Source organism: Pseudomonas sp. SK, from assembly GCF_012975065.1.
Lineage (GTDB): Bacteria > Pseudomonadota > Gammaproteobacteria > Pseudomonadales > Pseudomonadaceae > Aquipseudomonas > Aquipseudomonas anuradhapurensis.
This window is the reverse complement of the sequence record NZ_CP051857.1, coordinates 2445993-2557185: the sequence shown is the minus strand read 5'-3', so window position 1 is coordinate 2557185 and position 111193 is coordinate 2445993. Positions and strand designations below refer to the sequence as shown.

Sequence of the window (111193 nt, the reverse complement as noted above, 5' to 3'; positions counted from 1 at the left end):
GCGCTGGACGACCCTGCCCGCCCCTGGCCCGCCGAACGGCGCAGCGTGGATGCCGGCACCCTGGTACTGGAACAGGTCGATGCCCCCGAACAAGGTGCCTGCCGTGACCTCAACTTCGACCCGCTGATCCTGCCCACAGGTATAGAAGCGTCCAACGACCCGATCCTCGCCGCGCGCTCCTCTGCCTATTCGGAATCCTTCAACCGCCGCAGCCGTGAATCGCTCAGCACTGGAGCCCAGCCATGAGACCCGAAGCCTTCCACCCGCTTGCCCGCCTGTTGCATTGGTTGATGGCGCTATTGATCCTGGCCATGTTGTTCATCGGTGTGAGCATGGTCGTGGACCTGTCGCCACGCCATACCCTGCTGCTCAGCCTGCACAAGGCCACCGGCCTGGCCCTGCTGCTGCTGGTCGTGCTGCGCATCGCGGTACGCCTGGGCGTGCCTCACCCGCCTTTGCCGCACGACCTGCCAACGCCACAGCGCTGGGCCGCCGCGGCTTCGCATGTGCTGCTCTATGGCCTGATGCTGGGCATGCCACTGTTGGGCTGGGCCATGCTGTCTGCGGGTGGTTACCCACCCCCGCTGGGTTTGCCGGCAATCGCCCCACACGACCTGCAGCTGTATGCCGTGCTGCGCCAGGCCCACGGCTGGGCCGGCTACCTGCTGTTTGCCACTGTGCTGGTGCACGTGGCCGCAGCCTTGATGCACGCGTGGGTGCGCCGGGACGGCGTGTTGCGTAGCATGTGGCCAGGCCCCCTGCGCCGCAACCCGTGACCGCCAGCAGACAGGGCCTTCGACAATCGATGATAACGCCCGCCCTCTCGGCTTACTGTTTGCCGTACTGCCCTGGACTGTCTGATGAACCTCGCAAAGGACCCTGCCACTCTGCTGCCTGCCAGCACGCTGGATCTACGGCCACTGTTGCTGGCCAACATGGCCTGCACCCTGTCGATGATGGCTTTTGTCGCGCTGGTCGGCCCGCTTGCCCGGCAGCTTGGCATGGCTACCTGGCAAGCCGGTGCCGCAGTGACCGTGGCGGGGGTGGTCTGGGTGCTGCTGGCACGCCCCTGGGGGCGCGCGGCGGACCGCCTCGGCCGCCGACGTGTGCTGCTGCTGGGCAGTGCCGGCTTCACCGTGGGGTACTGGCTGTTGTGCCTGTTCGTCGAAGGCGCTCTGCGCTGGCTGCCGGGAGCGACCCTGGCGTTCGTCGGCCTGACCGTGGCACGCGCTTGCATCGGCGCCTTCTATGCCGCCATCCCGGTGGGCTGCAACGCGCTGATCGCCGACCATGTCGAACCACAACGCCGGGCCCGCGCCATGGCCGCGCTGGGCGCCGCCAATGCCGTCGGCCTGGTAGTCGGGCCAGCGCTGGCAGCGCTGCTGGCACGGCACAGCCTGAGCCTGCCGTTCCACATCCTGTCGCTGTTGCCGGCCAGTGCCTTTCTAGTCCTGCTGTTGCGCCTCAAACCGCAGGCGCTGGCGCAGCGCCACGCCCCCAGCCCGGTGCGGCTGACCGACCCGCGCCTGCGCCGGCCGCTGCTGGTGGCATTCTGCGCCATGCTCAGTGTCACGGTATCGCAGATCATCGTCGGTTTCTTTGCCCTCGACCGCCTGCACCTGGGCCCGACCGAAGCCGCCCAGGCTGCCGGGATTGCCCTGACCACGGTGGGCGTGGCGCTGATCCTGGCACAGGTGTTGTTGCGCCAGCTGGAATGGCCGCCGCTGAAAATGATCCGGGTCGGGGCCACGCTGTCGGCCCTGGGCTTTGCCTGCGGCGCCCTGGCAACCAGCGCGCCGTGGCTGTGGGCCTGTTATTTTGTCGCGGCGGCGGGCATGGGCTTCGTGTTCCCGGCATTTTCCGCGCTGGCGGCAAACGCCATGCACGCCTCGGAACAAGGCGCCACCGCCGGTTCCATCGGCGCAGCGCAGGGCATGGGCGCGGTGGTCGGGCCGCTGGCAGGCACCCTGGTGTATGCACTGGACCCACGCTTGCCGTTCCTCGCTGTTGCGGCCCTGTTGCTATTGGTCGGGCTGTGGCCGATGCCCCGCGAACAAAGGGCCTGACAAGCACAGCGCGCAAGCGAGCAGAGTGTGTTTTAATGCGCATCGCTCATTATTTTTGACACCTCTTGATAACAAGGCGGCTATGGACACGGGGACGCGACTCAAACTGGTGCGTGAACGCAACAACCTCTCCCAACGGGAACTGGCCCGCCGCAGCGGGCTGACCAATTCGACGATCTCGCAGATCGAACAGAATCGCGTCAGCCCTTCGGTCAGCTCCCTGAAAAAACTGCTCGAAGGCATTCCCATGAGCCTGGCGGAGTTCTTCAGCTTCGACGAACCGGTGCGCGAAGAACGCTACGTATTCCGTGCTGGCGAACAGCCAGACCTGGGGCGCAACGGCCTGCGCATGCTGCTGGTCGGTGCCAGTGTCGAAGGCCGGCAGATGCGTATGCTGCGCGAGCTGTATGCACCGGGCGCTGACTCGGGCGAGCCGATCGTGCATGCCGAGGGTGAAGAGTGTGGCCTGGTCACCCGCGGCACCGTCGAGTTGTGGGTCGATGGGCAGGTCAGCGTGCTCAACTCGGGCGATGGCTACTACATTCCCACCACCTTGCCGCACAGTTTCAAGAATATCGGCCCGGACGAGGCCGAGATCATCAGCGCCAACACCCCGGCGAATTTCTGACCTTGCTGAACAGGCCCTGAATGAAGCGGATCACTATGCTGCTGGGGCTGCTGCTGGGGCTGGCCCAGCCTGCGCTGGCCGGCCAGGCTTGCCCGCCCGGGCAGTATCAGGTCTGCCTGATGGGCTGCTTCTGCGCCCCGATCGACCCCGGCCAGGCCGGGCAGATCCTCAAGGATGTGGGAAGCGTGGCCTCGTCCAGCCTGACCTACGCCTTGCAGCAAGCCCGTGACGAGGCCACCGCCAACGGCGTGCAACCGATCCCGTTGCACATCCGCGCGCAGCTCGAACCCTGGTATGACTTTGCCGTGCTCGACGCGGCGCGCTACCGGGTGGGTGACGAGCAGCAAATGAGCGCGGCCAATGCGCTGCTGCAGAACCCTGACGTGAACGCCGTGACGCTGATCGACACGATCATCTTCCGCCGCCCCTCCGATGCCGAGGACAACGTGGCCTTGTGGGCACACGAGCTCAAGCATGTGCAGCAGTATCAGCAGCTGGGTGTGGAAGAGTTCGCCCGGCGCTACACGCGCAACTACGACGACCTGGAAGCGCCGGCTTACAAGATCGAGGCTGAAGTGCGCAAGGCGCTGCGCGAGCGTGGTTCAGGGCAGGCCAGGTAAGCCACGCGTTGCTTCGCAGCGCTATCGCCGGCAAGCCAGCTGCTAGCAGTAGAGCCATGACTTGAGATCGATGCGCTCGAGGTGGGCAGCAGGTTTGCCGGCGACAGGGCCCCGTCAGGACGCCGCTGAAGCCTCTTCAGCCAGCTGTTGACGGCTGGCATAGCGTTGCGCCAGCACCGCACAGACCATCAGCTGGATCTGGTGGAACAGCATCAGCGGCAAGATCATCGCGCCGATGCCGCTGCCGACGAACAGCACCTGGGCCATCGGTACCCCGGTGGCCAGGCTTTTCTTCGAGCCGGCGAACAGGATGGTGATGCGGTCCTCCAGGGCAAAGCCCAACAGCTTGCCCAACTGGCGGGTACCAAACAGCACCACCGCCAGCAGGATCGCGCATACGGCAAACAATCCGGCCAGGTGCTGCGGCGATACCGTGTGCCACAAGCCGGTGACCACCGCCTCGCTGAAGGCGGTATACACCACCAGCAGGATCGAGCCCTGGTCCACTACCTTCAACCAGCGTGCATTGCGCTTGACCCAGGCGCCGATCCAGCGCCGCGCGAGCTGCCCGGCCACGAACGGCACCAGCAGCTGCAGGGTGATCTTCAGCACCGCATCCAGGCCTGAGCCGGTATCACCGCTGGCGCCCAGCAGCAGCATGACCAGCAGGGGCGTGAGGAAGATGCCCAGCAGGCTCGATGCCGCCGCGCTGCAGATGGCTGCCGGCACGTTACCGCGTGCCAGCGAAGTGAAGGCAATGGCCGACTGCACGGTGGCCGGCAAGGCACACAGGTACAAGACACCCAGGTACAGCTCGTTGCCCACCAGCGGTACGAACAGCGGCTTGAATGCCAGGCCCAGCAGCGGGAACAGCACGAAGGTGCAGGTAAACACCAGCCCGTGCAGGCGCCAATGCCCAGCACCGGCGATGATCGCTTCGCGCGACAGTTTGGCCCCATGCAGGAAGAACAGCAGGCCGATGGCCAGGTTGGTCAGCCAACCGAAATACACCGCGCCGTCACCCGAGCAGGGCAGCACGGTGGCGATCAGGACCACCCCGAGCAAGGCCAGGGTGAAATTGTCGAACAACATGCGCAAATACTTCATCACAGTTTCCGTCTTGTCATTGGGCAAGGGCAGACGATAAGGTCTTCGGCTTTTCACCGCTAACGCCGGAACCCCCACCGGTATCGCTCAACGGACACTTCCCGCAAAGGACCCGCCCATGCCCTTCCCCCGCCTGGCCGCAGTTGCAGCCGCCCTCACCCTCGCTCTAGGCCACAGCGCCGCCGAAGCCGATGACCAGCTGCAGGCCAAGGTCGACCGGATCATCCGCCCGCTGATGCAGGAACAAGGCATTTCCGGCATGGCCGTGGCGCTCTATGCCCGCGACCACGCGCACTATTTCAACTACGGCGTGGCGAGCAAGGACGACCCTGTGCCGGTCAGCCGCGACACGCTGTTTGAAATCGGTTCGCTGAGCAAGACCTACACCGCTACCCTGGCCGCACTGGCCAGTGCCGAGGGCAAACTGGACCTCGCCGCCCCGGCCAAGCGCTATCACCCAGCGCTGGCCGGGGCGCCTCTCGGCGAGGCAAGCGTGCTGGACCTGGGCACCTATAGCGCCGACTGCCTGCCGTTGCAGTTCCCGGACACGGTGCAGACCGCACAGCAGGTAGTCGATTTCTTCCGTCACTGGCAGCCCCGGGCCAAAGCGGGTACCCAGCGCTGCTATTCCAACCCCAGCCTGGGGCTGTTCGGCGACCTGGCCGCTCGCGCCCAGCATCAACCGTTCTCGGCCCTGATGAGTGAAGGCCTGCTGGCGAAAATGGGCCTGCAGAACACCTACCTGCAGGTCCCGGCCGATGCCCAGGGGCTGTATGCCCAAGGCTACGACGCCAGCGACAGGCCGGTGCGGGTTGGCCCCGGCCCTTACGCAGATGAGGCGTACGGCATCAAGACCAGCGCCAGCGACCTACTGCGCTATGTGCGCCTGGCCATGCAACCGGACGGCCTGCCCCCTGCCCTGGTGCAAGCGACAACCATTACCCGACAGGGCTACTTCCAGGTCGGTGCCATGACCCAGGGCCTGGGCTGGGAGCGCTACCCGTATCCGGTCACGCTGGCTACCCTGGTCGACGGCAACAGCCCGCGGCTCATTCGCGAACCGCAGGCGACCACACGCTTGCAACCGGCCCTGCCCGCGGTCTCGGCAGCCTGGTACAACAAGACCGGCTCGACCAATGGTTTCGGCGCCTACGCCGCGTTCGTGCCGTCCGAACAACTGGCCATCGTGTTACTGGCCAACCGCAACTACCCCAACGAAGCCCGCGTACGCGCCGCCTTCGAGATCCTTTCAGGGCTGTAGCGGCGGCAGCAATTGTCGAACAAAACGACACAATGTAGTGAGGAAAAATATTCACTACAAAATGGTTGACGCCGTTCATCGCCCTTGGGCATGATGAAGCCGTCTCTCTGATCGGGAGCGGTGGCAAGGGTGTTCCAGACGGCCTGCGCGGTAACGCAGGCCGTCCGTGGAGAGGGAAACTGTCCAAAAGGCAGCGTGAGAAAGCCCCTGTTGCGATGCTGCTGTAGCAGCCTTGGTAGTGCGCTACACCGTGGTAGCGCCAACTGTGAAAATCACTACGACTGGGTAATGGGGGCTTTATGATGAACTTGAACAACAATCCGACTATCGACCAATTGGCCCAGCTGTTCGCCATGCGCAAGGACAGCCTTGACGACCACCTGCTGTGGGTCAGCCAAACCGGTGAAGTGCGCCTCGACCGCCTGCCACCGAATACCGTCGAAGCTGAATTCGAAGAGCACCTGCCCAGCATGCGTGCCCGCTTCAAGGTCTACCGCCGTGGCCAGGGCTACGTCGGCAAGAAGGCCGCCGCTGACACCGAGTTCGTCGGCCGCGTCCTGCAGACCCTGCAACAACAATGGCCCGCTGTTCGTGAACAGCAGGCCGTCAAGGTGATCGATTCGATCAATTGAGGATCCGCCTCCTTGATCAAGCCCGGCCCGCCAAGGCCGGGCTTTTTCATGCCTGACGCCGACGGTGGCGGGTTTCCGGCAAAGGCAAGGCCCCGGTGGCCATCGCCCGGGCACGGTCGACACCCCAGACCAGGGCGCGGGTCATGGTCTCGCCAGGCCGCGCGGGGTAATACTCCTCCAGCAGTGCCCGACCGTCCCCGGCATACAACCCCAGGAACAACTGGGTCGCCCCCAGCCGTGACAGGCGCACCTGCACGTCCAGCGTGGTACCGTCACTGAGCGCTTCATCATGGCTGCGGCTATGCAATTGGGCGTCAGCCCACCGCCAATAAGTCTCTTCCCTGACTCGCATGAGCATTCAATCCTCCGTTGCGCAATGCGGCGTCAGGAAATCACAGTCTTGGCCATCCGGCGAGTGCTACCCGGCAATGCCATGAGGCGGATCAACGAATAGCAACAAAAACCCCGCCGTTCGGCGGGGTCTTGTTGGGGCGGGTCACTTCTTCAGTGGCACCCGCGGCATGAAGCGGCCTTTTTTGCTGCGCTGCAGGTGGGCGGGTTGGAGCTGTTCGGAATCATCCAGCGTCATGTGGGCGAAACCCAGGCGGAATGCCGCCTGGCCGCAACGCACCTGGCTGTTGATCGGGAACGCGTCGTTCAGGTCTTCGAAAAAGGATTCGCTCATGCCCTGTCTCCCTCCAGTGGCGGACGCGCCGGCAACCAGAAGGGTTGCCCAGGTAAACGCGACCAGTGGAAATCAGACTAGCTGGTCATTTGCGGACCGCCCGGACTGAAATACCGGGCCCGACCAGCGGCTGAACGCGCTACTTCAAGCGCACCGCCGTACCGGTGGCAAATACCACGACCATGCCACCCTGTACCGATGGCATGCTGATCTCGAAATCCACTCCCACTACGGCATCGGCTTGCAACTGGCGTGCCCGCGCTTTCAGTTCTTCGGTAGCCTGCTCCCGGGCCTCGCGCAGTGCGCTTTCCAGGGTTTGTGAGCGGCCGCCAAAGACATCGCGGAACCGTGCAAAGAAATCGCGCACGAAGTTGATGCCTTGCACCGATTCGGAGCTGACCACGCCCAGGTACTCGGCAATCGGGCGCCCTTCAAGCTGGCTGGTGGTGGAAATGATCATGGGTGCACTCCATTGGCCTGGCAAAAGAGGCCGATTCTAGCAAAGAGCAGCACCGCCGATTCATGCGCTGACCGCGCGCAAGCGCTGGCCGATGCGCGCGCCGAACACGTTCACCAGCAACCCAGCCATCACCAGCAAAGCGCCCCAGCCCTGCGTTGCCGTCAGCCGCTCGCCCAGCAACAGTGCCGACGAACTCAAGCCGATCACCGGCACCAGCAGCGAGAACGGGGCCACTTTGCCAGCCGGGTGGCGCGACAGCAGCTTGCTCCACAGGCTGTAGCCCAGCATGGTGGCGACGAACGCCAGGTAGGCCAGGGCCAGCACCGAACTCCAACCGATGTTGGCCAAGGCATGGCCAATGCGCTCCGGCCCTTCCAGCCACCAGGACAATGCCAGGAACGGCAGCGGCGGAATCAGCCCGCCCCAGATCACCAGCGCCACCAGGTCAACCGAGCCAAAGCGCCGGGTAATGATGTTGCCCAGGCCCCACATGGCACCGCCGCACAGGGTCAGCACCAGTGCCAGCACCGGTACATCGCCGCCGTCTTCGCTACCGATCAGGGCCAAGCCGCTGGCCGCCACCAGCAACCCCAGCACGCTGGGCAGGCGCAGCCGCTCGCCGAGGAACAATGCAGCAAAACCCAGGGTGAAGAACGCCTGCGATTGCAGGATCAACGAGGCCAGCCCTGGTGGCATGCCGCTGTACATGGCCTGGAACAGGAAGGCGAACTGGCCCAGGGAAATGGTCGCACCGTAGGCGACCAGCCAGCGCCAGGGCAACCGGGGCCGCCTGATCAGCAGGATTGCCGGGAACGCCACCAACAAGAAGCGCAATGCCCCCAGCAACATCGGCGGCAAGCCATCGAGGCCAACCTTGATGACCACGAAGTTGACTCCCCAGGCGACGATTACCACCAGGGCGATCAGCAGGTCCTTGAGCGGCATTGCAGCATCCTTCTTCCAGGCTTTTTGACATATTTCGTTACAGCATAAGGCTATTCCTGTAGCGGGGACCGGCACAGTTGCGGCTCATCATTGCGCAACAGTGCCACTGTTCCATTCGCGACGCCCCTGCTTGACCCTGCTTGTATATACATGCTCACATGAGGACAACGTCATCCGCCTCGCGCCCTCCCGATGACTGACTCGCTTACACAAATACAATGAAGCGGAGCCACCGAATGACCAGCAAACCCGTGTTCGAGCGGCGCTCGATCGACTACATCCCTGAAACTGAACGCCATGGGCGCGTATACAGCCAGTTCACCCTGTGGCTCGGGGCCAACCTGCAGATCACTGCAATCGTGACCGGCGCGCTGGCCGTGGTGCTCGGTGGCGATGTGTTCTGGTCATTGATTGGCCTGTTGCTCGGCCAATTGATCGGTGGCGCGGTCATGGCCCTGCATGCAGCCCAGGGCCCACGCCTCGGGCTGCCGCAGATGATTTCCAGCCGCGTGCAGTTCGGGGTCTATGGCGCAGCCATACCGATGGTGCTGGTGTGCCTGATGTACCTGGGCTTTACCGCTACCGGCACGGTACTCTCCGGGCAGGCAATCGGCCAACTGTTGGACGTCAGCGACAGCACCGGCATCCTGATTTTCGCCAGCGTCATCGTTCTCGCCACCTTGGCCGGCTACCGGGTGATCCACTGGATCGGGCGAGTCGCCAGCGTTCTGGGGATCATTGCCTTCGTCTACCTGTTCAGCCGCATCCTGATGCTGGCCGACATCGGGCAACTACTGGACAACCGCCACTTCAGCTGGGCATCGTTCATGCTCGCGGTGTCACTGGCGGCGTCCTGGCAGATCGCCTTCGGCCCTTATGTCGCCGACTATTCGCGCTACCTGCCAAGCAGCACCTCGCCAGGCAAGACTTTCCTCGCTGCCGGGTTGGGCTCGGTGATCGGCGCGCAGGCATCAATGGTGCTCGGGGTATTTGCCGTGGCTATCGCCGGTGGCCAGTTCGCCGGCCATGAAGTGGCATACATCGTTGGCCTGGGCGGTGCCGGCAGCACCGCAGCGCTGCTGTATTTCTGCATCGCCTTCGGCAAGGTGACCATCTCGACGCTGAATGGCAGCTTCATGTGCATTGCCACCATCATCAGCGGCTTTCGCGGCCACCTGGCGATCGGTCGGCTACAGCGCCTGCTGTTCGTCCTGGCAATCGTCGGTGCCGCGACCCTGCTGGCCCTGCTTGGCCAGCATTCGTTTCTCAGCGCGTTCAAGTCGTTCATCCTGTTCCTGCTGACGTTCTTCGTGCCGTGGAGCGCGGTCAACCTGGTCGACTACTACTTCATCACCAAGGAACGTTACGACATCCCTGCCCTCGCCGACCCACAGGGCCGCTATGGCCGCTGGAACTGGCCCGGGATCATCGTCTACAGCGTCGGCGTGCTGGTCCAGATGCCGTTCATCGACACCAAGCTGTACACGGGGCCGATGGTCGAGCACCTGGGCGGTGTGGATGTATCGTGGCTGATCGGCCTGGTAGTACCGAGCGTGCTGTACTACCTGGTGGCACGCCAGCGGGCCCACCACGCGCCCGTGTCGATGATCGTGCCTGAAACTCACTGAGCCGCGCAGAAACGGCTTGTAGCAACCGCCAGGCCGACGCGGTCATGCAGGCGCGGCCTGGGTCGCGAAAAAGCCGCAAAGCGGCCCCCAATTCCAGCGTCATCGCCGAGATCTCCGGGGCCGCCTTGCGGCTCTTTCGCGACACAAGGCCGCTGTTACAGCGTCAGCGTTTGGTACCTGACTCAGGCAGCCGCAAACAGTTCGTTGGCAATTTGCGCCTGGGCAGCGTCGATCGCCTGGCTGCGCTGCTCAGGGCCGTAGGCCAGGCCATGGGCGCGGACGATTTCCAGGTCGGTGATGCCGATGAAGCCCAGGAACACCTTGAGGAATTCCTCATGCCCGGCACCGCTCGGCTGGCCAGCGTGCAGGCCACCGGCGGTGGACACCAGCACGACTTTCTTGTTGCCGCACAGGCCTTCCGGGCCGGCTTCGGTGTAGCGGAAGGTCTTGCCAGCGACGGCAACACGGTCGATCCAGGCCTTGAGCTGGGTCGGCACGGTGAAGTTGTACATCGGCGCGCCGATCACCACGGCATCCGCCGCCAGGAACTCTTCCAGGGTTTCTGCGCTGAGCTTGGCCTCGAAGGCCTGGGCTGCATCGCGCACGTCTTCCGGGGTACCCGCCGCTACCAGGGTGGCTGCAGAGAAGTGGGCGATGGCGTCGGCGGCCAGGTCGCGGTACACCACTTCCACGCTCGGGTCGGCAGCTTTCCAGGCTTCGACCACTTCGCGGCTCAGTTGGCGGGAGGCGGAATTGTCGCCCAGGATGCTCGAATCGATATGCAGTAGTTTCATGGGACTCTCCTGTGAATGACGACCGCGACAGTGGGCGATCACGATGGAGAGAATCCTACCGAGGGAGCCAATGGCTGATAAGTCAGCAAAAATGCGTTAGTTTGTCCCACAGATGGAACAGTGAGACATGCCCATGCAAGACCTCAACGACCTTTTCTATTTTGCCCGCGTAGTCGAGGCCGGCGGTTTCGCCGCAGCCGGTCGCCAGCTGGGCATCCCCAAGTCGCGGCTGTCGCGGCGCATTGCCGAGCTGGAAGAACGCCTGGGCACTCGCCTGCTGCAGCGCACCACGCGGCAACTGAAGCTCACCGCCGTCGGCGAACGCTACCTGCACCACTGCCAGGCCATGCTGCTTGAAGCCGAAGCCGCCGACGAAGCGGTGGCCAGCATGAGCAGCGAACCACGTGGGCGCTTGCGGGTGTCCTGCCCGGTGGCGTTGGCCCATGCCTTCCTGCCGGAGGTGATCAGCCGCTTTCTTGAGCAGTACCCGCTGGTGCAGCTGGACATGGTGCTGCTCAACCGCCGGGTCGACCTGATTTCCGAAGGCATCGACGTGGCGCTGCGGGTGCGCGACCTGGGCGATGAAGACCCGGCCCTGGTTACCCGGCGCCTGCGCCAGGCGCAGATGCAACTGGTTGCCGCGCCCGGTTTCGCCGACCACATTCGCGACCCCGGCGAACTGGCGTCGTTACCCGTACTGGGCGCTGCCGAAGCGGACCGGCTGGTACACTTCCGGCTGTTCGGCCCTCACGGCAAACAGCAGGAAATCGCTTTGGAACCACGCCTGGCGATCGATGATTTCGTAGTACGTAATGCTGCTGTACGGGCAGGCCTCGGGTTCACCGCGCTGCCCAGCATGTTCTGCGAGGAAGAACTGGCACGCGGCGAACTGGTGCGCCTGCTGCCGGACTGGTCGTTACCGGGTGGCTACCTGCAGGCGGTGTATCCGCACCGGCGTGGCTTGCTGCCGGCGGTACGGGTATGGATCGACCACCTGGCCGCCTCGTTCGAGGCCTGCGGAGAACAGTATGTCTGAACGGCACATGAGCGAAACCGAGGTGGCGGCGTACTGCCTGAGCCTCCCGGGGGCGCGGGAAGACTACAAATGGGGTGGCATCCGGGTGTTCTCGGTGGCGGGCAACAAGATGTTCGCAGTGCTCGACCTGGCGGGCGCGGGGTTGTCGTTCAAGGTCGCCGACGAGCTGTTTCTCGGCTATTGCGATCGCCCGGGGGTGCGGCCTGCGCCGTATCTGGCGCGGGCGCGGTGGATCAGCATGGCGCCGCCCTACCCGATGGGGCGCGACGAGCTGTGTGATTTGCTACGGCGCTCGCACCAGCTGGTAGTACAGCGCTTGCCCAAACGGCTGCAGGCGGGCTTGGTATTGTGACCCATGTTGCTGGCCTCTTCGCGGCTTCACCTGAGGCGTTTACCCGCGAAGAGGCCGGCACAGCCACCCATCAGCCAACGGCCAGGTAACGCCCGCCAAGAAACAGCCAGTCCGCCCAGAACGCCTGGTGCAGCAGCACGATCGCCCAGCACACCAGCTGATACGAGACCTTGCGGGTCTTGTGGCGGAACAGCTGTTGCGCCAGCAGTGCCCCCGGCCAACCACCCAGCAGCTCACTGGCATGCAACACCTTTTCTGGCGTACGCCAGGCCTGGGTGCGGGCCTGCTGCTTGTCCTGCCAGTACAGCAGCAGGCTGATCAGGCTCATCGCTGGGTACAACGCCAATGGCCACCAGGCCTGGTCGACCCAGGCCATGCGCGCCGCGCCGAGGCCGGGCAGCAGGCACAGCAGGCCCAACAACAGCAGCTTCAGGCGCGCGTTGCGTACGCCTTCCAGGCGTACTCCCCTGGCCGCCTCAGCCATGTGCGGTGGCCCAGTCAACCCAACCGAACTGCCAGGTTGCCAGGATCAGCAGGCCGAAGGCGATGCGATACCAGGCAAATGCCGCGTAGCTGTGGTTGGCAATGAACTTCAGCAGCGCGCGCACGGCGATCATGGCAAAAATGAACGAGGTCACGAAGCCAAGGGCAAACACCGGCAGGTCACCGGGCTGGAACAGATCGCGGTACTTGTAGCCCGAATACACCGCTGCGCCCACCATGGTCGGCATCGCCAGGAAAAACGAGAACTCGGTCGCGGCCTTGCGCGACAGGCCGAACAGCAGCCCACCGATAATGGTCGAGCCGGAGCGCGAAGTGCCCGGGATCATCGCCAGGCACTGGATGAAGCCGATCTTCAAGGCATGGCTCCAGCGCATGTCGTCTACATGGTCGACCTCCACGCGGTGCTCGCGACGCTCGGCCCAGAGCATGATCACCCCACCCACCACCAGTGCTGCTGCCACGGTAATCGGGTTGAACAGGTAGGCATGGATCAGGTCGGCGAACAGCACGCCCAATACCACCGCCGGCAGGAACGCCAGCAACAGGTTGCCGGTGAAACGGCGCGCCGTCGGCTGGCTGGCCAGGCCGAAGACCACGTCGAGGATCTTGCTACGAAACTCCCACACCACCGCCAGGATCGCCGCCAGCTGAATGATGATGTTGAAAGCCATGGCCCGTTCGCCAGCAAACCCGATCAGGTCGGCGACGATGATCTGGTGGCCGGTACTGGATATCGGCAGAAACTCCGTCAGCCCTTCGACCACACCCAAGATGATTGCCTGAAAGGCAGTCCAAAAATCCATCATTCCCCCGCTGAGGCGCTGCTCGTTGCAGGCCCCTTGTTCTTGATTTGCTTGAAATTGCCGCGCGCGGCCCGGCTGTTTTACAGCGTCTGTTGGGCGCAATGCCAGCAGAAAAGTTCGCCCCGCCTAAAGGTTTCATCTTGCGCGGCCGACATCCTAGCAGAGCGCCTTTGCAATCGCCTTGTACGACCGCTGCAGACTATCAGTCGCATAGCACTTAGCCATTAGTCGAGTACGGCCATGGCGTAAAGCATGCTTGGATGCACCTGAATAAAAAGAACAATGCGGGAGCTGTGGATGAAAACCCTGAGATCGATGTCTATCAGCCGCCGCCTGTGGCTGATCCTGCTGGTCGCGGTGGCCATGCTGTTGGTGCTGGGCCTGCTGATGCTGCGCCAGATCCATGGCGACCTGTACCAGGCCAAAGCGGAAAAGACCCGCCACGTGGTGCAGACTGCCGCCGGTGTACTGGCCTATTACCAAGGCCAGGAGGCGGCCGGCACGCTCAGCCGCGAGGCGGCCCAGCAACAGGCATTGCAAGTGGTGCGCGCGCTGCGCTACGACCATGACGACTACTTCTGGATCAACGACCTGGGGCCGAAGATGATCATGCATCCGGCCAACCCCAAGCTCGACGGCCAGGACTTGTCAGGCATCCGCGACCCCGACGGCTTTGCCTTGTTCAACGAGATGGTCGCACTGGCCCGCAAACAGGATGCCGGGCAGGTCAACTACCGCTGGCCCAAGCCCGGTGCCAGCGAACCGGTGGCCAAGACGTCGTATATCCAGCTGTTCAAGCCGTGGGGCTGGATCATTGGCTCGGGCGTCTACGTCGATGACGTGCAGGCCGAGTTCAACCGCCAGTTGCGCGACGCCTCGCTGGTCGGCCTGGCCATTGCCGTGCTGATGGCGCTGGTGGTGATGCTGATTGCCCGCAGCATCGCGCGCCCGCTGCAGGAAGCGGTGCAGGCCATGGGCAACATCGCCAGCGGCGAAAGCGACCTGACCCGGCGCCTGGACACCCACGGCCGCGACGAAATCACCCACCTGGGCGAGCACTTCAACCGCTTCAACGGCAAGCTGCAAGGTGTGGTCGGCCAGTTGCAGGGGGCAGCCCATGCCTTGGCCCAGTCGGCCGGGCATGTGGGTGACAATGCCGGCGCCGCGCAGCAGCACAGCGCCCAGCAATCGCTGCAGATGGACCAGGTGGCGACCGCCGTCAACGAGGTCACCTACGCCGTGCAGGACGTGGCCAAGACCGCCGAGCAGGCCGCCGGGGAGATGCGCACTGCGCAGCAGCAGGTGGCGCACGGCCAGCAGGCCATCCACGGCAGCCTGGCGCAGATCGACCAGCTGTCGCTGACCATTGACCAGGCCGTGCAGGTGATCCGCGACCTGGCCGGGCACAGCACACGCATCGGTGGCGTGCTGGACGTGATCCGCTCCATCGCCGAACAGACCAACCTGTTGGCGTTGAACGCGGCCATCGAGGCGGCACGGGCCGGCGAGCAAGGCCGTGGCTTTGCCGTGGTCGCCGACGAGGTGCGCCTGCTGGCCCAGCGCACGGCGCAGTCGACGGCCGAGATCCACACCATGATCGAGCACCTGCAAAGCCAGTCGGACGCGGCAGTCAAGGCCATCGACACCAGCAGCGAAGCTTCGCGCCAGACGGTCGAACAGGCCCGTGAAGCCGGCGCCAGCCTGGACGCCATCAACCAGGCGCTGAACAACCTCACCGCCCTGAACGCCTCGATTGCCAGCGCCACCTTGCAGCAGTCGCATGTGGTCGAGGAAATCAACCGCAATGTGCTGGATACCGCCGGCTTGTCGCAACAGACCGCCGATGCGGCGCGCCAGTCCAGTGAAGCCGGAGTGGCGCTGGGGCGGTTGAGCGAAGAGCTGGAGCAGTTGTTGCGGCAGTTCCGGGTCTAAGGTCGAGAACGCCGGGGCTGCTTTGCAGCCCCAGCTTCGCCGACGCCCTACACCTTGCCCTGGCGACCCGCTACAATCGCCGCCCTCTCCGATAATCTCTCCAAGGATCGCCGATGTCCGGCCTTGAACTCATCGCCGCCGTCCTCGGCGTCATCGCTGTCTGGCTCACGGTCAAGCAGAACGCCTGGTGCTGGCCGATCGGCCTGGTCATGGTGCTGATCTACGGCTGGTTGTTCTACGAAGTAAAACTGTATTCGGGCATGCTGCTGCAACTGGCCTACGCCATCCTGCAGCTGTACGGCTGGTGGCAATGGAAACGTCCGGGCCATGTTGAAGATGCCCGCCAGGTTTCACGCCTGCAGCGCCCTGCACTGCTCAGCGGCCTGGCCGCCGGGGTGCTGCTGAGCGCCACGCTGGGCGCCGCCATGGCCAACTGGACCGACGCCGCCCTGCCCTGGCTGGACGCCAGCCTGACCGGGTTCAGCCTGGTTGCGCAATTGTGGATGGCGCAAAAACGCCTGCAGTGCTGGCCGCTTTGGATCGTGGTGGACATCATCTACGTCGGCCAGTACCTGCACCAGCAGCTGTACTTCACCGCCGGCTTCTTCGCCGTGCTCACCCTGATCGCCGTGCGCGGCTGGCTGGAATGGCATCGCGACCCGGCGCTGGTACACGCATGACCACGCCACAGGAAATGAAGGTGTTGGTGCTGTGCGGCCCGGAATCCAGCGGCAAAAGCTGGCTCAGCGGGGTGATCCAGGCGCGTTTCGGCGGCTTGGTGGTGGCCGAATACGTGCGCCACTTCATCGACCAGGAATGCCGCGACACCTGCTACGCCGATATTCCCACCATCGCGCGCGGCCAGCTGGCCTGGGAAGACAATGCCCGTGCAAAAGCACCGCCACTGCTGATCCTCGATACCCACCTGTTGAGCAACATGCTGTGGAGCCAGGCGCTGTTCGGTGACTGCCCGCCCTGGCTGGAGCAGGCGTTGCTGGCACGGCATTACCACCTGCACCTGTTGCTTAGCCCGCAAGGGGTGGATTGGGTTGCCGATGGTCAGCGCAGCCAGCCAGAACTGAGCGACCGCCAGCGTTTCTTCGACGACAGCCTGCACTGGTTACAACGGCATAACCAGGCGTACGAAATAATTGCAGGCGATTGGCCACAACGCCAGTTGCTGGCCCTGCAAACAGTCGCTAGGCTGATTGATAGCGATACGCCAGCCAGCTTCACAGAGTGTTAAATCCTCGACACACTTCGTTGGACCGAAACCCCTGAAATAGCGGGGGCTTCGCCCTGTTTCGCGGGCACTGTCAACGTGCTGAAACACCCCGGCAAAAGTCCCCTTGCCGTCGAAGCCGCCACTGGCTTGACCGGTAACGCCCCGCGGCGCCTGTTTCACCGCTGAGACAGAATACGCCGCAGTTTCTCATCCCCCTACCCTAACCAGCTGATCCGTCACGCTTTTTCAAAAGCGGCACACCTTCTGCTGTCCCGTTCGCATCGCTGAACAGGACCAGCGCTCAAAAAAAGGAGCTGCCGTCGTGAGGAAAACTGACCAAGGCCTTCACCATTTGCTGCTGTTCTGCCTGTTCGCTGCATTGAGCCTGACTGCCCAGGCGGACAAAGGCATCATCATCATCACCCGCGACGTGCAGACGCGTAACGCAACGGTCCCGCCGCTGATTCCCGACCCGACTCCCACCACCGTCAATGCCAACCCGTCTGCCCAGGTGCTCAGGCAAACCAATGAGCTGAGTGACGGCGACTTCGCCAGCATCAGCAGTGGCGCTGGGATCAGCAGCATGATCACCCAGCAGACCGACAACCTGGGCGGCAACCTCGGCCAGCAGACGCAACTGCCCAACCTTTCCGGCGGACGCGGCACAGGCTCGGGCAACGGCATCTCCAACATGGTCAATTCCAGCGTGCAGCGTGGCCTCGCCCCGCTGCAGATCCTGACTGGCGGGAGCAAGTGAGATGAAGCCCATGCTGCTGATCCTGGCCACCCTGTGCAGTGCCGCGGCCCTCGCCCAGTCGCCAGTCCCCGTGCTCGACAATGCCGCCATCGACAGTTCCGGCAGCCACTACCAAGGCAACCTCGCGGTCAACCAGGCTGCAGGTGACCAGCAACAGCAGGTGAATGCGCGGGCCATTGCCGTCGGGCCTGCAGCGAACGCCAGCACGCAGATACGGCAACGCCTGGCGACGCCGGCCAATCCTGCGCTGGACGCCCGCGCGCAGATCCACGGCAACGCCTTCAGCAACGGCAGTGGCGCCCTCGGGGTCAACCAGAGCGCCGGTGCCAATACCCAGCAAGCGAACGCACTGAGCATCAGCATCGGTGCCCAGCCGCAAAGCATCGACGACAGCGTCCTCCTGCAGCAGAACGTGGCGCTGCTCCACAACTCCGGTGCAATTGACCCCCCAACAGGCCATCGCCAGGTCACCACCAGTGACCAGGCCTTCACCGGTAGCCGTGGGGTGATCCAGTTGAACCAGAGTGCCGGGGTGGGAAACCGCATGGCCAACACCCTGAGCATCCGGGTCGCGGATTGACCCATTCAGTCAAGAACGACACTTAACCAATAACGTACGGAGAATCACCATGAAACCCTCGATGGCAATCAAGCCTCTGGTTTTCGCAATTGCTGCGGTCATGGCTGTTGCTGTACAAGCTGAGCAGAACGACCGGAGTGGCGGGCACCACAATGGTCACCATAACAACGGGCAGCACAAGCCTCCTCCCACCAGGATCCCTGTGTTTGCCACGGCCAACGCCATTGACAGCCAGCGCAGTACAGGCAACAAAATCACCAACCAAGGCACTGTCAATGCGGCCGAGATGAGCAGTTCGGCCGCCGGTGCCAGCGGCAACGTGGGTGTCAACGTGGCAGCCGGCAACGGCAACCAGCAGGACAACGCCGCAGCCATTGCCAACGCATCGTCCGAGTCCAGCCTGGACAACAGCTTCGTGTTCGGTACCGCCGAAGCCACCGCTGATGTCCGCCAGTTCAGCAACAACAACCGCGTCGACAACTGGTCCACGCAAAGCTCGGCGGTCATGACCGGCTCGGCCGATGGTGCAGAGGGCAACGTTGGCGTCAACATCGCCGGCGGCGACCTCAACCAGCAGAAGAACACCATGGCCATCGCCAACACCGGTGCCCCGCTGGGCAATGCCACAGCCACCGCCTCGGCCGAGCAGAATGGCCCGGGCCTGGTGGTGAACAATAGCGCCGACCGCACCTACCGCGTGGATACGCTGACCATCACCACCAGCAAGAGCGGCTCGAGCTCGCGTGAGGGCACGTTCAACTCGTCTGACGACCGCAGCTCGTCCTCGAGCTTCAGCGTGGCCGGCTCGCAAAGTGCCAGCTCCAGCGGCTCCAATGGCTGGAGCTCCAGCGGGTCGAGCAGCAGCAATGCCAGCGGTTCGCACAGCGCCACGGCCAGCGGTTCCAACAGCTGGAATGCCAGTGGCTCGGTGGCCGGCAACGCCAGTTCGTCCAGCAGCGCGAGCCTGAGTGCCTCCCTGGCTGCCGCCGCCGATGCTACCCGCACCGTGACGACCGATGACGGCCGCCGCGAGCGCACACGCACCGACAGCTTCGATGGCTCGCTCAACGCCTCGCTCAATGTCGACGTCGACCGTTCGCAGGAAAGCGCGTACGACGCATCGTTCGAGAAGGCATTCGACTCGTCGTATGACAAGTCTCGCCAATCGAGCTACGACAAGTCTCGCGACTCCTCGTATGAAAAGGCTCACGAGTCGTCCTATGCCAATGCATCGGAATCGGCGTTTGAAAAGTCTGGCGAGAAATCGTCGCAATCTTCGAACGACGTGGCGAAGAGCTACAGCGAAAGCAGCGCCTACGACTTGAGCAATACCGTGTCCTTCCAAGTGCTGACCCCGACCGGCTGGGCCAACCCTGTGACCAACACTGCGACCCTTAGCGGCTCGGTGAATGGTGGCAGCGGCAACCTGGGCGTGAACGTGGCGGCCGGTGTGGGTAACCAGCAAAGCAACTCGCTGGCGATCTCCAACACCTCGTTCTGATCGCTGTGCTCGAGGCCCCCTGCGGGGGGCCTTTCCACCACAGAAAGGGAAGGCATCCGATCATGCGTATTGTCGCCTTGGCGTGTCTGCTGTGCCTGGCCGGCGTGAATGAGGCTGCACAAATGCCACTGTCCGTGCTGCCCGGCGGCGCGGTGGTGTTCAAACCCATCCAGAGTGTGCGCGAGCGCAAGTTCGCCGACCTGGTGCAACAGAAAACCGACTTCAGCTGCGGCGCCGCCGCACTGGCCACCATCCTGCGCCAGGCCTACTGGCTGGACGTGAACGAGCAACAGATCATCGAAGGCATGCTGGCCCACGCCGACCAGGACCTGGTCCGCACCCAGGGCTTCTCGATGCTGGACATGAAACGCTACGTGGAAAGCCTGGGCATGCGTGCCCGCGGCTACCGGGTGGCGCCCGAGACCCTGCACAGCATTCGCATCCCGGTGGTAGTGCTGATGGAGGTGCGCGGCTACAAGCACTTCGTGGTCATGCAGAAGGTCGACCGCGGCTGGGTGTACATCGGTGACCCGGTGCTGGGCCACAAGCGCTACAAGGTCGAGGATTTTCTCAAAGGCTGGAACGGCATCATCTTCGCCGTGATCGGCCAGGGCTACGACAAGCACAACGTCTTGCTCGACCCGCCCCTGCCACTGACCGCCAAGGGCCGGGTCAACGACTTCGCCCCGGTACAGGACGCAGAGCTGCTGGATTTCGGTTTCATCAAAAGCGACTTCTTCTAACGACTGGTCGAACGACAGGGGCATGACGCTCCGGGGAGCACCCATGAAGCATCCGCTGTGGCTCGCAATGGCATGCCTGGCCGCGAGCCTGCCAACCCAGGCAGAGACCTTCAGACCCATCGAACTGAAGGACCAGGAACTGGCGAGCTTGCGTGGCCGTTACGTGATGCCGGGGCGCATCGTCAGTTTCGGCATCGTCATGTCCAGCACCTGGCAGAATGCCAAAGGCGATGTGATCGGCGCGACCAGCACCCTGCAGATACAGCAGTCGACCATCAAGCCGCAATTCTATGTCTCGCTGATCGACGAGAAAGGCACTGGCACGGCATCAGCCGGCGCATCTGCACCCGGTACCGGTAGCGTGACCGGCGGCGCCGGGCTCGGCACCACTGAAGGCGTGACCCAGGTGGTCCGCGCCGCTGGCGACAACAACAGCGCCTACAACAACGTCGACATCAACGTGACCAAGGCCAGCCAGGCTCCCACCACGCAGCCGCAGGGCCAGGCGCTGGCCGCCGGCCAGACGCTGAAGGGCGCGAACGGCGCAGGCGCGTTGAGCGTGTCTGCCAGCGGTGTCGGTGTACAGCTCAATATCAATGCCAGCAACAACCAGGGCAGCAGCGTGCAGCGCCTGGCCCAAGGTGGCCTGCTGCAGAACGCCACCCTGCTGGGCAGCGGCAACCGCATCAACAACGTCACTTCCCTCAACGTGGTCATGCGCGAAAGCGTGCCGACCGCAGCCTCGCTGAACGGTAGCCTCGACCAGCTCAAAGGTCTTCGCACTTTCGGATACTGATCTACGCTCAGTTTCATCAAAAAGTAGTCGGCAGGGACGGCAATTCCATGCACCGATCGATAACGCTGAACGCTTTTGTGTGTCTGGCCAGCCTGGCCCCGGTCACCTTGCTCCATGCCGCTGCCGACCCCCAGGTCGAGGCTCTCAAGCAGGAACTGATCGAACTGAAACGCCGCTATGAAGCCCAGCAGCAAGCGCTGATGGTCTTGGAGCAACGCGTGCGCCAGGTCGAGGAAACCCCGCCAGCGCCTGCGCCCAGGCGCCTGGTCAAATCCCCCGCCGAAGGGGTCAAGGGCGCGCAAACTGTCGCATCCGGCGCGCCGGGAACCAGCGGCAGCTCCTACGGCCAGGCGCTGACCGCCGATTCCGAGCCGGCGCAGAGCGTATCCAACCTGTATGACGAGGCCAGCGGTTTCTTCGGCGGCGGCAAGTTCAGTTTCGAGACCGGCATCACCTATACCCATTACGATACCCGCGCGCTGGTGCTCAACGGCTTCCTGGCCCTGGATTCGATCTTTCTCGGCAGCATCAATCTGGACCGGATCAAGGCGGACAACTGGACCCTGGACATGACCGCCCGGTACAACCTGGCACAGCGTTGGCAGTTTGATATCAACGTCCCGGTGGTGTACCGCGAGTCTACCTATTCTTCCGGTGGTGCCGGCGGTGCCGGGGCAAGCACCTCGGATGCAACGGTGACCCGCGACCCGGAAATCGGCGATATCAACGTCGGCGTCGCCTACAAGTTCCTCGACGAAGACGAGACCTGGCCCGATGCAGTGGCCACCCTGCGCATCAAGGCCCCCACCGGCAAGGACCCCTACGGCATCAAATTGCGCGAAGTGCCCGGCAACGACAACCTGTCGGTACCGGAAAGCCTGCCGACCGGCAACGGCGTCTGGTCGATCACCCCGGGCATTTCGCTGGTCAAGACCTTCGACCCGGCCGTGCTGTTCGGCAGCCTGTCCTACACCTACAACATGCAGGACTCGTTCAGCGACATCAGCCCGCAGGTCAACAGCAAGGTGCCAGGTGACGTGAAGCTGGGCGACTCCTGGCAGATCGGCGGTGGTATCGCCTTTGCCCTCAACGAGAAGATGAGCATGTCGTTCTCGGTGTCCGACCAGTTCGCCAGCAAGAGCAAGATCAAACCGGATGGCGGCGACTGGCAGTCGATCTCCAACAGCGACTACAACGCGGCCAACTTCAATATCGGCATGACCTTCGCCGCTACCGACAACCTGACCATCGTGCCCAACCTGTCCATTGGTCTGACCGACGATGCGCCGGACTTTTCCTTCAGCCTGAAATTCCCTTACTACTTCTGATACTTGCCAAGGTCCGGGCCCGCGCGCGCGGCCCGGATTTTGGTTACCAACCTTGTAGCGAACCGTGTTCCCCGCCGCAGGCTGTTATCATCCAGCACAGATGCATGACGATTTGATGGCAAAAGGGAATTTTTTGTGAACAACCTGTCAGACCACCTACCTACCCGGTTTGCCGCCCTGGCAAGCCTGGTGCTGGTGATCCCACTGGGTACGCGCGCCATGCTGGGTTGGTCCAACCCGCTCGGTTACCTGTCCGACATGGCCCTCGGCAGCCTGCTGGTCCTGCTGCTGCACCGCCGGCCCTGGTGGCTGGCCTTGCCCGTGCTACTGGCATGGGCTGCGCTGTGGCTGGCCTCGGCCGAACTGGTGAGTGCGGTGGGCAGGCTGCCCACCACAGCCGACCTGGCCTACCTGGCCGACCCGCAATTCATCGAGAATTCAACCGGCGGCGGTCTCGCCCATGCCTGGCTGCCCTGGGCGCTGGGTGCCGGCCTGCTGGTCTGGCTGGCCAGCGCCTGGCGCCAGCGCAGCCAACGCAGCCAGCCGCTGCCCCGCAAGGCCTGGGCCATCCCGCTGTTGCTGTTCGCTGGCCATTGGGGTAGCCAGCAACTGGCACCTGCCGATGCCGAGCAATGGCGGCTCTACAACCTCCCCCACCAGCTGATGTCGGCCGCCGCCGGCGACCTCGGGCGCCACGTCGAAGGCTGGACGGGGCAGACGCAAACCTTCACGCCGCTGGCCAGCAGTGGCCTGACCCAATCCGACCTGCATGGTCAGCGCCTGCTGGCCGGGCCCGGCAGCGCCCGCAACCTGCTGGTCATTACCGTGGAAGGTATCCCCGGCGCCTACCTGCGGCCCAACCGCCAGGCGCTGCACAGCCGCTTCGACGAAGAGCTGATGCCCAGGCTCAGCCAATGGGCCGAACGCGGCATGAACACCCCGGACTACGTGCTGCACACCCACCAGACCATCCGTGGCCTTTATTCCATGCTCTGCGGTGACTACGACAAGCTGGCCAACGGCACGCCCAAGGGGGTCGAGCTGCTGACCCAGAACGAACGCAACCAGGCCTGCCTGCCGGCGCAGCTGCGCCAGGCCGGTTTCACCACTCACTACCTGCAGGGGGCCGGCCTGCGCTTCATGGCCAAGGACCGCATCATGCCGCACATCGGCTTTGATGCCGTGCATGGCCAGGAGTGGTTCCGCAACAAGAACTACCTGGACTTCCCCTGGGGCAAGGACGACCGGGCCTTCTTCGAAGGTGCCCTGGGCTATGTCGGCCAGTTGCAGAAGCAGGACAAGCCGTGGATGCTCACCCTGCTCACCGTCGGCACCCACCAGCCGTACTCGGCCCCCGCCGAATACCTCGAGCGCTACGACACGCCGAAACAGGCAGCAGTCGCCTACCTCGACGACGCGCTCGGCGCCTTCCTCGACAACCTTGAGCGTCAGGGCGTACTCAAGGACACCCTGGTGGTGGTCACCTCCGACGAGTCCCACGGCATCGATGGCGTGCGCCTGGCCTCATCGTGGGGCTTCAACCTCACCCTGGCGCCGGAGCAGGCGCAACTGCCACGCATCAAGCACGGCACCTACGGCCATGTCGACCTGGCCACCTCGCTGCTCGACTACTTTGCCCTGCCCATTCCCATGGCGCTCGGCGGCCGCTCGCTGTACCGCGACTACGACACCGGCCGCGAAATGATTTCCTATACCAACGGCATGCTGCGCTATCACGACGGCCATGGCGTGTTCACCGAGTGCGACTTCCAGCAGCGTTGCCGGCGTTATGCCAGCGAAGGTTTCATCGCCGACCAGGCACGTTACCTGGGCCCGGGCGACAACCTGCTCGGGGAACAGATCGGCGCGCTGGCCGCAGTGCTCGACCAGTCCCTGCAGCATACCCCGCTGAACCTGCGTTACCAGTTCGGTGGCCCAGCGCCGATCCGCCTGCACAAGCGCATTCACGACGACTGGGCGGACAACCTGATTGGCGCGCAGTACCTGGAAATGCCCGAGGGCTCGCACACGCGCGTGCGGGTCAAGGTACGCTCGCTGGACCCGAAACATGCAGCCTATATCCAGCTCAAGGCCAAGCAGTTGGAGCAGGACGTACCGCTGGGCTTGCCTGACGAGATGAAAGTCACCGCCGATGAACCCCTGGAGATCGAGTTCAGCTTTGACAACCCGACTGCGCGCAAGGCGTTTTCCTTCCATCTGTTGGGCTATGGCGGTGGCCAGGTGGAGGTAAGCGACTTCAGCGTGATCACGGCACTGCCCGGCGAGGATGACGCCGTGGATGAAATGGCCGATGGGCCTATCGCCCACTCGGGCTGAGCCCGATACCGCTCATCGCCCGGCCAGCGCTGCCTGTCGATTCGACCCGCCGGTGCTCGACCAGGGTGTGAACCCCAAGCATGGAGACAGCACCATGAGCACCCACGAAAACAGGCATCCCGTGGTTTCCCGCAGCCAGTGGCTGGCGGCACGCCGGCAACTGTGGCTGCACGAGAAGGCCGTTACCCACCACCGTGACGCGCTGGCGGCGGCCCGCCGCGCCTTACCCTGGGTCAGGGTCGAGCAGGACTATCGCTTTCACGGCGCCGATGGCGAACTGAGCCTGGCCGAACTGTTCGCCGGTCGCAGCCAACTGCTGGTTTACCACTTCATGTTCGCCGAGGGCTGGGCCGAAGGCTGCCACGGCTGTTCATTCCTGGCCGACCACTTTGACGGCGCCAACCTGCACCTGGCGCACCACGACGTGTCGCTGGTGGCGGTGTCGCGAGCGCCCTACGCGCAATTCCAGGCATTTCGCCAGCGCATGGGCTGGCGCTTCCCCTGGTATTCATCGCACGGCAGCAGCTTCAACGAGGACTTCGGCGTGAGTGTTGGCGACCAAGGCCAGCGCCAGTACAACTACGAGCCGTATGCCGGTGATGAAACCGAGTTGCCCGGGCTGAGCGCGTTCTACCGCGAGCCCGATGGCAGCGTGTACCACACCTATTCCACCTATGCCCGCGGGCTGGATATCCTGGTCAATACCTACAATTTCCTCGACATCGCGCCACTGGGGCGCAACGAAGCGGGGACCATGGACTGGGTGCGGCACCATGACCGCTATGAAGGGCAAGCAGACACAGGCCATTGCTGCCATAAATGACCCAAGCCGAGCGCAGGGCTTGTAGGGGCGGCCTTGCGTCGCGATGGGCTGCGCAGCAGCCCCGGCAATCTGTGCTGCGGGCTGAAATTCCGGGGCTGCTGCGCAGCCCATCGCGACGCAAGGCCGCTCCTACAAGCAGTCACATCAGCCGCGCACACCCAGCATGCCGCGCTCGACGATGAAGTCGATCACCGCCTGCAACCCTTCGCCCTTCTTCAGGTTGCTGAAGGTCCACGGGCGCTGCGGGCGCATGCGCTGGGTGTCGCGCTCCATCACCTCCAGCGAAGCCCCCACATAAGGCGCCAGGTCGGTCTTGTTGATGACCAGGAAGTCCGACTTGGTGATCCCCGGGCCGCCCTTGCGCGGTATCTTTTCGCCTTCGGCCACGTCGATCACGTAGATGGTCAGGTCAGCCAGCTCCGGGCTGAAGGTGGCGCTAAGGTTGTCACCGCCACTTTCGACAAAAATCACCTCAAGGTTGCCAAACTTGCGTGCCAGCGCTTCGACCGCCGCCAGGTTCATCGAGGCGTCCTCGCGTATCGCCGTGTGCGGGCAGCCGCCGGTCTCCACGCCAACAATGCGCTCCGGCTCCAGGGCGCCGGCTTCGGTAAGGATGCGCTGATCTTCCTTGGTGTAGATGTCGTTGGTCACCACCGCGATCTGGTAGTGGTCACGCATGGCCTTGCACAAGGCCTCGAGCAATGCGGTCTTGCCGGAGCCGACCGGGCCGCCGACACCGACGCGCAGGGGTTGTTGATAGCTTTGCATGCAGGCAGTCCTCAAGAACGGAACAAACGGGTGTATTGGGTTTCGTGACGCGATGAGGCGATGGCCAACAACGGCAGGCCGCTGCCGAGCTGGTCATCGCCCAGGGCCAAGGCTTGATCCAGGGCGCTGGGCAAGCCTGCGCCGAGGTCGCGCAGCAAGGTCTGGGCAGCCTGCTGGCCGAATGGCACCAGCTTGACCCCGGCCATTACCGCGCCTTCCAGCCAGGCAAAGCCATGGCCCAAAGCCAACTGGCGTAGCGGGATTGCCCAGTGCACGGCCAACCAGGCCATGCCGCCCAGCTGGGTGAGTTCGAGGCTGGCGCGCCACGCCGGTGCCTGGCCCAGCTGCCAGCCATCGAGCAGGCGTGCCAGTGCAGCGCCGCGTTGCTGTTCTTCCAGGCGCAGCTCGGCGGTTTCGCGGTTGGCCAGCAAAAAACGGCTCCAGCGGCCGAAGGCCTCGGCGTCCTCGGCCTGGCAGGCTTGGTACAGGCGCGCCAGTACCGGCCAGTCGAGGCCAGCCAGGGTATCGTCGACCTGTTCCCGCTGCCACGCAGCGAAACCGTCCACGCCGCGGACCCAGCCCGCCTCGACCGCCCATTCCAGGCCCTGCGAATAGGTAAAGCCGCCCACCGGCAAGCCGGGGCTGGCCAACTGCAGCAGGCGCAGCAACGCCAGGTCGCTGTCCATCAACCGGCCAGCACCAGCGCGGCGCCGGCCAGCAGGCCACCGCCAAAGGCTTTCTGCAGGCCGCTGTGCCGGCGCAACAGGCAACCGATGGCAAAGCCGGCCGCCAGCAACAGCCCGCTGACCGCAACAAAACCTGCGCTGAACTGCCAGAACGCACTTGGCGTCGCTTCCACACCATGGGCCCAGCCATGGAACAGGGCGAACACCGGCATGGCCATGGCCAACAGCAGCTGCCGAGCGGGCAGCAACACGGCGGCGGCCGCCACCAGCAGCGACCCGGCGATCAGGGTTTCCATGCCCAGCACATCGCCGAACAGATGGCCACACACGGCACCGCCGAACATGGCTGCCAGGGTAGCCGCCGGCAATGCCAGGCTGCGCCGGGTCAACGCGGCAAGCACGCCGGTACCGAGCAACATCAGCAGGTGGTCAAGGCCGGTCAGCGGGTGCAGCAAGCCATCCTGCAGCGGCTGGCTGTCGTGGCCCGGGTGGGCGAAGGCTGGCAGCGCCAGCATCAGCAGGAACAGGGCGAAAGTGTTTTTCATCAGTGGCTCCAGGTCGGTCAGGAATGGGCGGGCAGGCGCACGAACGGGTGGTCGTGCGCATGAGCATGGCTGTGGCTGTGCGCTGCGCTCTGATAGGCGCCCGCCTCCGGCTCGAACGGGGCCTGCTCGGCCTCCACCGTCAGGCCAAGGCCACGTAGCATGTCGTCCAGCACATGGTCATGCTGGAAGCGCAACAGGCCTGGCTCGATCTGCAGCGGCACATGGCGGTTGCCCAGGTGGTAGGCCGCACGGGCCAGCAGGTGCGGGTCGGCACAACGCACCGTCGATACCGCCTCGGGCGCCGCCAGCACGCGGATCAGCTGGGTGCCCTCGGCATCGGCCAGCAGTTCGCCGCCGCGCAGCAGGTGGCCGCGCTCAAGCATCAGCCCGGCCTCGCGGCCATCGTCCAGGGTGACCCGCAGGCGGCTTTTGATCCGGCTGTCGACATCAAGGGTGACGCTGCCGGTTTCGCCCAGCGGGCCGGGTTCGGTGATTCGGCGGGTCAAGACAATCATCGGTCCTCCTTCAGAACAGGAAATAGCGTTGGGCCAGCGGCAGTTCGCTGGCCGGCTCGCACACCAGCAGTTCGCCATCGGCACGCACCTGGTAGGTCTGCGCGTCGACTTCGATCAGCGGTTGCAGGGTGTTGTGGAGCATGTCGGGCTTGCGCACCCGGCGGCAGCCATGGGCCACGCCGATCAGGCTGCGCAGGTTGAGTTGTGCGGCCAGGCCGCGGTCGATCGCCGCCTGCGGCAGGAAGGTCATGCGCGTGGCATGCCGCGCCGCGCCCAGGGCGCCGAACATGGGCCGGTAGTGCACCGGTTGTGGCGTGGGGATGGAACCGTTGATGTCGCCCATGGGGGCGGTGACAATCATCCCCCCCTTGATTACCAGCGCCGGCTTGACCGCAAAGAATGCCGGTGCCCACAGCACCAGGTCGGCCAGCTTGCCCGCTTCCACCGAGCCCACTTCGTGGCCGATGCCATGGGTCAGCGCCGGGTTGATGGTGTACTTGGCGATGTAGCGCTTGACCCGGAAGTTGTCGCTGTAGTGGGTATCCGGCGCCAGCGGCCCTCGGCGCAGCTTCATCTGATGGGCGACCTGCCAGGTGCGCAGCACCACCTCGCCGACCCGGCCCATGGCCTGCGAGTCGGACGAAGTCATGGCGAAGGCGCCCATGTCGTGGAGGATGTCCTCGGCGGCAATGGTCTCGCGGCGGATGCGCGACTCGGCGAAGGCCACATCCTCGGCGATGCTCGGGTCCAGGTGGTGGCAGACCATGAGCATGTCCAGGTGCTCGTCCACGGTGTTGACCGTGTACGGCAGGGTCGGGTTGGTCGAGGATGGCAACACGTTGGCCTGCCCCGCCGCGCGGATGATGTCTGGCGCATGGCCGCCGCCGGCCCCTTCGGTGTGGAAGGTGTGGATGGTGCGTTCGCCAATGGCCGCCAGGGTGTCTTCGATGCAGCCGGATTCATTCAGGGTGTCGGTGTGGATCGCCACCTGGATGTCCATTTCCTCGGCAACCCCCAGGCAGCAGTCGATGGCCGCCGGTGTCGAGCCCCAGTCCTCGTGCAGCTTGAGGCCCACGGCGCCGGCGGCGATCTGCTCGCGCAGCGCTTCGGGCCGCGAGGCGTTGCCCTTGCCCAGCAAGCCGATATTGATCGGCAGGCTGTCGGCGGCCTGGAGCATGCGTGCCAGGTACCAGGGGCCGGGCGTACAGGTGGTGGCGTTGGTGCCGGTGGCCGGCCCGGTGCCGCCGCCGATGAAGGTGGTGACCCCGCTGTTGAGCGCCTCGTCCACTTGCTGCGGGCAGATGAAATGGATATGCGAATCGACGCCGCCTGCGGTGACGATCTTGCCCTCGGCCGCGATCACCTCGGTACCGGGCCCCACCGGCACAGTGACCCCCGGCTGCACATCGGGGTTACCGGCCTTGCCGATCACCGCTATGCGCCCGTGCTTGATGCCGATATCGGCCTTGACGATGCCCCAGTGGTCAATGATCAGGGCATTGGTCAGGACCAGGTCCATGGCCTCGGCGGCGAGCATCTGGCCCTGCCCCATGCCATCGCGGATGACCTTGCCGCCACCGAACTTGACCTCTTCGCCATAGACTGTGAAATCCTGCTCCACCTCGACCCACAGTGCGGTATCGGCCAGGCGCACGCGGTCGCCTACGGTAGGGCCGAACATGTCGGCATAGGCCCGGCGCGAAATACGGCTCATGCCCTGCCCTCCAGCGCGCCCATCACCTTGCCCTGAAAGCCGTACACCTCACGCTTGCCAGCGTAGGCCACCAGTTGCACGGTGCGCGCCTGGCCGGGCTCGAAGCGCACGGCGGTGCCGGCGGGGATGTCCAGGCGAAAGCCCAGGGTCGGCGCACGGTCGAACACCAGCGCCTGGTTGACCTCATAGAAGTGATAGTGCGAACCGACCTGTACCGGCCGGTCGCCATGGTTGGCCACGCTGACGCTGACCGTCGCGCGGCCGCTGTTCAGTTCGATGTCGCCGTCGGCGACCTGGATTTCACCTGGAATCATGCGGGGCTCCTGGGCAATTTCAAACGATGGGGTCATGCACGGTCACCAGCTTGGTGCCATCCGGGAAGGTCGCTTCGACCTGCACGTCGTGGAGCATTTCGGCTATGCCGGGCATCACCTGCTCGCGGCTCAGCACTTCGCGGCCCAGGCTCATCAGCTCGGCGACGCTGCGGCCATCGCGGGCGCCTTCGAGCACGGCGGCACTGATCAGCGCGACCGCTTCCGGGTAGTTGAGTTTCAAGCCACGGGCCAGGCGCCGCTCCGCCAGCAAGGCGGCGGTGAACAGCAGCAGTTTGTCTTTCTCTCTCGGGGTCAGCTCCATGGCGCTCTCTCAGGTGGCCCAGATACGCGGGGGGCAGGCCGGCAAGCCAAGGACGGCCGGGCGCAGCACATGCCACAGGCGTTGCAGGGTGCGTTGCAGGTGTTGGTTGTCATGGTCGAGCAGGCGGATCACCAGCAACGACCCGAGCAGGGTCGCGCCGGCCGGATTGCCCAGTTGTTCAAGCAGCGGGCGAACCTGCTCCAGCACGCCCTGGTCGGCAGGTGCGGCGCAGAACGTGGCCACCAGCGGATGCCCGCCAAGCTTGGCCAGGTGCCCGCCTTCCAGGCGCAGGCGCTCATGCAGGCCGACCTCGCCAGGCAGTTCGATGCGCAAGCGGCTGTCCAGGGCGCCATGCTCGAAACGCTCGTTCATCACCGGCCGCCCCAGGCACAAGGTTTCCCACGCCAGCAGGCGCGCCCCGGGGTCAAGGGTGAAACGGCTGTCGAGGCTGGCGCGGGCGCCAGAGAACAGAATGCTGTCCTGGGGCAGCCATTCCAGGGTGCTGTCGGCCTCCAGGTGAAAACGCTGGGTCAGCCGTGCAGTCGGGCCGATGCTGCGGTAGAACTTGCTGGCCCCGGGCATGGTCAGCAAGGCATGGCTGCCCGGCTCCAGCTGGATGTCCAGCTCCAGGCGGTCGCCGGCGACAATCCCGCCCGGGGGATGTAGCACGTAGACATGGCACGGGGCACCCTCTGGGTAGAACGGCCGCTGCACCAAAAGAGGTCCGAAATGCCGCCGCGCACCAAGGCGGGTCAGCGCATCGCGCCTGACGAAGCGCAACTGCAGGTAGGCGCTCCAGCCTGCGTCGTCTTGTGGTTGTTCGATCTGCTCCGCGAGCGACATCCTGCGGCCCCTGAAATCCGTGGCCTGCTGGCCGTTTAGAGGGCAAGGCATGCGCGGCGACAGCGCGCGCGGCCTGACCACTCGATCAAATTCTCAGGCTGGATATAGCAGGTTGCGGGCCAACTCCGCAGGTGAACGAAGATGAAACATCTGCGCGCGCCGCTCTGGTATCGGGCATACAAGCGGCTGGCGCACAAAGCGGGGGCGTCCCCGGGCCCTGTTCAGGTGCTCGCGCGGCGCCCTGTAGGAACGGCCTCGTGTCGCGATGGGCCGCAGAGCGGCCCCCGGTGATTCAGTGGTAAGGTACAGATAGTGGGCTGCTCTGCAGCCCATCGCGACGCAAGGCCGCTCCTACACGGGTCGCGTCAACCGGTAGGGTAATCAGTAGTCGAAGCGGTCCACCGCGCGCCGACGCTCGTTGTCATCGCGCCGGTCATAGATGGCCGTGGTCTGGATATTGGCGTGATGCGCCAGCTTCTGCGCAATCGACAGGTCGTGCTCTTCGATCACCCGGGTAATGAATGCCCGGCGGAAGTCGTGCGGCATGATCTTCACCCCCACCTGGGCACCGCGCTGGCGGGCGATGTAGTAGATGGCATGCTTGGTGATACGCGCCCGGGTGATGTGGCTGCCCCGGCGGATGCGGTTGAACAGGAACGGGTCGTCCTCGGCCCCGGCTGGCAGGTCCTGACGGCGCAGGTCGAGCCACGCCTGCAACTTCTCGAACGCCCACGGTGGCGCATACTTGATCAGCTGGCGGTTGCCCTTGCCCAGTACCTGCAGGCTGCGCGCCTCGAAGTCGACCTGGTCGAGGTCGATGTCCACCGATTCCGACTTGCGCATGCCGGTGCCATACAGCAAGGCGATGATCGCCGCATCACGCACCCCCTGTGGCCGCGGGTCGGCCGCACACACATCCATCAGTTCGCGGATCAGGCTACGCCGCAGGTTGCGCCCCGGCGGCAGACGGCTGCCACTATCCGGCTTGACCTCGCGAATGCGCAGCAACTGTTCATGCTCGATCAGCCCCTGGCGCCAGGCTTCGTTCATCACCCCGCGGATGGCATTGACGTACAGCGACGAGCTGTTGGGCGCGTAACCGTCGGTGCGCAGGGCCGCGACCAGGGCGATCACATGGCCGGGCTCGAGCCGGTGCCAGGGCACATCGACGATATTGCAGTCGACAAAACCCAGCCGGTCGGCAGCGTCCTGGAGAATGTAGCGCATGGTTTGCTGGCTGGATGGGGCCAGGCGGGCCATGTACTGCAGCAGCGGGTTTTTCGAAAGATCGGACACAACGTGAATCCTGTAGCGAAGCGTTGGCCAGCGGCGCACCGGCCAGACCTTGAAGCAAGTCAAAACGACATACCAGCGAGTCGGTATGACTGCGCTGTACGCAAGTCATTTGGACCCAGAGAGGTGCCATCACCTTGATATACAAGGGCTTTACAGCTGGCACGGTTCGTGATCTTACCGCAATTGAAGCCCACTCACGAATCCAGGTCCGCCCATGCTCGTGCAACCGATCGATTCACGCCCACGCCAGGCCGTCTGGGGCCTGGGTTTTCGCCCATTGTTTCTCGGCGGCAGCCTGTTTGCCCTGCTCGCCGTGCTGCTGTGGGCCGGGGTACTTGCCGGCGTCATTGCCCCTACACCCGCCGGCGGCATGCTGGCCTGGCATCGCCACGAGATGCTCTACGGCTTCGCCGCAGCCATCATCGCCGGCTTCCTGCTGACTGCGGTGCAGAACTGGAGCGGCATCCCGGGCCTGCGTGGGCGTGCGTTACAAGGCCTGTTCCTGCTGTGGCTGCTGGGCCGCGCGAGTTGGTTTGTAGCGCTGCCGGGCAGCTTGCTGGTGCTGATCGAAGGGAGCTTTCTGCCCCTGGTGGCGTTGGCCCTGGCACGGCCAATCGTGCAACGGCGCTTGCGCAACAACTATCCCATCGTCGGCCTGGTGCTGCTGATTGCCGCTTGCCAGTGGCTGACCCTGGCCGGCTGGCTGCGCCAGGACGAGCTGTGGCAACGGCGGGGAGTGTTCGCCGGCTTGTGGCTGGTGGCCGCCATGATGACCATGCTGGGCGGGCGAGTCATCCCGTTCTTCACCCGGCGCGGGTTGGGCAACATGACCCCGGCCCCTGCCCGCCCCTGGCAGGATCGGGCCTGCCTGCTGCTGAGCGTGGCGGTACCGCTGGCCTTCGTCGCGGGCCTGGCCGACACGCCGAATATCGGCCTGGCACTGCTGTTCGGCACCTTGTTTGCGCTGCAGGCCACCCGCCTGCTGCAGTGGCATGATCGCGGCCTGTGGCGGGTACCTCTGCTGTGGTCGCTGCACCTGGCCTATGCCTGGCTGGCCATTGCCTGCCTGGGCATGGCGCTATGGCATGCAGGGGTAGCGCTGAACCCCAGCCTGGTCACCCATGCCTTGACTGTCGGGGCCATGAGCGGGCTGATCCTGGCAATGATGGCACGGGTCAGCCTGGGCCATACCGGCAGGCCGCTGCAGGTACCGAAACGCGTTGCCTGGGCGTTTGCCCTGATGCAGCTGGCGACGCTGGCACGGGTGCTGCTGGCAGTGTTCACGCCGTTGGGGGTGAGCCTTGCGGCGCTGTGCTGGAGCCTGGCCTTGTTGTTGTTCCTGCAACACTACCTGCCTATCCTGCTGCGGCCACGTGCCGATGGCATGCCGGGTTAACCTGCGCCCAGCTGTTCGGCCACTGGCCACCACCCCGGGAACATCTGCTGCACCCGGGGTTCGGCGAAGCGTTCGTCGATCAGCACCAGTACGCCACGGTCCTGATCACCGCGGATAACCCGGCCTGCCGCCTGGATGACCTTGCGCACGCCCGGGTAGAGATAGGCGTAATCGAACCCCGCACCAAACTGCCGCCCCAGGCGCTGCTTGAACTGCTCGTTGACCGGGTTCACCTGGGGCAGCCCGAGCGTGGCGACGAACGCACCGATCAACCGCGTGCCCGGCAAATCCACGCCCTCGCCGAAAGCGCCGCCCAGGACTGCAAAACCGACGCCACGGCCATCCGCCACAAAGCGGTCGAGGAAGCCTTGGCGGGCGGCTTCGTCCATGCCGGGCTCCTGGCACCACAAGGGAATCTGCGCATGCTGCTCGGCCAACAGCCCGGCCACCTGCTGCAGGTACTCGAAACTGCTGAAGAAAGCCAGGTAGTTACCGGGCATTCGCGCATACTGCTCGGCAATCAGCTGGACGATCGGCGCCAGCGAGGCCTGGCGTTGCTGGTAGCGGGTGGACACCTGGCTGGCGATGCGCACTTGCAGCTGTTCGGCGCGAAACGGCGCCGCCACTTCCAGCCAGGCGGTATCCGCCGGCATGCCCAGCAGGTCGCTGTAGAAATGCCGTGGGCTCAGCGTCGCCGAAAACAGCGTCACGCTGCGCGCCGCCTGCATGCGCGGGGCCAACAGCCGCGCCGGAGTGACGTTGCGCAGGCTCAGGGTAGCCAGCCGCCGCTGGCGTGGCCCCTGGCGCTGGCTGATGTCGAACAGGAAGTGCTCGTCGAACAGCTCGGCGACGCGGCTGAACTGCAGGGCCTGGTAGAAGAACTGCAGGACCTGCGGGTCGATTTGCGCAGGCGCCTGGTTCATCTGTTCCTGGATCAGCCCGATGCACTGCTGCAAGGCACGCAGCAGGCCTTCCGGCAGCGACTCGCTGGCCTGGTAAGGCGCCCGCTGTTCCTTGTAGAGCGCGTTCCACTGCCGGTTCAGGCGGTCCAGTGCACCGACCAGCCCGGCTGGCTTGCTCTGGCGCAGGGCCAGCAGCTGGCCCTGGTCGAGGCTGGCGCTGTACATGCCACGCCCGCGCTCGACCAGGTTGTGCGCCTCGTCCACCAGCACCGCGACCTGCCACTGGTTGACCTGGGTCAGGCCGAACAACAAGGCATAGGCATCGAAGTAGTAGTTGTAGTCCGCCACCAGCACGTCTACCCAGCGTGCCATTTCCTGGCCCAGGTAATACGGGCACACCTGGTGCGCCAAAGCCACCTCACGCAGCTGCACGCGGTCCAGCAACGGCAACGCGCCTGCCGCTTCGCGAGCGGCAGGCAGGCGGTCGTAGAAGCCCGCAGCCAATGGGCAGGACTCGCCATGGCAGGCCTTGTCGGGGTATTCGCAGGCCTTGTCGCGGGCAATCAGTTCCAGGGTGCGCAAGGCCGGTTGCGGCGTGGCGTCGGTGATCTGGCGCATGGCATCGAGGGCCAGGGCCCGGCCTGGCGTCTTGGCGGTCAGGAAGAACAGCTTGTCCAGGCGCTGCGGCGCCATGGCCTTGAGCAGCGGGAACAACGTACCGAGGGTTTTGCCGATGCCGGTGCTGGCCTGCGCCATCAGGCAACGGCCGGTGCTCACCGCCTTGTACAGGGTTTCCGCCAGTTGCCGCTGGCCCTGGCGAAACGCCGGATACGGAAAGGCCAATGCCTGCAGGCCACGGTTACGCTCGGCCAGGCGCTGCTCCTGCCGTTGTGCCCAGGCCAGGAAGCGCTGGCACTGGGTTTCGAAGAAGGCCTGCAGTTCGCTGGCGGTACAGTGCTCGCTGAACAGCGTCTGGCCGTCGCTGTCCACGTCCAGGTACACCAGCGCCACCTCGATGGCCGGCAGTTGCCGTGCCTGGCACATCAACCAGCCATAGACCTTGGCCTGCGCCCAGTGCAACTGGCGATGGTTGGCCGGCTGGCGCGCGAGGTCGCCACGGTGGGTCTTGATTTCTTCCAGGCGATTGCAGGCGGGGTCGTAGCCATCGGCACGGCCACGCACCTTCAGGGTTTCGAGCTGGCCCTCGAGGGTGATTTCCGACTCGTAGCCCGCCGCGCGCCGTGCCACCACCCGCCGATGCCCCTCGATCCCCTCCTGGGCGGTAGGCGATGGCGTGAAACGCAGGTCCAGGTCGCCGACCTTGGCGCTGAATTCGCACAGGGCACGCACCGCCACGCTGTAGCTCACGGTGTTTCGCTCCAGCGCACATGGCACACCGCGACGGGCAGCCCGTGGGCCCGGCAGAATTCCAGCCAGCGTAGCTGGTTATCCTGCAGGCGGTCGCCCGGCCCCTTGACCTCGACCATGCGGTAGCGGCCCTGCCCAGGCCAGAACTGGATCAGGTCGGGCATGCCGGCGCGGTTGTTGCGGATGTCCTGCAACAGGCGCAGGAAACACTGCTTCAAGTGCGCCGCGGGCAGGCAGGCCAGCGCCTGTTGCAGCAGCGTCTCGCTGAGCATGGACCAGAACACGAACGGCGACTGCAGGCCCTGCTTGGTGGCGTAGCAGTCGAGAATGGCCTGGTGATGGCTGCCGTCGTCGAGCCGCCCCAGACAACGCTCGAATTGTGCACTGCGGCGGTGCTGGAAGTCGCTGTCATGCAAGTCCTGGGGCGCCGCCTGGAACGGGTTGAAGAACGCGCCGGGCACCGGGGCGAAGATCGCTTCCCAGCACAGCAGGCCGAACAGGCTGTTGAACAGCGTGTTCTCCACGTAATGCATCGGCCCATCCGCTTCGGCCAGGTGTTGCCGCACGGCCTCCTCCACGCCCAGCGCGGCGTGTTCGCGTGGCAGCTCCAGTTCGATCAGCTCCAGGGCGGCCGCACGCTGGCGCGGTTGTGGTGGGCCTCCGAGCTTGCGGGCCAGGCGTGGCAGCATGCGCTCCAGCGCCTGCACTTCCAGCGCGTTGGCCGGTGCCGCCGCCAGTTGCAGTGCCAGGGCATGCGCCTGGGGCCATTGCTCGCTGCGCTCGAGCACCCGCACCTGGCGGATGCGCGCCTGGGCATGGCTGCACTGGGCGTAGACGGCCATTGCCTGCGCCCAGTCGCCTTGGCGCTCGCACTGCTGGCCCAAGGCAAATTGCAGGCGCGCATAACGCCGGGCCAGCCATGGGTTGTCGCTGTGCAGGCCGTGCAGGGTCGCGAGGATCGCGCTTGGGTCGTCGCCTTGGTCCAGGCGTTCGGCACAATGATGCAGGGCCATGGCCAGGTCGACCTCGGCGCGTTGCTGCAAGGCACGCGAATCGGTGCTGAACGGCACCTGTTCGTAGCGCAACAGGCCAAGATCGGCGAGGACGAAGTCCGACCAGTCCTGATACAGGTTGCCGAAAAACAGCAGGCGCATGCGGTCGCACAGCGGTTGCAGGCACCACTGCAAGATGCGCAGGTCGCTGCCCGGGCACCACTCGGCCAATGGCCGGGGCTCCAGGCCCAGCGGTTGCAGTTGGGCCAGCAACTGCTGCTTGGCAGCGCGCGGGTGGCTCAGGTAGCGGGCAAGACAGCGGGCAAGCTCGTCCTTGCGCAACAAGGCGAACAGCTGCTCCAGCGCCAGGTGTGCAGGTTCCTGCACCCAGCCGAGGGCCAGCAACGGCTGCAGCGCCTGGCCGGTGTCGCCGATCTCGGCATAGTCGAGGCGGTCGCTGCGAAACAGCTCGCCTTTGCGCATGACCATGCGCACCATCAGCGCCTGCGCCGGGGCGGCCAGTTGCCTGAAGGTGCGGATGAAAGCCAGTTCCTGGTCGTCAAGCAGGTCTGCGTAGCGTTGTTCGACCCACAGCAGCACCTGGCGGAAATTGTGCAGGTAGTAGAACGGGTCATCGACGGAATGGGCGATCACTGGAAATGGGGTCAGGCGGCTGGAGTGGATACTGGTTATACATACAGATCAGCCCGCCTGGCAAGTGCCGTGGGTCGTGCCGTGTTCAACCCACAATGCTGGCGGGCCGCCCGCAACGCAGCTCCAGTGCCTGGGCCAGGCGCTCCACAGCCTGGTGCAAGGCCTCCGTCTGCTCCCCCACCCACACCAACGCCAGATACTGCTGATACTGCCCCTGCTGGCTGAACTGCCCGCCGGGTAGCGCATGCAGTGCCGAACCCGCCAAGGCCGCGGCGATCCCCTCCCACACCAACGGCTGGCGAAAACGCACCCAGAGTGCCTGGCCCCCCTCAGGCATTTCCAGCACCACCCGCGTGCCGAACTGCAGCTCCAGCGCGTGTGCCAGGCACAGTGCGCGCCTCTGCAGGTCTGAGCGCAAGCGTACCAGCTGTGCCTCTATCTCCCGTCTGCCAAGCATTTGCGCCAGCGCCTGCAGGCGCAGTGGCGCAAGCCGAAACGCACGCTCGGCGAACGTACCGGCCAATACCGCATCCTGGGCCAGGACATAGGCGTAGGGTGCCTCGGCCCCGACTACCGCTTCGCACGCCCCCATCACCAGCAGCCAGCGTGGATCGACCCAGTCACGCAGGCGCTGGGTCGGCGGCCCGCTGTAGCAGTGCTCGCTGTCCAGGTCGTTCTCCAGCAGCCATACCGGGTGGCGGGCCAACAACTGGCCAAGCTGGCGCTGGTAGTACGGCGCCACCAGGCGCCCTTGCGGCATGCCAAGGCACGACGGCATGACCATCATGCACACCGGCTCGCTCCCCAGCAGCCGGGCCACGGCGCGCAAGTCGGGGTTGCCATGCGGGTCTGCCGGCACGTCCAGCACGCGCATGCTGGCACGCGCCAGGGCGCACAGCACTTGTGGGCAACAGGGCGCATGCACCAGCACGGTTCCCCCTCGCAAGGCCAGCGCAGCCAGCAGTGTCTCCAATAGCGTCGGGACATCCGGGGCCAGTTGCACATCCTCGGCACGCCAGTACAGGCTGGAGGAGCGGGTATAGCGCTGTGCCAGCGCATGGCGCAGGCGGGCGCTGCCGAGTTCCGCCCAGGCGCTGGCACTGTGCGTGCGCTGGCGCGCCAGGCGCCGCTCGTGGTTGAACAGGGCACGCTCGAGGCTTGGCTGCGCAGGCAAGGGGGCCTGCGCGGGCATGCTCACGGCCTCGCCCTTGGCAGCCTCGTGGATGAAGTATCCCGATCTTGGCAGGCAGCGAACCCGGCCCTCCTCCTCCAGCAGGTTGTAGGCGCTCTGCACGGTGGCCAACGATACTCGCAGCCGGCGCGACAGCGCTCGCAGCGACGGCAAGCGGCATGGGCTTGCGCCAGGTGCTTCGTCGATCAGCGCTATCAGGTAGCGGTACACCTTGCGATAGGCAAACTCGCCCCGTACGGCCCGCGTTTTCATCAGGGCTGCCCTGCCGCACCGCGCCGCCGCCCTGCCGCGCCGGGCGGCAACCAGCGCAAATGGATATCGCGTTGCGCCAGGTTGCTCATCAGGCGCCAGGCCGCCAGGCGCAAGCGCCCGTCATAGATCGCCCGCAATTGCGCCAGCGGTAGGCCACTGGTGTTCACCAGCCAGTCCTTGACCGCCTCTGGGCAGGTTTTGCCCTGCAGGGCACGGTGCAGGTACGGCAACGCCACCAGCATGTCGGCATGCCGGCACTGCAGGAACCGCTCGAGGTTCTTCCCCTGCCTGGCAAACGGGCTGAACAGGACGCACACCAGTTGGGTCTGGTTGATACCGTAGGCTTTGCCAAACTGCATCTGCTGTGCATCGGCGGGCCGGCTGCCGCCTGGCTTGCCGGCCAGGCGTAGCGCTGGCCGACCGGCCTGGGGCTCCAGGCTGCGGGCGCGCAGTTCGTGCAATTGGGCCAAGGCCGATGGGTCGATGAACGCCGCCAGCGCCCAGGTATCCTGAGCGGCGGCGAAGCCACAGCCGAGCATGAGGTCGAGTTGTTGCCCTTCGAGCAAATGCGGCAGCAAGTCATCGATGACAAACATCCGCACGGGCGCATCCTCGGCCGCCACGCCCGCTGTCGCCTCGCCCTGGGGTTCGAGTGCCCCGCCGACGCTACCGTGCAGCCAGCCCAGCCCCTGGCTCAGCGTCGCCAGGCACTGATGGCCCCGGTGCGGGCCCTGCGCTCCTGCGAGGCGCAGGCTGCGCCGGGCCCAGGCCAGGTAGCGCCGGCGCAGGTGCGCCGGGACGGCAGTAACCAGTATGTCGGCAGGTGCCTGGGCCTGCAGCGCGGCGCCCACGGCATCCGCCAGCTCCAGGTGCAGGCGGCTACCCAACAGGGCTTCGGGCCTGGCATCGACCAGGTGGCCAAATATCAGCAGGGCATCCCGCGCTTGCAGCCGCCGTTCGTACGCTGCCGAGGGCTGGCGACTGAACGGCACTACTTCGCGCCCCTCGATCATCTGGAGCTGCACCCGCGGGTCGTCCTGCAGGAACAGCGCGCTGAAGCTGCGCTCATGGTCTTGCAGCGTAGCGCTGTCGGCGGCAGGCAAGCTGACCACCAGCACCCGTAACTGGAACGTGACCGGTGCACGCAAGGCAATGCTCAATTGCGCGGCACGCAGCATGGCCAGCAGCCGGGCACTGCGACGGTCGCTGCCCTGCAATACCAGCAGGCGGAGAGTGCCAATGTATTCGGGCCCGCCTGCAGCGACCAGCAAGCGCTGTATCAGCAACTGCAGAGAGGCACGCTGGGCCTTGGACATGTGGTTCAGCAAACGCTCGAGCACTTGCTGGTAGATATAGTGCATTGCCTGGTCGTGAATAGCCGTCACGGAGTCACCTCATCAACTTCAAACAGCCGATGCATGCCGAACAACACCCTGCTCGAACACGTGTCTCGACCTTTCCCGAAGATATTTCCTACAAACGAAAGGAAGTAATGACGTAACTATTCGCTGTCGCCAGGCCATCGAGAAAAATGCAGCCCTGCGACTGCGCGGCGCTGGCAAAAACCGCCCTGGCTTGTGCATAGCCCTGCTCATCCCACATTCCTTGCGCAAACTATCATTGGGCCATTATCGAGCGATGCAAAGCGAATGGAAGATACAGATCAGCGTATAAAAACCATTCAGAAAAAATGAAAAATCACATTGACTGCGGTGTAAATACAATACAAGGCGAAAAACATGCCGAAATATTTCGATAGAGCAGGAAAACCACCGCAGACATGTAGTCCGATTCGCGCAGTATTGTAAGTAACTTCTGGTTTTTACCTATCAGGCATTTTTCGAGGCACAAAAAAACCCGGGGGCAGCCCCGGGTTTTCCGACCATCGAACAACCGTCAGTGTCAGTGGCGCCCCATATCCAACACCACACGCCCACCGCACGGGCATTGGTCCATGTAGCGGTGCGCCTCCACCACCTGCTCGAAGGGGTACACCTTGATGATCTGCGGTGTCAGCAGCTGGTCGGCAGTGAACTGGTTGATATCGCGCAGGGCGCGCTGCAGCGCGACCTGGTCCTGGCTGATACCCAGCTCCGGCTTGCCGGTGAAGTTACCGATGCAATGCACATAGAACTGGATGTTCTTCTGGAACGCCGCACAGGCCGGGAACGGCGTCTGGTTGCCGCCTTGCAGGCCATACAGCACCAGGCTTCCACGCGGAGCCAGGACATCGCCCAGCAATGACATCTGCGGCCCGCCCATGCCGTCGAGGACCATGTCCACGCCACGGCCGTCGGTGTACTTGCCAACCTGCAGCAGCAAATCCTGTTCTTCGGTGACGATCACCTTGTCGGCGCCCAGGCCCAGCAGGTACTCACGCTGTTCCGCTTCCTTGGTAGCGGCAAACACTTTCAAGCCCAGGGCCTTGCCCAGTTGCACGAAGGCCGGGCCCGCGCAATGGCTGGCATCGGTGACCAGCGCGGTCTGCCCGGCTTTGGCCCGGGCCAGGTCGACGTAGGCGAAATAGGCGATCAGCAGCGGCGTGTAGTGCACGCTGGCCTCGATCGGCGTGAGTACATCCGGGTAGCGGGTAATGGCAGTGCGTGGCAGGACGATGACATCGCCATACACCGGGTGGTCGTTGGCACTGGTGGCCGGGAAACTGGCCACCCGGTCGCCTACCGCGATGTCTTCGACGCCTTCGCCGACCGCCGTCACCACCCCGGCCATCTCGTGGCCGATCCCCGCCGGCAGGCGTGCCTGGGACGGAGCCAGGTTCTGCCGCCAGAGCACGTCATACCAACTGACGCCAATCGCTTCGACGCGGATCTGCACCTCGTCGGCAGCGGGTGACGGTTCGGCCTGCTCCTCGCAGCGGAGCACATCGGCAGCGCCGAACTTGTGGAAACGGATCATGCGGGACATCGCATACCTCGCCATTGTGAACCTCTAATTACCACGAACTCTATCCGGGCTTTACCGGTTAGACCATCAGTGGTCATTAATAGTCGACATGCTTGTCATCGATTGGGCACCTGACTTTCCTTGCGATTGGCCCCCGTAAACCCGTGCAGGGTACCAGCCTTTGGCCTTAAGATTCACCCCTGCACCCTTTCAGGCGAAGCGCCCCGATGAATCGAAACGACCTGCGTCGCGTAGACCTCAACCTGCTGATTGTGTTCGAAACGCTGATGCATGAGCGCAGCGTGACCCGTGCCGCGGAAAAACTGTTCCTCGGCCAGCCGGCGATCAGCGCGGCGCTGTCGCGCCTGCGCAACCTGTTCGACGACCCGCTGTTCGTGCGCACCGGCCGCAGCATGGAACCCTCGGCCAGGGCGCATGAGATCTTCGCCCTGCTGTCCCCGGCGCTGGACTCGATCTCCACCGCGGTCAGCCGCGCTGCCGAATTCGACCCGGCGACCAGCAACGCGGTGTTCCGCATCGGCCTGTCGGACGACGCCGAATTCGCCCTGCTGCCGCAGTTGCTCAAGCGTATCCGTGCCGAAGCGCCGGGCATCGTGCTGGTGGTGCGCCGGGTCAACTACCTGCTGATGCCGACGCTGCTGGCTTCGGGCGAGATCTCGGTGGGGGTCAGCTACACCAGCGAGCTGCCCGCCAACGCCAAGCGCAAGGTGCTGCGCCGCAGCATGCCCAAGCTGTTGCGCGCCGACAGCGTCCCCGGCGCCATTACCCTGGACGACTTCTGTGCCCGGCCGCACGCGCTGGTGTCGTTCGCCGGTGACCTGTCGGGGTTCATCGACGAAGCCCTGGAGGAAATTGGCCGCAAGCGCCATGTGGTGCTGGCGGTGCCGCAGTTCAATGGCCTGGGGAGTTTGCTGGCGGGCACCGATATCGTGGCCACGGTGCCGGACTACACGGCTGATGCGCTGACCGCAGCGGGTGGGCTGCGGGCGGAAGATTTGCCGCTGGAGGTGCGCAGTTTCGAACTGCACATGGCCTGGCGCGGGGCCCAGGACAATGATCCGGCGGAGCGCTGGTTGCGCTCGCGGATACAGATGTTCTTCGGCGATCCGGATAGTCTTTAAGCGCGCACCGGAAACGAACCTTGACCACGATGCCCAGCGCCACGGTCATCGTCGAAGCCGACGCCCACCGCGTGTTCACGCTGCGCTGCGAAACATCAGGTTTGGCACTTTTCGTTCATCTGACGGTGTTTGTTCGGTAGACTACCGGATGGGTGCCAACTGCACGGTGCAGAGAGGCAGGTTAAAGAACAGCGCAGGTCGGGCCGCCATGCGGGAGTACTTGCGCCTATGCAAAAAAAGGAATTGCCTCGCGCCCAGCAACTGGCCGAGCGTGCCTTCGCCAACCTTGAACGCTTCGTCCACATTGAAGCAGTCAGCGGCATTGTCCTACTGCTTGCCGCTGTGGCCGCACTGATCTGGGCGAACTCTCCAGCTGCCGACAGCTACGACAGCCTTTGGCACACGCCGTTGACGATCGGTGTTGGCTCGCTGGTCTATTCACAGTCCCTGCATTTCTGGATCAACGATGGCTTGATGACCATCTTCTTCCTGGTCGTCGGCATGGAGATCCGTCGTGAAATCCACGAGGGCGCACTGTCCAGCCTGCGTCAAGCCACGCTACCCATGGCAGCCGCCGTCGGCGGTGTCGCCGTGCCCGCCCTCCTCTATCTGGGTTTTGGCCACGCATCGGCAGAACAACAAGGTTGGGCCGTCCCGACGGCTACGGATATCGCCTTTGCGGTAGGGGTTCTGGCGCTGCTCGGCAAGTCGATCCCGTCCAACGTCCGCGTGTTCCTGCTGGCCCTGGCGATCATCGATGACATCATCGCAGTGCTGATCATCGCGTTCTTCTATTCAGGTGGCCTGGATTACAGCGGTTTCGGCGTTGCAGTGATCGGCCTGCTGATGGTGATCGGGCTCCAGAAGATCGGTGTGGGTGCTGCCTACGCCTATATCATTCCTGGCGCAATCACTTGGCTGGGTGTCTTGTTGACCGGAGCCCACCCGACCCTCGCCGGCGTTGTGTTGGGCCTGATGACGCCTGTAGCCGCAATGCCGATGCGCGAGCGCCCGCTGGATGCAGTTACCCGCTTTACCGGAGAACTGCTGGGACGCGCCAGGGCGCCAGAGCGGGATGCCAGCGACCTCATGGACCCGTTGAAACGGCTGCGCTTGGCCCAGCGTGAACTGGTGCCGCCGGTGGTGCGCATGCAAGGTACCCTGCATCCCTGGGTAGCTTTCGGCATCATGCCTGTGTTTGCCTTGGCCAACGCCGGGGTAAATCTCTCGGGTGTCGATCTGTCTGCCGAGGCCCCGCAATGGGTAATGATCGCCGTCACTGTCGCCCTGGTAGCTGGCAAACCCTTGGGCATCGTCGGCGTCAGTTGGCTGATGGTGCGCTTGGGCTGGTGCGCGCTTCCCGCCGAAGTAGGCTGGCGCAGCATTTTCTTGATCGGGTTGCTGGCCGGCATCGGTTTTACCATGTCGATCTTCATTGCCAATCTTGCCTTCGCCGAGCCAGGCGCGCTGGCGGCGGCCAAACTTGGCGTGCTTTCCGCCTCGGTGCTGGCGGCACTGTTAGGCCTGGCCTGGGGGGCGTATAACCTGCGCAGGGCACCTACCGTGAGCAAAACCGGTTCGACCGTCTAGCAGTATCAACTGGCGATCCACTGCAACTGGGCAAGCGGATCGCCACGCCTGACACAGCTACCCACTGTGTCAGGCGGGCCACCACATATCCTGCCCATGGCGTTTCGGTCAACCGTGTTCGGACCCCCGTCCATGACGGCTTCCGGCAATACAAAGCCGCTATCACGTTGGGTTCACATGCCCAACATCTCAGGCAACACCAGCGCGATCCAAGGCACGTAAGTCACCAGGATCAGGAACGACAGCAGGATCAGCAACCAGGGCATTGCTGCACGCACGGTGTCCACCAGCGGCATGCCGGTCACGGCAGAGGTGACGAACAGGTTGAGCCCGACCGGGGGGGTAATCAGGCCGATTTCCAGGTTGATCACCATGATGATGCCAAGGTGCACCGGATCGATGCCCAGTCGCGTGGCGATCGGGAAGAGGATCGGCGCCAGGATCAGGATGATCGCCGACGGTTCCATGAACGCGCCAGCCACCAACAGCACCACGTTGACCACCAGCAGGAAGGTCACGGGGGTAAGCCCGGCCTCGATGACCCAGGCGGTAATCTGCTGCGGTAATTGTTCGGTGGTCAGCACATGGGCGAAAAGCATGGCGTTGGCGATGATGAACATCAGCATGATGCTCAGCCGGGCGGACTCCAGCAGTACCTTCGGTGCTTCGCGCCAGGACATGTCGCGGTACACGAACAGCGCGATGAAGGCCGAATACACCGCCGCGACCGCAGCCGCCTCGGTTGGTGTGAACATTCCGCTGTAGATGCCACCGAGAATGATCAGAATCAGCAGCAGCCCCCAGATTGCATTGCGCGCCGCGCTCAGCCACTCGCTGAACGTAGCCCGGGGCAACGCCGGCAGGTTGCGTTTCACCGCCACGATGTAGATGACAATCATCAGGATCAGCCCGAGCATCAACCCCGGCACCACCCCTGCCATGAACAACTTGCCGACCGAAGTCTCGGTAGCGGCGGCGTATACCACCATCACGATCGAGGGTGGAATCAGGATGCCCAGTGTGCCTGCGTTGCAGATGATGCCTGCGCCGAAAGCGGTTGGATAACCCGAGCGCACCATACCGGCGATGGCGATCGAACCGACGGCGGCGACCGTCGCCGGGCTGGAACCGGAAAGCGCGGCGAACAGGACGCAGGCCAGCACCGCCGCGATGGCCAGGCCACCGCGCACATGGCCGATGCAGGCGTTGGCGAAGTCGATCAGGCGGCGGGCTACACCACCGGTGGTCATGAATGCTCCGGCCAGCAGGAAGAACGGAATGGCCAGCAAGGTGTAGTGCTCGGAGGTTTCGAACAGTTTGATCGCCAGCGAGCGCACCGAGTCCTGGCTGAACAGCATGATCGCCAGTGAGCCCGCCAACCCCAGGGAAATGGCGATCGGCACGCCGATGAACATCAGCACGAACAAGGCCGTGAACAAGAACAGGACGGTCATGGTTTATCTTCCTCGTGCTCGGTCAGCTTCATGGCCTCGGCGGCTTCATCCGCAAGGCCCAGCCCCACCTGGCGGCCCATGAGGATGCGCACCATGATTTCGCCGAAGCGGATGAATACCAGGGTGAAGCCCAGCGGCACGATCAGGCCGATGTGCCACTGCATGATGCCAATATGACCAAGGTCTTCGGCGCCGATGCTGGCGGTCAGCAAGGTCTCGATCCACTCGAAGCTGGCAACGCTCAGCAGCCCGGCATAAACCATGCAGCTGGCGCAGGCTATTACACCGATAATGCGTTGTACTGGCTTGCTGGCCCGCTTGACCAGCGCATCGACGCCAATATGGCCGGCGGTGCGCACGCCATAGGCCAGGCCGAAGAATATCAACCAGGCAAACAAAGCCTTGGTCAGCGCATTGCTCCAGGTCATGGCCTGGGCGGCGTCCATCACTTGGTCGCCAACGGCGTTGAACAGGTCGGCTGCCCCTGGCCAATGCTCAGCCACGCTGTAGAACAGGGTGTAGAGGTTGTTGAGGATCACGTAGACGAAGGTCACCAGGGTCATGGCGGCCAGGAGAAAGACGATGAAACCTTCCTCGAAATGTTCCCAGATACGTCTGAGGGCGTGCATGGCGCGATCTCCAGAGCGAAGCCGGCCCCACTCGCGCAGGGCCGGCTACTGCCTTACTGAGGCGTGTTGGCGGCTTCGGCGGCCTTGATCAGGTCAGCACCGATCTCACCTTCGAACTTCTTCCACACAGGTTTCATCGCATCACGCCACGCTTCGCGTTGCTCCGGGGTCAGGGTGATGATCTCGGTGGTCTTGGCATCGATGATGCGCTGCTTGTCGCCCTGGTTGAGCGCCTCGGCTTGCTTGTTCACTTCGGTGGTGACCTCGCCGACGATCTTCTCCAGTACCGGTTTCACGTCTGCTGGCAGGCCGTTCCAGAACTTGGTGTTGGTGATCAGCATGTAGTCCAGCACGCCGTGGTTGGACTCGGTGATGTACTTCTGCACCTCATGCATCTTTTGGCTGTAGATGTTCGAGTACGGGTTCTCCGCGCCATTCACTACACCGGTCTGCAGGCCTTGGTAGACCTCGGCAAAGCTCATTTTCCGCGGGTTGGCCCGCAAGGCCTTGAATTGCTCCTCGAGCACGGCCGAAGCCTGTACACGGAATTTCAGGCCACGGGCATCCTTCGGCTCGCGCAGTGGTTTGTTGGCCGACAATTGCTTCATGCCGTTGTGCCAATAGGCCAGGCCGGTGATGCCTTTGCTTTCCATGGACTTGAGCAAGCCTTGGCCAGCAGGGCTCATCTGGAAGCGGTCGACGGCATGGATGTCGTCGAACAGGAACGGCAAGTCGAACAACTGGATCTGTTTGGTGTACTGCTCGAACTTGGCCAGCGACGGCGCAATAATCTGTACGTCACCGAGCAGCAAGGCCTCCATTTCCTTGCCATCACCGAACAACGATGAGTTGGGGTAAACCTCGACCTTGACTTTGCCGGGCAAGCGCTCTTCCACCAGTTTCTTGAACAACAGCGCGCCCTGGCCCTTGGGCGTGTGTTCGGCGACAACATGGGAGAACTTGATGGTAATCGGCTCAGCCGCCTGGGCCAGGCCAGTGGCGCTCAAGGCAAACGCGCAGAATAAAGCTTTGATCGCAGGAGTGAACATCCGATGAATCCTCTTTATTGTTGTTGTGGCCACGTGACCTTCAGAGTCTAGGCGGCATTTGCCAGTTGTTCTCGCAATCGCCCTCAAGCCCTAGCAGCCGCTGGGGTCAGTAGCGCCGCTGCGTGCCTGGCGCGGGCCACCCTGGGTAACCCGCAGTGGTTACCGGGCAAGCGACTATTCCCCCTGCCGATCGCCACCGGGTGCCCGTGCCGGCGCGGCAAACCAGCGCTCTGGCGGCACCCATTTCTCATGCGTGGGGTCGCCCAGGTAGTGCGGCGACATGATCTGCACGCCATACTCGTTGAACACATCCTGGATGTTGGCGTGCAACAGGCTCAGCAGTTCTGCCCGGGGCCTGGGTTCACTCGGCACCGCCTGGGCTACCAGGCGGTATTCGGGATAGAAGTCCGACAGGCCGGTCTGGAACACTTGCGGCCTGGGTTTTTCCAGCACGCCGTCGGTCCGCCTGGCAGCTTCCACCAGCATCGCCTCGACCTGGCGCCAGGGCGTGTCATAACCGATGGTCACCACGGTATCGACGATGTACCCCTGCCCTTGCACCACCCGTGAAAAGTTGCGCGTCACCGAGCCGGTAATCATCGAATTGGGCAAGGTCAGCACCTCGCCCAGGCCGGTGCGGATGGTGGTGTTGAACATGCCGACTTCGCTCACCGTGCCTTCGTGGTCACCGACCCGCACATACTCGCCGGCCTTCAAGGTGCGGGAATAGGTGAGGATCAGGCCTGCTGCCGCCTGCCCCACGATGCTCGAAGCACCGAGCGAGATCATCAGCCCGAGCAGCACCGACAGCCCCTTGAAGGCGTCGGTGCCGGAGCCAGGCAGGTACGGGTAGGCCATCACCAAGGCGAACAGCCAGATGGCCAGCGAGGTCAGGCGCGTGGTGGGTTGCAGGGTTTCTTCGGTCAGCCACTTGAGGTTGCCCGGCCGGGCCATGCGCTGCAGCAGGCGCCGACTGAAGCCACTGATACCGCGGGCGATGAAAAAGATCATGATCGCCACGGCGATACCCGGGATCGCGTCCATGATGCCCTGGAGCAGGTAACGCAACAGGTCGAGCAGGTAGACGTTGAGGCTTTCACCCCATGGCCGGGTGTAGGGGAATTGCGACAGTACGAAGCTCAACCACTGGTAACTCAGCAGCAACACCACGGCCCAGTGCAACAGCCGCAGCAGGCGCTCGATCAAGCCGTAGACCAGTTGCATGTCGAACAGCGGCATCTGCCCGAAGCGGATCTGCCGGGCACGCTCGCGCATCAGCTGCGGCAACAGGCCTTGCAGTTTGCGCCGTGCCAGGTTGGTCGCTTTCAACAAGGCCAGGAAGATCAGCGTCGCCAGCGTCGAATAGCCGGCCGCCTTCAACAGGAAGTGCAGGCTGCGCGCCTGGCCGGTCTCCTCGACCACCTGGCGCAGCATCGTGGCAGCCTGCTCGGCCGCTGCGCGGGTATCGCCGTCATCCGGGCCCAGGTCACGCGGAGCAATGATGAAGGCGCGTCGCCCGCCCAACAGCACCAGATGGCTATTGAGGATGGGGTCGACAGTGACCTTGAGCTCATCCGTGCCGCGCAAGGCCTCTTCGATAACTGCAGTAGCCCGTTGTACTCGCGCCGCCGGCGTTTCTCCCAGTAATGTGGCGCGGAAGGTGAAGATGCCGCGATTGGCGATGGTCAACTGGGCAGGTTCAGCGGGGATGCCATCGGTGGCACTGCCGGTGGTTTGGTCGCCGTGGCCGGCCATGGGCCGCACGATCAACACAATCAACAGCAGGCAGAAAAGGCGCTTCATCATGAAATTCCTGGTCCCCTGTGACCAAAGGCATGCCGGTAGTGATAGCACAGCGGCCGCCGCCCCGCGTCCCGCAAAGGTGTTGACGGGTGCGAATCTTGCGCCTGAGCGTGGCTACTGCATTTCAACGCCCCCCACGGTATGATTGGCCCACGCCAGGATTGGCGATGTGCCATGGCCCTCAGCAGGATCGCCAGCGCGGAAAATCGGATTTTCATCAAGTTCTATCGTGAAACGTGACATTCTCCTCGTTGTTCCACTGCCCTCGGCCATCCGTCACTTACCCGCTTCGTTGCCCCATAGCTAAGCGCCCCTGCCTTTCGGCTGAACCCGGCACACGCGGCTACCGCTCGCGCTCCCCCATGGCTTTCACGAGACGACCTCCTTGGCAAATTCAAGGCCCCTCGCTTCCCATCACCGTGCCCTCGACTGGCTGAACTTCTTCCTTGCCGACGTACGCGACGGCCTCGGCCCTTACCTGGCTATCTACCTGCTCGCCGTGCACCAGTGGCAGCCGGCCAACATCGGCCTGCTGATGAGCCTGGCCGGCATCGTCGCACTGCTGGCGCAGACGCCGGCCGGGGCCTTGATCGACCGCACCCCGGCCAAGCGCGCGGTGCTGGTGATCGCAGCCCTGCTGGTAACCGGCAGTTGCCTGTTGCTGCCGCTGATTTCATCGTTCGGCTGGGTGGCCTTGACCCAGACGCTCAGTGCCCTGGCAGGCTCGGTGTTCGCCCCGGCGATAGCCGCGATCTCGCTGGGTATCACCGGCCCCAAGGCGTTCACCCAGCGGGTCGGGCGCAACGAAACCTTCAACCACGCCGGCAATGCCTGCTCGGCACTGCTGGCCGGCGGCCTGGCCTACCTGTTCGGCCCGGTGGTGGTGTTCTACCTGATGGCGGTCATGACCGTGGCCAGCATCGTCGCCGTCGCGCGCGTGCCCGCCGCAGCGATCGACCACCAGCTGGCGCGCGGCCTGACCCACGGCCCAAGCGGTGATGACCACCCTGCCGGGTTCAAACTGCTGCTGCACAACCGCACCCTGCTGGTTTTCGCGGCGTGCTGCGCGTTGTTCCACCTGGCCAATGCGGCGATGCTGCCCCTGGTGAGCCAGAAGCTGTCGCAGGTCGACCTGCGCCTGGCCACCCCGCTCACCTCCGCCTGCATCGTCGCGGCGCAGCTGGTGATGGTACCCATGGCGCTGCTGGTGGGGGCCAAGGCCGAGCACTGGGGGCGCAAGCCGTTCCTGCTGGCCGGCTTTCTCATCCTGCCCCTGCGCGGGGCCTTGTACGTGGTGTCCGACAACCCGTTCTGGCTGGTCGGTGTGCAGCTGCTCGACGGTGTCGGCGCGGGTATCTTCGGCGCGCTGTTCCCGATCGTGGTCAAGGACTTGACCGACGGCACCGGGCGCTTCAATGTCAGCCTCGGTGCGCTGGCGGCGGTATTCGGCCTGGGTGCCGCGCTCAGTCCGGGCATCGCCGGGCTGGTGCTGCAGGCCGCTGGCTATGATGCGGCATTTCTGACCTTGGCCGCGATTGCCCTCGCCGCCTTCGTGCTGGTGCTGGTCGCGCTGCCCGAGACCCAGCCCGACGCTTCGCCATCCCCCTCCTTGCCTACCCTTGCCGGAAACTGAACAGCCCATGCCAGTCAGCGAACACGCATCGATCATCTGGGCGATAGCCGCCCTGGCCACCGCTGGCGTCATCTTGCGCCCCTGGCGTATCCCTGAATACGTCTGGGCCATGGGCGGCGCCTTGCTGCTGGTCGGCCTGGGCCTGATCACAGCGCACAGCGCCCTGGCCGCGGTAGCCGAGGGCAGCGACGTCTACCTGTTCCTGGTCGGCATGATGGTGCTGGCCGAGCTGGCCCGCCAGGAGGGGCTGTTCGACTGGCTGGCGCGCTACGCCGTGCAGCACGCACAGGGCTCCGGGCAACGGCTGTTCGACTTGGTGTTCCTGGTCGGTACGCTGGTCACCGTGTTCCTCTCCAACGATGCCACGGCGGTGGTCCTCACGCCGGCAGTGTATGCAGCGTGCAAGGCGGCCAAAGCCGAGCCTTTGCCGTACCTGTTCATTTGCGCATTCATTGCCAACGCGGCCAGCTTCGTGCTGCCGATCTCCAACCCGGCCAACCTGGTGGTATTCGGCAGCCAGATGCCACCGCTGCCAGACTGGCTCCGGCAGTTCACCCTGCCATCGCTGGCAGCCATCGCCCTGACCTACCTGATGCTGCGCCTGGCCCAGCGCCGGCAGATCAATCAGCCGCTGGCCCTGAGCGTGCACACCCAGCCGCTATCGGCGGGCGCCCGCCTGTGTGCGCTGGGCATCGCACTGACCGCAGCCTTGCTGCTGGGGGCCTCGGCAATGGACATGGCGCTGGGCCTGCCGACGTTCGCTGCCGGCGTCGCGATCACGGCGCTGATCCACCTGCGCCAGCGGCGCAGCCCGATGCCGGTACTGCGTCACGTCGCCTGGGGGGTGCTGCCGCTGGTGGCGGGCTTGTTCGTACTGGTCGAAGCGGTTGCCCAGACCGGCTTGGTCGTGCGCCTGGCTCAGGCGCTGGCCACGCTGGCAGAGGCAGCGCCGGGCCAGGCCAGCTGGCTGGCGGGCGTGGCTGTTGCCCTCGCCAGCAACCTGATGAACAACCTGCCCACCGGGTTGATGGCCGGGTCCATGGGTTCGCTGGTGCAACTGCCGCAACAGACGACGGCTGCGCTGCTGATCGGTGTCGACCTGGGGCCGAACCTGTCGATTACCGGCTCGCTGGCGACGCTGCTGTGGCTGGTCGCGATCCGTCGCGAAGGCGAGCATGTCAGTGCCTGGCAGTTCCTGCGCCTGGGGCTGCTGGTGATGCCCCCGGCCCTGGTGGCGGCGCTGCTGGCGCTGTGGGTGTGATCAACGGGTAGGCAACGGCGCCCGTGAACGGCGCCGTTTGCTGCTACGCTTTGAATACCTGTCCAGGAATCCGTCACGCTGGATTTGCCGGCTTAGCACAGCTGAGTTCCGTTGTTCTTCAGGCCTACCTTCTGCACATGACCTTTGCCCATCAAAGGTGCCGATATGTCTGAGCCCAAGAAACGCCCGAGCAAACGCAAGCCCAAGGCGATCGAAGACCTCCGGGAAGACAGGAACTTCCAATCGCGCAAGCAGCGGCTCGAGGCCGGCAAGCGCTTGCGCGACAGTGTTCCACGGGCGGCACATGCAACGTGGAAACCTTCCTCGAAGCAGCGTGATCCAGTCGCGTTGCTGGAACAGTCCAACCGTCACCGGCATCCCGAACTGGTGCCTGTCCGTTACGGTCGCATGCTGCGCAGCCCCTTCACCTTCCTGCGTGGCTCGGCCAGCCTGATGGCGCGGGACCTTGCCAGCCTCCCCAGTACCGGCATCCGCGTGCAAGCCTGCGGCGACTGCCATTTACTAAACTTTGGTCTGTTCGCTACTCCTGAGCGCAACCTGATCTTCGATATCAATGATTTTGACGAAACCCTGCCCGCGCCCTGGGAATGGGACATCAAACGGTTGGCGGTCAGTTTTGCCGTCGCGGCCCTGGACAATCGACTCGAGCGCAAGCAGGCCCGGCAGTTGGCCATGGCCTGTGTCAGTGCCTACCGCAAACGCATGCGTGAGCTGTCGCTGATGAGCCCGCTGGACGTATGGTACGACCGCCTGGATGCGCAAACGCTGATCGACATGGCGCCCAATGCTGCGTACCGCAAGGCACGCGAAGCGTTGATGGCCAAAGCCCGGACGCGCATCGGCGATTACCTGTACCCGCAGATCAGCGATGAAGTGGGTGGCCGGCGGCGTCTGGTCGACCAGCCGCCGATCCTGTTCCATGTGCGTGAGGCCGATTTTGCCAAGCGCGTAAAACTGGCGCTCGAGGACTACCGTAACTCCCTGCTGCCGGAACGCCGGGTGCTGTATGACCGCTATCGCCTGGAAGACATTGCCGTGAAGGCCGTCGGCATCGGCAGTGTAGGCACGTTCTGCTTTGTCGGCCTGTTTTTCTCGGCAGAAAACAATCCGTTGCTGCTGCAGTTCAAGGAGGCCTGCCCGTCGGTGCTGGCGCCCTATGCCGGCGCCAGCGAATTCGCCAACGAGGGCCAGCGCGTGGTCACCGGCCAGCGCCTGTCGCAATCGGCCAGCGACATCTTTCTGGGCTGGACGGAAGGCAGCAAGGGCCGGCAGTTCTTCGTCAGGCAGTTGCGTGACATGAAAATGTCACTGCCGGTCGAAGGTGCGTCGTTCGAGCAGATGGCGATGTATGCCGAAGTGTGCGGGATGACCTTGGCGCGGGCGCACGCCAAATCCGGCGACGCCGCGTTGATCAGCGGCTATCTGGGCAAATCGGACGCCTTCGATACCGCCATTGGCAGCTTTGCCCTGGCCTATGCCGGCCAGAATGCGAAGGATTACCGGGCGCTGGTCGACGCCGAAAGGAAAGGCCGGATCAAGGCGCTGCGTGAGGTAGACGATTAGGCACGCTCAAGCCTGAGCGCTGGTGAATGACCCGCTTGCATTTACCCGGGTGCGACAGATGAAGCAGCAGCGTTTTTCCGAATCGCGGGCAAACTCAGGTCGATGTCAACGTGCCGTGCTGGTCGCCGCCACCCTGTTGGTGGCCGCCTGTTCGACACTGGGCCCCACCACCATCGAGCGTGATCGAACGGACTATGCGGGGGTCATAGCCACCACCTGGAAAGAACAGACCTTGCTCAATATCGTCAAGCTGCGGTACGCCGATGCACCGGTCTATCTTGAGGTTTCGTCGGTGATCAGCTCCACCGCCATCCAGAGCCAGGTGAACCTGTCCGCCAGCTGGTTCAGCGGTTTGCCTGCCGACGGCAATAGCCAGGCAATCGGCGCCTCCGGTGTCTACACGGATCGCCCGACCATCAGCTACACGCCGCTGTCTGGCGAGCGGTTTTCCCGCTATCTGCTTACCCCGCTGTCGCCAGCAGCGGTATTTTCCCTGATCCAGGCGGGCTATCCGGTGGACCGCGTACTGCATCTGACCACACGCGCCGCGAACGGCCTCTACAACCGTTCGAATTCGCCGTCCCGATTGCGTGCAGCAGACCCCCGCTTCTACGCCGTGCTGGATGCGCTTCGTCGCATCCAGCGCTCGGAAAAACTCGGCATGCGTATCAGCCAGCGCAGCGGCGATGACAGTGAATTGTTCCTGATCGCCGACACCACGTCAGCACAGCTCGAGGACGACCGTCGACTGGTGCGTGAGTACCTGCGCCTGCAGCCCGACAAGGAAGTCCTGCATCTGACCTTCGGCTCCGTGCAGAGGAGCGATACCGAAGTGGCGCTGCTGACCCGGTCGATGTCGGAAATCTTTGCGGAAATCGCCGCCACGATCGAGGCGCCCGCCATCCATGTGCAAGAAGGGCGGGCCAACCCCGCACCCACCCTGCCGGTTACCAGCGAGTGGGACGCCCCGCTGGTGCGCATCCATTCCAGCGCGCACCAGCCAGGCGATGCCTATGCCGCCGTGCACTATCGCGACTACTGGTTCTGGATCGACGACCGCGACATGAAGTCCAAGTCCGAATTCCTGTTCATCCTGGTGCTGCTTTCCCTGGCTGAAACGGGCGTGGCCCCGGAAGTCCCGGTCATCACGGTACCGGCCAATTAATCCGGCAGAGGATACAGGCTTTGCAACAGGCGGTCCTGGGCCGACAACGGGCCCAGGTAGCGCACGAACAGTTCCTCACCCCGCGCCCCCGCCAGCGCCTTGCTCAAGGCGCTGTCGACCAATAAGCGGAAATCGTCATCCCCGCGTGCCATGGGTAGCGCCACCCGGCTCATGACAAACATCCGCTCCGGGACCAACAGCTGCTCACGCTCGGCCTGCCGCGCCTGGTAGGCAAGCAGCACGACCCGGTCCCCCAGCAGTGCGTCGACCTTGCGCTCGGCCACCTGCTGTACGCCTTCCGCGTAGCTCGACACCTCCTCGAGGGTGGATTGCAAGCCAAGCTGGCGGATCCGTTCATGGGCCCAGCGGCTGCTCAATGTGCCCCGCAATACGGCAAAGCTGTGTTTGCTCAGCCCGGCGTTGAGCGTTGCCCGCCAGCGTGGGCCGCTGTCCTGTGCCCTGCCACTGAGTGGCCCCAGCAAGGTAGCCGGTGCGTCGCGCCTGACCAGCACAGCCAGGCCGGAAGTAAAGACCGGGATGGAAAAATCCGCCACGGCACGTCGGCCAACGGTTTCCACCATCGGCGTACACACCAGGTCGACCTGCCCATCAGTCAAGGCTGGAACCACCTGTGCCTCCGCCAGGGCGAGCCAGCGCACCTGCAGGCCAGCAAGCCCAGGCGCCTGACGGATCCGCTCGACCACGGCCATGCACAGTTCCACGGCGTATCCCTGCGGGGATTGCTCACTACCTGACGAGAACGGCGCAAGGCCGTCCATGAACCCCAGGGTCAGCACCTGGCTGTGCCGTAACCGGCCCAGGACATCGGCAGTTGCCACCTCGCTGGCCGCTGCCCCGTACAACAACAGGCTTGCAAGGCACAGACCGGCGACTTTCGCTCGTTTCTTCACGACGCACCCCCGACCGTGTCCAGCACCTTGACGAAACGCTTGGCAATGAAGCCGAACAGCAGGTAGCCCAGCGCCATGATCAGCGCGGCGCCAAACACTGCCTCCAGGCCCGAGGCATACAGGGCGTAGAAGCAGTAGCACACGGCGACCACCATGATGATGGCGTTACGGCGAAAAATGTTCAGCGGCACCTGAGCCTTGTACATGATCACCAGCAATCCGGTGAGCGAGGTGATGTAGGGGATGATGTTGGTCACTGCCGCCAGGTTGACCAGCTTGCTGAACTGGGCAGTAGCATTCGGCGAAAGCGTCGACAGTGCGATCAGGCTTTGCAGTACGGCACAGGTCAACAAGCCCACCAACGGCACGCCGCGCGCTGTGACGCGGGTGAAGAGCCGGGGAAACAGCCCCTCACCGGCGGTAACCTTGGCGGTTTCGGCCAGGGTGAATTGCCAGCCAAGCAACGACCCCACGCAGGCGATCACCGCCAGCCCCATGATCACGCTGCCGACGGTGTCGTTGAACATGCGCGCGTAGACCATGGCGAAGGGCGCGCTGGCATTGGCCAGCTCGGGGTTGGGCACGATCCCTTGAATGACACTGGTCGACAAGATGTACACCACGGCTGCGCCAAGGGTGCCGAACAGGCAAGCCAGGGGCACATTGCGCTTGGGGTTTTCCACCGCATCGGAGTTTTGCGCGGCCGACTCCATGCCGAGAAAGGCCCACAGCGTCAGCGGGATGCTGCTGGTAATGGCCTGGGCCACCGGCATCTGCCCTGGGTTCCAGGCCTCCTCGAAGATGGCCGGGCTGAACCAGTGCCAGCCGATCAGGCTCAGCCCGGCAACCGGCACGATCACCCCCCACACGCTGATCGCCCCCAGCCGGCCGGTAATCTTGGCGCCGCCCAGGTTGGCCAGGGTGGTGAACCAGATCAGCATGACCGCCCCCGCCAGCAGTGGCACAGCACCACTGCCCAGCCAGGGGAAGAATGGCGTGAGGTAGCCCACCGCCGAGATGCCGATCGCTACGTTGCCGATCATCAACGAAAGAAAATACAGATACGAGCACAGGAAAAAGGCAGACTTGCCGTGCGCTTGCTCACTGTAGGCGGACATTCCGCCAGAACGCGTACAGTAGATGCCGCACTGCGCGAAACAGTAGGCGATGGCCATCGAACCCACGGCAGTGATCAGCCAGGACAGCAGCGACACCGCTCCGATCTGGGCCATGCTTGCCGGCAGCATGATGATGCCCGACCCCATCATGTTCACCGTTACCAGAGTGGTGAGCCCGACCAGGCTCATTTTCTTTGCTGGATCATCCATGCTGCCCACCTTCAGCCAAGCGTGTCGATAGAACCGGCGATCGCGCACCACGCCATCATTCAGCGCTGCGCCCGAGCCGGCGAGCCCCTGGCAACGCACTCATCCCATGCAGTACCACGCTGAGCATGACGCAAGCGATGGTAGTAGCGATGATGGTAGCGCCTTCTTGCAATTGCGCATCCAGCACCAGCACGGCAAAGACGATGGAAGCAAGGCCGCGGGGCCCGAACCAGCCGATGAACAAACGGCTCTCGGCGGTGAGCGCGCTACCGCTCAAGCTGATCCAGACAGGTAGCATGCGCACCAGCGACAGGCTTGACAGGGCGTAGAACCATACCGAGGGCGACAGAATCTGCGAAGCCTTAGGCGCCACGTAGGCACCGAACACCACCCAGGTCAGCAGTGACAACGCTTCAGCACAAGACTCGCCGGTGGCGAGCAGCGGCTGGGTTTCCTGCTTGAACCGGCAACCTGTCAGCAGCCCGGCACAGAATGCGGCGATGAAGCCACTGCCGCCCAATGCCTGGGCGCAGGCGAAACTCAGCAATGCCAGCGCCGGCATCACCAGCTGTTGCCACGCCTCGATCTGCAGGCAATGGCGTTGCGACAGGCGCAACAGCCCGCCCACCAGCAAGGCCAGCGCCACGCCCGTCAGGACACCGACGCCCAACTCCTCCAGGAACAGATAACCGGCCAGGGCAAAAGGCACCGTCGAGTGCGCTTCCGTCACCAGGGCCAGCAGCAAGAGCAGCACCGGCACACAGATGCCGTCATTCAAACCGCTTTCCACATTCAGGCTTTCGCGCACATTGGCTGGAACCTCCGGGTTGCTGACCACGGCCTTGCCGAGGGCGGCATCGGTTGGCGCCAGTATCGTTGCCAGCAGCGCCATTTCCAACCAGGGCATTTGCGGGAAGATCAGCCACGCGGCAAGCCAACCCGCGATCAGGGTCAGCGGCAGGCCTATGGTCAGCAAGCGCAGCGGCAGGCTGCGGTAGTGGCGCAGCTGTGCCAGGTCGGCCTTGGCGGCATCACTGAACAGCACGATGGCAAGGGTGAGTTCGGCCAGCAGGCGCAGATCGTTGCGGTCCAGCGCAAGGTTCAGCAGCCCCAGCCCGGAGGGGCCGACCGCCAGACCCGCCAGCAAAAACAGCAGAGGCCCGTTGATGGGTCTGGATTCAAGCACGCCGGCCAGGCTGGCGTAGAGCACCAGCAAGGCGGCCAGAACAGCCAGGTTCTGATACATGGCCACGCCCCGAAAGCAAAAGCCTATGCAACAACGCTATCACTGCATCTGCGGCGCGACGATGGAAAAAACAGCAGAAGTTATCCTAGGTCAATAATGCCGGTGATCAACACCTGGCAACTGCCGGCGGAGCACTTCGCCCTGGCTGGAATGGCCAGTAGTTAACTTTTATCAAGCCCGCCCTGCGCTGCCTGGGTAAGGTGCACTGACCCATGTCCGGTGAAGGCACAGACCATGAACAGCACGCCTCCCACAAGAGTTCGCCTGTATGACGAGGAAGAACTGGACACAGTGCTGCGCGCGATGGCCCACCAGGCGTTGGCCTGCTTGCCTGCGTCCCGGCTGGCGCTGGTGGGCATCCAACGGCGCGGCGAGCCTTTGGCGCAGCGCCTGCAATTGCACCTGCAGCAACTGACCGGTGCAGCGCCGTTGCCGCTCTATCCGGTCAAGGTCAAGCGCTATGCCGATGACCTCAGCATCCTGCACGCCCATACGCAGCTCACTGGCAACCCGGAACTCGGCAACCTCGACCTTGCCGGTACCACCCTGCTGGTTGTCGATGACGTGCTCTATGAAGGGCACTCGCTGCTGCGCACCTGCGCCTACCTGGCCGAACTGGGCGCGCGCCAAGTACTCAGCGCAGTGCTTGTCGACCGGCACGTCTGCCGCCAGCCGGTGCATGCCGATATCGTCGGCATTCACCTGCAGCTAGCGGCGCAGGATATCGTCGAATGCCATGTGCCGCCCTACGAGGCGCAATTCTGCGTGGAAGTGCTGCGCCACGGTCGAGCAGGCGATACCGCCTGACTCAGCGGGCAGCCGTGGGCCTGACCGTAAGGATGCTGCAGGGTGCCTGGCTGACCAGCCGTTCGGTGGTATCACCGATCAGTTTCGCCCAACGCTTGGCTTGCACCACGCCAACCACCACCACATCGATGTTCAGAGCGACAATCTGAGCCTTGATCACGCGCAACGGCGCGCCTTCGCTGAAATGCCGATGAGCGTGCACGATGCCATGGGCATCGGCCAACGCGTCGAAGGGCTGCTGGCGGGCGTCGCGCACCTCGTCGGCCCAGGGGCCGGCGAGGTCGGGATTGGCCAGCATGGCGATAGGCAGGTCGTAAGCGGAGAGCAGGTGCAACTGCCCCCTGCACTGCGCCACCAGTTGTTGGCCTGCCGCCAGCAGCGCATGGTTGAGTGCATCATTTTCCGGCGAAGGGTTGGCAACATCTACCGCTACCAGGACGTTGCCAGGCACGGCCGGGGCGTTCGCCGGGACGAACAGCAGTGGCGCTGCGCTCGCGTGCAGCAGCACCTGGTCCAGCGAGTTGCGGGCGATCTGGTCGAGCAACGAGCAGCCGGGGCAAGCCTTGATCACCAGGTCAGGTGCATAGCGGGCGATGCAGGCAGGCAACAGGTCGCGCGGGCTGAGGCTTTCGACGGCCTCGAAACTCAGCTGCAGCCCCAGCGCTGGCTGCTCGTCAAGCAGTGCCTGCAAGCCGGTACTGAAGTGCACGAAAGCGGCCGAAGGCAGCGACGATTCCTGCAACGCGTGACGCAGCTGCAGCTCATTGGGTTCATGAATGCCCAGCACATGCAAGGACGCGCCTGAGGTCGTCGCCAAGGCCATGGCGCGATACAGTGCGGCGTTGGCCTGGACTTCGGTCATGATCAGCAGAATCCGGCGATACCGGTTCATCGGCCACCTCCCGGCGCGGAAACAAGGTTGTGCGCCCTTGCCATTGTCGGCGCGGGTGCAGGGCCATTCTTGATAAATATCAAGGCACCCGAGCGCCATCGCGCCACCCTACCCTTGAACCGCTGTGCCGTCATCGTGGCGGCCATCGCTGTGGAGGCCCTCATGAACGCTCTGTCGCGACTGTTACTGATCTGTCACCCAGACCTGCACCCCTCGCCTGCCTTGGCGCGTGCCCAAGCGTTGGCCAAGGCGACAGGCGCTACCTTGCACCTGGTGGTGCTGAGCCAACTGCCATCCCGCCTGGCCACCCTGGACCACGTGTTGCGCGGCAATGTCCGCAGGCAGGATGCCGAGCACCGCAAGGCCTGGCTGAACGACCAGGTCAAGGCGCTTGGCGAGCTAGGCACGACTGCCTATGCCGAAACCCTGGATGACGAAGACCCGCTCAAGGATCTGATCCGGCTGGCCCAGCTGCATCGGGTCGAGATGCTGATCAAGGATGTCCGCCACGAAACCCTCGTCAGCCGCGCCCTGCTTACCCCCCTGGACTGGCAACTGTTGCGCCGCTGCCCGATCCCGCTGCACCTGGTGGCCCAGGCAGACACCACACTGCCAGCCCGGGTGCTGGCGGCAGTGGATCTGGTCGAGGACGACCACGCGGTGGCCAAGATCAACGAGCGCATCCTGCAACATGCACAGGTGTTGGCGCAGCGCTGCAAGGCGCAATTGCATGTGCTGCAGGCGTATGAGCCTGGCCCCAGCTTCCTGGCCTATGCCGCCGCGCCAGTGGCGTGGACCGAGGACCGGGTCGAGGAAATGACCGGTCGGGCACGCGAACGCCTGGCGAAGTTCGCCAGCCACTACGGTATCAAGCCGGATCACCTGCATCTGGTGCGAGGCGCCGCGCGCAATGTTGTCAGCGAATACGCCAACCAGCATGCCTTCGATGTGGTGGTCATGGGGACGGTTTACCATGAGGGCATGACCAAGGTCATCGGCAGCACCACCGAGCAGAGCCTGTACAAGGTGCACTCCAGCCTACTGGCGATCCATGGTTGATTTACCGCCTGGTGTGCACGGCATCCTTGCGCAGGTAACCAGGCGGCAGGTTTCAATCGCGATGCCAGTCGACGCTCAGATACACCTCGCTGTCACTGTAACGGTAACTGCAGGTGCCGTCATAGGCGGCTTCCAGGTCATGGCCGATGCGGTTGGCCAGGTGCGTACCCGTGGTAGTCGCCAGCAGTTCGTCATCCTTGCAATCGACCGCGATCAGCCGTTCAAGCACATGCGTCTGCCGTTCTTGCTGTTCCGCATGGTGTATCAGTTGGCGGATCTCTTGCTCATGGGTTGCCAGGAAACGCCCCGATATGCGCACTTGTCCGGCCGCGGCACGGTCCTCGATACGGCGGCAGGCCGGGCAGACCGTCGCGTCCACCGGGCCGGGGCCAACAGGCCCATGCAGGTGCCATTCACCCTCGTGGTAGGCGGCACCACACTGCGGGCAACGCGCGCTACCGCCCGGGCGAAGCGGTGTGGCATAAGGATCGAAAGGGTGGGACTTGAACAATTTGTCCTTGCGGCTTTTCTGATACTTGTCCATCGGCGTGCTCACTTTGCAGGTTGTGAGGATCGCAGCCCTTGGCATGCGTTGACCTGCCCAGTGTCTGCCGGCCGGCGACACAGGACTTGATAATGGTCAAATCAAGGGGTACCCACGCTTTCGGGGTGCCGGCCATGAACGACGGAGCACAGTACATGAACCACATACCGCCTTTACTGTTTGCCTTGCAAGGTAGCGAGGGCTACGGCAGTGCCGTGGCGCAGCGTCTGGGCTGCAGGTTGTCGGCACATGAAGAACGGGACTACGAGGACGGTGAACACAAATGCTGGCCGAGTGAAGCGGTCGCAGGCCGAAGCGTCATCGTGGTTCATTCGCTCTATGGTGATACGCGCCACAGCGCCCACGACAAGCTGTGCCGGCTGCTGTTCTTCTGCGCGGCAATCAAGGATGCCGGTGCCATTCAGGTGACAGCGCTGACGCCTTATCTGTGTTATGGCCGCAAGGACCGCAAGGTAGAATTCCAGGATTCCACCATCACCCGCCATGTCGCCCGCCTGATGGAAAGCTGCGGCATCGACCGGGTGCTGGCGCTGGATGTGCATAACCCCAGTGCATTCGACAATGCCTACCGCATCCCAGCCTGGAACCTGTCATGCGTGCAATTGTTTGCCCAGCGCATTGCCCCGCTGCTGGCAGAACAGCCGGTCACGGTAGTGTCGCCGGACATCGGCGGCGTCAAGCGCGCCGAGCACTTTCGCCAGGCGCTGGCACAATTGCTCGGCCGCCCGGTCAGCACCGCCCTGATGGAAAAGCACCGCCAGCACGAGGCCCTTAGCGGGGACTACCTGGTAGGCGATGTGGCCGCAAGCACCGTGGTCATTTTCGATGACATGATCAGCACCGGCCAGACCCTTCTGCACGCTGCGCAGGCCTGCCGGCAGGCTGGCGCGACCCGTCTGCTGGCCGCCGCTACCCACGGCCTGTTCACCGCCGCAGCCCAGTTGTTCGACAGCAGCATGTTCGAGCGGATCCTGGTCAGCGACAGCATCGAGCCCTTTCGCCTGCCAGCGCATTGTCGGCAGGCACTGGTTATCGTCGACACCAGCGCCCTGGTCGCCACGCACCTGGCCCGCAGTCGCGGGCCAGCGGCATGAACAGGCGCATGCCGCTACACCACCAGGATGTTGCAGGGTACCTGGTACAGCACATGCTCGGTGGTGCTGCCGAACAGGCGGTCCAGCCCACGGGCCAGCGGCCGTCCCATGACAATGACGTCCACGGCTTGTGACTCGGCGTATTCGCCCAGCACCGCGACCGGCCGACCCAGCACGAAGTGGCGGCGTTCGGGCGGTGCTCCGAAACGCTCGGCCAGCGCCCTGAAATCGTCCTCGAGTGCCTGCCGCAAGGGGCCGGCGATATCGCCGATGGCCCAGGCGGAATAACCCATGTCACCCATGTAGGCCATCGACAGGTCACAGGCATGCAGCAGATCCAGTTGCGCCCCGGTCTGCAAGGCCAGGGCACTGGCTTGCCGGACGATACTGTCGTTGCGCGCCAGCCCTTCGTCCGAGGTATCGGCCACATCCACCGCGGCCACGACCTGGCGCGGCAATGCCGGCCTGGCGGCGCCCAGCAGGTAGACCGGGGTCGGGCAGTGGCGCAGCAACTGCCAGTCCAGCGGGGTGAAGAACGCGCGCTTGAGCACCGGCTCATGCTCGACCTGCTTGAGCAGCAGGTCGGGCTGCATCTCCTGCACATGCGCCAATATGTCGTCCTGCACGTCGCTGCTCCAGGCAACCTCGGTCGTGACCTGCACGCCCGAGGCGCGCAAGGCACTCACCTGGTTTTCCAGTTGTTCGTGTTGGGTTGCCAGATAGGCCTGCCTGGCAGCTTGATGATCACCCGTTTCCAGCAGCCTGAGTTTGTCCAGTGACTCCAGCAGGGCGACAATGTGCAGGCTGGCAGAACTTGAACGGGCCAGCGCAGCCGCCTGCTCCAGGGCGCCAGACTGGCGCAGCAGCGGGCGCATTACCAGCAGCAGGCGTTGATAGTGGCTCATGATTGCCTCCAACGGTCGGTTGGCCTGTCACTCAGGCAGCGGGGGTTGCATGGAAGGGGTGTTCTTTTCAGGGATATCGGTCATGGTGGCTTCGGTCAGCAGCAGGATGCTGGCGACCGAGACCGCATTTTCCAGGGCGATGCGCACTACCTTGGTGGGGTCGATGATGCCCGCCTCGTACAGGTCGACATAAGCGTTGGCTGCGGCATCGAAACCGATGCTACCCGTTTCGGCGAGCATCCGAGCCACCACCACGCCGGCATCCACGGCGGAATTCTCGGCGATCATCCGCGCCGGCGCTTCCAACGCACGCCGCAGAATCTGCAAGCCTGTACGCGTATCGCCTTCGCTGCCCGCCTCTTCGGCAAGCAATGCTGGCACCGCCTTGAGCAAGGCAAGGCCAGCGCCTGGCACGATGCCTTCGGCGATCGCCGCACGGGTGGCAGACAAGGCATCGTCCAAGGCGTCCTTGCGCGCCTTCATCTCGGCTTCGGAGGGCGCGCCAACGCGAATCACCGCAACCCCGCCGGCAAGCCTGGCCAGGCGTTCCTGCAGTTTTTCCCGGTCGTAATCACTGCTGCTCGCGTCGATCTGTGCACGGATCTGCGAAACGCGGGCAGCAACCGCTTGCTGGGTGCCCTTGCCGCCGATCAGCGCGGTGCTGTCCTTCAACACCACGGCGCGGTGAACCTGACCCAGCTGGGACAGTTGCAGATGTTCGAGATTGACGCCCAGCTCTGCCGATACCACGGTGGCGCCAGTGAGCACGGCAATGTCCTGGAGCATTTCCTTGCGCCGTTCACCAAAGCCTGGTGCTTTTACGGCTACCGCGCGCAACACGCCGCGAATCTGGTTGACCACCAACGTGGTCAGCGCCTCGCCGTCGATATCCTCGGCAATCACCACCAACGGCTGGCCGCTTTTCGCCACTTGCTCGAGCAGTGGCAGCAGGTCGGCCAATGCGCCAATCTTGTGGTCGCACAGCAGCACGCAGGCATCGGTCAGCTCGACCTGCATCTTCTCGGTATCGGTGACAAAGTACGGCGAAACATAACCTCTGTCGAAGCGCATGCCATCCATGATGTCGACCACTGTCTCGGTGGTCTTGGATTCCTCCACGCTCACTACACCTTCCACCCCGACCTTCTCCAGCGCATCGGCGACCAGCTGCCCGATCAAGGGATCGTTGTGCGCCGACAACGTGGCCACCTGGGCCTTTTCCTTGAGCGTACTGACCGCGCGTGACTGCGCCAGCAATGCCGCCATTACCAGCGCAAGGCCTTTGTCCAGGCCACGCTTGAGGTCGATGGCACTGGCGCCGGCCACCACATTACGCACGCCATCGGCCAGGATTGCATGGGCAAGTACCGTCGCGGTGCTGGTGCCATCGCCAACCGCCTCTCCGGTGCGCTCGGCGGCCTGGCGCAGCATCTGCGCCCCCAGGTTTTCCTCGGGGTCCTGCAGGTCGACCCGCTTGGCGATGGACACTCCGTCATTGCACACCGTCGGCCGTCCCCAGCTGTTTTGCATCAGTACCGATTTCGACTTGGGGCCCAGGGTGACGCGCACGGCATCGGCGAGCTGGGTGGCGCCACTGAGGATTTTTTCCCGCGCAGCCGATCGGAAGAGGATTTTGCTATGCGGCATGATTTCGACTCCCGTACAGGCCAGGGGATGGACCACTCTGATGCTGCCAGCATCCCCTTCCCCTTCGCCTGGCGCTTGATTTTTATCAATTGCACCGGGTCATCACGCGCCTCAGCGCCGGTCCAGATGCCGGTACAAGGCATCCTCCTGTTCAAAATGCAGCTTCACCAACGTGTCCAGGCGAATAAGCTGATGCTGGATCTCCTCGGCACTTGGCGTGGCTGCTGCCTGTGCGAAATCCCCGCTCATGCGCGCCAACAAATGGATCAACCGGAAAATTTCCCGGTGCGTGTGGCTCATCGCCGCAAGCGGATCCTCACCGCCGATGTACCGGCTCAGCAGTGGGTATAACCGACGCTCGTCATCCCGCTCATGCCGCTCCAGCACGTCATGTAATGCGGCAATGAGCGCAGCCAGGTCGGTGCGCGCCTGAAGCACAGGGCGGCTGGAAAAATCCCGAGCCATCTGGCTCAGGTCTGTCAAAAGGCTCTGCAGCTGCCGATGCTCGTCCTCCAGGCGGTCCAGGTCACCACTGGCAAGCCCGTTGCGGCCATCGCCGCCCCAGGGCCCGAGCGCGCGCAATGCATTGAGGATGATCAGCAGGTCGATGCCTTCCTGCAGCACGGCACCCATCACCGCTGGCAGGTAGCCTGCTGCGGCAATGAGCATCGCCAGCATTGACAAGCTCATGCCAACCCACACCCCCTGCCGGGCGATGTGCACGGCATTGCGGGCAATGTCCAGTGCCTCGACCAGGCGCCCCAGCCGGTCGACCAGCAGGACCACGCCGGCCGCCTGCGCCGAGGCAGTCACCCCCGCGGCGCCCATGGCTACACCGACATCGGCCGCAGCAAGCGCCGGTGCATCATTGATGCCATCGCCAACCATCAGTGTCGGCCGTTCGCGGCAACCTTCCCGCACCAGACGCGTCTTGTCTTCGGGCGAAAGGCCGGAACGCAGTTCATCAATACCCGCCCTCAAGGCAATCGTTTCGGCCGTTTGCGCCCGATCGCCCGTCAACATGACGATCTTGTCGATCCCCCGCGACCGCAGCAGGCGCAGGGTTTGAGGGGTCTCCTGGCGTACATCGTCGGCCAGCCGCAACATCGCTTTCAACTCGCCATCTATCGCCACGAAACTGCCACTGCTGGCCAGATAATCCAGTTGCCGCAAGCGCGCCTGCACCCAGCGATCCTGGTCTTCCGCGCCCTGCACGTAGGCCAGGGTACCCAGGCGCACGGCCCTGCCCTGCACCTGGCCGGCAAGCCCCTGGCCTGGGCTTTCCTCTACCTGTTCCGGCGCCGTCAGCGCCAGGTCGCGCGAGCGGGCAGCGTGAACGACAGCCTGGGCAATCGGATGGGTGGATGCCTGGGCCAACGAAGCTGCCCATTGCAGTACCTGCAGCGGCATACCCTCCCCCTTGAGCTCGATCGACTGCAAGCGGGCTTGGCCGCTGGTCAAAGTGCCAGTCTTGTCGAGAAACACCTGGCGGACCCCGGCAAGCGCTTCCAGTACCTCACCGTCACGGACGAGGATATTGCGCCGGGCCGCGCGCGAGATGCCCGACAGAATGGCAATCGGTACAGCCAGGATCAGCGGGCACGGGGTGGCGACCACCAGCACGGCCAGCACCCTCTGGACGTCGCCACTGGCCCACCAGGCGAACGCCGCGAGCAGCACCGTCAGCGGAATGAACGCCAATGCGTAACGGTCGGCCAGGCGCACGAACGGTGCCCGCGACTGGCGTGCCGCCTCGGCCAGGCGCACGATGCCGGCATAGGTGCTCTGCGCCGCGGTATGTGTTGCCAGCAGCAATAGCGGCGCGCCGACATTCACCACTCCACTGGAAACCCGCTCGCCGGCATGGCGCGTTACCGGTAACGATTCGCCGGTCAATGCGGCCTCGTCCAGCGTTGCGTGAGCGCTCTGTAGCCGGCCATCCACCGGTACTATCTCGCCCAAGCGCACCAGCACGGTCTGCGCAGGTTGCACCTGATCCACCGCAACCTCACGCAGGCCGTCCTGTTCCTGAACCCAGGCATGCTGGGGCGCGCGATCGATCAGTGCGCGCAACTCACGCTCTGCATGATGCAAGCTGAACGATTCCAGCGCACGACCAGTGGCCAGCATCAGTGCGAGTACGGCAGCCACCAGCATTTGCTCCAACGCCAAAGCGGCGGCGATTGACAGTAACGCAATCAGGTCAATGCCGGCTTGGCCCTTCGCCAGGCGCCTGGCCATTTCCACCGCCAGCACCAAGGCCATGATGGTGCCACCTGCCGCCCAGGCCACAGCGGCCCACGCAGGCCGTTGGACCGCATAGGCCATCCCCCCGCCCGCCAATGCCAGTACACAGGCCAGCAGCAGGCCGGGGTTCAACCATCGTAGCGCCATGACGGCTACTTGCGTCTGGCCTGTTGCAGCAGTTGCTGGACCTGCTCCTGGGCCTGCGTCGCCCTGCGCAGCGCTTCGTTGGCCGTCTGCTCGACCAGGTCGATGCGGTAGCACACCTGGTCGGCACGCAAGCGGGCAGTGGCAGCGTTGTCCTCTGCCGACTCCAGGCGCGCGTCGTACTCTTCAGCGTGCCATGGGGTACAGGCGGCGCTGGCCAGCAGCAGGCTCGCCCACCCCACAAGCAGATAGCGTTGCATGGCCATACCCTCACGCGTGACGGAATACCCCAAGTATCGGTGGCGAGGCCTGCGGTGGCCTGACATTTGTCAACCTGCGAAGGCGCGTGCAAGTTGTTCTGGCTGTCTTGACCTTTATCAATCACGCCGTTCGGCGCAAGGGTAGAAACAAAGACTCAGGGCCACCCGGCCCACCTCTTGACCTGCTACCGGAGCCGAACATGAACGACCTTGACTTGCGAGACCTGGTGCTCGAAGAGCTGGAATTCAAACCCGATATCAATGCCGCCAGCATCGGTGTGACTGTGCAGGACGGTGTGGTCACGCTGTCCGGCCATGTCAACAGCTACGCCCAGAAAGTCAGTGCCGAGCGCACCGTCAAAGCCATCAAAGGCGTGCGTGGGCTGGCCGAGGAAATCGAGGTACGCCTGAACAAGCTTGAAGGTACGGCGGACGACACGATTGCCAGTCGCGCCCTGAAAATCATCGCCTGGAGTTCGGATGCCAATGTGGAAGGCATCAAGGTCACCGTGCACAAAGGTACCGTGACCCTGGAAGGCCAACTCGACTGGCAATACCAGAAGGAGGAGCTCGAACAGGCGGTCTGGCGGCTGTCGGGCGTGGTCGGCGTGCACAACCGCATCACCCTCAAAGCCCGGGCTGACGTGGGTGATATCAAACGCCATATCGAAGACGCGCTCAAACGCAGTGCGGAAATCCAGGCCGAAGGCATTCGCGTCAGCGTCAACGGCGGCGTAGTCAGGCTGGAAGGCAAGGTGCACCTGCTGCGCGAGCGGGAGGTAGTCGAACGCGCAGCTTGGTCGGTGCCTGGTGTGAGCAAGGTCGAAGACTATCTGCTGATCGCCTAGCCTGGCAGCGTGGTGGAGGGATGAGCATGAACAAGGACCAGCCCTGGAAGTTCTATCTGCTGGCAGTCGGCTTGTCGGTGCTGGCGGCGGTCCAGTTCGGCCTGTTCAGCCAACCGTCGGTGCAGGCCATCCCTTACAGCCAGTTCCTGCAGTTGCTGGAACAGCAGAAGCTCAGTGACCTGCGCGTCGAGCACGAGCGCATCCTGGGCAAGCTGCAGGAGCCCATCAACGGGCGCTCGGCGTTCTCGACGGTACGTATCGACCCGGCGTTGAGTGAACAGCTGGGGCGCTCGGGCGTGGCGTTCACCGGCGTTGCCGAAGACAGCACGGTGGCGAATGTGCTGGGCTGGTTCATGCCGCTGCTGATGATGCTGGCGTTGTGGTACTTCCTGTTCCGTGGCCTCGGCCAGAAACAGGGCCTGGGCGGGTTGATGGGCGTCGGCAAGTCACGCGCCCGTGTCTATGTCGAGCAGGACACCAAGGTGACCTTCGCCGATGTGGCCGGCATCGATGACGTCAAGGAGGAGCTGACCGAAATCGTCTCCTTCCTGCAGAACCAGGCTTGGTACGCCCGTCTGGGGGCCCATGTGCCCAAGGGTACCCTGCTGGTCGGCCCACCCGGTACCGGCAAGACCCTGGTCGCCAAAGCCATCGCCGGGGAAGCGGCCGTGCCGTTCTTCTCGATCTCCGGCTCGGAGTTCGTGGAAATGTTCGTTGGCGTGGGCGCTGCGCGGGTGCGCGACCTTTTTGAACAGGCCCGCCAGGCGGCACCTTGCATCATTTTCATCGATGAACTGGACGCCTTGGGCAAGATGCGCGGCATCGGCAGTTTCGGCGGCAATGACGAGAAGGAACAGACCCTCAACCAACTGCTGGCCGAGCTGGATGGCTTCGACCCGCGTGAAGGCGTGGTGCTGCTGGCGGCAACCAACCGCCCCGAGGTGCTCGACCCGGCACTGCTGCGCGCCGGGCGCTTCGACCGGCAGATCCTCATCGACCGGCCCGACCGCAAGGGCCGCCTGGCGATTCTCAAGGTGCACCTGCACAAGATCGTCTACAAGCACGACCTGGACTGCGAGCGCATTGCCGAAATCACCCCCGGACTGACCGGCGCCGACCTGGCCAACCTGGTCAACGAGGCGGCCATCGTCGCCACCCGGCGCGCCAGCCAATGGGTTGAACTGGAGGACTTCACTGCGGCGATCGAACGCCTGGTGGCGGGCGTCGAACGCAAGGGCAGCGTGCTGCGCAGCGACGAACGCCAGGTAGTGGCATACCACGAAATGGGCCATGCCCTGGCCGCCAGCAGCCTGCCGGCCATGGACCCGGTGCACAAGGTGTCGATCATTCCCCGCGCTGCCGGCGCGCTGGGGTATACCTTGCAACGGCCGACCGATGACCGCTTCCTGATCAGCACGCAAATGCTGCGCGACCGCATGGTGGTGCTGATGGCCGGGCGCGCCGCTGAAAGCCTGGCGTTCGGCCAGGTGTCCACCGGCGCTGCCGACGACCTGGGGCGTGCCACCGATATCGCCCGGCAACTGATCACCCGCTTCGGCATGAGCCCGACGTTGGGCCAGGCGGTGCTGGAGCGGCAACAGGCAAGCTATCTGGGCGAATCGATGTTGCGCCAGGAACGCAAGGACTACTCGGAACAGACCGCTCGCGAGATCGACCTGGGCATCCGAGACTTGCTGGAAGAAGCCTATGGCCGCGCCCGGGCATTGCTCGAACAACGCCGCGACGATCTGGAAGCAGGTGCGCGCCTGTTGCTCGCCAGGGAGACCATCACCCCCGAGGAATTCCCGCCATTGCTGCCGCAGGCCGGTGAGCCGGCCACCTATACTCTGGTCGACACCTCGAAATGAACCGTCAGGGCCAGCCAGGGTATCTGCAATGCTGACCGTCACCTTGATCAACATGCTGGTGGTGATTGTGGTGGTGATCATTCACTACGAATGCCTGCTGCGCCTGAACGACTGGCTCCCGCGGCTCAAGCTGTGGAGCCGGTTTCGCATAGTGGTGGGGGTATTCGGCGCACTGCTGGCGCATGCCCTGGAAGTGTGGTGCTTCGCAGTGGTCTACTACCTGATGAACCATGCCGAGGGCTGGGGCAGCCTCAGCGGCAACTTCGACGGCAGTCTGCTCGATTGTGTGTACTTTTCCTTCACCACCTACACCACGATAGGCTTCGGCGATATTGCCCCCAGCGGCCATCTCAAATACCTCACTGGCCTGCAGGCATTGACGGGCCTGGTGCTGATCACCTGGACCGCCTCGTTCCTGTTCCTCGAGATGCAGAAGTACTGGAAGGCCAAGTAACACCAGTCACCCACGGTTTGCCGGCGAGGTCCAGCGCCACTGGGCCACCTCCGGCATATCCTCACCATGCTCGATCAGGTACAGCTTGTGCTTCTCCATGGTCGACCAGTAGCGGGCGCGCGTCTGTTCCACTTGGGGCTGCAGGCGCGGTACATGCTCGAAGACATCGAGTACCAGCTGGTAGCGGTCCAGATTGTTGATCACCGCCATGTCGAACGGCGTGGTGGTAGCACCCTCTTCGCGAAAACCTCGCACATGGAACCGTTGGGGGTTGGCACGCTTGTAGATCAGGCGATGCACCAACGCCGGGTAACCATGGAAGGCAAAGATCACCGGCTGGTCCTCGGTGAACAAGGCAGTGAAGTCGCGGTCGGACAAGCCGTGGGGGTGCTGTTGCGACACCTGCAGCGCCATCAGATCGACAACATTCACCACTCTCAGCCGCACCTCAGGCGCCTGTTCGCGAAGCAGCGTCACCGCTGCCAGCACCTCCAGCGTCGGCACATCGCCGGCGCAGGCGAGCACCACCTCGGGCGCATCGTCATCATGGCTGGCCCAGGCCCAGCGACCGATACCCGCCTGGCAATGCACCGCAGCGGCTTCCCCGTCGAGCCATTGCCATTCCAGCTGCTTGCCGGCAACGATGACATTGATGTAGTTGCGGCTGCGCAAGCAATGCTCGGCCACTGACAACAGGCAGTTGGCATCAGGGGGCAGGTAGATTCGCGCAACATTGGCCTTCTTGTTGGCCAGCAGGTCGAGGAAGCCAGGGTCCTGGTGCGAGAAGCCGTTGTGGTCCTGGCGCCACACATGCGAAGTCAGCAGGATGTTCAACGACGCAATCGGCTTGCGCCACGGCACCTCGGCAGCGGTCTTGAGCCATTTGGCATGTTGATTGATCATCGAATCGACAATGTGGATGAAGGCTTCGTAGCAGGAGAACAGGCCGTGCCGGCCGGTCAACAGGTAGCCCTCCAGCCAGCCCTCACAGATGTGCTCACTGAGTATCTCCATGACCCGGCCCTGTGCCGAAAGGTGTTTGTCATCGCTACCGCAGGTATCCAGCCACATCTTGTCGGCAGCCTCGAACACTGCGTCCAGACGGTTGGACGCCGTTTCATCGGGGCCGAACAGTCGGAAGTTGTGGGACAACCGGCTGTTTTTCATGACATCGCATACATACCTGCCCAACACCCTGGTCGCCTCGGCCCGTACCTGCCCCGGCCCTGTCATCGACACGCAATAGTCCGCGTAGCGCGGAAGATCCAGCGCCCGCAGCAGCATCCCCCCGTTGGCATGCGGGTTCGCACTCATGCGCCGGCGGCCGCAAGGCGCCAGCGCGGCCAGCTCGGGCAGCAACGCGCCTTGCGCGTCAAACAGCTCTTGCGGACGGTAGCTTTCCAGCCATTGCTGCAGCTGTAGCAAGTGCGTTGCTTGGCCAAGGTCCGCCAGGGGTAACTGATGGGAGCGACAGGTACCTTCGACGCGCTGCCCGTCGACGTATCTGGGCCCGGTCCATCCCTTGGGCGTACGCAGCACAAGCACCGGCCACAAAGGCCTGTCGATGGCCTGAGGGTTTTCGGCGTGGCGCGCAAGGCGCTGAATCTGGCAGATCTTCTCGTAGATGACCTCCAGAGTCCTGGCCAATGCGCGGTGGACCTCCATGGGTTCATCACCTTCGACGAAATAGGGGTCATAGCCATACCCGTACATCAGGCTGGTCAACTCATCTTCGCTGATCATGGACAGCACAGTCGGGTTGGCGATCTTGTAGCCATTCAGATGCAGAATTGGCAGTACCGCCCCGTCCCGGGCGGGGTTGAGAAACTTGTTGCAGTGCCAGCTGGCTGCCAGCGCGCCGGTTTCCGCCTCACCATCGCCAATGACGCACGCCACGATCAATTGTGGATTGTCCAGCGCAGCACCATAGGCATGCACCAACGAGTAACCCAGCTCTCCCCCTTCGTGGATGGAGCCTGGGACATGCGGGCCGACATGGCTGCCAATACCATAGGGCCATGAAAACTGCCGAAACAGCCGGGTCATGCCAAGCACATTGCGTTCGATCGCCGGGTTCAGCTCGGTATAGGTACCGTCAAGATAGGCCTGGGCAACCAAGGCCGGCCCCCCGTGGCCGGGGCCGGTGATGAACAGGACGTTGAGGTCGTACTGGCGTATCAGCCGGTTCAGATGGGTATAGATCAGGTTGAGCCCCGGTGAAGTCCCCCAGTGCCCCAGCAACCTGGGCTTGATGTCGGCCAGCGTCAGCGGGCTTGCCAACAAGGCGTTACCCTGCAGGTAGATCTGGCCAACGGTCAGGTAATTGGCGGCTCGCCAATAGGCATCCAGCCCTTCAAGTTCCTCGGTAGTGGGAAAATCGCTCATGCTCGCCTCCTGTGGGGAATCATCCCCGCGCGCTCACAGATCCTCACCGCGCAGGTCTTCCTCCCGTCGGCTTTGCTGACGAATCAGCAGCGACAGTTCGTGCAGATTATCTGCCAGCAGCCCTACCAGGTCGTCCGCAGTGGCGATGCCGACCAGCAGGCCGAAGTCATCCACCACCGGGATGCGCCGGATGTTGGCCCGCCGCATGTTCAGGATGACATCGAACAGGTCTTCATTCTGGTTCGCAGTGATCAATGGTCGTGGCAGCACATCGATCGCCTGCAGGTCCTCCTGGTCCGGTGGGTTGCGCCCAATGATCCGCAAGGCCAGGTCACGATCGGTGATCAGGCCGACGGGCCGGAAACGCTCGCGGTCGACCGGCTCGGCCAGTACCAGGTCGCCGACGTGATACTGGTTCATCATGCGTGCCGCAGCGTAGATGGAGATGCCGGGTGGTGCAGTGACCACATCCCGGTTGCAATATCTGCCAATGGACATGCTGGTTACCTCTGCTGGATGGAGCGTCCCTGCTCCTGAAAGTGACCGGACCGTCATTTACTTGCTGCTGTTGATCGGGATCACCTTTTCCGGGTGAATCGCCTCGGCACGTTTGGGCAGATGCACCTGCAGCACGCCTTTGGCGAACTGCGCGTTGATCTTCTCGGCGTCGACCTCAGGAGGCAGCTGGAGCACTCGCTCGAAACTGCCGTAATGGCGCTCACTCAGGTGATATTCCTTGCGTTTCTCATCGACCTCCTGATGCTTCTCGCCGCGAATCACCAGGTTGCCATTGACCAGCTTGATCTCGATGTCCTTGTCGTCCACACCCGGCAGTTCGGCACTGATGCGGTACTCCTCGGCCTGCTCGCTGATATCCATCGCCGGCATGCCATGGGTGAACAGGTCACGCCGCCAGAACGGCTCGACATCGAACGGCGTGTGGCTGAACGGCATGCGCAATGGCCGCCGCCCGAAATCCTCGAACAGGCCGTCGATCTGACGGCGCAATTGCTGAAAAGGCCGCCAGAGATCAGCAGGTTCGCTGCTGGGCGGCGCAGCTTTCGCTGGCGTGGCGGCTGGAGTGACAGGTACTTTCTTGGCTGCTTCCGACATGGCGCGCTCCTCGAATAAGTAATGCCTCCCTGGGAGACGCCTTCGATCTTGCGCGGCACGGCAGCCCATTGCTTGACCTTTGTCAACCCGCGTGAAGCTCACCTGCCGATTTGATCCTGGTCAAAGCGTTGCCATGGCCTGGGCATAGGCTGAATCAAGCAAGGTCACCACATACAGTGCGAGGCGACTATGGGCCGGGGCGGCAGTGCAAGCGTCCGCTTACTCGAGGCGGTGCCGGGCTCCGGCACCCAGCAATACCTGCGCCTGGCCCTTTGCAGCCCGCAACGTAGCGAAGCGATGCCAGGCCAGTACTGCCTGCTGAGCAGCCACAACGAATGCTGGCCCTGCAGTTATGTGAGCCTGCCTGGCGCCAGCGGTCGCTTTCTGGTGGCCACCTGCAGCGTGAAACCCGTGGGGCAGGCCGGTGACCTGTTCGGCTATTCCGGGCCGCTTGGCAACGCCTGGCCGCTGCCCCTGCAAAGCGCAAGGCTGCTGGCCATCAGCCGCGCCGAAGGCCTGTTGCCGCTGTTGGCGGTGCTGGATGAAATCCGTTGCTGGCTGCCTTGGGTCCAGGTGAGCTTGTCTCATGCGGGTATCCCTGCCGAACGCCTGCCAGACGCTTGTCCAACCTGGCTTGCGGCGCTGCCGCACGACAGCAGCAGCGGCTGGCTGCAATTGCAGCGAACGCTGGACACCTTTCGGCCGGACACGGTGTATTGTTGCGCGCCACCCCAGGTGGCGCGCCAGGCTGCCCGCCTGTGCTGGCAGACAGGCATTGCCGCGCAGCGCATCTGGTTACGCACGGATCATCTGCCGCGCCCGGCCTGGGGCGGCCCGCAACCCCTGGGATGGCCTGTGCAACGTTATGACCGGGTGCTGGCGGCACTCAAGTGGGTTCCTCCAGGCGGGTGAGATTACCCAGGCCGTGCAAGTCGATGAGCCTGACTTCGCGCCCGCTGCATTGCAGGAACCCGGCCTGGACAAAACGACCGAACAGTCGGCTGACGGTTTCCAGGGTCAGGTCCAGGTAGTTGGCAATGTCGCCGCGCGACATCGGCAGCTTGAACACATCAGCCCGCAACCCGCGGGCCTGGTAACGCGCCGACATGCCCAGCAGGAAGATAGCCAGCCGCTGCTCGGCACGCCCGTGGCAGCAGCGCAGCTGCTCGTCCTTGCCCTGGATGCCCAGGCTGAGCATGTGCAAAAGCTGATAACGCAGCCCCGGAATCTGGCCGGAGAGATCCATCAGCTGGTCGAGCCTGATGGCACAGACCAGCGAGATTTCCAGCGCCACAGCAAAGCCTCGGTAATGACTGGCGCCGATGGCATCCAGGCCCAGCATTTCACCGGGCAGGATGAAGCCGCCGATCCGCTCGTTGCCATCGGCGTCGAGCAGAAAGTGCTTGATTGCCCCCGAGCGCAGGGCAAATACCTGTTCCATCGGCTCTTCAGCCTTGAACAGGTACTCGCCGCGCTTCAACGGCCGGTTGCGGCGAACGATGCGTTCCAGCTTGTCCACCTCCTCCGCACTCAGGCTGGCGGGCAGACAAAGCCGGCTCAACGAGCATGCAAGGCACTTCACATGGGGCCTCGCCCCCAGATCCATAGGGCCTGACATGATAACGCCTCCGCCTTTTGCGCGCGGCCATATATTCAAACTAGCTGGCGCACTGACTGTTTGCGGGAGTGGCGACCAAGGGTCGGCCTGCCCATGGCGGGAATTGATGCAGGTCAAACCCGGCCAATGCACCTGCTGCATGCTCTAGCGTCGCGTACTGCATTACCCCTGCTTGCCTACAGAGCGGCCATGCCAACCAAGAGGGTGCCTATCATGCAAATCCGTAGCCTGGTTGTCGTTGCACCCAGTCAGAATCGCTACAGTGCGGCCATGGAACAGGCGATCGACCTGGCCACGGCCGTCGACGCCACGGTGACGGTGGCCATCCTTGGCTCGGCCGGGTCCGACGGAAAGCGCGTCGACATTCGGGCTCGCCAGAAAAGCCTGGCCACGGACCTGCTCGACAGAGGCGTTCGCATCAATGCCGAAGTCGTTGTGCTCAAGCCTGGGGTGAATGCGCTGGTCAGGCTTGCCAAGGCATGCACCGCCGACCTGCTGATCCTGGACCCGGCGCTGGTGCAGGCAGACGCTGGCGCCGACTTCGTGCTCATGCTGATGCAGCAGGCGCCCTGCGCCGTGCTGTCAGCGCAGGAACAGCCCATTCGCAGTCATGGCAAGTTGTTCGTCGCCGCGCCAGCCAGCTGCGAAGACCTTGACCAGATAGCGCTGAACACGCATGTGGTTGCAGTGGCCAAGGCCATCAGCCAAGCGCGCAAGGCCCGCATGCATCTGTTCACCGTCTACGACCAGGCGGCTTTGCTGCGTCACAGCAAGCACTACAGCCTGGCGGAAATCCCTCGCTACGAAACCCTCGTGGCCGAGGTCAGAGGCTTTGCCGCGCTGCTCGGTATCCCCGCCGTTCATCATCATCTGATCGTCGGCGCCTGTGCCCATACCCTCTGCGCCTATGCCAATCGCTGTGGCTACGACCTGGTAGTGATCGCAAGCCCGCTGAACGCCCGGCAGCGCGAGACGTTGAGCTATCTGATGAACCATTTGCAATGCAGCTTGCTGGTGGTCAATGCCAACGCCAGCGATGACCGCGTGGCCAACCTTCGCTCCCCAGGCCTGTTCGATTCGCTTGTTTCACCGGCCTGACAGGCGGTGCGCGGGCAATTGACAAGTATCAAGTCAGCGCAAGGCCGAAAGCCGAAACTGAACGTCCCTTGTTCATAACACGCAGAGGACATTGCCATGGCGCCCGCCGAGACTTCCCGTCCACATACCCTGCCTTCGTTTCCGACGCCCGCTGGCGAGCACTGGATCGAAGCCCTGGAAAACGGCACCCACGTACTGATCCGGCCCTTGCAAGCCAAGGACCGGGAACGCGAGAGGGCCTTCATCGAACGCCTGTCGCCCGAGTCGCGGCATTTTCGCTTCCTGTGCCAGCTCAAGGAGCCCGGCGAGGCGATGCTCGACCAACTGATGAAGGTCGACCAGGACCGACAGGCGGCTTTCGTCGCCCTGGCCCATGTCGACGGCGAACTGCAGGAAGTGGGTATTTCCCGCTATGCCGCCTGCACAGACAAGGATGAATGCGAGTGCGCCGTCACCGTACTCGACAGCTGGCAGCACCACGGCCTGGGCCGCCTGCTGCTCAAGCACCTCACCGACCATGCCCGCGCCAAGGGCTTCCGGCAGATGTACTCGATCGACTCCGCCGCCAACCAGGCAATGCGCGATCTGGCCAAAGCGGCAGGATTCACCACGGCCACCGACCCGGATGACCCGAGCCAGGTGATCCACCGGCTGGTCCTGAACTGACCCCAGGGCCGCCGCACCATCATCCCTTGTGGCGCGGCGGCCTGCCTATGGGAGCATGCCCATGAACGGCCCCTCGAAAAAATTGATGGAAAGGCTCTATGGCCAGCAGTATCAGGTCGAAGTCGCCGATATCGCGCCACTGCTGCATCAATATGCCGAACCCCTGCCGGACCTGGACACACCGGCCTTCGCGGCACTGTTCGACCGCTACGCTGACGCCCGGGTGGTCCTGCTTGGTGAGGCGAGCCACGGCAGCAGCGAGTTCTATCGCGCCCGTGCAGCGATTACCCGACGGCTGATCGAGCAGCATGGTTTCAACATCGTGGCCGTCGAGGCCGACTGGCCGGATGCCGGGCATGTCGACCAGTATGTCCGGGGCCTGGCGCATTCAGCATGGAAACGCCATATATTCAGCCGCTTCCCGACCTGGATGTGGCGCAACGGCGAAGTCAAGGCCTTTGCCCAGTGGCTGCATGGGCATAATCGCCTGCTCGCCGATGACCTTCGCGTGGAGTTCCGAGGGCTTGACGTCTACAGCCTGCGTAATTCCATCCATGAGGTGCTGGCCTATCTGGACCGGGTCGACTCAAAACTGGCCCATGAGGCCCGTCGGCGCTACGGTTGCCTGACGCCCTGGCAGGACGACCCGGCGCAATATGGCCACTTTGTCGAGCGGGGCGGCGTCATGCCTTGCGAGCAACCGGTAGTCCAGCAGCTGAATGTCATGCTCGCCGAACAACTCTCCGGGCTGATACGCAATGACGAAGCATTTTTCAATGCCACGCAGAATGCCCGGGTGATCATCGCTGCGGAGCAATACTACCGCGCCATCTATCGGGGGTCGGCCGCCTCCTGGAACCTGCGCGACCGGCACATGTTCGATACCCTGCGTGCGCTGCTGGAACGCCGTGGGCCGCACGCCAAGGCGGTGGTCTGGGCGCACAATTCGCATATCGGCAACGCTGGCGCTACAGAGATGGGCTGGAAAGGCCAGTTCAACATCGGCCAGCTGTGCCGCAACGCCTTTGGGCAAGATGCCGTGCTGGTCGGCATGGCCACCGGCCGAGGCCAGGTGGCCGCCGCCGACGATTGGGATGGCGACATGCATATCAAGAATATCCGCCCCCCCCGTGCAGACAGCTGGGAGCACCAGTTCCACCTGGCCGGCATACCGGCCTCCCTCACCGACTGGCGCGACCCGCAGCGCAAGGAGCTGCGTCGGATGTTGTCGACACCGTTGCTCGAGCGCGCCATCGGTGTCATCTATCGCCCGGAAAGCGAACGGCTCAGCCATTACTTCGACGCCGTGCTGGCCGAGCAATTCGATGCCCTGCTGTGGTTCGAGCAAACACACCCGGTCAGTGCGCTGCCGTTACCGACACGCCAGCACCTGGAGCCGGAGGACGAGACCTATCCGTTCGGTGTGTGAAAGCCTGTGGCCAGGCTTCAGGCGGCTTGCAAGTGCGTGACAAACCAGTCGCCAGCAAGGGCGGCAGCCTTGCCCAGGGTGCCAGGCTCTTCGAACAGATGCGAAGCGCCCGGTACCACTTCAAGGCGATGCGCGCAATGCAAGCTGCGCCCAACCAGGCGGTTCAACTCCAGCACCTGCGCATCGTTACTACCTGCAATGTGCAAAGTCGGCGCTTTCACCCGCGCCAGCACCGGCCCGGCCAGGTCCGTCCTGCCACCCCGGCTGACCACTGCCGCCACCACGCCCGGGCGCTCTGCAGCCGCACACAGCGCTGCCGCGGCACCCGTGCTTGCACCGAACAAACCAACGCGCAAGGTGTGCAGTTGCGGGTCGCGCCCAACCCAGTCGACGACATCGATCAAGCGCTTGGCCAACAGCGGGATGTCAAAGCGCAATTCACCGGTCTGGTTGTCCAGCTGCTGCTCGTCCTGCGTCAGCAGGTCAAACAGCAACGATCCCAGGCCACGTGCCGCGAGCCTGTCGGCGACGTACTGATTGCGTGCACTCAGACGACCGCTACCGCTGCCATGAGCGAAGATCACCAGTGCATGGGCAGCGGTTGGCAAACGCAGGTCGGCAAGCAATTCGACACCTGGCAGCTTCATTGTCTGCGATCGTACTTCAGTCATGTCCTCACTCCTGGGCAGGCCCTTGGACAGCAGCCTGCCTGTCAGCTTGGCGCATCAGCGCGGTGACTTCGGCGTCCGAAACCTGCGGGAAGTCCTGGTACCAGTAACCAACCGAAACCATCCGCTCGGGTACCAACGGGCATACCAGTTCATCCACTTCGCCGTACATCGCCTGCAACGTTTCCGGCGGCGCGACCGGCACCGCCACCACGATCCGCGCAGGTGACTGCGCGCGCACCGCCAGGATGGCCGCCCTCATGGTCGCGCCAGTCGCCAGGCCATCATCGATCAGGATCACGACCTGATCCTTGAGTTGCAGCGGTGGGCGGCTGCCCCGGTAAGCGTGCTCCCGCCGCGCCAGTTCCCGGGTTTCCGCGGCGACCACAGCGTCGAACCGCGCCGGGTCTACGGGGTAAGCCCGCAACACGTCATCGTTGAGGAATGTCACACCGCCCGTGGCAATAGCGCCCATGGCAAGCTCGGGATGAAACGGCATGCCGAGCTTGCGCACCACCAGCAGGTCGAGACGGACCTTGAGCGCAATCGCCACTTCATAAGCCACGGGAACACCCCCACGCGGCAGTGCCAGCACGATCACGTCAGACCTGCCGTCATATCCGGCCAGCGGTTCGACCAGACAACGCCCGGCCTCGCTGCGGTCTGGGAACAGCGTTTGCAGAGCAAGGTCATGTGACATGGAAACCTCCCGCGCCGCCATGGGCGCCCATCGTTGCGGTTTGTGGCTGATGCCGAGTCATGGCGTGGTCGCCTGAGCCTCTTCGGGCAGCAGGTCGAACTGCGCCAGGCAGCGTTGCTCATCATCGGCAGTCAGCGCCTGCAAGCCGGCCACTTCCTGCAGGGGGGTTCCGAGCAAGGCCAGGCGCAGCACCCCGTTGCGCTGCAAGAACGCCTGCGCCAGGCACGTGCACACCGGTTTGCCGACCAGCGCGGCAAGCTTCTCATCCTCGGGTATGTCCACCTGAGCCTGCAGATTGGCTGCGCAGCTGTCGACGATGCGCGCCGCCGCGTTCCCCGCCAACCACAAGGTCCCCCCGCCCAGCAAAACCAGGAGCAACAGCATCGCCAACAGGATGTTCGACTCCCGGGTTACCGAGCGAAGGAAGGCCAGCCTGGCCTGCCAGCCCGTTGCCTGGCCAGCGAATATGGCCTTGCCCACCGTGCGCTTCACGCCCCGCTGCACCGCCCAGCCCAGCGCCACGCTCAACACCAGCAAGGCCAGCAATACCGCGGGGTCGCGCATCGGCAGGCGCCAGCTCGGGCTGACTGCACGATAGGCGGACGCCGCCACCAGTAGAGCGACGATGGCCACGATCAAACCCAGGCTGCCTCTGGGCCGGTGCATCCAGGCCCGCAGTTTCGCCCTCGCTTGCGTATTCATGCATACCTCCCACACCGGGCTAGCGCACCGGGTCGATGGCAACGGTTTCCTGGTAATCGGGCACACACACCTGCCAACCCAGCTCAAGGCAGATCCGCCGTCGCAATGTGTCGGCGGCATGCGGTTCGCCATGAATGACGTAGGTCTGCCGCGGCGGCCGAGTGAAGCCACGCAACCATTCGATGATCTCGTCGGCATCGGCGTGTGCGGAGAGGGTGTCCATGGCATATACCTGCGCCCGGATGGGCACATCCTCGCCCTGCAGGCGCACGCTGTGGGCACCGGCAACGATATCGGCACCGCGCGTGCCGCCGGCCTGGAAGCCCGAGAACAGGATGCTGTTGCGCGGGTTGGGCGCCAGCGCCTTGAGATGGTGCAATACCCGCCCACCGGTCGCCATGCCACTGGCGGCGATGATCACGGCAGGCTCGCGCAACTGGTCCAGATGCCTGGATTCATCCACCGTACGGACGATATGCGTGCCCTTGCACATCGCGGCGCACTCGGCCAGGGTCAGCCGATGCTCGCTGCGGAACTGCTGATACAGCACAGTGGCGTCGGTGGCCATGGGGCTGTTCAGGTACACCGGTATATCCGGGATCAGCCGGTCGCGCTTGAGCTTGTACAGGTAGTACATGAGCAACTGGGCACGGCCAACGGCAAACGACGGCACCAGGGTGATGCCATGGCGCAGGAGCGTCTGGTTGATGACCTTGGCCAGATACGCCTCGGTCGACTCGGCGGGATGCTTGCGATCACCATAGGTGGATTCCACCAGCAGCACGTCCGCCGTCCTGACCAGCTCCGGCTCACGCATGATCGGGTCCTGCGGGCGCCCCAGGTCGCCGGAAAACAGCAAGGTCTGCCCGTCGGCATGGATCTGCACGGTGGCCGCGCCGAGGATATGCCCGGCAGTGCGCAACAGCAGCTCCATGCCCTCGGCAATCACCATTGGGTGGTGCAGTTCGACCGGGCGAAACAGTGCCAGGGCGCGTTTCGCATCCTCCTCGGTGTACAGCGGGCGTGCCGGGGTATGCTTGGAGTAGCCGTGGCGATTGGCGTGTTCGGCCTGCTCTTCCTGCAAGCGGGCGCTGTCGAGCAGGAGGATTTCCGCCAGGGCACAGGTCGCCGGGGTGGCATAGATCGGCCCGCTGTAGCCTTCGCGCGCCAGTACTGGCAGGTAGCCACTGTGGTCGAGGTGGGCATGGGTCAGCACCACCGCATCGAGCGCCCGCAAGGCCGGAGGCAGCGGCTCCCAGTTGCGCAGGCGCAGCTGCTTGTAGCCCTGGAACAGCCCGCAGTCGACCAGTATCCGGGTACTGTCACGGGTCAACAGGAACTTGCTGCCGGTCACGGTGCCAGTGCCACCCAGAAAAGTCAGTTGCATGGCGAGGGCTCCCAGGTTTCGGCCACCTCAGGATGAACCGCAAGCACACTGCACGGCGGACGGCCGACGATGCGTTCGGTGGTGTCACCCAGCAGTTTGTCCAGCCCCTTGGGCTGCACCACCCCCATCACCAGCGCATCGATATCGAGGGCGGCCACCTGTTCACGGATGACCTGCACCGGGCCACCTTCGATGAAGTGCCGGCGGTCCGCTGCGACCCCTTCGGCATCGGCCAGCTCCGCGAACGGTTGCTGCAGCGCCTCGCGCATTTCATCGATCCAGGCCTGGGTGACATTCATGTCCGAAGCGAATACCCCGGCCAGGTTATACGCCGACAGCAGGTGCAATTGCGCGTCGCACTGCAAGGCCAGGGCCTGGGCTGCACGGATCAGCCCCCGGTTGAAAAGTTCCTGGATGGCCGGCGTCTCGCTGAACGCGGTGTCCACGGCGACCAGGATACGTTGCGGCAACGACACCGCCGCCGCCGGCACGAACTGGGTGACGCCCTTGCAACCGCGCATCAACGCACAGTCCAGCGGGGTGCTGAACAAACGGACCAGGGTCGCTGCAGCCTCGCTGTCCTTGATGACCATGTCGGGCTGCAGTTCGTTGATGTAATCGATGGCCTGGCTGCGAATGTCGTCGGCCTGCAGGCTATCGACGGTCAGCGCGACGCCACTGTTGCGGTGCCGCTCGACCAGGGCCGTCAGGCGCTCGCGATAGGCTTCGTACTGGCGCTTGATGTCAGCCTCGTTCAGCCGCTCTTCGCGCAGCAAATGTTCCTCGCTCGGCTCGAACAAGCCCAGCACGTGCACGCTGGCGCCGCTGACATGCGCCAGGGCCAGGCCCCTGCGCAACGCCGCGGAATGCGGATCGACCTCGGTGAGCAGCACCAGCAGTTGTCGATATTGACCCATGGCGAACCTCCGGGCTTGCGCGGCTGGGGAGTGATGCAGGAAATCTTCCGGCCACCGGCCTGATGCCGCTTGATGCAGATCAGAAAACCGCCACCCGGCCGGAACTTGACGATTGTCAGAACCGCACCGGCGCCTGGCGTTACAACAGCAACACCAGGCAAACATCAGCCAACCGGGAGGCGACATGAACGGGCAGCCAACTGAACAGCCCCAAGCGTGCGAGCACTGGGTCGAAAAGCTCGCGGACGGTACGCCAGTGCTGATCCGCCCACTGCGCGAGGAAGACCACGAAAGGGACAAGCGCTTTCTCAGCACCATCGCCTATGAAACCCGTCGGTTCCGCTTCATCGCCGGGTTGAGCGGCGGCCTGCCGAGCCTGGACCCGCTGCGGATGCCGGTTGATTACCACCAGCGCATGGCCTACATCGCACTGGCGCATGTCGAGGGCAAACTGGTCCAGGTCGGTGTCAGCCGCTATGCCGGCATACCTGGCAGCCAACAGTGTGAATGTGCGGTCGCGGTCGATGAAGCCTGGCAGCGCAAAGGCCTCGGCAGGCGCCTGATGACACACCTGATCGACGCGGCGCGCAGCAATGGTTACCAGTGCATGGTGTCCAGGGACCTGGCGAACAACTATGCCATGCACCGGCTGACCAAGGCGCTGGGCTTCAGCTCACGCTACCTGGGTGGCGACGTCAGCGAGATCCTCCACGAGCTTGACCTGCGCAGTTGAAAACAAGGCCCTTGCGGGCCTTGGTACTACCCCTGGGAACGCTCCGGCGAGATCACCAGCACGCTGCTGGACAGCCGGTGCAGGACCCGCTCGGCGGTACTGCCGATGAACCAGCCGATACCATGGTGGTGGTAACTGCCCATGACCAGCACATCGATGTCATTGTTGTCCATGAACACGGCCAGGGCCTTGGCCGGGTCACCTATGCGCATATGCCGGTGTTCGGCGGCGATCCCGTTGCGTTCGGCAAGCGCCTGGAACGCATCGCTCTGTACTTCGTGCAGGGTCTGGGCAAGGTTCGATTCGAACAGGAAGGAATGCTCGCGGCTACCGCCGGCGTCCACGTACATGGCGCCCAGATCGTAGACATACAACAATTCGACCTGCGCATTGCACTGCAAGGCCAGCTTCAACGCTTCGCCGATGATCTGGTCATTGAAGCCTTCAAACTGGTCTTCCGGCCTGGACAGGTCAACCGCTGCAAGGATCTTGCGCGGCAGCGCATTGCTGGCCTTGTGCACCAGGTGCAGCGGGATGCGGGTTTCGCGCAGCAGCTGGATATCCAGCGAAGTGAACATGGCGCGCATCCACCAGGGCTCATGTTCGAATGCCTTGATCAGCATGGCAAAGGGTTGTTCACGCAAATGCACGAGTATTTCCTTCAACGGGTGCTGTACCCACACCACTTCCGTGGTAACCGTGACCCCGTTGCGACGCATCGGTAGCGCCTGGGTCTCCAGCCACTCACGGTGTTGCTGGACATAGCCCTCGCGCATCACAGCCAGTGCCTGGTCGTTGACCAGGCCTGCCGTGGCCAGCCCTTCCAGGTAGTCGAAAGCGACGATGTGCAGCGCCATCCCCTTGGCCTTGGCCAGCGCTGCGGCACGGTCATAGACCGGGGTCCGGCGCATCAGCGGGGAGGCAATCAGCAGCAATCTTTGCGGGGTTTCCATGGCACACCTCTGCGGTTGCGGTACGTACCTGGAGCATCTGCCAGGCACAGCCGGCAGACTTGATGTTTATCAACCAGAACCCACTGCAGACCAGCGGTACGGTCGATCGCTCGATAATTTGACGGCGATCAATACTTGGCGGCTTCATCGGCGCACGCTAACTCCATACCGACCTGGGCCAAGCGCCCCGCTGTCGGCAGGGATGCCTTCGTTTTGCATTGGTCAGCAGTCGTCTTGCTCATGCGTACTCAGGAGGCTCCATGAACGTCTACGTCGAGAACAGCACCGAACAGAACCGCTGGTGGGTCCGCATGGACGATTGCCGGATCAGTTTCAGGACAGCAGCCGAAGCCGAACAGTTCGTCGAGCGGCTCACCTCGCGCCTCAATGCGCCCCACTCTCTCGACATGCTCGCCGGCTGGTCGCCCCGCGCCGCACTGGCAGAGGCGCACAGTGCCCCTCGCAGTACAGCGCAACACACCGATAGTCGACGCGCGCAGAGGGCCTGAGCATGTCCGGCCAACTGAAAGTCACGCTGCTCGACCCACCTGTTGCGCGGCATGCGGCAAACCCTATCCACCTGAAACCGCTGGTGTCCCTGTGCAAGGACTGCCGTGTCAGCGGCCTGTGCCTGCCCACCGGCCTGCCCGTTCTCGACCACAGCTGCCTGGGCGCATTGATAGGCCCCCGCATGCGCGTTCGCAAAGGCGCAGCGTTGTTCAATGCCAACGACCCACTGACCATGCTCTATGCGGTGCGCTGCGGCAGTTTCAAGACCAGCCTGAACAGCGTCGAAGGCCAGGGCGTGGTGATCAACTTCTGGATGCCGGGTGACGTGCTCGGCCTCGATGCGATTGCCACCGACCACCATGTCTGTGACGCCATTGCCCTGGAAGACAGCGAAGTCTGCCCGGTGCCCTATCGCCGCCTGCAAACCCTGGCGCGAGAGTTTCCGGTGCTGCAGCAAAGCCTGAACCGCTTGATGAGCCGGGAGATCGTGCGTGAGCATCAGCGCGTGCTGATGCTGTGCAACCTCACCGCCGAACAGCGGCTGGCGAGCTTCCTGGTCGGGCTGTCGCAGCGCTTTGTCAGCCGTGGCTACTCGGCCCATGGCTTCATGTTGCGCATGTCCCGCGAGGACATGGCCTCGTACCTTGGCCTGCGCCTGGAAACCGTCTGCCGTTCGGTTGCCCGCCTGCGCGCGCTGGGCATCGTCAACCTGCATGGACGGCTGGTGGAAATTCTCGACCCGGCTGCGCTGATAGCCCTGGAGCAAGGCGGCGCCGATGCCGCGCACAAGGACGCCACGAAGGCGCCATGCTCGACACCCTGACCGTCAGCCACGGCGCCGTAGCGCTGGGCATCGGCATGCTGGTCGGGCTAGAACGCGAACGCAAGAAAGGCCGCAACGAAGACCACGCTGCCGCCGGGCTGCGAACCTTCGCCATCACCGCCCTGCTGGGCTATGTCAGCATGCTGCTGGCCGGGGCGATGCTGGTCGGGGTGGCGAGCCTGGGCCTGGTGCTGATGCTGTGCATGCACTACCGCAAACATGCCGACAAGGACCCGGAGGTCACCAGCGAGATCGCCCTGCTGCTGGTGCTGACCCTGGGCGCGCTCAGCCTCGAGCAGCCTGAACTGGCCACCGCAGCCGGCGTGGTGCTGACCGTGCTGCTGGCCCTGCAGCGGGAACTTCATCATTTTGTGCTGCAGCAACTGAGCGAACAGGAACTGCGCGACGGCCTGATGTTGCTGACGGTGGCCCTGGTGGTGCTGCCGTTGACACCCGACCGGTTCCTGGGGCCATACCACGTGCTCAACCCGCGCACCATCTGCACGCTGGTGGTGCTGCTGATGACGGTCGGTGCCGTGGGCCATGTCGCCATGCGCCTGATGGGGCCTCGCTACGGCTTGCCCCTGAGCGCAATCGCTTCGGGCTTTGCCTCGGGCTCGGCGACCATTGCCCTGCTGGCGCACGAAGCCCGGCGCCAGGAAGTTGCCGTCCGCGCCCTGGCGGCGGCGGCCGTGCTGTCCAACCTCGCCAGCATTACCCAGTTCGCCCTGGTGCTGTTCATCATCGAACCTCAGCTGGTGCGCCCGTTCGCCACCTCCATCGGGCTCGGTGCATTGGTTACCGTGGTGTATGGCGTACTGCTGCTGGCCCCCTGGCGTGCCGCGCCAGGCGGGGCCGCGGCGCATCAGGGCGACGGTGCCTTCAGCCTCTGGACCGCCCTGATCATTACCGTCGCCCTGACCGGCGTTGTCCTGTTCTCGGCGTTTCTGCTGGATCATCTCGGCCAAGGCGGCGTCAGCATCGCGGCGTTCGTCAGTGGCTTGGGGGATGCCCATGCGGCCATTGCGTCGGTGGCCTCGCTGGTGGTGGCCGGGCGGCTGGAGATGGCCGATCTGGTGGTGCCGGGCATGATGGCCCTGACCGGGAACACCTTGACCAAATGCGTACTGGCGCTCAGCAATGGCGGCTTGCGCTTTGCCCGTTATCTGCTTCCGGCCCAGGCGATCATACTTGGCGCGATGTGGCTAGGGCTGTTCATGCGCTGACCGCCGCAGCTTGCCGGCGCGCTGCCAGTCACACATCCAGCCCGCCTCTGAGCAAGGCGCTGAGCACCGATGCCACATCCCCGCCCTGGGTATCGAGCAGGCACACGGGCGCGCCGTCGAGGAGCGCCTGCGACAGCACCGGCCCCTCGCCGGCCAGGGCCAGCGGGCAGGCGATCTCCATCTGCAGCCAGCGCAGGCGCTTGGCCAGTGCGGCATTCAGCGGCCCTTGCATCGCCACCACGAGCGCCGCCGGTTGCACCGCCGCGCACACCAGTGCCACCTCCTCCAGTGGCAGAGGCCCACCCAGGACCTCGATGCGTTGTTGCTCGCCACTGAGCAGCAGTGCAGTACCCAGCAGTGCCAGCTCCGCCTGTTCGTCGCCAGCCACCAGCAGCACCCGTGGGGCAGCGGCCTGATTCAGCTGCAGGCGCAGCAGCAGCCGCGCGCGCAGGAAAAAATCGACAAACAACCATTGGCTGCGGGCCCCTGGCGCGTTGCTGCTGCGCAGTTGCTGCCACACCGGCAGCAACACCTGGCTGAGCACGGCCGTTTTCGGCAACAGGGTGAACAGCTGCCCGTGCAGCGCTTCCAGCGCCTGTACATCGTAAGCCGCAGCGGCACGCGCCAGCGCCGCGCGCCAATCGGCGAACTGCTCATCGCCCTGCCGGCACTCGACAGGCTGCCGTTCGAGCAACGCGCCCACCTTGCTGATCGGCAGGCCATTGGCGGTCCAGCGCAGGATATCGCGGATCCGTTGTACATCGCCGGGCGTGTACAGGCGATGGCCGCCTTCGGTGCGATGCGGCTGGATCAGCCCATGGCGGCGCTCCCAGGCACGCAGGGTAACCGGGTTGATGCCTGTCAGGCTGACCACGTCACGCATGGGCAGCAAATCGGTGGAGGTCGTTTCAGTCATACCGGGGTTCGTCCGCGAGGTGCGCCCATTCTAGCCTCATCCTCCCCTTCTGCGGCGAGCCAGTATGGGCCATCATGTGGAAAACGCGCCGCCTGCCCTGACGGGCCAGGCGACGCATAGGCAAAACATACTCCCGGGTGGGCTTGAATGATCAACGCAAAGCTCCTGCAACTGATGGTCGACAACTCCAACGACGGTATCGTCGTCGCCGAACAGGAAGGCAACGACAGCATTCTTATCTACGTCAACCCTGCGTTCGAACGGCTGACCGGCTATCGCAGCGACGACATCCTGTACCAGGATTGTCGCTTCCTGCAGGGCGCTGACCACGATCAGGTGGCCCTGGAAAGCATTCGCCAAGCGATCCGTGAGGGCCGCCCTTGCTGCCAGGTGCTACGCAACTACCGCAAGGACGGCAGCCTGTTCTGGAACGAGCTGTCCATCACACCGGTGCACAACGACGCCGATGAACTGACCTACTACATCGGCATCCAGCGCGATGTGACGGCGCAGGTGCACGCCGAACAGCGGGTGCGTGAGCTGGAGGCGGAAGTCGCGGCGTTGCGCCAGCAGCTCGCCGTACAGAAATCCTGAACAAATAATTGTACAAGACCGTTGCGCTTGTACAATTTTAGCCATAGGCTTCAGTCATACCTGTACAAATCAGGTGATTTGTATAGCTTTAACTGGAGCTGCACATGTCCGTCTACCTTCAGCGGTTCGCCGAGCGTTTCGCCTGCCTTCAGCGCGACAACCTGCACCTCCTCGGCGAGTTATATGACGATTCGGTCACCTTCCGCGATCCCCTGCACCATATCGAGGGGCTCGATGCATTACGCGCCTATTTCGGCCAGTTGTATGCTAATGCGCACGATATCAGCTACAGCTTCGCCGGCTACGACGAGGTGCAGCCAGGCCAGGGCTACCTGCGCTGGCGCTTGCGCTTCTGCCACCCGCGGCTGAAAGGCGGCGAGCCCGTCAGCCTGCAAGGTTGCAGCTTTTTGCAATGGCGCGAACGGGTGTTCAGCCACCAGGACTACTTCGACGCCGGCGCGCTGCTGTATGAACACGTTCCGCTCCTCGGCGGCGCGGTTCGCTGGCTGAAAGGGCGGCTGGCATGAGCCGCTGCTGGTTGACCGGCGCAAGTAGCGGTATCGGCGCCGCGCTTGCCGAGCAACTGCTCGAACAAGGCCACCAGGTCGCCGTGGGCGGGCGCCATGCCGAGCGCCTGGCGCCGTTGGCGCAACGTTTCCCCGAACAGGTACTGCTGGCCGTCGGCGATCTCGACGACCCGCGCCAGGTCGAGCAGATCGCCACCCGGATCAACCAGGCCTGGGGCGGCCTCGACATCGCCATCCTCAATGCCGGTACCTGCGAGTACCTGGAGCCGGGGCACTTCGACCCGGCCCTGATCGAACGGGTGCTGCGCACCAACCTGCTGGGTACCAGCCATTGCCTGGCGGCCGCCCTGCCCTTGCTGCGCGCTGGCAGCCACCCTCATCTGGTGGTGGTAGGCAGCTCGGTGACCTGGCTGGCCCTGCCTCGGGCCGGCGCCTACGGTGCCTCCAAGGCAGCCTTGCGCTACCTGGTGGAATCACTGCGTATCGACCTGCTCGATGAAGGTATCGACGTCACTCTGGTCAGCCCGGGGTTCGTCGATACGCCACTGACCCGGCGCAACGATTTCCCGATGCCGCAAATGTGGACAGCCGCCCGCGCGGCACGCTTCATCGTCAGCCGCCTGCCGCAGCGGCCGTTGGAAATCAGTTTCCCGCGCGCCTTCATCCTGCTGCTGCGGTTGCTCGGCAGTTTGCCGGCGCGCCTGCGCCTGGCCATCGGCCTGCGCCTGGCCCGCAGGCAGCAAGGGTGAAGCCTATGCGTATCGCGATCATTGGCAGCGGCATTTCCGGCCTGACCTGCGCCTACCTGCTGTCACGCCGGCATCAGGTCACGGTGTTCGAGGCCGACAGCTGGATTGGCGGGCATACCCACACGGTCGATGTCAGCTGTGGCGGTAGCACCTATGCCATCGACACCGGTTTCATCGTCTTCAACGACTGGACCTACCCGCACTTCATCCGCCTGCTCGACCGCCTCGGGGTCGCCTCGCAGCCGACCGAAATGAGCTTCTCGGTGCACGACCCGGCGAGCGGCCTGGCCTACAACGGGCACAGCCTGAACACCTTGTTCGCGCAACGGCGCAACCTGCTGTCGGTGGGCTTCTGGGGCATGCTCAGGGATATCCTGCGCTTCAACCGCGAAGCCTTGGCCGACCTCGACGGCCAGCGCCAGCAGGCCCACGCCACCCTCGGTGAGTACCTGCATGCCGGGGGCTACGGCGAGCGCTTCATCGAGCACTACATCATCCCCATGGGCGCGGCGATCTGGTCGATGTCGCGCACCGACATGCTCGCCTTTCCGCTGGCGTTTTTCGTGCGCTTCTGCCGCAACCACGGTTTGCTGTCGGTCAACCAGCGCCCGCAGTGGCGGGTCATCCAGGGGGGCTCGCGCAGTTACGTGGAACCACTGTGCAAACCCTTCGCCGACCAGCTACGCCTGGCGTGCAAGGTCTACCGGGTGGTACGCGACGACGGCGGGGTGACCCTGCACAGTGCCGCCGGCACCGAGCGCTTCGACAGTGTCGTGTTCGCCTGCCACAGCGACCAGGCGCTGGCCTTGCTGGAAGCGCCGAGCATCCTCGAGCGCAAGGTGCTCGCGGCTATCCGCTATGCCAGCAACGACGTGGTGCTGCATACCGATACTCGCCTGTTGCCACCCATCAAGGCAGCCTGGGCCAGTTGGAACTATCGCCTGGGCGGGCCCACCCAGGCGCCGGCGGCGCTGACCTACAACATGAACATCCTGCAAGGCCTGCAGGCGCCGGCAACCTTCTGCGTCAGCCTCAACCAGACCGCGCTGATAGACCCAATGCAGATCCTTGCCCGCTTCCAGTATGCCCACCCGCAATACAGCCTGGCGGCGACCGCGGCACAAGCACGCCACGCCGAGCTGCAGGGCCATCTGCACAGCTACTACTGTGGCGCCTACTGGGGCAACGGCTTCCATGAAGACGGCGTGGCAAGCGCCTTGAAAGTCGCCGAGCGGTTCGGAGAAACACTGTGAACAGCAAGCTTTGCCAAGGCTGGGTCAGTCATCGCCGGCTGCTGCCACGCGCGCATGCGTTTCGCTACCGCATCGGCATGTTCGACCTCGACCTCGACGACACCACCAGGCTGCCGGAGCTATCGCCCTGGCTCGGGCGCTGGCGCCTGGCACCGCTGTGCTGGCGCGAGACCGATTACCTGCCAGGCCTGACCCGCCAGGGGCTGAGCCTGGCCGATGCCGCCCGCCATTTGGTCGGCCTGGCTACCGGGCAGGCGCCCAGCGGCCCGGTTCGCCTGCTGACCCAGCTGCGCTGCTGGGGGTTGTCGTTCAACCCGGTGAGCTTCTACTTCTGCCACGACGCCGAGGCACACCTGGTGGCCATCCTGCTGGAAGTGCGCAACACGCCCTGGCGCGAACGCTTCCATTACGTACTGCCGGTGCAGGCTGGCCTCGACCGGCCCTACCGCATGGCCAAGGCCTTCCATGTGTCACCGTTCCTGCCGCTGGCCATGGACTACCGCCTGCGCTTCCACCTGGATGCCGAACAGGTGCGCCTGCACATGGAAAACTGGCACGCCGGGCGCAAGGTGTTCGAGGCCGACCTGGCGCTACGCCGCCAGCCACTCGATAGCCGGTCGTTGCACCGCCACATCCTGGCATTCCCGTGGATGAGCCTGCGGACCTTGTCGGCCATCTACTGGCAGGCATTGCGCCTGCTGTTCAAACGTACCCCTGTCCATGACCACGCTGCCAGCCAGGGCAACCTGGCCGTCGGCCAACCCTGTGAGGATCCTGAGCATGCACAATCCCAGCGTGAGCGTTAGCAAGTCCGCCGGACCGGTCCCGTGGCTGGGCGGCCTGGTGCTCGCTCAGCTCGGCAAGCTGCGCCACGGCTACCTGCGAGTGAGCCACGCTGGCCAGCAATGGTGTTTCGGCAGCGCCGACAGCGCCTTGCAGGCTGAGCTGGAAATCGTCGACGACAGAGCCTGGCGCCTGATTGCCTGCAACGGCTCGATCGGTGCCGGCGAGGCATACATCCACGGCTACTGGCGCAGCCCTGACCTGGCCGCCGTGACGCGCCTGTTCGTGGCCAACCTCGAAGTTCTCGACGCCATGGAAAGCGGGCTTGCCCGCTTGGGGCGGCCGGCGCTGCGGCTGCTGCATTGGCTCAACCGCAACAGCCGACGCGGGGCCAAGCGCAATATCCTGGCGCATTACGACCTGGGCAACGCCCTGTTCGAACAGCTGCTCGACCCGACCATGATGTACTCGGCAGCGATGTTCGAGCATGAGGGGCAAAGCCTCGAGCAGGCCCAGTTGAACAAGCTGGAGCACATCTGCCAGAAACTCCGCCTGCACCCCGGCGATCACTTGATCGAGATCGGTTGTGGCTGGGGCAGCCTGGCCATTCACGCCGCCACCCGGCATGGCTGCCGGGTGACCACCACGACGCTGTCGGAAGCCCAATATGCGTATACCCGCCAGCGCGTGGAGGCGCTGGGCCTGGCGCAGCGCGTGACCGTGCTACGCGAGGACTACCGCGACCTGCGCGGCAGGTTCGACAAACTGGTATCGATCGAAATGATCGAGGCCGTCGGCCACCGCTACCTGCCCGACTACTTCAACCAATGTGCCCGGCTGCTCAAGCCGGACGGCCTGATGCTGCTGCAGGCCATCACCATCCGCGATCAACGCTACCACCAGGCCCGCCGCTCGGTGGACTTCATCCAGCGCTATATCTTCCCCGGCGGTGCCTTGCCCTCGTTGACCGTGCTGCTGCACAACGCCACCCGGCACACGCCGCTGAACCTGGTGCACCTGCAGGATTTCGGCCTGGACTATGCGCGCACACTGCGGCATTGGCACGACAACCTGCGCCAGGCGCGCAACGCACTGACGGCCTTGGGCTATGACGACGCGTTCCAGCGCCTCTGGGCGTTCTACCTGTGTTATTGCCAGGGCGGTTTCGAGGAGCGTGCGATCGGCGTGGCGCAACTGTTGCTGGCCGCGCCCAAAGCCTTGCGCGCCCCGCTGCCCGAGCAGTGAGCATGACCAGGCGCGGGCTGCTGGCCAACGCCGTGTGGCTGCAGGCAGGCTGGTGGCTATGTGTGTATGGGGCCCATCGGCCCTGGTTGCTTGGCCTGGTGCCCATCGGCCTGGCCTGGCATTTCGGCTGCTGCCGGGACCGCCAGGGCGAGTTGCAGGCGGTACTGCGCTGCGCCCTCGCCGGCTGTGTACTCGACAGCCTGCTGGGCATGCTCGGGGTGTTTCGCTTCGACAGTTGGCCGCTGCCACTGTGGCTGGCCCTGCTCTGGAGCGTGCTGTGCTGCGGCCTGCGCCACAGCCTGGCTTGGCTGGCCCGGCACACCTGGCTTGCCGCCCTGTTCGGCGCGGCAGTGGCCCGCTGGCCTATGTGGCCGGGGCCAGGCTGGCCCAGGTCGAGTTGCCGCTGGGTACGCTGGCGACCGCCACGCTGCTGGCGGCAGTCTGGGCGCTGGCCCTGCCCTTGCTATTGCGCCTTGCCACGTGGCGCTGAACGCCGGCAGCGCTGCGAACAGTAGAGCACCTGTTCCCAGCAACGCGCCCAGCGCTTGCGCCAGCTGAATGGCCGGTTGCACACCACGCAGAGCTTGCTCGGCAGGTGCTGTTTCTTCACAGCGACGCCCCAGCATCGAGCTGCGCCAGCAACTGCTCGCCACGCGCCCACACCGCTGCCCGTCGCGCCGCCGGCATACTGTCCAGGCTGCGGTACACCAGGTGCAGCCGCGGGTTGCCGGCCAACTGCTGGCGATGGCGGATCAGGAAGTGCCAGTACAGCGCATTGAACGGGCACGCCTGCGCTTCCGTCACCTGCTTGACGTTATAGGCGCAAGCCTTGCAGTGATCGGACATGCGCTGGATATAGCGGCCACTGGCACAGTACGGTTTGGAGCCGAGAAAGCCACCGTCGGCGTGCATGACCATGCCGAGGGTATTGGGCAGTTCCACCCAGTCGAACGCATCCAGGTACACCGCCAGGTACCATTCGCAGATGGCCGCCGGCAACACCCCGGCGAGCAAGGCGAAGTTGCCGGTTACCATCAGCCGCTGGATATGGTGGGCATATCCCAGGCGCAGCGTCTGGCCGATGGCTTGCTGCATGCAGCGCATGCGCGTGCGGCCGGTCCAGTAGAACGCCGGCAGCGCACGCTGGTTGCCCAGATGGTTGAGCGCGGCATATTCGGGCATGCGCAGCCAGTAGATTCCGTGGACGTATTCGCGCCAGCCGATCAGCTGGCGGATGAACCCTTCGGCGGCATTGAGCGGCACTCGGCCGCCACGCCAGGCGTGCTCGACATCCTGGCACAGGCGGCGCACGTCCAGCAGGCCGATGTTCAGGGCGGCGCTGATCCGTGCATGAAACAGGTACGGTTGGTCTTCGGCCATGGCGTCCTGATAGTCACCGAACGCTGCCAGGCCAAAGTCCAGGAAGTGCTGCCACAGCTGTTCGGCCTGGGCATGGGTAACGGGGTAGGAAAAGCCTTCGAGCGCACCGTAGTGGTCAGTGAAGCGCCGGCTTACCAGGCTGATCACCGCCGCGGTGATGTCATCCACGGCAAACTGCAGCGCAAACGGCCCGCGCAGCCCACGTGGCAGGGCCTTGCGGTTGTCGCTGTCGAAGTTCCAGGCACCGCCGGCAGGGCCGCCATCGGCGGCCAGCAACAGCCCGCAGCGTTTGCGCATGCCGCGGTAGAAATGCTCCATGCGCAGCTGCCTGCGCCCCTGCGCCCAGCGCGCGAAAGCCCCCCGTGAGCACAGGAAGCGCGTGTCCGGGTGCCACACCAGCGGCAGCTCGGCCTCACGCAAGGCCTGTTCCAGCCGCCACTCGCCACATTCGGTCAGGTGGATCTCGGCGCAGCCCAGCGCCTGCTGCCAGCGGCGCAGTTCGCCGACGATAGAGCCGCTATTGCCGGGTGTCTCCAGCTCGACATACTGCACCCGCCAGCCCCGCTCGCGCAGGGCCTGGGCAAAGTGGCGCATGGCACTGAAGATCAGCACGATCTTCTGCGGGTGGTGCGGCACGTAGGTAGCCTCGTCTTGCACCTCGGCCATCAGTAGCGTATCGCGGGCCGGGTCCAGCGCTGCCAGGCTGGCCAGGTCGAACGAGAGCTGGTCACCCAGCACCAGGCCCAGGCGTGACGGTCGCGCTACCATTGCGTACTCAGCGACACAGGCACCCGCAGCGGCGCGATGGGGCCGTCGCGCTGGCCGCACATTTCGTCATGCACCACTTGCTGCACCAGCATGCAGGGCACCGCCGGCCAACCGGCGAGCAACTGGCGCACCTCGGTTGTCGAGCGCAGGCGCGTGGCCTGCCCGTGCTCATCGCTCAAGGTCACCGGGCCGGCGCCGGTCAGGGCCCGCAGCACATAGAAACCGCCCTCCAGGGACAGCAGCTCGAGTTCGTTGACGGCGCCGGCGGCAGCCAGCTCGGTAAGGCGTTGCAGGTTCATGGTGTGACCTCCGGCATGCGGCGAAAGAACAAGGTAACCTGGCCAACCTCCACGCCCAGCTTGCTCATGCTGGAGCGGTTGATCAGCGTGTCTTCATCCATCAGGTACATCCAGTCGTCCAGCTCCACTTCCCAGTGCCTGCCGTCTACCGGCAGGTCCAGGCGGTAGCGCCAGCGCAACGCGTTGCCCGCCACCTGCCCGCGAGCCTCACCGATCACGTCGCCCGCCGTGCCCCGCCACTGGCCGCGGCCGTCCGGCACCAAGGTCCAGGTGCGCTGTTGTCGGGTGCCATCGCTGTAGGTGAAATGCTCGTCGAGGATCAGCCGCTCACCGTCGCGTCGGCTGTCGATGCGCACATGAAAGCGTTTCACCACTTCGCCGGAACGCTTCTGGAACATGCCCCAGGCTTGTACCGGCCGCGAGAAGAAGGCCGCCAGGTCGAGGGTTGGCGTTTCCCGGGCGTAGTGATCCACGTCGACATTGCCGCAGCTGGCCAGCAGCAGGCAGGCGGTCATCAGCAGCACCTTGTACATGTTCACCCCCATGGTCAACGGCCCAGCAGGCGGGCGCGCAATTGCTGGTCCCTGGCACCCTCGCCCAGCCAGATGGCGAAAAATGCCTTGGCGAAGGCGGTGTCGCCGATTTCGCGGTGCAACCTGTCATCCACGTAGAAGCGACAGCCCAGGCCTGGCAGGTACACACCAGTGATACGCTGGCCTGGGCGAACATCGACAAACGCCGCCTCCAGCCAGCCACGCCAGGCATCCAGTTGTTGCGTGGCGGCGCCAAGCCTGCGCATTTCCTTGAGGCTGGCCTGCACCAAGGTGTCGCGGGACAGTTCGACGTGGTAGCGCAGTTCCAGCGCGAACGGTTGCTGGCCACCCTGTACAGGCCCGCTGGACCAAAGCCGGGCGCTGTACAGGCGCATTCCGAACCAGGTGAAATCACCGCTGCCGGACAGCTGCGCAGCAGGGACTACCGAGCGCCAGTCGGCGGCGGCCGGCCCGGCGAGCAGGAACAACAGGGCCAGCCAGGCCCAACGCGCTGCGGTTGACGTTGCCATCGCTTCGACTCAAATACTATACAAAATAAAATTATTGTACAGGTATAGCCGAATTTCTATACACGGCGACTACCATCGGTCTCCACCCGCCTGGGCCCGGCGATGCGGATTACCAATTGTGCGTATAGCTGGCGGTCACCACCGCGCCTGGGGCTGGCAAGTGGCTGGTATTGTTGTTGTTGCGCAACAACTGGCTGTAGAGCGGGTAGTAGTCCCGGTTGAACAGGTTCTGGATGCCGACGCTGACCTTGTCGTCAGCAGAGACCTGGTACTGGCTGATCAGGTCGACGGTCGTATAGCTGCTCACCTCGTGTCGGCCAAAGCTGTCCAGGCCATCGAGCCTGTAGTCCTTGCCATCGAAGAAGGTGGCTTGCAGGCGGTTGCTCCAGTCCAGGGTCGGCTTGTACTGCACATAGGCAGTCAGCTTCAGCGGCGGCACCCGGTAGCCGGTCATGTCCTGCCAGCCTTTGCCGTCCGGCTTCTCGCGCCCGCGCATCCAGCTCGCACTGCCGCCTGCCCCCCACACCGCATCGTCCGACAGCCAGTCGGCACTGGCTTCGACACCGTAGATGCGCTCTTTGGTGCGGGTGAGAATCAGGCCATTGTTGAAGCTCTGCACGTCGCCCAGCTTGGAGGTGGTGTAGAACAGCGCCAACGTGCCGAGCGTGTTGCCACCCAGCTCACCGCGCCAGCCAAGCTCATAGTTGTTGGTCTTGACCGGCTCCAGGTTCGAGGCGCCAAGGTCGAAGCCGCGCCGTGCATTGCGCAGCTGGATGCCCACGTCAGGCAGCTGGAAGCCCTGGCTGAAAGAAGCGTAGAGCTCCTGGCCGAGCACCGGTGAATAGACGATGCCGAGGTTCGACAGCAGCGCATCGTAATGGATCTTCCCGCCCTCCACCGCCACGGGCGAAGCCGCCCTGGATTCGGACAACGGTACGAAATCATCGAACTCGGCGGTGGAGTACTCGTAGCGCAAGCCGCCGTCCACCGACCAATGCTCGTCGAAGCGATGCTGCAGCTGGGCGAACGCACCGGCGCTGCGGGTCTTGAGCGGTGGCATGTAGGTCAACCTGCCGATCTTGTCGAAGACCAGGCCGCCGCTGGCATCGTAAGCCGCCGGGTCGAACACATCGATCGGCATGTCGCTGCGTTCCTGGTTGTAGTCGCCGCCCCATACCAGCTCGGTGCTACCGCTGTCGCCGAGCGGTGTGCGCAAGGTCAGGCGGCTGCCGAACACTTCACTGTTCTGCATGATCTGGTCGACATTGCCGCCACGGGTGGCCACGGCGCGGGCATCAAACGGCGTGAAGCGGGTGAAGTAGTCGCGGTAGTACAGCTGGGCAGACAGCTTGCTGCCGAGGATGTCGAGGTGCTCGTACTCCAGGTTCAGCAAGGTGTTGCGAATATGGTTCTGCTCGTCCAGGTCCAGGCCCTTGATCGCGTTGGCCGGCAGCGAACCGGCCGGGTACCTGGCGACGCTGGGGTCGGTGGCATAGTCGCTATCCTGGCGTGCCTCGTAGTGGCTGGCCGCGAACTGGATACGCTGGTCCTCGTCGAGGTGCAGCCCCAGCTTGCCGCCAACGTTGTAGATATTCGAGTCGAACAGGTCGCCCTGGCTGGGCTCCGGGGCGATGCGGTCGCCGTGTGCGTCGTATGAAGCACCGATATGGCGGGTACCGAAATCGAAGGCATAGTCCACCGCGCCCTGCGAGCCTGCAAGGTACTGCTGGAACTGCCCACCCAGGCCATCGCTGCCCAGGCGGGTCAACGGCGAGGTAGCGCTGAGGCTGGTTTCAGCCCGCTTTTCACCACCGGCAGGCCGGGTGGTGATGGAGATGATGCCTCCCGTGGCGCCGCTGCCATAGATGGCGCTGCTGCCACGGATGACTTCGACCCGTTCGATGAGTGCCGGGTCGATGTTGGCCAGGTTGCGCGACGAGTCGCGGTTGGTGTTGAGCGGCACGCCGTCGACCATGACCAACAGGCTGCGCCCGCGCAGGGTCTGCCCATACTCGGTGACGGTGCGGCTGGAGTCGGACATCCCCGGTACCGCCTTGGCCAGTACCGTGGCCAGGCTCTCCGAGCCCTGGCGTAGCTCCTGCAATTGCTCATGCTCGATGACGGTGGACTGCCGCGTGGCGGAAACCAGGCTGCTACTGGTACGCGAAGCGGTGATTTCCATCTGCGCCATTTCCACGGGCGCAACCTGGGTTGTCGGCATGGCTGTGGGTGAACCCTGCGGGACGATGACAAAGGTGCGTTCATCCCTGGCCTCGACTTGCAGGCCGCTGCCCTTGAGCAATGCCTGAAGTGCTTCGTCGGCGGTGAAGCGCCCCTTCACCGCTGGGGTTCGACGGCCTGCAGCGAGATCACTGGCGAACAGGATCTGTACCGAAGACTGCTGCGCCAGGGCGTTGATGGCCTCACCCAGCGGGGCAGCAGGCAGGTCCACGTTGACCTTTTCACGGGCTTCGGCCGACATTGCCAGGAGCATACTACTGGCCAGCAGTGACCGGCGGAGTTGACGATTGCAGAGCGGAAAATGCACTTCTCGAGATCCTTTGTGGGTAGGCTTTCTTGTGTAGCCGCCACGGGTATCGAGCAACCCTACCTGCGCCTGAGAATTATTTTGCTACTGCCTTGCGCCGGATCTGCACGCTGCCATCGCCTTGCTGCTGCACGGAAACCGGCAGGATGCTGGGTAGCAGCGCCAGCAGCCGGTCGACATCGTGCGCGTCGAACACCCCGCTCAGCTTGAGCGCGGCCAGGCTCGGGTCGTCCAGGCGAATGGCTGCCTTGCGATAGTGGCGCAACAATGCCACTGCTTCAGCCAGCGGCGTCTGCTCGAACACGATGCGCCCCTGCTTCCAGGCCATCGCCTTGGTGGCGTCAGCTTGCGTCACCGCCAGCAGTCGCCCGCCAATCGCATCAAGCTGCTGCCCTGGCGTGAGCCTGACAGGCGTTTGCCCCGCAGCGGCGACTTGCACCCGCCCGCGCGCCAGTGTCACCCGCACCTGGTCGTCATCCAGGCGGCGCACATTGAACAGCGTGCCTAGCACCTCGACTTTGGTCAGCCCCGCTGACACCACGAACGGCCGGTACACCGCCGGGGACACATCGAACAGGACCTGCCCGGCGTGCAGGCCGGCTTCGCGGCTGCGCAAGCGCCAGCTGATATCGACACGGGAGCCGCTGTCGAGCAGCAGCTTGCTGCCGTCGCCCAGCAGCACGGCGCGTCGCTCACCAATGGCGGTGGCAAACCGCTCGGTCCTGTACACCGGGTTCAGCCAGGCCAGGGCTGCCACGGCGAATGCAAGCACCAGCGCAATACCCGCCGACTTTGCCGCTTTCCCGCGTGCAGGCCTGGGCGGCGGAACGGGGAACAATTGCCGCAGCTGATCACGATGTCGCCCCAGCGCCTCGTCCAGTGGCAACTGTTCCGCTATGCGGGTCATTCGCACACCCCGTCACGGCCAAGCCGCTCCTTGCACGCCGCCACCCCGAGGCGCAGGTGCTTTTCCACGGTCTTGATGGAGATACCGAGGTGTGCGGCGACTTCGGCCTGGGGCATCTGGTGGACCTTGTGCATGATGAAAACGGCCTGGCAGCGCGGTGGGAGGCTGGCGATAGCGTTGACCAGCAGCTGGAACTCGCGCTCGGCATCATACCTGCCTACCGGCGTCGGTGCCGGGCAGACCACCTCCGGCAGTTCGGCAAACGCCTGCACCCAGGCGCCGCGGCGACGATCGCTACGATAGCGGCTGATGGCGGTGTCATTGGAAATCTTGCGCAGCAACGCCAGTGGCGCCCGAACGTGGTCTTTTTCGTCGCGTTCGAGCAACTGCACGCACACGTCATGCACAACGTCGCGGGCCATGCCTCGGTCGCCGAAGCGTCGGCGAATGTGGTCCACCAGCTCGTCGTAGTGACGGACCAAGGTAGACAACAGCGTCGGTTTGGCGGGCTCGAACGACACGATACATCCTGCAAGAGCGCTAGGCTGCGAAGAGAGGCGCCAAGTGTAAATGAGAAATAATCGCGAATAAACACCCTGTTCGCTCTAGCACGCCTAGGCCGCCGGCCTTGGCCGTTTGAATGCTGCCAATCGCTGGAGCAACAAACACACGACAGCGCCGAACAACGCCAGCGCCATGTCCTTCTGCGCGTCCCATGGGTCTTTCTGGGTGGCCAGGAACGCTTGTGCCCGGTCTTCGCCCAGGTACTGGCCGCCCACCCATTCGAACAGCTCGTACAGGGCCGACGTCGCCAGCACCAGCGACACTGTGCCCAATGCCAGCCAGGCACCATTCAAGCCCGCCTTTCGTTGCAGCAGTTCCTTGATCGGCCAGACGAACAGCAGGCCGTAGCTCAGATGCACCAGGCGATCGAACTGATTGCGCTGCCAGCCCATGGCGGTATTCAGCGCATGGCCGGTGAACGCTTGCAGCCAAGCATCGTAGGGCACCTTGGCATAGGTGAAATGCGCACCCAGTTCGTGAATCGCCAGTAGCACGACGATGGCCCGATAGGCCGCTGGCGAAAACCGCCAGCGCCGACAGGTCAGTGCCAGGGTCAGCAGCAACGCTGCCGGCAAGACGTTTTCCACCAGCCAATCTGCCCGATCCAACGGTGCAACCCCGGAGGCAAGCACCATCACCGTGGCCACTGCCAGCCATGCTGCGCTCTGGCGGGGTGTGGCCGACGGGGCGCAACTGGCGGGCACCCTCACCTTCTCGTTCATGGCTTTGCGCTCGGGCCGGCACAGGTGACCGTGTCGTGCCGATCACCGGTGAGCCATGGCCGGGTCAGCCCTTGGAGCGCCTCGGGTCGGCGGCGCGCGGGTAGGTACGTTCTTCTTCGATGCTGCCGTCGGCCTTGTGAATTTTCACCGAGGCGGTCTGCCCGGCAAAAAGCTCAGGTAGCAAGCCCAGCAACTCGGCTTTTGTCGCACTGCGCCTGGAGGCCTTGTCGGCCCCGGTCTTCCTGAGTTCCCAGCCATCACCCGCCGGGCTGACATGATAAGTGTCCATCGCACTGCTCCTGTTCAAAGCGGCTCACCATCGTCCTGGATATCCTGCTCGGCTTCGGCTGCGTCCGTGGCATCCGCATCGTTCAATGGGGGCGACGTAGGCTTTAAGGGGTCGTTGATGAACGGGACCTTGCCCGGCCCTTGCTCTTCAAGTCCTTCGGTTTCTGGCTGCATGATGAATCCTCCAGTCACCTGCCATTGGAGCGGGCGCGCGCAGCAATGTTCAGTTTTACCCGCCTCACCTTGGCCGCTGTGCCGCTCGCGCCCGGCAGGCGGCGCCGAAGGCCTGGAAAATCGCCAGGTACTGCGGGTAGAACAGCACCTGCCATTCCGGATGCCATTGCACGCCCAGGGCAAACGCCTGGCTGCCTTCCACGGAAAGCGCCTCGACCAGCCCATCCTCGGCCACGGCTTCGATACGCAGGCCCTGGCCAACCCGCTCGATACCTTGGCCGTGCACCGAATTCACTTCGATCTGCTCCGCAAACCCCAGCCGTTGCAGCACGCCCCCCGGCCGGACCGCCAGCAGGTGGGCCGGTGCGTACTGGTCTTCGACCGGTTCATTGCTGGGCGGCTCGTGTTTGGCACCGGGCTGATGCAGCTGCTGCACCAGGGTGCCGCCGAAGGCCACGTTCATTTCCTGAAAACCCCGGCAAATGCCCAGCACCGGCAAACCCGCCGCAACCGCTGCCCGCCACAAAGGCAGCGCGAGGTGGTCGCGGGCGGCATCGTGCTGGGTGCCTGGCGGGCTGGGCGGCCCATCGTAGTGGTGCGGTTCGATGTTCGAAGGCGAGCCGGTGAACAACAGCCCGTCCAGGGCCGCGATGATCTCGGCGCTGTCGAGCAGTTCGGGGAACATCGGCAGGATCAAGGGCAGCCCTTGGGCCGCGCAGGCCACCGCTCGCGCATTCTTGTCGTCGTTCAGCTGCACCGCATGCGGGCCGACCGTGTAGGAACAGGCGGTGACCCCGATGATCGGAAGACGTGACATTGCAACCCCCGGTAGACGCTCACGCTACATTCGGCAACGCCACCGATGCTGCGGTTCCTGCAACGTCATGGAACGCTTTGCTGTGCGTAACCCTCCCAGAGTAATGCAGGGCGAGCCGCGCACTGCCCATTCACCCTCGGAGGACATGCTTGCATGAAGAACATCCTGATGGTCCTGACCTCTCACGACCAGCTGGGCGACACCGGCAAGAAAACCGGCTTCTGGCTGGAGGAATTCGCCGCGCCCTACTATGTGTTCATCGACGCCGGTGCCGATGTCACGCTCGCCTCGCCCAAGGGCGGCCAGCCGCCACTGGACCCGAAAAGCGACGAGCCCGACGCGCAGACCGAGGCGACCCGGCGCTTCGCCCACGACACCGAAGGGCAAATGGCCCTGGCCGACACCGTACCGCTCGGGGAAATCGACCCCTACCACTTCGATGCGGTGTTCTACCCCGGCGGGCACGGGCCATTATGGGACCTGGCCGAGGACGCAGATTCGCGAACCTTGCTCGAAGCGTTCTATGCCGCTAACAAGCCGATTGCCGCGGTGTGCCATGCACCCGGCGTGCTGAAGGAGGTAAAGGCACCCGACGGGCACCCGGTGGTCAAGGGCAAGCGAGTGACCGGCTTCGCCAACAGCGAAGAACAGGCGGTGGGGCTGAGCGAGGTGGTGCCGTTCCTGGTGGAAGACATGCTCAAGGCCAACGGTGGTGAATATTCCAAGGCTGCCGACTGGGCCAGCCATGTGGTCGAGGACGGCCATTTGATCACTGGCCAGAACCCCGCGTCATCCGAGGCGGTGGCCAGGGCACTGCTCAAGCGCCTGGGTCAGGAAGCTGGCGCCTGACCTGGCCGGTAACCCCGGGCACTGCCAACGCGTGGCGCTGCCCGGTGTACCGGACTGCACAAAACCTGTCAGCAAAAAGGAATTTTCGGCAACCTGCCGCTGTCGCAGTGATAGCGCACTGCCACCGCCTGCATTGCTCCACGCAAGCTGACGTCCCTTCTTTCCACCCGTGCGCGATGTTTGAGTATTGCCATGAACACCTACGAGTCATCCGCTGTTCACCCAACCATCCTGCTGGTGGAGGACGAGCCGATCCTGCGTGAACTGCTGACCTGCGCCCTGGAAGACCTGAGCGCCACAGTCTTCCCGGTGGGTACCGCCGAAGAGGGCCGGCGGCTCTCGCTACGGCAGGCATTTTCGCTGCTGCTGACCGACGTCAGAACGCCCGGCCCGTTGAACGGGCTGGCGCTTGCGCAGGAGATCCATGAGCGCCAACCGGCGACCCGGATCATTGTCATGAGTGGTTACCACGAGGCGGCAAGCACCACGCTACCGACGGGTGCGGTGTTTCTGCCCAAGCCCTGGGCGCTCGACCAGTTGCTCGCGGTCATTGGCGACCAGCTGGAAAAGGTCAAACCGCCGATCGTCAGGCCTGCCGCCTGACGCCCGGCAGCGGCCCCTTCAGCGCATGCCGAAGGGGCTGCTGCTCAAGGTGCCGCAGGTCAGGGGTTGAAGCCCAACCCTGATGACAGGTCGGAGCCGTCAGCGCCCCGCCCCGGCCGGGCCGGCGGTTTGTCGGCCCCCTGCTCAAGCGACTGCGTAACCGACGCCTTCACCTCGCTGCCTTTGGCCTTGAGCGTGTCGGTCAGGCGGTCGCTGCTGGCGCCCATGAGCTGGTCTTCCTTGCGGGTACTCGGTAGCGCCGCTCCTAACGCAGCACCCAGGGCAATGCCCAGCGCAGCCAACACCAGCGGCTGTTCTTGCAGCAGGTGGTCGAACGAGCCCTTGAGTGCCGTTGCCTGATCGCCGACCTTGTGCGCGGAGCTGCGCAAGGTATCGGCAGAGGCGCCCATCGAATCCCGCGCACCGCTGCCCAGGTCACTGGCCCGATCACGCATGTCATGCGCTTTCATGCGCACTTTCTGGCTGGCATCGTGCATCGCCTCGCCTGCCGAAGCGAAGGCGCCCTTCACGCTATCCACCGCCTCGCCGAGCTTGTCGCCCAGCCCCGGCCCGTGGTGCGCAGGCCCCGGATTGAACGGGCGGTTCTGGTTGAGCCCGAGCCACGCCAGGCCCAGCACGGTCAAGGTGGCAGGCACCGGGTTGTTCTTGAGGGTGGTGCCCAGGTTGGTGAAGAACTCACCGCCGTTACCCTTGGCGTAAGCCAGTACCCGGTCGACCATCTGGCCCGGGCTCAGCCGCTGTTCCAGGGCATCCACCAGGTCACTGATGTGCTCGCGCTTGGCATTGATTTCCTGTTCGAGCTGCTCCGGGTCCTTGTGCGCCTCATGTTCGAAGGAAGTAGTCATGGCAGTTTCCTCGTCAGCGTGTCCTTGTCCTGTTGCATGGCATGCAGGGTACGGTCAGGGGCCAGGTGGCCAGGCTCGAACTGTTTCTTGCCTGACTGCAGCATGATGAAGCCGATCACCACCGTGACCGCGCCCACTATCAACGCCGCCAGCCAGGGCTGGACCACCAGGGCCAAGGCGTAGACTGCCGCCAGCAGCAGCATGATGAACCCTGCCAGGACCACGATTGCGCCGGCCGCCACGGCTGCAGTGCCAGCCTTGAGGGTGGCCAGGTTGTGCTGCAGTTCGGCCTTGGCCAGGGCCAGTTCCTTGGTGAACAGCTCCGGTACTTCGCGCATCAGCTGACGCAGCAGGCCACCGACGCCGACCGGGTCATCAGCCGGAGTGTGCAGCCCTGGGGTAGTGTGCAAAGGATCTTTGTTCATCATTCGCCTCCTTTGAGCGGATCGCGTTCGAATGGGCTGCCACTGACCGGCGTGCCGGCACCGGGCCCGATCGGGTCGACCGGGGTGTAGGGTTCACGGGTGGATACGTCGCTGCCGCGGTCGGGTACCACTGGCTGCGTGGCCTGTGGCGCGGTGAAACCATGCGCTGCTGTGTCGGAGGGTGTGCCCGCATGGGTTTCGCTGGCGCGCATGAAGCGCGAAATGGCAAAACCGACGGCCACGCTGCCGGCCAGGAACAAGGCCGGATTGCTGCGCGCCAGTTGCGTGCCGCGTTGCAACAGGCTTTCGGCGCTTTCGTGGCGCACCTGCTCGGCAAACTCGCCCATGCACTCCGCCGCCTGGGTCAGGTACCGCGACAGGCCAAGGCTGTCATTGCCTTCCAGGGCCGCTGCGGCCGAACGTGCGCCTTCCTGGAGGGAGTCGAGCTGATCGGCCGCACTGTCGCGGTAATGCTCCAGCTGCTCACCACCTTTCTGCCTGGCCTCACCCAGCAAGGCCCCGGCTTCCTCACCAATGGCATGTACGTGGTCCGAGTTGCGGTTGGGCGGAGAGGTCGAGCTTTGATCGGTCTTTTCCATCATTACGTCCTCGAAGCGGATTGTTGGAAAAATGCCGGATTTCTGCAGGCATCCATTCGAGGGACGTAACCACGCCTCGCCGAGTTCAGTCGTGATGATCTGTGACATTTACCCAGCGGGCCAATGAACCGCGCACCGACAACCCGCGGACCGTGCATCTGGTGCAAGGGTTTCATCAGCCGTGGTAATCAGCGCCGGCAATGGCCTTGAGGAACGCGCGGTCGGCCAACCGTCGCAGGTCGCGCCACTGCTCCCAGGACACCAGGCCGAGGCGGTCCATCTCCTCGGCCTGACGGAGCAGTTCCTCGTGATGGCTGCTGGGGCACTCGCGCCGTCGCTCAAGATCATCGAACAGGCAGAACCAGCGGTTGATGGCCTCGAGCCGGCGCTGCTCGATGCTGATCTGCCCGGTAAGCGCATTCATGTTGGCCGCCCTCCATTGTTTGTCAGTCGAGCCCTGACGACGGAACAAGGTTCACTCGATCGCGTTCACCGAAGCGCCTGGTTCGCCACTGAATGATTCCACCTGAACTTTCCCTCTGCCCCTGGCTTCCCCTGCATAGAGCAGCATCAACACCATCCGCCACTGCAGGAGCTGAACCCATGAGAGCATTGACATACCACGGGGCCCAGGACGTCCGGGTCGACAATGTCCCTGACCCGGCCATCCAGGACGAGGACGACATCATCCTGCGGGTCACCGCCACCGCCATCTGCGGCTCCGACCTGCACCTGTACCACGGCAAGATTCCGCAGACCGAACCTGGCGATATCTTCGGCCACGAGTTCATGGGCGTGGTCGAGGAGACCGGCCGCGGCGTCACCAACCTGCAGGTCGGTGATCGCGTGGTGATCCCCTTCGTGATCGCCTGTGGCAGTTGCTTCTTCTGCCAGCTCGAGCAGTTCGCCGCTTGCGAAACCACCAATACCGGCCGTGGTGCGATCCTCAACAAGAAGAGCATCCCGCCGGGTGCGGCGTTGTTCGGCTACAGCCACCTGTATGGCGGCGTGCCCGGTGGCCAGGCCGATTTCGTGCGGGTGCCCAAGGCCAACGTCGGCCCGTTCAAGGTGCCCACCGCCCTGCCCGACGACAAAGTGCTGTTCCTCTCGGACATCCTGCCCACGGCCTGGCAGGCCGTGACCAATGCCCAGGTCGGCCAGGGTTCGACCGTGGCCATTTATGGTGCCGGCCCGGTCGGCCTGCTGAGCGCGGCCTGCGCACGCATGCTTGGCGCGCAGACGATCTTCATGGTCGATGACAACGACTACCGCCTGGCATTCGCCCGCGATGCCTACGGCGTGGTACCGATCAACTTCGAGCAGGATGACGACCCGGCCGACAGCATCATCCGCCTGACCCCAGGCATGCGCGGCGTGGATGCAGTCATCGATGCGGTCGGTTTCGAGGCCAAGGGCAGCACCACCGAAACGCTGCTGACCACGCTGAAGATCGAGGGCAGCAGCGGCAAAGCGCTGCGCCAGAGCATCGCCGCGGTGCGCCGAGGTGGCGTGGTCAGTGTGCCGGGGGTGTATGCCGGGTTCATCCATGCCTTCATGTTTGGCGATGCCTTCGACAAGGGCCTGACCTTCAAGATGGGCCAGACCCATGTGCAGAAGTTCTTGCCCGAACTGCTCGAACATATCGAGGCCGGGCGCCTGGAGCCGGAACTGATCGTCACCCACCGCCTGGCCCTGGAAGAAGCGGCGTTGGGCTACCGGATGTTCGACCAGAAGCAGGACGACTGCCGCAAGGTCATCCTCGTGCCGGGTGCTGCTGCCGGCACCTTGGGGCCTGACCACGCATTCGCGGGGAGCCAGCCATGATCGATCCGGCAACCGGCATGCGGCCGGGCGAGCGCTACAGTGTGGAAAGCCTGGAGCGGGCGCATCAGTTTCCCGGCTTCTTCCTCGACGGCAAATACTACCTGGGGCCCGAGCTGCTGACCGCGGTCGGCTGGCTCGAAGGGCAGCGGTTCATCTATGACGCACTCGATGCCACCGGCGAACCGGTGTTCCCCGGGCGTGCGGCCGGCGACATCAAGGACCTGACCCTGACCTTGGTCGACGGCACGCGTCTGGCGTTGACCCGCATCGATGCCTGGGCAGCCGGGGAAGCCCTGCCCAGGCAACCAGGCGAGCGTCGCAAGCGGCACGACAGACCTGGCGTGCTGGCGGTTGCAGCCATGCTGCTGTTGGGCGGCTGTTGCCTGGCAGCACTGCGTCGCGCACGACGGTGAGCCCGCACAGGGGGCTCGTAAGGCCCCCTTCGACGCGAGCAGCTGCCGGCTCATGCCAGCTGGATGAACACCGCATAACCGCCCAAGACGATCCAGAAAACCAGAAAGATCCAGGGCGTGCGCAGCGAGAACAACAATGACTTGCGGTGCCCCGCCTGCGAGGTTTCGGCCTCGCTGAACAGCGGTGACTCATCATAGGCCAGGCCCATCAACGGCTCGCTGCGCAGCAGGTGGCTCTGCTTCAACTGCCAGTGCTCGATGATCTTGTAGGCGGCCCGGATGCCTGGCCAGGCATTGAGTGAGCTGAGCACCCCGAGCAAGGCGAGGAACGGCGGCACGATCAGGGTGAACATCTCGCCCCAGCTCTGGTTCAGGTTGCCCATCGACGATACGAAAGCAATGACCAGAAACGACTGGGCCGTGAGGTAGGCATCGGTGCGATTGGCCAGGATACTGGTTTCGTACTGGATTTCATGGCGGTAGAAATCCAGCCGCTCCTTTGGCGAGCCGAACATGCGGGCGTTGTGTTCGTTGATTTCATGCTCGGGGGTAGCGGGAGTGATGATGCGTGGCACGTGGGCTCCTGGAAAATGAAAGTGATGTGGACTGCACAGGATTGATCCGGCACGGCGCGTGTGGGAGCGGCTTCACCCACGCAAAGCGGCGAAGCCGCTGCCATGCAGCGCCTCTCCCACAACGACCGTACTGCCCCGCCGTCTAGCCCTTGCTGTGTTCAGGTGAAGACGGCCCGGTGCCGCGCTTGATGCCGCGTGGCCCGAGCACACCCCAGATGGCCAGGCCGACCACCGGCAAGGCCAGCAGCAGCAGCGCCCACATGGCCTTGGTTGCATCGCGCTTGTCGCTGCGGAACACACTGACAATGGCCCACAGGTCGACCAGCAGAATGATCGCCGCCACCGCGATCCAGAAATACGTCACAGGCTCGGTCATGATCGCCTCTCCTCTGGTTGGACCGGCAGCAGTGCACTGCTGCGCACCACCACCTCGTACTAAGAGGAAGCCACCAGGCCGGGCAAAGTTCAGCGGGCTTTGCCCGGCATTGATGGGCGGCTCACCTGCACTGAACCAACCGCGCAAGAAACACGTCCACCACAAAACAACGCATGAGTGACCTGCCATGGCGACCGACCCCGTACTCGAGGCCATCGACTACCTGAAAACCCACAAGCTGGTGCTGACCACTGCAGAATCCTGCACGGCAGGCGCCATGGTGGCGCTGCTTGCGGCAGTCCCCGGCACCGGCGAGGTGCTGGAGAGCGGCTACGTGGTGTACGCGC

116 protein-coding genes and 5 pseudogenes (2 of these 121 only partly in view) are annotated in these 111193 nt (G+C 64.2%); 55 read left to right on the top strand and 66 right to left on the bottom strand.

All coding sequences use genetic code 11. The features are described from left to right. From HG549_RS11895 to HG549_RS11875, 5 genes are all read left to right on the top strand, one after another. Positions 1 to 246, top strand: partial view of a catalase family peroxidase gene (locus HG549_RS11895; RefSeq protein ID WP_170034159.1) — the final stretch only. Its footprint begins 807 nt before the window's first position; the window shows 246 of its 1053 coding nt (coding positions 808–1053); the start codon falls outside the window, past its left edge; the stop codon is at positions 244 to 246. Beyond that, positions 243 to 776 (top strand): cytochrome b, encoded by a 534-nt coding sequence (locus tag HG549_RS11890; RefSeq protein ID WP_170029680.1) that lies wholly within the window; start codon positions 243 to 245, stop codon positions 774 to 776. The genes HG549_RS11895 and HG549_RS11890 overlap by 4 nt, the downstream gene beginning before the upstream one ends. Positions 777 to 860: 84 nt before the next feature. Further along, positions 861 to 2066 (top strand): MFS transporter, encoded by a 1206-nt coding sequence (locus HG549_RS11885; RefSeq protein ID WP_170029679.1) that lies wholly within the window; start codon positions 861 to 863, stop codon positions 2064 to 2066. An 82-nt stretch (positions 2067 to 2148) separates the two neighbouring features. Next, entirely contained in the window at positions 2149 to 2694 is a 546-nt protein-coding gene (locus HG549_RS11880) for a cupin domain-containing protein (RefSeq protein ID WP_087500627.1), read from the top strand. A gap of 20 nt (positions 2695 to 2714) precedes the next feature. Next, the gene (locus HG549_RS11875) at positions 2715 to 3314 is read left to right on the top strand and encodes a DUF4157 domain-containing protein (protein WP_170029678.1); all 600 of its coding nucleotides are present in this window, start codon (positions 2715 to 2717) and stop codon (positions 3312 to 3314) included. Between the two features lie 114 nt (positions 3315 to 3428). Here HG549_RS11875 and HG549_RS11870 read toward each other — a convergent pair whose 3' ends face one another. Beyond that, positions 3429 to 4421, bottom strand: a complete 993-nt coding sequence (locus HG549_RS11870) for a bile acid:sodium symporter family protein (protein ID WP_170029677.1) — start codon at positions 4419 to 4421, stop codon at positions 3429 to 3431. Positions 4422 to 4539: 118 nt separating this feature from the next. Between HG549_RS11870 and ampC the strand changes: the two genes are divergently transcribed. Continuing rightward, entirely contained in the window at positions 4540 to 5682 is a 1143-nt protein-coding gene (ampC, locus tag HG549_RS11865; RefSeq protein WP_170029676.1) for a class C beta-lactamase, read from the top strand. 299 nt (positions 5683 to 5981) lie between these two features. Further along, positions 5982 to 6314 (top strand): hypothetical protein, encoded by a 333-nt coding sequence (locus tag HG549_RS11860; protein WP_170029675.1) that lies wholly within the window; start codon positions 5982 to 5984, stop codon positions 6312 to 6314. A gap of 46 nt (positions 6315 to 6360) precedes the next feature. Here the strand turns inward: HG549_RS11860 and HG549_RS11855 are convergent, their stop codons facing one another. The 6 genes and pseudogenes from HG549_RS11855 to HG549_RS26295 all read right to left on the bottom strand — a co-directional run. Further along, complete coding sequence (locus HG549_RS11855; protein WP_170029674.1) at positions 6361 to 6672, bottom strand: hypothetical protein; 312 nt, start codon at positions 6670 to 6672, stop codon at positions 6361 to 6363. Between the two features lie 138 nt (positions 6673 to 6810). Then, positions 6811 to 6999 carry a hypothetical protein gene (locus HG549_RS11850; protein WP_003253897.1) on the bottom strand — a complete coding sequence of 63 codons (189 nt, stop codon included), beginning with the start codon at positions 6997 to 6999 and terminating at the stop codon, positions 6811 to 6813. Positions 7000 to 7138: 139 nt separating this feature from the next. Then, positions 7139 to 7459, bottom strand: a complete 321-nt coding sequence (locus HG549_RS11845; RefSeq protein WP_060498989.1) for a YbjQ family protein — start codon at positions 7457 to 7459, stop codon at positions 7139 to 7141. Between the two features lie 60 nt (positions 7460 to 7519). After that, positions 7520 to 7921 (bottom strand): annotated as a pseudogene (locus HG549_RS26305) (EamA family transporter); the annotation flags it as partial. Positions 7922 to 8008: 87 nt separating this feature from the next. Continuing rightward, a pseudogene (locus HG549_RS26300) lies at positions 8009 to 8092 on the bottom strand (hypothetical protein); the annotation flags it as partial. Continuing rightward, positions 8075 to 8404: pseudogene (locus tag HG549_RS26295) on the bottom strand (EamA family transporter); the annotation flags it as partial. The pseudogenes HG549_RS26295 and HG549_RS26300, both read right to left, overlap by 18 nt. 236 nt (positions 8405 to 8640) lie before the next feature. Between HG549_RS26295 and HG549_RS11835 the strand changes: the two are divergent. Beyond that, positions 8641 to 10032 (top strand): cytosine permease, encoded by a 1392-nt coding sequence (locus HG549_RS11835; protein ID WP_170029672.1) that lies wholly within the window; start codon positions 8641 to 8643, stop codon positions 10030 to 10032. Positions 10033 to 10214: 182 nt separating this feature from the next. Here the strand turns inward: HG549_RS11835 and HG549_RS11830 are convergent, their stop codons facing one another. Then, positions 10215 to 10826 carry an FMN-dependent NADH-azoreductase gene (locus tag HG549_RS11830; RefSeq protein WP_170029671.1) on the bottom strand — a complete coding sequence of 204 codons (612 nt, stop codon included), beginning with the start codon at positions 10824 to 10826 and terminating at the stop codon, positions 10215 to 10217. 133 nt (positions 10827 to 10959) lie between these two features. On the opposite strand from HG549_RS11830, the gene HG549_RS11825 reads away from it, so the two are divergent. Together HG549_RS11825 and HG549_RS11820 are read left to right on the top strand one after the other, a co-directional pair. Then, complete coding sequence (locus tag HG549_RS11825) at positions 10960 to 11862, top strand: LysR substrate-binding domain-containing protein (protein WP_170034157.1); 903 nt, start codon at positions 10960 to 10962, stop codon at positions 11860 to 11862. After that, on the top strand, positions 11855 to 12214 hold the full coding sequence (locus tag HG549_RS11820) for an MmcQ/YjbR family DNA-binding protein (protein WP_170029670.1): 360 nt from the start codon (positions 11855 to 11857) through the stop codon (positions 12212 to 12214). Before HG549_RS11825 ends, HG549_RS11820 begins: the two co-directional genes overlap by 8 nt. A 70-nt stretch (positions 12215 to 12284) precedes the next feature. Here HG549_RS11820 and HG549_RS11815 read toward each other — a convergent pair whose 3' ends face one another. Further along, positions 12285 to 12698, bottom strand: coding sequence for a DUF1294 domain-containing protein (locus HG549_RS11815; protein WP_170029669.1), 414 nt, complete (start codon positions 12696 to 12698; stop codon positions 12285 to 12287). Beyond that, the gene (locus tag HG549_RS11810; RefSeq protein ID WP_170029668.1) at positions 12691 to 13521 is read right to left on the bottom strand and encodes an undecaprenyl-diphosphate phosphatase; all 831 of its coding nucleotides are present in this window, start codon (positions 13519 to 13521) and stop codon (positions 12691 to 12693) included. Before HG549_RS11810 ends, HG549_RS11815 begins: the two co-directional genes overlap by 8 nt. A gap of 282 nt (positions 13522 to 13803) precedes the next feature. On the opposite strand from HG549_RS11810, the pseudogene HG549_RS26290 reads away from it, so the two are divergent. The 12 genes and pseudogenes from HG549_RS26290 to HG549_RS11755 all read left to right on the top strand — a co-directional run. Next, positions 13804 to 14532 (top strand): annotated as a pseudogene (locus HG549_RS26290) (cache domain-containing protein); the annotation flags it as partial. Positions 14533 to 14718: 186 nt separating this feature from the next. Then, complete coding sequence (locus HG549_RS26285) at positions 14719 to 15453, top strand: methyl-accepting chemotaxis protein (RefSeq protein ID WP_372241574.1); 735 nt, start codon at positions 14719 to 14721, stop codon at positions 15451 to 15453. A gap of 113 nt (positions 15454 to 15566) precedes the next feature. After that, complete coding sequence (pnuC, locus tag HG549_RS11800; protein ID WP_170029666.1) at positions 15567 to 16133, top strand: nicotinamide riboside transporter PnuC; 567 nt, start codon at positions 15567 to 15569, stop codon at positions 16131 to 16133. Then, on the top strand, positions 16130 to 16699 hold the full coding sequence (locus HG549_RS11795) for an AAA family ATPase (RefSeq protein WP_170029665.1): 570 nt from the start codon (positions 16130 to 16132) through the stop codon (positions 16697 to 16699). The genes pnuC and HG549_RS11795 overlap by 4 nt, the downstream gene beginning before the upstream one ends. 301 nt (positions 16700 to 17000) lie before the next feature. After that, entirely contained in the window at positions 17001 to 17435 is a 435-nt protein-coding gene (locus tag HG549_RS11790; RefSeq protein ID WP_170029664.1) for a hypothetical protein, read from the top strand. A gap of 1 nt (position 17436) precedes the next feature. Then, positions 17437 to 18015 (top strand): adhesin, encoded by a 579-nt coding sequence (locus tag HG549_RS11785; protein ID WP_170029663.1) that lies wholly within the window; start codon positions 17437 to 17439, stop codon positions 18013 to 18015. Between the two features lie 49 nt (positions 18016 to 18064). Then, the gene (locus tag HG549_RS11780) at positions 18065 to 19516 is read left to right on the top strand and encodes a heme utilization protein (RefSeq protein WP_170029662.1); all 1452 of its coding nucleotides are present in this window, start codon (positions 18065 to 18067) and stop codon (positions 19514 to 19516) included. A 62-nt stretch (positions 19517 to 19578) separates the two neighbouring features. Further along, positions 19579 to 20259: a C39 family peptidase gene (locus HG549_RS11775; RefSeq protein WP_170029661.1), complete on the top strand. Its 681-nt coding sequence runs from the start codon at positions 19579 to 19581 to the stop codon at positions 20257 to 20259. A gap of 43 nt (positions 20260 to 20302) precedes the next feature. Further along, positions 20303 to 21055 carry a hypothetical protein gene (locus HG549_RS11770; RefSeq protein WP_170029660.1) on the top strand — a complete coding sequence of 251 codons (753 nt, stop codon included), beginning with the start codon at positions 20303 to 20305 and terminating at the stop codon, positions 21053 to 21055. Positions 21056 to 21102: 47 nt separating this feature from the next. Beyond that, positions 21103 to 22383: a hypothetical protein gene (locus HG549_RS11765; RefSeq protein ID WP_170029659.1), complete on the top strand. Its 1281-nt coding sequence runs from the start codon at positions 21103 to 21105 to the stop codon at positions 22381 to 22383. Positions 22384 to 22518: 135 nt separating this feature from the next. Beyond that, positions 22519 to 24720, top strand: a complete 2202-nt coding sequence (locus HG549_RS11760) for an LTA synthase family protein (RefSeq protein WP_170029658.1) — start codon at positions 22519 to 22521, stop codon at positions 24718 to 24720. 94 nt (positions 24721 to 24814) lie between these two features. Next, positions 24815 to 25543 (top strand): thioredoxin family protein, encoded by a 729-nt coding sequence (locus HG549_RS11755; protein WP_170029657.1) that lies wholly within the window; start codon positions 24815 to 24817, stop codon positions 25541 to 25543. A gap of 144 nt (positions 25544 to 25687) precedes the next feature. On the opposite strand, the gene ureG is transcribed toward HG549_RS11755, so the two are convergent. The 9 genes from ureG to xerC form a co-directional block, all read right to left on the bottom strand. Beyond that, positions 25688 to 26311, bottom strand: coding sequence for an urease accessory protein UreG (gene ureG, locus HG549_RS11750; RefSeq protein ID WP_010953755.1), 624 nt, complete (start codon positions 26309 to 26311; stop codon positions 25688 to 25690). 11 nt (positions 26312 to 26322) lie between these two features. Beyond that, complete coding sequence (locus HG549_RS11745; protein WP_170029656.1) at positions 26323 to 26997, bottom strand: urease accessory protein UreF; 675 nt, start codon at positions 26995 to 26997, stop codon at positions 26323 to 26325. Then, positions 26997 to 27542: a HupE/UreJ family protein gene (locus HG549_RS11740; protein ID WP_170029655.1), complete on the bottom strand. Its 546-nt coding sequence runs from the start codon at positions 27540 to 27542 to the stop codon at positions 26997 to 26999. Before HG549_RS11740 ends, HG549_RS11745 begins: the two co-directional genes overlap by 1 nt. Positions 27543 to 27559: 17 nt before the next feature. Next, the gene (gene ureE / locus HG549_RS11735; protein WP_170029654.1) at positions 27560 to 28057 is read right to left on the bottom strand and encodes an urease accessory protein UreE; all 498 of its coding nucleotides are present in this window, start codon (positions 28055 to 28057) and stop codon (positions 27560 to 27562) included. Positions 28058 to 28067: 10 nt separating this feature from the next. Further along, positions 28068 to 29771, bottom strand: a complete 1704-nt coding sequence (gene ureC, locus HG549_RS11730) for an urease subunit alpha (protein WP_170029653.1) — start codon at positions 29769 to 29771, stop codon at positions 28068 to 28070. Continuing rightward, positions 29768 to 30085, bottom strand: a complete 318-nt coding sequence (locus HG549_RS11725; RefSeq protein ID WP_170029652.1) for an urease subunit beta — start codon at positions 30083 to 30085, stop codon at positions 29768 to 29770. Before HG549_RS11725 ends, ureC begins: the two co-directional genes overlap by 4 nt. Before the next feature lie 19 nt (positions 30086 to 30104). After that, positions 30105 to 30407, bottom strand: a complete 303-nt coding sequence (locus tag HG549_RS11720) for an urease subunit gamma (protein WP_170029651.1) — start codon at positions 30405 to 30407, stop codon at positions 30105 to 30107. Positions 30408 to 30416: 9 nt separating this feature from the next. Continuing rightward, positions 30417 to 31250, bottom strand: a complete 834-nt coding sequence (locus HG549_RS11715) for an urease accessory protein UreD (protein ID WP_170029650.1) — start codon at positions 31248 to 31250, stop codon at positions 30417 to 30419. A gap of 381 nt (positions 31251 to 31631) precedes the next feature. Next, positions 31632 to 32546: a tyrosine recombinase XerC gene (gene xerC / locus HG549_RS11710; RefSeq protein ID WP_170029649.1), complete on the bottom strand. Its 915-nt coding sequence runs from the start codon at positions 32544 to 32546 to the stop codon at positions 31632 to 31634. Positions 32547 to 32760: 214 nt separating this feature from the next. On the opposite strand from xerC, the gene HG549_RS11705 reads away from it, so the two are divergent. Then, positions 32761 to 33942: an NnrS family protein gene (locus HG549_RS11705; RefSeq protein ID WP_170029648.1), complete on the top strand. Its 1182-nt coding sequence runs from the start codon at positions 32761 to 32763 to the stop codon at positions 33940 to 33942. Here the strand turns inward: HG549_RS11705 and HG549_RS11700 are convergent. The 5 genes from HG549_RS11700 to HG549_RS11680 form a co-directional block, all read right to left on the bottom strand. Beyond that, positions 33939 to 36212: an ATP-dependent DNA helicase gene (locus HG549_RS11700; protein ID WP_170029647.1), complete on the bottom strand. Its 2274-nt coding sequence runs from the start codon at positions 36210 to 36212 to the stop codon at positions 33939 to 33941. The two genes, HG549_RS11705 and HG549_RS11700, sit on opposite strands and share 4 nt — an antisense overlap. Beyond that, entirely contained in the window at positions 36209 to 37858 is a 1650-nt protein-coding gene (locus HG549_RS11695) for a VRR-NUC domain-containing protein (RefSeq protein ID WP_170029646.1), read from the bottom strand. Before HG549_RS11695 ends, HG549_RS11700 begins: the two co-directional genes overlap by 4 nt. 85 nt (positions 37859 to 37943) lie before the next feature. Continuing rightward, positions 37944 to 39302: a GntR family transcriptional regulator gene (locus tag HG549_RS11690; protein ID WP_170029645.1), complete on the bottom strand. Its 1359-nt coding sequence runs from the start codon at positions 39300 to 39302 to the stop codon at positions 37944 to 37946. After that, positions 39302 to 40687 (bottom strand): hypothetical protein, encoded by a 1386-nt coding sequence (locus tag HG549_RS11685; protein ID WP_170029644.1) that lies wholly within the window; start codon positions 40685 to 40687, stop codon positions 39302 to 39304. The genes HG549_RS11690 and HG549_RS11685 overlap by 1 nt, the downstream gene beginning before the upstream one ends. 517 nt (positions 40688 to 41204) lie before the next feature. Then, positions 41205 to 42227, bottom strand: a complete 1023-nt coding sequence (locus HG549_RS11680) for a zinc-dependent alcohol dehydrogenase family protein (protein ID WP_170029643.1) — start codon at positions 42225 to 42227, stop codon at positions 41205 to 41207. A 206-nt stretch (positions 42228 to 42433) separates the two neighbouring features. On the opposite strand from HG549_RS11680, the gene HG549_RS11675 reads away from it, so the two are divergent. Both HG549_RS11675 and nhaA read left to right on the top strand, forming a co-directional pair. Then, positions 42434 to 43348 carry a LysR family transcriptional regulator gene (locus HG549_RS11675; RefSeq protein WP_112249302.1) on the top strand — a complete coding sequence of 305 codons (915 nt, stop codon included), beginning with the start codon at positions 42434 to 42436 and terminating at the stop codon, positions 43346 to 43348. Between the two features lie 228 nt (positions 43349 to 43576). Then, entirely contained in the window at positions 43577 to 44938 is a 1362-nt protein-coding gene (gene nhaA / locus HG549_RS11670) for a Na+/H+ antiporter NhaA (RefSeq protein ID WP_170034155.1), read from the top strand. Positions 44939 to 45111: 173 nt separating this feature from the next. Here nhaA and dctM read toward each other — a convergent pair whose 3' ends face one another. From dctM to HG549_RS11650, 4 genes are all read right to left on the bottom strand, one after another. Continuing rightward, positions 45112 to 46392, bottom strand: a complete 1281-nt coding sequence (dctM, locus tag HG549_RS11665; RefSeq protein WP_170029642.1) for a C4-dicarboxylate TRAP transporter large permease protein DctM — start codon at positions 46390 to 46392, stop codon at positions 45112 to 45114. Further along, on the bottom strand, positions 46389 to 47021 hold the full coding sequence (locus HG549_RS11660) for a TRAP transporter small permease (protein ID WP_170029641.1): 633 nt from the start codon (positions 47019 to 47021) through the stop codon (positions 46389 to 46391). Before HG549_RS11660 ends, dctM begins: the two co-directional genes overlap by 4 nt. Before the next feature lie 53 nt (positions 47022 to 47074). After that, positions 47075 to 48070: a C4-dicarboxylate TRAP substrate-binding protein DctP gene (gene dctP, locus HG549_RS11655; protein ID WP_170029640.1), complete on the bottom strand. Its 996-nt coding sequence runs from the start codon at positions 48068 to 48070 to the stop codon at positions 47075 to 47077. A gap of 174 nt (positions 48071 to 48244) precedes the next feature. Continuing rightward, positions 48245 to 49873, bottom strand: coding sequence for a mechanosensitive ion channel family protein (locus HG549_RS11650; protein WP_170034153.1), 1629 nt, complete (start codon positions 49871 to 49873; stop codon positions 48245 to 48247). A gap of 385 nt (positions 49874 to 50258) precedes the next feature. Between HG549_RS11650 and HG549_RS11645 the strand changes: the two genes are divergently transcribed. The 4 genes from HG549_RS11645 (at position 50259) to HG549_RS11630 (ending at position 55516) form a co-directional block, all read left to right on the top strand. Next, entirely contained in the window at positions 50259 to 51506 is a 1248-nt protein-coding gene (locus HG549_RS11645) for an MFS transporter (protein ID WP_218576027.1), read from the top strand. Positions 51507 to 51513: 7 nt separating this feature from the next. After that, positions 51514 to 52767, top strand: a complete 1254-nt coding sequence (locus HG549_RS11640) for an arsenic transporter (RefSeq protein WP_170029639.1) — start codon at positions 51514 to 51516, stop codon at positions 52765 to 52767. 165 nt (positions 52768 to 52932) lie between these two features. After that, the gene (locus tag HG549_RS11635; RefSeq protein ID WP_170029638.1) at positions 52933 to 54351 is read left to right on the top strand and encodes a DUF2252 domain-containing protein; all 1419 of its coding nucleotides are present in this window, start codon (positions 52933 to 52935) and stop codon (positions 54349 to 54351) included. Positions 54352 to 54409: 58 nt separating this feature from the next. Next, complete coding sequence (locus HG549_RS11630) at positions 54410 to 55516, top strand: hypothetical protein (RefSeq protein WP_225931947.1); 1107 nt, start codon at positions 54410 to 54412, stop codon at positions 55514 to 55516. Here HG549_RS11630 and HG549_RS11625 read toward each other — a convergent pair. From HG549_RS11625 to HG549_RS11615, 3 genes are read right to left on the bottom strand one after another with little or no spacing between them, the layout of a single operon-like run. Then, entirely contained in the window at positions 55513 to 56427 is a 915-nt protein-coding gene (locus HG549_RS11625) for a transporter substrate-binding domain-containing protein (protein WP_170029637.1), read from the bottom strand. The genes HG549_RS11630 and HG549_RS11625 overlap by 4 nt on opposite strands. Next, the gene (gene potE / locus HG549_RS11620; protein WP_170029636.1) at positions 56424 to 57755 is read right to left on the bottom strand and encodes a putrescine-ornithine antiporter; all 1332 of its coding nucleotides are present in this window, start codon (positions 57753 to 57755) and stop codon (positions 56424 to 56426) included. Before potE ends, HG549_RS11625 begins: the two co-directional genes overlap by 4 nt. Positions 57756 to 57810: 55 nt before the next feature. Continuing rightward, positions 57811 to 59001, bottom strand: a complete 1191-nt coding sequence (locus HG549_RS11615) for a sodium:proton antiporter (RefSeq protein WP_170029635.1) — start codon at positions 58999 to 59001, stop codon at positions 57811 to 57813. Between the two features lie 234 nt (positions 59002 to 59235). Between HG549_RS11615 and HG549_RS11610 the strand changes: the two genes are divergently transcribed. After that, positions 59236 to 59808: a phosphoribosyltransferase family protein gene (locus HG549_RS11610; RefSeq protein ID WP_170029634.1), complete on the top strand. Its 573-nt coding sequence runs from the start codon at positions 59236 to 59238 to the stop codon at positions 59806 to 59808. A gap of 1 nt (position 59809) precedes the next feature. Here HG549_RS11610 and HG549_RS11605 read toward each other — a convergent pair whose 3' ends face one another. Then, the gene (locus tag HG549_RS11605) at positions 59810 to 60700 is read right to left on the bottom strand and encodes a universal stress protein (RefSeq protein WP_170029633.1); all 891 of its coding nucleotides are present in this window, start codon (positions 60698 to 60700) and stop codon (positions 59810 to 59812) included. Between the two features lie 69 nt (positions 60701 to 60769). Between HG549_RS11605 and HG549_RS11600 the strand changes: the two genes are divergently transcribed. Further along, entirely contained in the window at positions 60770 to 61759 is a 990-nt protein-coding gene (locus HG549_RS11600) for a universal stress protein (RefSeq protein ID WP_170029632.1), read from the top strand. A gap of 52 nt (positions 61760 to 61811) precedes the next feature. Here HG549_RS11600 and HG549_RS11595 read toward each other — a convergent pair whose 3' ends face one another. After that, positions 61812 to 62303 (bottom strand): BCAM0308 family protein, encoded by a 492-nt coding sequence (locus HG549_RS11595; RefSeq protein ID WP_225931945.1) that lies wholly within the window; start codon positions 62301 to 62303, stop codon positions 61812 to 61814. 155 nt (positions 62304 to 62458) lie between these two features. On the opposite strand from HG549_RS11595, the gene HG549_RS11590 reads away from it, so the two are divergent. After that, positions 62459 to 63418, top strand: coding sequence for a ribose-phosphate pyrophosphokinase (locus tag HG549_RS11590; protein WP_170034148.1), 960 nt, complete (start codon positions 62459 to 62461; stop codon positions 63416 to 63418). A gap of 14 nt (positions 63419 to 63432) precedes the next feature. On the opposite strand, the gene HG549_RS11585 is transcribed toward HG549_RS11590, so the two are convergent. The 4 genes from HG549_RS11585 to HG549_RS11570 form a co-directional block, all read right to left on the bottom strand. Next, positions 63433 to 64323: a universal stress protein gene (locus tag HG549_RS11585; RefSeq protein WP_170029630.1), complete on the bottom strand. Its 891-nt coding sequence runs from the start codon at positions 64321 to 64323 to the stop codon at positions 63433 to 63435. A 27-nt stretch (positions 64324 to 64350) separates the two neighbouring features. After that, complete coding sequence (gene groL / locus HG549_RS11580; RefSeq protein WP_170029629.1) at positions 64351 to 65970, bottom strand: chaperonin GroEL; 1620 nt, start codon at positions 65968 to 65970, stop codon at positions 64351 to 64353. Between the two features lie 111 nt (positions 65971 to 66081). Further along, entirely contained in the window at positions 66082 to 68364 is a 2283-nt protein-coding gene (locus tag HG549_RS11575; RefSeq protein ID WP_170029628.1) for a heavy metal translocating P-type ATPase, read from the bottom strand. Positions 68365 to 68369: 5 nt separating this feature from the next. Beyond that, positions 68370 to 68621: a hypothetical protein gene (locus HG549_RS11570; protein WP_170029627.1), complete on the bottom strand. Its 252-nt coding sequence runs from the start codon at positions 68619 to 68621 to the stop codon at positions 68370 to 68372. A gap of 200 nt (positions 68622 to 68821) precedes the next feature. Between HG549_RS11570 and HG549_RS11565 the strand changes: the two genes are divergently transcribed. Genes HG549_RS11565 through HG549_RS11555 form a run of 3 tightly spaced genes read left to right on the top strand, consistent with a single transcriptional unit; the run spans position 68822 to position 71791 of the window. Beyond that, entirely contained in the window at positions 68822 to 69469 is a 648-nt protein-coding gene (locus tag HG549_RS11565) for a BON domain-containing protein (RefSeq protein ID WP_170029626.1), read from the top strand. Positions 69470 to 69495: 26 nt separating this feature from the next. After that, positions 69496 to 71337 (top strand): ATP-dependent zinc metalloprotease FtsH, encoded by a 1842-nt coding sequence (ftsH, locus tag HG549_RS11560; protein ID WP_372241554.1) that lies wholly within the window; start codon positions 69496 to 69498, stop codon positions 71335 to 71337. 28 nt (positions 71338 to 71365) lie between these two features. Continuing rightward, positions 71366 to 71791, top strand: coding sequence for a potassium channel family protein (locus HG549_RS11555; protein WP_170029624.1), 426 nt, complete (start codon positions 71366 to 71368; stop codon positions 71789 to 71791). Between the two features lie 6 nt (positions 71792 to 71797). Here HG549_RS11555 and HG549_RS11550 read toward each other — a convergent pair whose 3' ends face one another. From HG549_RS11550 to HG549_RS11540, 3 genes are read right to left on the bottom strand one after another with little or no spacing between them, the layout of a single operon-like run. Next, positions 71798 to 74176 (bottom strand): phosphoketolase, encoded by a 2379-nt coding sequence (locus HG549_RS11550; protein ID WP_170029623.1) that lies wholly within the window; start codon positions 74174 to 74176, stop codon positions 71798 to 71800. 33 nt (positions 74177 to 74209) lie between these two features. Further along, positions 74210 to 74674 (bottom strand): CBS domain-containing protein, encoded by a 465-nt coding sequence (locus HG549_RS11545; RefSeq protein ID WP_170029622.1) that lies wholly within the window; start codon positions 74672 to 74674, stop codon positions 74210 to 74212. Positions 74675 to 74731: 57 nt separating this feature from the next. After that, a complete protein-coding gene (locus HG549_RS11540) occupies positions 74732 to 75289 on the bottom strand; it encodes an Hsp20/alpha crystallin family protein (RefSeq protein WP_170029621.1) in 558 nt (185 codons plus the stop codon). A gap of 189 nt (positions 75290 to 75478) precedes the next feature. Here HG549_RS11540 and HG549_RS11535 point away from each other — a divergent pair, with 189 nt between their 5' ends. Next, entirely contained in the window at positions 75479 to 76201 is a 723-nt protein-coding gene (locus HG549_RS11535; protein ID WP_170029620.1) for a hypothetical protein, read from the top strand. Here HG549_RS11535 and HG549_RS11530 read toward each other — a convergent pair. Continuing rightward, positions 76176 to 76907 (bottom strand): helix-turn-helix domain-containing protein, encoded by a 732-nt coding sequence (locus tag HG549_RS11530; RefSeq protein ID WP_170029619.1) that lies wholly within the window; start codon positions 76905 to 76907, stop codon positions 76176 to 76178. The genes HG549_RS11535 and HG549_RS11530 overlap by 26 nt on opposite strands. Before the next feature lie 213 nt (positions 76908 to 77120). Between HG549_RS11530 and HG549_RS11525 the strand changes: the two genes are divergently transcribed. From HG549_RS11525 to HG549_RS11515, 3 genes are all read left to right on the top strand, one after another. Continuing rightward, positions 77121 to 78005, top strand: coding sequence for a universal stress protein (locus HG549_RS11525; RefSeq protein WP_170029618.1), 885 nt, complete (start codon positions 77121 to 77123; stop codon positions 78003 to 78005). Positions 78006 to 78101: 96 nt separating this feature from the next. Further along, positions 78102 to 78671 carry a GNAT family N-acetyltransferase gene (locus tag HG549_RS11520; protein ID WP_170029617.1) on the top strand — a complete coding sequence of 190 codons (570 nt, stop codon included), beginning with the start codon at positions 78102 to 78104 and terminating at the stop codon, positions 78669 to 78671. Between the two features lie 61 nt (positions 78672 to 78732). Then, positions 78733 to 80100, top strand: a complete 1368-nt coding sequence (locus HG549_RS11515) for an erythromycin esterase family protein (protein ID WP_170029616.1) — start codon at positions 78733 to 78735, stop codon at positions 80098 to 80100. Between the two features lie 17 nt (positions 80101 to 80117). Here HG549_RS11515 and HG549_RS11510 read toward each other — a convergent pair whose 3' ends face one another. The 5 genes from HG549_RS11510 to HG549_RS11490 are packed head-to-tail and all read right to left on the bottom strand — an operon-like array spanning position 80118 to position 84474. Next, positions 80118 to 80771 (bottom strand): dienelactone hydrolase family protein, encoded by a 654-nt coding sequence (locus tag HG549_RS11510; RefSeq protein ID WP_170029615.1) that lies wholly within the window; start codon positions 80769 to 80771, stop codon positions 80118 to 80120. Between the two features lie 4 nt (positions 80772 to 80775). Next, positions 80776 to 81468, bottom strand: coding sequence for a phosphoribosyltransferase (locus HG549_RS11505; RefSeq protein WP_170029614.1), 693 nt, complete (start codon positions 81466 to 81468; stop codon positions 80776 to 80778). A gap of 57 nt (positions 81469 to 81525) precedes the next feature. After that, positions 81526 to 82134, bottom strand: a complete 609-nt coding sequence (locus HG549_RS11500; protein WP_170034146.1) for a hypothetical protein — start codon at positions 82132 to 82134, stop codon at positions 81526 to 81528. 55 nt (positions 82135 to 82189) lie between these two features. After that, on the bottom strand, positions 82190 to 83557 hold the full coding sequence (locus HG549_RS11495) for an MBL fold metallo-hydrolase RNA specificity domain-containing protein (RefSeq protein WP_170029613.1): 1368 nt from the start codon (positions 83555 to 83557) through the stop codon (positions 82190 to 82192). Continuing rightward, entirely contained in the window at positions 83548 to 84474 is a 927-nt protein-coding gene (locus tag HG549_RS11490) for a universal stress protein (RefSeq protein WP_170029612.1), read from the bottom strand. The genes HG549_RS11495 and HG549_RS11490 overlap by 10 nt, the downstream gene beginning before the upstream one ends. A 184-nt stretch (positions 84475 to 84658) precedes the next feature. Here HG549_RS11490 and HG549_RS11485 point away from each other — a divergent pair, with 184 nt between their 5' ends. Then, positions 84659 to 85207: a GNAT family N-acetyltransferase gene (locus tag HG549_RS11485; protein ID WP_170029611.1), complete on the top strand. Its 549-nt coding sequence runs from the start codon at positions 84659 to 84661 to the stop codon at positions 85205 to 85207. A gap of 26 nt (positions 85208 to 85233) precedes the next feature. Here the strand turns inward: HG549_RS11485 and HG549_RS11480 are convergent, their stop codons facing one another. Continuing rightward, positions 85234 to 86160 (bottom strand): universal stress protein, encoded by a 927-nt coding sequence (locus HG549_RS11480; RefSeq protein ID WP_170029610.1) that lies wholly within the window; start codon positions 86158 to 86160, stop codon positions 85234 to 85236. A 260-nt stretch (positions 86161 to 86420) separates the two neighbouring features. Between HG549_RS11480 and HG549_RS11475 the strand changes: the two genes are divergently transcribed. The 3 genes from HG549_RS11475 to HG549_RS11465 are packed head-to-tail and all read left to right on the top strand — an operon-like array spanning position 86421 to position 88719. Beyond that, positions 86421 to 86669 (top strand): hypothetical protein, encoded by a 249-nt coding sequence (locus HG549_RS11475; protein WP_170027516.1) that lies wholly within the window; start codon positions 86421 to 86423, stop codon positions 86667 to 86669. Positions 86670 to 86671: 2 nt separating this feature from the next. After that, a complete protein-coding gene (locus tag HG549_RS11470; protein ID WP_170029609.1) occupies positions 86672 to 87493 on the top strand; it encodes a helix-turn-helix domain-containing protein in 822 nt (273 codons plus the stop codon). Continuing rightward, a complete protein-coding gene (locus tag HG549_RS11465) occupies positions 87478 to 88719 on the top strand; it encodes a DUF4010 domain-containing protein (RefSeq protein WP_170029608.1) in 1242 nt (413 codons plus the stop codon). The genes HG549_RS11470 and HG549_RS11465 overlap by 16 nt, the downstream gene beginning before the upstream one ends. A 28-nt stretch (positions 88720 to 88747) precedes the next feature. Here the strand turns inward: HG549_RS11465 and HG549_RS11460 are convergent, their stop codons facing one another. Beyond that, positions 88748 to 89635, bottom strand: a complete 888-nt coding sequence (locus HG549_RS11460; RefSeq protein ID WP_170029607.1) for a MerR family transcriptional regulator — start codon at positions 89633 to 89635, stop codon at positions 88748 to 88750. A gap of 147 nt (positions 89636 to 89782) precedes the next feature. Between HG549_RS11460 and HG549_RS11455 the strand changes: the two genes are divergently transcribed. From HG549_RS11455 to HG549_RS11425, 7 genes and pseudogenes are all read left to right on the top strand, one after another. Next, positions 89783 to 90229: a PAS domain S-box protein gene (locus HG549_RS11455; protein ID WP_170029606.1), complete on the top strand. Its 447-nt coding sequence runs from the start codon at positions 89783 to 89785 to the stop codon at positions 90227 to 90229. A gap of 104 nt (positions 90230 to 90333) precedes the next feature. Further along, on the top strand, positions 90334 to 90756 hold the full coding sequence (locus HG549_RS11450) for a nuclear transport factor 2 family protein (protein WP_170029605.1): 423 nt from the start codon (positions 90334 to 90336) through the stop codon (positions 90754 to 90756). Next, on the top strand, positions 90753 to 91505 hold the full coding sequence (locus HG549_RS11445) for an SDR family oxidoreductase (RefSeq protein WP_170029604.1): 753 nt from the start codon (positions 90753 to 90755) through the stop codon (positions 91503 to 91505). Before HG549_RS11450 ends, HG549_RS11445 begins: the two co-directional genes overlap by 4 nt. A 5-nt stretch (positions 91506 to 91510) precedes the next feature. After that, positions 91511 to 92758: an NAD(P)/FAD-dependent oxidoreductase gene (locus tag HG549_RS11440; protein WP_170029603.1), complete on the top strand. Its 1248-nt coding sequence runs from the start codon at positions 91511 to 91513 to the stop codon at positions 92756 to 92758. After that, positions 92755 to 93564, top strand: coding sequence for a DUF1365 domain-containing protein (locus tag HG549_RS11435; protein WP_170029602.1), 810 nt, complete (start codon positions 92755 to 92757; stop codon positions 93562 to 93564). The genes HG549_RS11440 and HG549_RS11435 overlap by 4 nt, the downstream gene beginning before the upstream one ends. Then, complete coding sequence (locus tag HG549_RS11430) at positions 93539 to 94786, top strand: cyclopropane-fatty-acyl-phospholipid synthase family protein (RefSeq protein WP_170029601.1); 1248 nt, start codon at positions 93539 to 93541, stop codon at positions 94784 to 94786. The genes HG549_RS11435 and HG549_RS11430 overlap by 26 nt, the downstream gene beginning before the upstream one ends. Before the next feature lie 2 nt (positions 94787 to 94788). Further along, positions 94789 to 95189: pseudogene (locus tag HG549_RS11425) on the top strand (DUF2878 domain-containing protein); the annotation flags it as partial. 60 nt (positions 95190 to 95249) lie between these two features. Here HG549_RS11425 and HG549_RS11420 read toward each other — a convergent pair. The 12 genes from HG549_RS11420 to HG549_RS11365 all read right to left on the bottom strand — a co-directional run bounded on the left by HG549_RS11420 (position 95250) and on the right by HG549_RS11365 (position 104316). After that, on the bottom strand, positions 95250 to 95396 hold the full coding sequence (locus tag HG549_RS11420; protein ID WP_170029600.1) for a DUF2256 domain-containing protein: 147 nt from the start codon (positions 95394 to 95396) through the stop codon (positions 95250 to 95252). After that, on the bottom strand, positions 95393 to 96934 hold the full coding sequence (locus HG549_RS11415; RefSeq protein WP_170029599.1) for a cryptochrome/photolyase family protein: 1542 nt from the start codon (positions 96932 to 96934) through the stop codon (positions 95393 to 95395). The genes HG549_RS11420 and HG549_RS11415 overlap by 4 nt, the downstream gene beginning before the upstream one ends. Beyond that, complete coding sequence (locus HG549_RS11410; RefSeq protein ID WP_170029598.1) at positions 96928 to 97233, bottom strand: DUF6482 family protein; 306 nt, start codon at positions 97231 to 97233, stop codon at positions 96928 to 96930. Before HG549_RS11410 ends, HG549_RS11415 begins: the two co-directional genes overlap by 7 nt. After that, on the bottom strand, positions 97230 to 97766 hold the full coding sequence (locus HG549_RS11405) for a DUF3833 domain-containing protein (RefSeq protein ID WP_170029597.1): 537 nt from the start codon (positions 97764 to 97766) through the stop codon (positions 97230 to 97232). Before HG549_RS11405 ends, HG549_RS11410 begins: the two co-directional genes overlap by 4 nt. A 14-nt stretch (positions 97767 to 97780) precedes the next feature. Continuing rightward, positions 97781 to 98296, bottom strand: coding sequence for a chalcone isomerase family protein (locus HG549_RS11400; RefSeq protein WP_170029596.1), 516 nt, complete (start codon positions 98294 to 98296; stop codon positions 97781 to 97783). Positions 98297 to 98405: 109 nt separating this feature from the next. Then, complete coding sequence (locus tag HG549_RS11395; protein WP_170029595.1) at positions 98406 to 100844, bottom strand: TonB-dependent receptor; 2439 nt, start codon at positions 100842 to 100844, stop codon at positions 98406 to 98408. A 76-nt stretch (positions 100845 to 100920) separates the two neighbouring features. Further along, a complete protein-coding gene (locus HG549_RS11390; protein ID WP_170029594.1) occupies positions 100921 to 101751 on the bottom strand; it encodes a FecR family protein in 831 nt (276 codons plus the stop codon). Then, a complete protein-coding gene (locus tag HG549_RS11385; RefSeq protein WP_170029593.1) occupies positions 101748 to 102272 on the bottom strand; it encodes an RNA polymerase sigma factor in 525 nt (174 codons plus the stop codon). Before HG549_RS11385 ends, HG549_RS11390 begins: the two co-directional genes overlap by 4 nt. 93 nt (positions 102273 to 102365) lie before the next feature. After that, positions 102366 to 103037 carry a DUF2238 domain-containing protein gene (locus HG549_RS11380; protein ID WP_170029592.1) on the bottom strand — a complete coding sequence of 224 codons (672 nt, stop codon included), beginning with the start codon at positions 103035 to 103037 and terminating at the stop codon, positions 102366 to 102368. Positions 103038 to 103101: 64 nt separating this feature from the next. Beyond that, positions 103102 to 103326, bottom strand: a complete 225-nt coding sequence (locus tag HG549_RS11375) for a DUF2188 domain-containing protein (RefSeq protein WP_170029591.1) — start codon at positions 103324 to 103326, stop codon at positions 103102 to 103104. A gap of 14 nt (positions 103327 to 103340) precedes the next feature. Further along, positions 103341 to 103499 (bottom strand): hypothetical protein, encoded by a 159-nt coding sequence (locus HG549_RS11370; protein WP_170029590.1) that lies wholly within the window; start codon positions 103497 to 103499, stop codon positions 103341 to 103343. Positions 103500 to 103563: 64 nt separating this feature from the next. Beyond that, complete coding sequence (locus HG549_RS11365; RefSeq protein ID WP_170029589.1) at positions 103564 to 104316, bottom strand: gamma-glutamyl-gamma-aminobutyrate hydrolase family protein; 753 nt, start codon at positions 104314 to 104316, stop codon at positions 103564 to 103566. A gap of 153 nt (positions 104317 to 104469) precedes the next feature. Between HG549_RS11365 and HG549_RS11360 the strand changes: the two genes are divergently transcribed. Continuing rightward, positions 104470 to 105165 carry a type 1 glutamine amidotransferase domain-containing protein gene (locus HG549_RS11360; protein WP_170029588.1) on the top strand — a complete coding sequence of 232 codons (696 nt, stop codon included), beginning with the start codon at positions 104470 to 104472 and terminating at the stop codon, positions 105163 to 105165. A gap of 192 nt (positions 105166 to 105357) precedes the next feature. Then, the gene (locus tag HG549_RS11355; protein WP_170029587.1) at positions 105358 to 105768 is read left to right on the top strand and encodes a response regulator; all 411 of its coding nucleotides are present in this window, start codon (positions 105358 to 105360) and stop codon (positions 105766 to 105768) included. Between the two features lie 59 nt (positions 105769 to 105827). Here the strand turns inward: HG549_RS11355 and HG549_RS11350 are convergent, their stop codons facing one another. From HG549_RS11350 to HG549_RS11335, 4 genes are all read right to left on the bottom strand, one after another. After that, on the bottom strand, positions 105828 to 106634 hold the full coding sequence (locus HG549_RS11350) for a DUF3618 domain-containing protein (protein WP_170029586.1): 807 nt from the start codon (positions 106632 to 106634) through the stop codon (positions 105828 to 105830). Continuing rightward, complete coding sequence (locus HG549_RS11345; RefSeq protein WP_170029585.1) at positions 106631 to 107059, bottom strand: phage holin family protein; 429 nt, start codon at positions 107057 to 107059, stop codon at positions 106631 to 106633. The genes HG549_RS11350 and HG549_RS11345 overlap by 4 nt, the downstream gene beginning before the upstream one ends. Continuing rightward, positions 107059 to 107658, bottom strand: a complete 600-nt coding sequence (locus HG549_RS11340; RefSeq protein WP_170029584.1) for a hypothetical protein — start codon at positions 107656 to 107658, stop codon at positions 107059 to 107061. Before HG549_RS11340 ends, HG549_RS11345 begins: the two co-directional genes overlap by 1 nt. 175 nt (positions 107659 to 107833) lie before the next feature. After that, positions 107834 to 108082, bottom strand: coding sequence for a hypothetical protein (locus HG549_RS11335; protein WP_170029583.1), 249 nt, complete (start codon positions 108080 to 108082; stop codon positions 107834 to 107836). A 179-nt stretch (positions 108083 to 108261) separates the two neighbouring features. On the opposite strand from HG549_RS11335, the gene HG549_RS11330 reads away from it, so the two are divergent. Beyond that, positions 108262 to 109482 carry a zinc-dependent alcohol dehydrogenase gene (locus HG549_RS11330; RefSeq protein WP_170029582.1) on the top strand — a complete coding sequence of 407 codons (1221 nt, stop codon included), beginning with the start codon at positions 108262 to 108264 and terminating at the stop codon, positions 109480 to 109482. Next, positions 109479 to 109895, top strand: a complete 417-nt coding sequence (locus tag HG549_RS11325; RefSeq protein ID WP_170029581.1) for a short chain dehydrogenase — start codon at positions 109479 to 109481, stop codon at positions 109893 to 109895. The genes HG549_RS11330 and HG549_RS11325 overlap by 4 nt, the downstream gene beginning before the upstream one ends. A 50-nt stretch (positions 109896 to 109945) precedes the next feature. Here HG549_RS11325 and HG549_RS11320 read toward each other — a convergent pair whose 3' ends face one another. Further along, the gene (locus tag HG549_RS11320; RefSeq protein ID WP_170029580.1) at positions 109946 to 110470 is read right to left on the bottom strand and encodes a hypothetical protein; all 525 of its coding nucleotides are present in this window, start codon (positions 110468 to 110470) and stop codon (positions 109946 to 109948) included. Between the two features lie 142 nt (positions 110471 to 110612). Beyond that, positions 110613 to 110846, bottom strand: coding sequence for a PLDc N-terminal domain-containing protein (locus tag HG549_RS11315; protein WP_170029579.1), 234 nt, complete (start codon positions 110844 to 110846; stop codon positions 110613 to 110615). Positions 110847 to 111033: 187 nt separating this feature from the next. Here HG549_RS11315 and HG549_RS11310 point away from each other — a divergent pair, with 187 nt between their 5' ends. Continuing rightward, positions 111034 to 111193, top strand: partial view of a CinA family protein gene (locus HG549_RS11310; protein WP_170029578.1) — the start only. 344 nt of this gene lie beyond the right edge of the window; 160 of the gene's 504 nt are visible here — the first part of the coding sequence; its start codon is at positions 111034 to 111036; its stop codon lies off the right edge, out of view.

Bases quoted from the DNA above. Each gene is read 5' to 3' on its own strand.
- HG549_RS11795 (WP_170029665.1), top strand. From the start codon at position 16,130: ATGACCACGCCACAGGAAATGAAGGTGTTGGTGCTGTGCGGCCCGGAA.
- HG549_RS11455 (WP_170029606.1), top strand. From the start codon at position 89,783: ATGATCAACGCAAAGCTCCTGCAACTGATGGTCGACAACTCCAACGAC.
- HG549_RS11555 (WP_170029624.1), top strand. From the start codon at position 71,366: ATGCTGACCGTCACCTTGATCAACATGCTGGTGGTGATTGTGGTGGTG.
- HG549_RS11430 (WP_170029601.1), top strand. From the start codon at position 93,539: ATGCACAATCCCAGCGTGAGCGTTAGCAAGTCCGCCGGACCGGTCCCG.
- HG549_RS11340 (WP_170029584.1), bottom strand. From the start codon at position 107,658: ATGGAAAAGACCGATCAAAGCTCGACCTCTCCGCCCAACCGCAACTCG.
- HG549_RS11635 (WP_170029638.1), top strand. From the start codon at position 52,933: ATGTCTGAGCCCAAGAAACGCCCGAGCAAACGCAAGCCCAAGGCGATC.
- HG549_RS11460 (WP_170029607.1), bottom strand. From the start codon at position 89,635: ATGACTGAAACGACCTCCACCGATTTGCTGCCCATGCGTGACGTGGTC.
- HG549_RS11630 (WP_225931947.1), top strand. From the start codon at position 54,410: ATGAAGCAGCAGCGTTTTTCCGAATCGCGGGCAAACTCAGGTCGATGT.
- HG549_RS11770 (WP_170029660.1), top strand. From the start codon at position 20,303: ATGAAGCATCCGCTGTGGCTCGCAATGGCATGCCTGGCCGCGAGCCTG.
- HG549_RS11875 (WP_170029678.1), top strand. From the start codon at position 2,715: ATGAAGCGGATCACTATGCTGCTGGGGCTGCTGCTGGGGCTGGCCCAG.
- HG549_RS11825 (WP_170034157.1), top strand. From the start codon at position 10,960: ATGCAAGACCTCAACGACCTTTTCTATTTTGCCCGCGTAGTCGAGGCC.
- HG549_RS11720 (WP_170029651.1), bottom strand. From the start codon at position 30,407: ATGGAGCTGACCCCGAGAGAGAAAGACAAACTGCTGCTGTTCACCGCC.
- HG549_RS11565 (WP_170029626.1), top strand. From the start codon at position 68,822: ATGAACGACCTTGACTTGCGAGACCTGGTGCTCGAAGAGCTGGAATTC.
- dctP (WP_170029640.1), bottom strand. From the start codon at position 48,070: ATGTTCACTCCTGCGATCAAAGCTTTATTCTGCGCGTTTGCCTTGAGC.
- HG549_RS11470 (WP_170029609.1), top strand. From the start codon at position 86,672: ATGTCCGGCCAACTGAAAGTCACGCTGCTCGACCCACCTGTTGCGCGG.
- HG549_RS11330 (WP_170029582.1), top strand. From the start codon at position 108,262: ATGAGAGCATTGACATACCACGGGGCCCAGGACGTCCGGGTCGACAAT.
- HG549_RS11885 (WP_170029679.1), top strand. From the start codon at position 861: ATGAACCTCGCAAAGGACCCTGCCACTCTGCTGCCTGCCAGCACGCTG.
- HG549_RS11705 (WP_170029648.1), top strand. From the start codon at position 32,761: ATGCTCGTGCAACCGATCGATTCACGCCCACGCCAGGCCGTCTGGGGC.
- HG549_RS11525 (WP_170029618.1), top strand. From the start codon at position 77,121: ATGCAAATCCGTAGCCTGGTTGTCGTTGCACCCAGTCAGAATCGCTAC.
- HG549_RS11520 (WP_170029617.1), top strand. From the start codon at position 78,102: ATGGCGCCCGCCGAGACTTCCCGTCCACATACCCTGCCTTCGTTTCCG.
- HG549_RS11450 (WP_170029605.1), top strand. From the start codon at position 90,334: ATGTCCGTCTACCTTCAGCGGTTCGCCGAGCGTTTCGCCTGCCTTCAG.
- HG549_RS11780 (WP_170029662.1), top strand. From the start codon at position 18,065: ATGAAACCCTCGATGGCAATCAAGCCTCTGGTTTTCGCAATTGCTGCG.
- HG549_RS11585 (WP_170029630.1), bottom strand. From the start codon at position 64,323: ATGAGCCACTATCAACGCCTGCTGCTGGTAATGCGCCCGCTGCTGCGC.
- dctM (WP_170029642.1), bottom strand. From the start codon at position 46,392: ATGACCGTCCTGTTCTTGTTCACGGCCTTGTTCGTGCTGATGTTCATC.
- HG549_RS11350 (WP_170029586.1), bottom strand. From the start codon at position 106,634: ATGACTACTTCCTTCGAACATGAGGCGCACAAGGACCCGGAGCAGCTC.
- HG549_RS11845 (WP_060498989.1), bottom strand. From the start codon at position 7,459: ATGATCATTTCCACCACCAGCCAGCTTGAAGGGCGCCCGATTGCCGAG.
- HG549_RS11495 (WP_170029613.1), bottom strand. From the start codon at position 83,557: ATGCAACTGACTTTTCTGGGTGGCACTGGCACCGTGACCGGCAGCAAG.
- potE (WP_170029636.1), bottom strand. From the start codon at position 57,755: ATGGATGATCCAGCAAAGAAAATGAGCCTGGTCGGGCTCACCACTCTG.
- HG549_RS11480 (WP_170029610.1), bottom strand. From the start codon at position 86,160: ATGGAAACCCCGCAAAGATTGCTGCTGATTGCCTCCCCGCTGATGCGC.
- nhaA (WP_170034155.1), top strand. From the start codon at position 43,577: ATGCAAAAAAAGGAATTGCCTCGCGCCCAGCAACTGGCCGAGCGTGCC.
- HG549_RS11475 (WP_170027516.1), top strand. From the start codon at position 86,421: ATGAACGTCTACGTCGAGAACAGCACCGAACAGAACCGCTGGTGGGTC.
- HG549_RS11740 (WP_170029655.1), bottom strand. From the start codon at position 27,542: ATGAAAAACACTTTCGCCCTGTTCCTGCTGATGCTGGCGCTGCCAGCC.
- HG549_RS11510 (WP_170029615.1), bottom strand. From the start codon at position 80,771: ATGACTGAAGTACGATCGCAGACAATGAAGCTGCCAGGTGTCGAATTG.
- HG549_RS11315 (WP_170029579.1), bottom strand. From the start codon at position 110,846: ATGACCGAGCCTGTGACGTATTTCTGGATCGCGGTGGCGGCGATCATT.
- HG549_RS11745 (WP_170029656.1), bottom strand. From the start codon at position 26,997: ATGGACAGCGACCTGGCGTTGCTGCGCCTGCTGCAGTTGGCCAGCCCC.
- HG549_RS11850 (WP_003253897.1), bottom strand. From the start codon at position 6,999: ATGAGCGAATCCTTTTTCGAAGACCTGAACGACGCGTTCCCGATCAAC.
- HG549_RS11375 (WP_170029591.1), bottom strand. From the start codon at position 103,326: ATGGACACTTATCATGTCAGCCCGGCGGGTGATGGCTGGGAACTCAGG.
- HG549_RS11785 (WP_170029663.1), top strand. From the start codon at position 17,437: ATGAAGCCCATGCTGCTGATCCTGGCCACCCTGTGCAGTGCCGCGGCC.
- pnuC (WP_170029666.1), top strand. From the start codon at position 15,567: ATGTCCGGCCTTGAACTCATCGCCGCCGTCCTCGGCGTCATCGCTGTC.
- HG549_RS11360 (WP_170029588.1), top strand. From the start codon at position 104,470: ATGAAGAACATCCTGATGGTCCTGACCTCTCACGACCAGCTGGGCGAC.
- HG549_RS11465 (WP_170029608.1), top strand. From the start codon at position 87,478: ATGCTCGACACCCTGACCGTCAGCCACGGCGCCGTAGCGCTGGGCATC.
- HG549_RS11610 (WP_170029634.1), top strand. From the start codon at position 59,236: ATGAACAGCACGCCTCCCACAAGAGTTCGCCTGTATGACGAGGAAGAA.
- HG549_RS11815 (WP_170029669.1), bottom strand. From the start codon at position 12,698: ATGGCTGAGGCGGCCAGGGGAGTACGCCTGGAAGGCGTACGCAACGCG.
- HG549_RS11590 (WP_170034148.1), top strand. From the start codon at position 62,459: ATGAACCACATACCGCCTTTACTGTTTGCCTTGCAAGGTAGCGAGGGC.
- HG549_RS11405 (WP_170029597.1), bottom strand. From the start codon at position 97,766: ATGTACAAGGTGCTGCTGATGACCGCCTGCCTGCTGCTGGCCAGCTGC.
- HG549_RS11810 (WP_170029668.1), bottom strand. From the start codon at position 13,521: ATGGATTTTTGGACTGCCTTTCAGGCAATCATCTTGGGTGTGGTCGAA.
- ureC (WP_170029653.1), bottom strand. From the start codon at position 29,771: ATGAGCCGTATTTCGCGCCGGGCCTATGCCGACATGTTCGGCCCTACC.
- HG549_RS11365 (WP_170029589.1), bottom strand. From the start codon at position 104,316: ATGTCACGTCTTCCGATCATCGGGGTCACCGCCTGTTCCTACACGGTC.
- ftsH (WP_372241554.1), top strand. From the start codon at position 69,496: ATGAACAAGGACCAGCCCTGGAAGTTCTATCTGCTGGCAGTCGGCTTG.
- HG549_RS11540 (WP_170029621.1), bottom strand. From the start codon at position 75,289: ATGTCGGAAGCAGCCAAGAAAGTACCTGTCACTCCAGCCGCCACGCCA.
- HG549_RS11355 (WP_170029587.1), top strand. From the start codon at position 105,358: ATGAACACCTACGAGTCATCCGCTGTTCACCCAACCATCCTGCTGGTG.
- HG549_RS11410 (WP_170029598.1), bottom strand. From the start codon at position 97,233: ATGAACCTGCAACGCCTTACCGAGCTGGCTGCCGCCGGCGCCGTCAAC.
- HG549_RS11855 (WP_170029674.1), bottom strand. From the start codon at position 6,672: ATGCTCATGCGAGTCAGGGAAGAGACTTATTGGCGGTGGGCTGACGCC.
- HG549_RS11595 (WP_225931945.1), bottom strand. From the start codon at position 62,303: ATGGACAAGTATCAGAAAAGCCGCAAGGACAAATTGTTCAAGTCCCAC.
- HG549_RS11640 (WP_170029639.1), top strand. From the start codon at position 51,514: ATGCCAGTCAGCGAACACGCATCGATCATCTGGGCGATAGCCGCCCTG.
- ampC (WP_170029676.1), top strand. From the start codon at position 4,540: ATGCCCTTCCCCCGCCTGGCCGCAGTTGCAGCCGCCCTCACCCTCGCT.
- HG549_RS11570 (WP_170029627.1), bottom strand. From the start codon at position 68,621: ATGCAACGCTATCTGCTTGTGGGGTGGGCGAGCCTGCTGCTGGCCAGC.
- HG549_RS11500 (WP_170034146.1), bottom strand. From the start codon at position 82,134: ATGCACCGGCCCAGAGGCAGCCTGGGTTTGATCGTGGCCATCGTCGCT.
- HG549_RS11345 (WP_170029585.1), bottom strand. From the start codon at position 107,059: ATGAACAAAGATCCTTTGCACACTACCCCAGGGCTGCACACTCCGGCT.
- HG549_RS11880 (WP_087500627.1), top strand. From the start codon at position 2,149: ATGGACACGGGGACGCGACTCAAACTGGTGCGTGAACGCAACAACCTC.
- groL (WP_170029629.1), bottom strand. From the start codon at position 65,970: ATGCCGCATAGCAAAATCCTCTTCCGATCGGCTGCGCGGGAAAAAATC.
- HG549_RS11830 (WP_170029671.1), bottom strand. From the start codon at position 10,826: ATGAAACTACTGCATATCGATTCGAGCATCCTGGGCGACAATTCCGCC.
- HG549_RS11690 (WP_170029645.1), bottom strand. From the start codon at position 39,302: ATGAAAACGCGGGCCGTACGGGGCGAGTTTGCCTATCGCAAGGTGTAC.
- HG549_RS11490 (WP_170029612.1), bottom strand. From the start codon at position 84,474: ATGGGTCAATATCGACAACTGCTGGTGCTGCTCACCGAGGTCGATCCG.
- HG549_RS11775 (WP_170029661.1), top strand. From the start codon at position 19,579: ATGCGTATTGTCGCCTTGGCGTGTCTGCTGTGCCTGGCCGGCGTGAAT.
- HG549_RS11715 (WP_170029650.1), bottom strand. From the start codon at position 31,250: ATGTCGCTCGCGGAGCAGATCGAACAACCACAAGACGACGCAGGCTGG.
- HG549_RS11835 (WP_170029672.1), top strand. From the start codon at position 8,641: ATGACCAGCAAACCCGTGTTCGAGCGGCGCTCGATCGACTACATCCCT.
- HG549_RS11755 (WP_170029657.1), top strand. From the start codon at position 24,815: ATGAGCACCCACGAAAACAGGCATCCCGTGGTTTCCCGCAGCCAGTGG.
- HG549_RS11440 (WP_170029603.1), top strand. From the start codon at position 91,511: ATGCGTATCGCGATCATTGGCAGCGGCATTTCCGGCCTGACCTGCGCC.
- HG549_RS11505 (WP_170029614.1), bottom strand. From the start codon at position 81,468: ATGTCACATGACCTTGCTCTGCAAACGCTGTTCCCAGACCGCAGCGAG.
- HG549_RS11680 (WP_170029643.1), bottom strand. From the start codon at position 42,227: ATGTCCCGCATGATCCGTTTCCACAAGTTCGGCGCTGCCGATGTGCTC.
- HG549_RS11660 (WP_170029641.1), bottom strand. From the start codon at position 47,021: ATGCACGCCCTCAGACGTATCTGGGAACATTTCGAGGAAGGTTTCATC.
- HG549_RS11575 (WP_170029628.1), bottom strand. From the start codon at position 68,364: ATGGCGCTACGATGGTTGAACCCCGGCCTGCTGCTGGCCTGTGTACTG.
- HG549_RS11380 (WP_170029592.1), bottom strand. From the start codon at position 103,037: ATGAACGAGAAGGTGAGGGTGCCCGCCAGTTGCGCCCCGTCGGCCACA.
- HG549_RS11535 (WP_170029620.1), top strand. From the start codon at position 75,479: ATGGGCCGGGGCGGCAGTGCAAGCGTCCGCTTACTCGAGGCGGTGCCG.
- HG549_RS11615 (WP_170029635.1), bottom strand. From the start codon at position 59,001: ATGTATCAGAACCTGGCTGTTCTGGCCGCCTTGCTGGTGCTCTACGCC.
- HG549_RS11605 (WP_170029633.1), bottom strand. From the start codon at position 60,700: ATGAACCGGTATCGCCGGATTCTGCTGATCATGACCGAAGTCCAGGCC.
- HG549_RS11820 (WP_170029670.1), top strand. From the start codon at position 11,855: ATGTCTGAACGGCACATGAGCGAAACCGAGGTGGCGGCGTACTGCCTG.
- HG549_RS11650 (WP_170034153.1), bottom strand. From the start codon at position 49,873: ATGAAGCGCCTTTTCTGCCTGCTGTTGATTGTGTTGATCGTGCGGCCC.
- HG549_RS11550 (WP_170029623.1), bottom strand. From the start codon at position 74,176: ATGAGCGATTTTCCCACTACCGAGGAACTTGAAGGGCTGGATGCCTAT.
- HG549_RS11370 (WP_170029590.1), bottom strand. From the start codon at position 103,499: ATGCAGCCAGAAACCGAAGGACTTGAAGAGCAAGGGCCGGGCAAGGTC.
- HG549_RS11530 (WP_170029619.1), bottom strand. From the start codon at position 76,907: ATGTCAGGCCCTATGGATCTGGGGGCGAGGCCCCATGTGAAGTGCCTT.
- HG549_RS11485 (WP_170029611.1), top strand. From the start codon at position 84,659: ATGAACGGGCAGCCAACTGAACAGCCCCAAGCGTGCGAGCACTGGGTC.
- HG549_RS11545 (WP_170029622.1), bottom strand. From the start codon at position 74,674: ATGTCCATTGGCAGATATTGCAACCGGGATGTGGTCACTGCACCACCC.
- HG549_RS11890 (WP_170029680.1), top strand. From the start codon at position 243: ATGAGACCCGAAGCCTTCCACCCGCTTGCCCGCCTGTTGCATTGGTTG.
- HG549_RS11390 (WP_170029594.1), bottom strand. From the start codon at position 101,751: ATGACCCGCATAGCGGAACAGTTGCCACTGGACGAGGCGCTGGGGCGA.
- HG549_RS11870 (WP_170029677.1), bottom strand. From the start codon at position 4,421: ATGAAGTATTTGCGCATGTTGTTCGACAATTTCACCCTGGCCTTGCTC.
- HG549_RS11725 (WP_170029652.1), bottom strand. From the start codon at position 30,085: ATGATTCCAGGTGAAATCCAGGTCGCCGACGGCGACATCGAACTGAAC.
- HG549_RS11765 (WP_170029659.1), top strand. From the start codon at position 21,103: ATGCACCGATCGATAACGCTGAACGCTTTTGTGTGTCTGGCCAGCCTG.
- HG549_RS11400 (WP_170029596.1), bottom strand. From the start codon at position 98,296: ATGGCAACGTCAACCGCAGCGCGTTGGGCCTGGCTGGCCCTGTTGTTC.
- HG549_RS11335 (WP_170029583.1), bottom strand. From the start codon at position 108,082: ATGAATGCGCTTACCGGGCAGATCAGCATCGAGCAGCGCCGGCTCGAG.
- HG549_RS11325 (WP_170029581.1), top strand. From the start codon at position 109,479: ATGATCGATCCGGCAACCGGCATGCGGCCGGGCGAGCGCTACAGTGTG.
- HG549_RS11415 (WP_170029599.1), bottom strand. From the start codon at position 96,934: ATGGTAGCGCGACCGTCACGCCTGGGCCTGGTGCTGGGTGACCAGCTC.
- HG549_RS26285 (WP_372241574.1), top strand. From the start codon at position 14,719: ATGGACCAGGTGGCGACCGCCGTCAACGAGGTCACCTACGCCGTGCAG.
- ureG (WP_010953755.1), bottom strand. From the start codon at position 26,311: ATGCAAAGCTATCAACAACCCCTGCGCGTCGGTGTCGGCGGCCCGGTC.
- ureE (WP_170029654.1), bottom strand. From the start codon at position 28,057: ATGATTGTCTTGACCCGCCGAATCACCGAACCCGGCCCGCTGGGCGAA.
- HG549_RS11445 (WP_170029604.1), top strand. From the start codon at position 90,753: ATGAGCCGCTGCTGGTTGACCGGCGCAAGTAGCGGTATCGGCGCCGCG.
- HG549_RS11860 (WP_170029675.1), top strand. From the start codon at position 5,982: ATGATGAACTTGAACAACAATCCGACTATCGACCAATTGGCCCAGCTG.
- HG549_RS11675 (WP_112249302.1), top strand. From the start codon at position 42,434: ATGAATCGAAACGACCTGCGTCGCGTAGACCTCAACCTGCTGATTGTG.
- HG549_RS11515 (WP_170029616.1), top strand. From the start codon at position 78,733: ATGAACGGCCCCTCGAAAAAATTGATGGAAAGGCTCTATGGCCAGCAG.